Consider the following 111,790-nt stretch of genomic DNA (forward strand, 5'->3'; position numbering starts at 1 on the left):
GTGTGATCGGGCCGCTGGAGTCGGCATATCCGGCCCTGGCGCCGGAAGAGCTGCCGGAGGCGGTGCCCGCGGTGATCGTGCTCGGCGCGGGCTCGGTCTGGGCACCGGAGCTGCCGGTGACGAGCCGGCTCTCCGCGACGGCGGTACGGCGGCTGACGGAGGGGGTAAGGCTCTGGCGCGAGCGCCCGGAGGCCCGCTTCGTCGTCTCCGGCTGGGGCGCGGAGCGGCCGGAGGCCGAGCTCGCCGCGGGGTTGCTGCAGGCGTTGGGCTTGCCGGCGGAGACGATCCATGCGCTTCCTCGCCCCCGCAACACGGAGGCGGAAGCCATGGCCTACGCGGCCCTGGAACTGCCCGGGCGCCCGGTGCTGGTCACCTCCGCCGCCCACATGCCACGGGCGGTGGCGGCTTTCCGGGCCCAGGGGATCGAGCCCATCCCGGCGCCGACGGATCACCGCGCCGTGCGACGGGGCTTCCACTTCCCGCGCGACTTCACGCCCCAGGCCCGGGACCTGGAAACCAGCGAGCGGGCGTGGCACGAGTACCTGGGGCGGTCGTGGGCATGGGTGCGGGGCCTGTGGGGGCAGAGCCCGACGCCCCCGTAACTTCAGGACCGGGAGTCTTTGAGCAGTAGGCCGCGTGTCCGTCCCGCTTCCCGCCATCTGTCGGAGATCGCCGCGGCTCGCGCCTCCCACGGCGGGCGGCGGTGGCTCCGGGGCCCACTGTGGGAGGCGCGAGCAGCGGCGACCTGCCCGCAACCTACTCCCAGAGCGCCCCCACCCGGAACACCGCCGCCTCGAAGGGTGCGGCACAAACCTCGTCCGCTTCCTGATACGCGGCCACGAGCTCCAAGGCGTCATCGCGCCGGTCGTACGCCTCCAGCGTCCGCTCCCGCGGATCAACAATCCACGCATACCGCACCCCGTAGCGCGCATACACGGGCATCTTCACCTCTCGGTCCCGGCTCGCCGTCGCCGGAGAGAGGATCTCGCAGACCCAGTCCGGCACTACCTCGAAGCGCTGATCCTCCGGCAACTCCGGCATGCGCTCCCGGCGCCAGCCGGCGAGGTCGGGGACCAGCACCTCGGCATTGCGCACGAAGTGGACCTCCGGCTCGATCAGGATCCACCAGCCCCCGGGGCCACCACGGCCCTTGCCGTAGGCGGGCAGCAACTCCGCGCCGAGATTGGAGCCGGCCAGGATGTGCCGCCCCGCCGGCCGCGGCTGTGTATGCAGCTGCCCGTCGATGATCTCCCCTGTCACCCCCTCAGGCAGCGCTGCGATGGCGGCGTAGAGATCCCGCATGGCGGTGGCTCCGGACATGGCCTCCTCCCTGATGGCCGGGTCGGTCCTGGTCCCATACTAGCGTAGCCAGGGGCGCCGGCCAGGAGCCCTGGTTCCCGACACCTGCAGAGGATTCGGCGCGAGGGCGCGCCTCCTACAGGCAGTATCGCCCGCGGCGTCAGATCACACCTGTAGGAGCGGCGCCCTCGCCGCGAATTCGTTCTTCGGGTGGAAGCGGTCTACGACCACTAGACGGCGCGAAACGCCGTGACCCCAAAAGGGACGCATACCGCGCTCCGAGCGGTTTCGCGCTCGGAGAGCGCTCCCGCAGGCGCTCAACCGGTACGGCTACCCATCCGTCCCCGTCCGCCGCCCGGCCACCGCGCGCAGGCGCGGCGCCGCGGCCGGGCGCATGGCCCTCGCCGGCATCTGCTCGGCGAGCCAGCGGCGCTGGAACATGGCGGCGGCGTAGACCGCGGTCACCATCACGATCACCGTGCGGCTGGCGGGCTCGTGGATCTGGAGGGAGAGCACCAGCATGGCATGGATCGCCGCCCCGGCCCCCAGGGCCGCCAGCACCCAGGCGATGGGCCAGAGCTGCTCCCGGGCGACGGCCAGCAGCTCGCGCAGCAACAGCACGAACAACACCGCGAACAGCAGCAGCCCCGGCAGCCCGAAAGCGAGCGCCGTGGCGCCGTAGACGGATTGCAGGTTCCCATAGTCCCCGGCGCGCCGGGCCTGCTCGGGCAGACCGCCATGCCCCCACCCCGTCAGCGGCCGCTCCGCGACCCGGGTGACCGTCGCCCGCCAGAGGTCGAGGCGCTGGGCGGTGGGCGCGTGCGTACGCTCGGCGAGCGCGGCCTCGCCCCCCAGGTACAGCGCCACCGCCTGCAGCGGCTGGGCGAAGGCGTCCCGGGACGGCCCGGGATTGCCGATCACCGCCGTCCACATGCCCACGGCCAGCGCCAGCAGGAAGGCGGCCCCACCCACGAAGCCCATCCACTGCCGGCGGCTCACGCCGAACACGATGGCCGCGAGCGCGATCACCACCGCCCCGGCCAGCGCGCCGAGCCAGCCCGTGGTGTACTGCGTGCCCACCAGCACGATGACCACCGGCACCGTCATGGCGCCGAAGCCCACCAGCACCACCAGCGGCCGCCAGCCGCGCCCGAGCCGCCGCAGTCCGGCGATGATCCCGCCGAGGAGCGTGACGATCACCGCCGCGGTCACGAACCCCGTCACCGAGGGCATCCCCCAGTCCCACGGGTTGCCGAAACGCCCCGACTCCAGCGCCCGCCAGTCCGCCTGCAGGGCGAAGGCGACGCTGCCACCGGCGATGAGCGTGAGGAAGCACCAGAGCCAGTGGGAGCGCGCCCCGGCCAGCCACCATCCCACCACCAGCGAGAGCGGGCCGCTCACCCAGAGGAAGTCCCAGGCGGACGGCACGCCCTGCCCCGGCCCCAGCAGGCCGCGGAGGACGATGAGGGCCGCGAGGGCCAGGGCCACCCAGGCGGCGGGGAGCCGGCGCAGATCGCGCCAGAGCGGCGGCAGGGCAGAGAGCGTCGCCAGCAACACCAGCGCGAACCCCATACGCACGCCCGTGAGGCCCAGGGGCAGCGAGAACAGCAGCAGGTAGACCCCGCCGAGGGCTACCCGCCGCCGCCAGCCGACCACGGGGGGCACCAGCCAGCGGCTGACGCTCCCGGGCGCGAACGAGCGCGGCCGCCCCCCTGGCGCCTGGGAGGCCCAGCCGTGGAGGCGGCGCAGCGCGCGCATGGTCCGCCAGGCCCGGCGGATGAAGACGTAATGGGCCACGCCGACGGCCACGAGCCCCAGCGCCAGCAGCACGTCCGGCACGCCCGCCAGGGAGCCCAACACCCCCACCGCCCCGAACGCCGCCGCGACCAGGGTCAACGCGTAGCTCGTCTGCGCGACCGAGTAGCCGGCGCGCTGGAAGACGTGGTGCAGATGCTCGCGATCCGCGGCGAAGGGGCTTCGCCCCTTGACCAAGCGCCGGACCATGAGACTCAGCGTATCCACCACCGGCAGCGCCACGATCCAGGCAATGCCGGCCGGCGAGACGCGGGCGCCGGGCAGCTGCGAGGCCTCCACCGCGAACCAGGCGATGGCGAAGCCAAGCGCCATGCTCCCGGCGTCCCCCAGGAAAACGCCCGCCTTGCGCCGCCAGGGGTTGCGCATGTTGTGGACGAGGAAGGCCGCCACCGCCGCGGCGAGCGTCAGCGCGAGCCCCGGCATCGCCTCCGCGCCGGCGAGCACGCCGGCGATGCCGAGCCACACCAGCATGACGAACGCCACACCGCCGGCGACGCCGTCGGCCCCGTCCAGCATGTTGAGCGCATTGACGAAGCCGACCACCGCCAGGAACGTCAGCGGGATGGCCCAGCCGCCCAGGTCCATCGGCGCGCTGCTGCCGGGCATGATGCCGATCGCGGCCAGCTGCATCCCACCCCAGCCCACCATGAGCACCGCGGCCACGAACTGCGCCAGCAGCTTGCTGCCGCTGCGCAGCTCGCAGGCGTCGTCGACCACGCCGCAGACCGTGAGCAGCAGCAGGCCCACGTAGAGCGCCGCATAGGGCCGAAGGGCCACCGGCAGCAGCAGGCTCGCGACGCCGAAGCCGAGCAGCAGCCCCACGCCGCCGATCACGGGCACCGTGCCATGGTGCTGCTTGCGCCCGCCCGGCCGGTCGACAAGCCCCAGCGCCTTGGCAGGCCGCCGCAGCGCGAGGATCGCGAGCCCGGAGAGCAGGAAGGCGGTAAGCGGCGCGAGCAGAGGAAGATTCACGGACGGTCCGTCATCCCGGCAGAAACATCAACCGCGGCAGCCCCACAGGCCACCACCCCGGCCACGTCCCTGGCCATCCGACGCCGCCTCCCGCAGCGCCTGAAGCGTTCTACTCGTAGGTCGTGCACGGCAAAGCCGTGTGCGACATCCCACCTGTGGAGCGGCCCCGACCAGGACTCCTCCCCGTGGGAGCGGTCTCCGACCGCGGGAAGACTACCACCCAGGCCGTGAGGAAAATGAGCAGCAGATACAGCCCGACCGACCGGCGGCGGATGTACCAGCCCTCGAGCTCCGTCTTGCACGGGAGGATCACCTCCCGTTAGAAGGCTGCGCGATTCGAAAGCGAGCGTTGTCGGGAGTTGCACGTAAACAACGAACCGCCTCACGCCACATGGACGAGGCGGTGATCACTCTGACGCGCCGCGAACTCCAAGGCGGCAGTAATGTCTTCCGGCTCCAGAAACGGGTAGTCAGCCAGGATCTCTTCCCGACCGGCACCCGCCGCCAAAAGCTCCAGCAAGCCCGTGACTCGAATCCTCAATTCACGAACGCAGGCGCGAACACCGCACTGGTCGCGATTGACGGTAATCCTGTGGAACTCACTAATCAGTTCATCTCCACCGCTTCCAGATGGAGCTCAATCGCTTCCTGGATATTCCTCAGGGCTTCCTCCCGCGTGTTTCCCTCGCTGATGCATCCCGGCAAGCAGGGCACGTAGGCCATAAAGCCGCCCTCTTCGCTTTTATCCAGAACCACACGAAGCTTCATATACCCGTCCCTGCATAGCTTGCACGGGCAACACGCGGATCGGGGACCGCGCCCGCGGGCTGCTGCACCCGTGGGAGGCGCGAGCCGCGGCGACCGCCCCGAAATCTACTCCCAGAGGTCCCCCACCCGGAACACCGCCGCCTCAAAGAGCGCGGCACAAACCTCGTCCCCTTCCTGATACGCGGCCATGACGTCCCAGGCGTCATCACGCCGCTCGTACGCCTCCAGCGTCCGCTCCCGCGAATTAACGATCCACGCATACCGCACCCCGTAGCGCGCATACACGGGCATCTTCACCTCGCGGCCCTTGCTCGCCGTCGCCGGGGAGAGGATCTCGCAGATCCAAGTCGGCTGACCTGCCCCCGGAATTAGGACCGCTTGGCAGTTAGCTCAGTCCCTTTCAGTCCACGATCTCCAGCGGCTCAGTGCCGGTGGAGGGTACTTGCCGCCACGCGGCGGCGAACTCTGCTGGAGCTTGGTAGCCCAGCGCCGAGTGGGGTCGTTGCTGGTTGTAGTCCTGGCGCCAGGCCGCCACCGCTGCGCGGGCGTGAGCGAGGCTCGTGAACCAGTGCTCGTTCAGGCACTCATCCCGAAAGCGACCGTTGAAGCTTTCGATGAAGGCATTCTGGGTCGGCTTCCCGGGCTGGATGAGCTTGAGCTGTACACCGCACCCGTACGCCCACTGATCGAGGGCCTTGCCGGTGAACTCCGGGCCCTGATCGGTACGGATCACCTTGGGTAAACCGCGGAAGGTTGCCGCTCGCTCCAGCGCTCGGCTGACGTAGGCTCCGCAGATGCTGCGATCGACCACGATGTCGACGGCCTCCTTGGTGAAGTCATCGACGATGGTGAGCATCTTCAGACGCCGTCCGTCCGAGAGCGCATCCATGACGAAGTCCATGGACCAGACTTCATTCGGTGCGCCAGGTAGCTGCAGTGGCTCGCGCTCAAGCGCCACGCCTTTGCGCCGCCGGCGCCTGCGCACCGCCAGACCCTCGGCCTGATACAGCCGGTAGACGCGCTTGGTGTTGACCGCCGTGCCCTCGCGGCGCAGCAAGGCGTGTATCCGACGATAGCCGAAGCGCCGCCGCTCCTGCGCCAGCTCCGTGATACGCGCCCTGAGCGTTTGCTCCTCAGGGCAAACCGCGCACTCATAACGCAGCACCGAACGCGAGATCCCCACAAGCCGGCAGGCCCGCCGCTCGGAGATGACGGTGCGCTCACGCATCACCGCCACCGCCTCGCGCTTGGCCTGTGGGGTCAGTATTTTCCCGACAACGCGGCCTTCAGCGCCTCATTGTCGAGCATCGACTCCGCGAGCAGCTTCTTCAGCCGCGCGTTCTCCGACTCGAGCGACTTCAGCCGCTTGGCCTCCGAGACCTCCATGCCGCCGTACTTCGAGCGCCAGTTGTAGAAGGTCGCGTCGCTGAAGCCGTACTTGCGGCAGAGCTCCTTGACCGGCACGCCCGCCTGCGCCTCGCGCAGCACCGCGATGATCTGCTCCTCGCTGAATCGCTTGCTCTTCACAGCCGTCTCCTTGCGGTTAGACGGACTGTACTAACTTCCTGGTGGTCCGGATATCGGGGAGCAGGTCACGACCGCGAAACGGCGCGGAGCGCCGAACCGACAAGCTCGGACAACGACACCAGCCCCGAAACCAGCCTCCAGCGAAAACCGCACCTCCCTTCGCACGGTTTCGCGGTCGGAGACCGCTCCTACAGCAGAGGGGGCAGTCCGGCCCCAGAGCTCACAAATCCCCCCGCCCCAACACCTCCACCTGGTGCCGCTCCCGCAGCGCCACGATCCGCTCCGCAGAGAACAGTCCGATGGTGTCGTAGACGAGCCGCCCCTCGCCCGCGAGCAGCAAATCCATCGTCTCCGGCCGCCGGTAGAGGCTATGCCCCGCGCTGATCACCACCACGTCCGCCGGCTCCCCCAGCGCGCTCTGCAGGGGGCAGCCGGAATACAGTCAGTTGCCTTCTTCCGCAACTCCGTGCTGCAAGAGCCAACGATAGGTGTCCGCGAGCCCTTCCTCCAGCGGTATAGAGGCTTGCCAGCCCAGAGCATTCAGCCGAGTAACGTCCAACAGCTTCCGCGGCGCACCATCGGGCTTCGAGGTATCAAAGGAGATCCGTCCCTCGAATCCGACCGTCCTGGCAATTACCGCTGCCAGCTCGCTGATACTGCAATCGGTGCCTGTTCCGACGTTGATGTGCGTGAGCATCGGTTGTGTGTGCTCCTCGTACACTGCCTTCGGAAGTTCCATGACATGCACGCACGCCGCCGCCATATCATCCACGTGAAGGAATTCCCTCCGGGGGCCGCCGGTTCCCCATACCGATACCTCTGCTTCACCTCGTACCTTGGCCTCGTGAAACCGCCGCAGCAGAGCGGGAATGACATGCGAATTCTGCGGATGAAAGTTGTCATTTGGCCCGTACAGGTTCGTGGGCATCAGGCTGCGGTAATCCGTACCGTACTGACGGTTGTACGACTCACAAAGCTTGATGCCGGCGATCTTGGCAATCGCGTAGGGCTCGTTGGTCGGCTCCAACGGGCCCGTGAGAAGCGCCTCCTCACGCATCGGCTGCTCGGCGAGCTTGGGATAGATGCAGGAGGAGCCGAGGAAAAGCAGGCGAGGGACACCGGCGGCGTAAGCCGCGTGGATCACGTTCGCCTCGATCATGAGGTTTTGATGGATGAAGTCCGCGGGAAACGTGTTATTGGCGTGTATGCCTCCGACCTTTGCGGCCGCCAGGTAGACCTCATCGGGCCGTGTTTCGGTCATGAATTCCCGTACCTCGGCCTGGCTGGTCAGATCGAGGTCCGCTCGAGTGCGTAGCAGCAACTGTACACCATCCCGCTCCTCGAGTTGGCGTACGATGGCCGAGCCAACCATTCCTCGGTGGCCGGCAACGAATACTGTCTTCTGATGCATGTGTCGGTTACCGATGCGCCTGTTCTGTCGAGCGACGCGCGCTACTCAACGCTGAATGAAACGTCATACCCATGCCGCTTGAGCAACGCATGGCGTCGCGCCTGGTGAAGGTCATGCTCGACCATCTCCCGGACCAGCTCCGCAAGGCTAGTGGTAGGCTCCCAGCCAAGACGCTCCCGCGCCCGGCTCGGATCCCCGAGCAGAGTCTCCACCTCAGCAGGGCGAAAGTACTTCGGGTCCACCGCTACAATGGTCTGCCCCTCGCGCAGCGCGGGGGCGCGGTCTCCAGCAACCGACACCACAACACCCTTCTCTTCGATCCCCTGCCCCTGCCAGCGCAACTCGACGCCCAACTCCCGCGCCGCCGTCTCTACAAACTCCCGGACGGAATATTGCACGCCGGTCGCGATGACAAAGTCCTCCGCCTCCTCCTGCTGCAGCATCAACCACTGCATCTCGACGTAGTCCCTGGCGTGCCCCCAGTCCCTTCTCGCGTCCATGTTGCCCAGATACAAACAGCCCTCCAGCCCCTGTGCGATGTTAGCGAGCGCGCGGGTGATCTTTCGGGTGACGAAGGTCTCGCCCCGGCGTGGCGATTCGTGGTTGAATAGGATGCCGTTGCACGCGTACATGCCATAGGCTTCCCGAAAGTTGACGGTGATCCAGTAAGCGTAGAGCTTAGCTACTGCATAGGGTGACCGCGGATAGAATGGCGTAGTCTCCCGTTGCGGTATTTCCTGGACCTCGCCGTACAGCTCCGACGTCGAGGCTTGGTAGAACCGGCAGGTCTTTTCCATTCCCAAGAACCGGATGGCCTCGAGCAGACGGAGGGTGCCGATCGCGTCGACGTCCGCCGTGTACTCCGGCGACTCGAAAGACACCGCCACATGGCTCATTGCTCCGAGGTTGTATACCTCCTCCGGCCGCACCTCCGCCAGAATGCGGGTCAGATTGGAGGCGTCGGTCAAGTCGCCGTAGTGCAGCAGGAAACGCGGGTCGGCCTCATGCGGATCCTGATAAATGTGATCGATGCGCTCGGTATTGAACAAAGAGGCGCGGCGCTTAATCCCGTGGACCTCGTAGCCCTTCCGGAGCAGGAACTCGGCGAGATAGGAGCCATCCTGGCCAGTCACACCAGTTATCAACGCCTTTCTTCTAGCCATGCCGCCCTCTGAAGAACTGTGATGCCTTGCTGAGATTTTTGTACATCAGAGTAACGGCCCCCCCGACGCCGTAATGTCGTATCGCGCGGTAATCTTCCGCCATCTTGCGCAGGACACCTGCCACGGAGCCATTGCTGGCGCCACCGAGGCGCATGCGCACCAACACATGCGGCACATAGCGGGTATCTATACCCGCGAGGAAATACCGGAGCATGGATTCGTAGTCGCCCGCTATTCGGTAACTGACATCAAAGCCGCCGAGCTTCTCGTAAAGCCGCCGTTTCATGAAGAAGGTAGGGTGCGCAGGCATCCAGCCCCGACGCAACAGCCGAGGGCTGTAGGGGCGGCCCTTCCAATACCGAATGACCCTAGCCTCCGGACCATGCGCCACATACTCCAAATCACCGTACACCGCGTCGCAGTCGGTCGCCACGAACTCGGCCATCACCCGCTCAAGTACATGCTCGTCCGCGTAGCGGTCGTCCGAGTGCAGGAATCCCACCACATCGCCGGTCGCAAGTGCGAGCCCCTTGTTCAGGGCATCGTAAATTCCTCGATCCGGCTCGCTTACCACGATCTCCGGGACCCTTTTTGCGCTGCCCACGCGTCTGACTGTTCCGTCCGTCGAACCACCATCGATTACTACGTGCTCGACGTTCTGCATCGTCTGCTCTGCCAAGCTGTCCAGAGCACCATCGATGCGCTGGGCGCTGTTGTAGGTCGCCGTTATGACCGAGATCTTCATTCTCTCATAGCCAACTGCTGACAAAGCCCCGGCCACTGCCGCCCTCCTAGTCATCGAGCGCGAACTCCCGCAGCGCCGTCGCGTCCACGGCGCCTCCCCCGACCGTCACACTAGATGTCGCCTCTGCCAATACCACCTTCACCTACTGCCATATCCACGGCTTATCGCCGAGGCTGCGGAACTCGGGGGCGCTGCGGTTCTTGGCGCCGCGTGGAGGCCTCCGAACTCCCACTGCGCCGCCCATGGGCTGGTACAACCACCCGCCAATCATGGAAAGCATCGCCCGCTGCCCCCCTAGAGCTCAAGCAGCTTTACCACCGGCTAGCCGAGCCGGCGGCCGAAGCCAGGTTACTCACACCAAACCGTCTCCGGAATACTCGGTACGGTTCAAATAAAAGTGTGTGATAGCTCATGGCGCGGCGTACACGTCGATCCCCAGAACATGCCTAATTGCATGCTCCGGCTCCATGCCTTGAGATCGCATACACCACTTCACTTCAAGCAATTTCATATCCACAAGATACCTGTACCAAAACCCCTGAAAAAAGTGGAACGCTGCCCCTTTCTGGCCGTCCAAGAACCCAAAGCGAAGCACATATCGATAGGCAAAATAGAGAAACGCCCTGGCGCCCACCGGCAACCTTAGGTACACGCGCTCTTTCATCCATCTCTTTGTCCTAGCCGGATCCCGAAATTGGATCCCGCTGGCCATATCCTCCCGCAGAAACCCGTGCTCCCGCCCCAAAATATCCACAACCTCGCGACTCGCGTAAGCATTATGCTTTTCGATCCACCACGTCAACGATTTCCTGTTGTCGTCCAGCAATTCCCCCCGGAACTCCACAACGTCTCCTTCTACTACGATATGCTCGTCCATCCATCGCTTTTCGCACCACCCATGCCCCCACCGAAATAACCTCGTCACCCGAATCGGGAACACCCCACCATACCTAATCGGCCGGCCTAGAAACGCCATACGACGCCTCACCCTCACCCCGCACACTGCCCTACTCAGCGACCCCAGGTGAATCCCGACCTCCCGCGCCAATTCGGCCGACACCACCTCGTCCGCATCCAGGCGCAGCACCCATGTCCCTGGATCCGCAATTCTCCTTAACGCCCAATTGAATTGCGACGCATAATTGACCCAGCTCTTCTCCCAAACCTCCGCACCGAGCGCTTTGGCTATTGCGACTGTCTCGTCGTTCGACCCAGAGTCAACCACGCACACCCGGTCTGCGATTGCTTTGACGCTCTTAATACACCTGGATATATGCAGTTCCTCATCTTTCGTCAGGATTAAGACTGTCAGCCGGCTACTCCCGCTCCGGCCAATACCAATGTTTTCGCTACTCACGTACACCCCCAGCCTGCGAACGTGAGGACCACTTCTGAAGCCCTCTAGAACCCACCGAAGTCAACAAGAGGAGAAGCCCGAATGACAATGATTTAAATGTCGGCTGCACCAATATACAAGGCGTTAGCGCGACGAGACACGCACCTTCCGCCGAACCTTTGAACTTATCGCGGAAGCGCAAATTCTGCATTGCGATAAGCCACATTACGCCTCGGAGTATGTAAAACTGCCAAACAATTAACACCGCGATGACAAAGCCAATCGTGCCGGCTTTCAGCGCCATATACGCCGGAAAGTTATGCACGAATCGCACGGGCTCTGCGTACGCCGGACTGAGATACACACTCCCCCACCCCCCACCAAAAACCGAATTCCAGGCACTACCGCTCACGACGTTGAAAACCGCCGACAACTCCAGCCCCTTTGTGTTAAGACCGACCGCCTCAAATTTTTCAAGCACCAAGCCGGCTATCGAACCGCCGAACGTCCACATCACCAGCCACAGAGCCAGCGAAATCATTGCCACCAATCGCCAGTTCATCGGCGCCCACATCATTACCGCCAATCGAAACAGTACCACCAACGCGAGTAGCATTAGAGGCGCCCGCACCACCATTGCTGCCAATGGCAGTATACTCACCAGTGCTAAAAACCCGAACCATCCGGCAACAACCCATCGCCTCCGCTCCAACGCCCGAATCGCCTCGAGCGCGCCAAACGCCGCGCTGAAGGTGACGGCTGGCTCCATCGGAAGGTAACGCATATCGCCGAACTGGATTCCCCGCCCTATCTCTAAAACCCTAACGTTCTCCAGCCATAGGAACCGGACCGTGAAAGCGACACCGACGAAGACCAAGCTGTACGCAATCACCGCCTGCCAGTCCACGTCAACGTCTCGCACCAGTGGCCCCAAAAGCACAAAGAGAAACATGTATAGCAGTGGAATAAGGTCCCGTGCCACATCAGTCATGTTATTACCAGCCACAATGGTACCGCCGAATGTGGGCACCAGTAGCAAGTACCACAACGCAATGCTATAGCACGTCAGTGAAACTCGGCCCCCACTGACCAACCCTTCTACCGTCGCGGCGACACCGCGCAATCCCACCAACAGTACCAAACAGACTCCGACTACCGCCTCAAACGGCCCCACTGCCTCAGGTGTTGGCTCGCTAAACAGCCCGTAAACACCGATCATAACGGCGAAAACGAGCAGCCAGTAATAGTCGAGTTTCAGGGCTCTCACGCTAATACCGCGCACTCACCAGAGTCGCCTTTTCAAGAGCCAATACCCCGTCGGCCACATCCGGCGCCACAGCCAAGCTAACGTTTGACCCCCGAACAAGGCGGCCGCGACTAGATAGCTCTCGCCATTTTTCCTTCGCACGGCGAACTGGTCGCGCCGCCCCCTGAGCGGGTAGCGCTGCGAAACGCCGTCTGGCTCAAAACCACAAATAGGCAACGGCAAGTATTGGGTGCGCTCACTCGCCGCCAGTGACCGAAGGACGAAATCATAATCGGCAGCAATGGGAAAGGCGAGGTCGTACTTAATATTGCCGTCCAAAATCAAGCCTCGCCTAAAAATAATTGCTTGGTGATGCGTAATCATTCCGGTGCGCATGGCCCAAAGAGGCTTCGCCCGCTTATAGCGCCAACCGTCTTTCTCGCTGCCCTCCCAGCTATCGCCATAAAGTATATCCGGCGTATTGGCCTTTAGCTGCCCACATACAACTCGAACTGTGTCGCCTGAAGGAATAGTATCGCCAGAGTTGAGAAACCAAAGATACTTACCGCGGGCCTTCATCAGCCCCTTATTCATCGCATCATATAAGCCCCTGTCTTTGCCCTTTAAAAGCGTTCCATTCCAATTCAGCGCGCCAAGGACTGCGTCAATCGCATAGGATGATCCTCCATCAACTACAATATGCTCAACCGCGCCCTCACCGGACCACGCTTGCAAACTACGGACAGTTTTGCAAATCCCGGACTCGTCGTTGAGAGTTACAGTTATTATGGAAACAAGGGGGCTTTCCGTCCCTTCACGCATAGCCCCAGGCCTCCCGGAACCCCCCAAGCTCTTGATCTACTTCTTGCAAGGTGTATTCGCACAACTCCTCTTCGGCCATACCAATTCTGCCCTTACGAAACGTGGACGACTTCCCGAACAATTTCGGCGCAATTTCGCTGGGAGTGAACCGCACGCCGGTCACCCGAGAAAGTTGATCAAACGCCGCTGCTTGGCAATCGTCACTTCCTCCGCCTTTTGGCCCAACTAGATCCTCGAACCGCACCACGGTCGTGTTTGGCATGTCAATCCATGCCTGTACGCGCCTTAACATTGTGCTAAATGGAGGAACATCAAGGCCGCAGATTCGACCTCCCCTTAGCGTTGTACGTATCCGGTTTTCCAAAGACTGCACTTTATACGCGTCGTGCAGGTAATGCCGGGGCTCGCCTGCAACGTAGTGGACGTAAGACAGCAGCACATCCTTCGGGTCTCGGATCATCTGAAGAACCGTGTAGTTGTGTCTGGAAAGCAACGCCAAGAGTCCAGCGCTCGCGTTAGCATGTCCGGTAACGTAGCCTCCGTCACATATGGCCCCGAGCTTTCGGTCAAGCCATGCTCTTCTTACAGGCGCTTGAACTAGGAGGCCGACGACTAATGGGTCGCGCTCGAAGAAGGAACGCCGGAGGAGTTGCCGCGCGTGATAGTAATCCCCTATTAAGAGCGTTTCCGCTACGCCCAACTTCCCGTATTCAAAGTTGGCCAAGTCCAGCGCTCTGGATAAGAGGTTCGTTCCAGCCTTTGGCAGTGAGTTAAGAAATATCCGACCCATGATTCCAACTATTCGCCTTTATATGGTCTGGGTGCTACCGCGGGCAGTGGGAGCGGACAGCACCAGACTCCTAGTCGCTGCCGCGCGGCTATGAATAAGCACCCCTTCGTACCAGTGATTGAGATTATGGAGGCAACCGCTGCGCCGGCGGCGCCGAACTCCGGTATCAGCATTAAGTTGAGGCCAGCGTTCAAGGCAGCCCCAGACGCGGTGACGCCCAATACAATCGTTTCGGCGCCCGCCATCGTTAGAAGGCTCGCGACAGGACCAAAAAACGCATTAGCTAGATAGCCGATGATCAGTATCCCTAGGATCGGGTATGCCGGCGAGAACTCAGCGCCAAAAACGTAAGTGAGCGCCTGTGGTCCAGCGATCACGAGCACCAGCGCGACGGCCCCGGCGAAAAAAAACGCAACTTGCGATGTCCGCCGTATCGCAGCGGTCAGGCTTGCCTGATCTTGACTTGCGTGGTATCCGGCGAGATAGGGTAAGGAAAACATGTTCATTGTTTGCAGCCCAAGCGTCACCGTCGCGCTAACCATGCTCGCCAAGCGGTACAAACCTACCTGTGTCGATGTTGACATGACCCCAAGCATGACAATATCGACCGTGTTAGCAAGCACCAGCAGCCCGGAGATGGAACCTAGGGAAAACGCGGATTTTGACCACACTTTCTTTGAATTTCTGTTTCCGCACCGACTGAGAGTGTTCGGCACCATCATCCAAAGAAGAACAATACTTACTCCTAGAACGAAAAGCATGCTGCCAGCCTGTATTGCGAAAACGCTAAGGACGGATAACCGTTCCGGAGCAAGAACAGTCGCAACCAGTAACGCCAGCGCGAACGCCGTTGGGCGCATTGCATGCTCAGGCACTAGTCCAGTCAGATTATAGCCCCAGCCGCGAAGCATTGCGCCACGTAGATTCCCCAGCGCTAATAGTGGCACTAAAGACGCAGCGAACGCGGCCGCGAAGAAGTTCACCCGCGCAGCGTCGTCAATTAGTTGCAAGGAGCTAATCACTGCGGCTATTGCAAGGCAGGAAGTGACCGTAATGAACCTGTGCGCCCAATCCGTCAGGCCGGCAACGTGCTGCAGCGAGCCGCGAACTCGCGCTTGCGATATTTCTCTTATAACCAAGTCGGGAAGTCCAAATTGGGCCGGTATGCTCGCAATTGTAATAATTGCGAAAATGAAGGCGTACCGCCCGTAGTCGCTGGCGCCAAGCCCCCGTGTAAGCAGCACTGTCAGGCCCAGTGTCATCATGACACCGTAAATTCGAATGGCGAGCGCCACGAGGGCGCCACCGGTTATTGATGAAATTAGATTGGGCACCGCGGAGCCTCGTACGACTTGACCCTGGCAGCGCAATTAATCACTCCGTAGAGATTCCCGGCCGTGTGTTTGGAGTCCCTTTGACTTAGCTGTCGCTATTATCGACACGATCACTTAGTCGGGAGGCGCCATTGCCTTGGACAGGTCAGCGGGGTTTACAGGTAGGCCACCGTTCCCTCAGTTGGCCGATGACGGGAGGCTAGCTGTCAGTGCTCGGCGAAGGCGCCGTTGCGCATCTGCAGGTCGTTCACCGACAACGACAAGGTCTCCACCACCTCGCTCGAGCACAAGCACCGCCAGCCCACCGGCGCCCCCCTTCGCCCGGCTCTGCGCCGAGACGGGCATCGAGCACCGGCTCTCGCCGGTGCTACACCCGCAGACCAACGGGATAGTCAAGCGCTTCATCGGGCGCACTACCGAGGCCCTTGCCAGCCACCGGTTTGACTCCCGCACAGACCTGGAGGCCACGCCCAAGCGCGACTGCCACGTATACATTGAGCAGTCGCCACATCTCGCAGAAGGCGCTCAAGGTCTAGCAGCAAAGTCGTCCTTAGTTGTTCCTGCGCGAGGTGCGTAATCATCCGGGGCCGGACACCTAGCTGCTGCGCGCTACTCGTCAGCGGACACCGCTGAGATTGCGCTGGCGCTCTACTCAATGCCCCCGTCTCCAAATCCCTTCGAGGCAGCCACCTCCGCACGTAACTGTTCAATTTCGTTAACTAGCTCCGAGTACTCCTGTTCCTTGGCTCGAAGAAATCGCGTGGCCAGGCGCGCCTTCTCGGTGAGGCCGGCGGGCGTGAGCTTGTAAAGGTAGGCGCGCTTGTTGTCACTGCGGCGGAAGTTGCCGGCCTTCACCCAGCCCTTGCTCACCAGCGCCTGGACGCAGTAGTTAGTGCGCCCGAGGCTGACGCCGAGCTCGCGGGCGAGCTGGCGTTGGGTGAGATCGGGGTTTTTCTCCAGGGCGCGCAGGGCGGCCAGGGAGAGGGATTCTGGGAGGGGCATGGGTTGCTATTTGGAGTTGGGGTTCGCCGCGGCTTGCGCCTCCCACGGGGTGGGGGCTTGGCCTTCGGGCACGCTACCGCCGGGGTGACGGCCTTTCGGGCTCACCTTGGGCGTTCAGGTTTTGAACGCGGATTTGAGCATGGTGGGGTGTGGGGTTCAAGGCTGACCTGTGCAGGTTGTGCGGATGGCCACGGTTCTCGGGACTCGGCGCGGGGCGTGGCTATTCCCTCTCTCATCAGGGATTGGGCCGGGAGGCTGCGCCCAAGAGCTTGCATTCGGTGTCGGTTTTCGGGGAATTCGGCGCGGGGGCGCACCTGCTACGGGTTTGGCCCGGGCATCGTGGTGGAGTCGGGCGCCGGGGGCTATTGTGGATGGGTGGCTGCCGTGCCGGCGGCGTTTCGGGGGATGTTCGCGATGGCTTCACTGATCCGGCTTTCGACGTTCACGGTTCTCGTGGTGCTCTTCTGCACCGGGGCGGCGCTGGCCGAGGTGCGGACGGAGTCCGTGGAGTACGAGGTGGATGGGGAGCCCTTCGTCGGGTATCTCGCCTATGACGACGCCGTGGAGGGCGAGCGCCCCGGCGTGCTTGTGGTGCACGAGTGGTGGGGGCTGGACGACTACGCCCGCAGGCGTGCCGAGGAGCTGGCGGAGCTCGGGTATACGGCGTTTGCGCTCAACATGTACGGCAAGGGCAAGCTGGCGGAGCACCCGGAGGATGCGCAGGCCTTCATGCAGGCGACGCTCGGTGACCGGCGGGCGATGGAGGCGCGGTTTGCCGCAGGGCTGTCGATCCTCCAGGCGCATGCGACGACGGACCCGGAGCGCATCGCGGCGCAGGGCTACTGCTTCGGCGGCGCGGTGGTGCTGAACATGGCGCGCCTGGGGCTGGACCTGGATGGCGTGGTGAGCTTCCACGGCAGCCTGGGCAGCGATATCGAGGCGGAGCCGGGTTCGGTCGAGGCGAAGGTGCTGGCGTTCACCGGCGGTGCGGATCCGTTTGTGCCGGCGGAGCAGGTGGCGGGGTTCGTCGAGGAGATGCAGACCGCGCAGGCGGAGCTGCGGCTCGTGAGCTACCCCGGAGTGCAGCACTCGTTCACGGTGCCGGATGCCGACGAGACGGGCGCGAAGTTCGATCTGCCGATGGCGTATGACCGGCGGGCGGACCGGCACTCCTGGCGGACGACGGCGGCGTTCTATCGGGAGATCTTTACGGGGGATTGATGACCGAACACGTAGCCGCGCGTGCGTGTTGGCTTCGAATACGCGGAGGATTCGGCGCGGGGGCGCGCCTCCCACGGGCTTGGTTCGAGGGGCTACGGCATCGGGGCGGGTGAATCTGAGCTACGCCTGCGGGGGGTACGCCCGGACTAGGCGGGCGGGCCTCGGAGACACCCTCTAGACCGGCGAAGGGGCCCTCCTCGATGCCAGGGCGCTCCCGTCTTTAAGGTGCAGTCCTTGGCGAAATCCGTAAACGGCCGCGCTACCATTGGAGGCCTACCCGACACGGAAGCCGGAGGAAACGCGCCATGGGACTGCCTGTGAGAGACGATCAGCGCCATACCTATGCCGACTATCTGCGCTGGCCGGAAGACGAGCGCTACGAGCTGATTGATGGCATCGCCTATGCGATGGCGCCGGCACCTGGCCGCCGACACCAGGAGATCGTCGTCGAGATGCTCCGCCAAGTCGCCGACGCCCTTGAGGGCCACCCTTGCCGGGTATACGTAGCCCCCTTCGATGTGCGTCTGCCAAGGGGGCATGAGGCGGACGAGCGGATCGACACCGTGGTGCAGCCTGATCTAAGCGTAATTTGCGACGAAGCCAAGCTTGACGAGCGCGGCTGCCGAGGGGCGCCGGACTGGGTGATCGAGGTGATCTCACCGTCCACCGCCAGCCACGACCAAGTGAAAAAGCGCGACGTCTATGAGCGGGCCGGCGTGACCGAGCTGTGGCTGGTACACCCCGGGGACGGCATCGTTAGCGTCTACACGCTGCAGTCGGGTCAGTACGGAAAGCCTCGGATCCTGGAGCTTGCGGGCAACCTCGCGGCCACGGTATTGCCGGGGGTGGAAATCGACTGGGGTCGGGCTCTACGCTAAGCCGCGCTGCGCCTTCTCGCGGTCGGAGGCCGCTCCCACAGGGGAAAGAAGCCGCCGCTGGCCAGCTCAGGCCCGGGCGACGGCGGTCTCCGGAACCACAAGGCGCTGAGCCCGGCGCATGATCTCCAGCAGGAGGATGACGCGGTCCTCGCCGCTGCGGGCCTGGAAAACGCCCTCGAGGCCGGCGAAGGGGCCTTCCTCGATGCGCAGGCGCTCGCCTTGCCGGTACCCGGCCTCCAGCGGCGCGACGCAGCCGTCCTCGCCGGTGCGCTCGCGCAGCGTCTCCACCACGGGCTCGGGAACCACGGGCACCTGACTGCCCCAGCGCACCAGCCCGGCGACGCCGCGGGTGGAGCGGATGGGGGCCCAGTTCTCATGCACGTTGTCCAGGCGGATGAAGAGATAGCGCGGGAAGAGCGAGTCCACCAGCGCCACCATGCGCCCGCCCCGCCGGCGGCGGATGCGCTGCTTGGGCCGGAAGACCTCGTAGCCCTGGTTCTCCAGGTGCAGCTCGGCGCGGGCGTCCTCGCGCGGCTTGCAGTGGATCGCGTACCAGTGCTGCATATTCGCTCCTGCGGCGGCGGCCGCTGCGTTCAGAGGGTGAACGAAGGTGGCGCCTTTATAGTCAGGCGAAGCGGGCAAGGCAAGGGCATGGTTGGCGGACTTGCGTTGCGGATCAACCGGAAGCGGCGCGACGCTACCGTTCGCGCATGGCCGAGTCCGAGGTCGCGCCCCGATCCGTCGCCTCGGCCGGTGCCTCCCACAGTGGAGAGCATCCTCGAGGGGGTGCGGTGTACAGCGCTGGCCGCCACCGGTACGCTTTCCGCGACCCTTCTCCGGGACCCCAGCGGCAGGACGCTTCCATGAAAGTGCTCGTCACCGGCGCGGCCGGTTTCATCGGCTACCACACGGCGCAGAAGCTGCTCGCCCGCGGCGATGAGGTGGTCGGGCTCGACAACCTCAACGACTACTACGACGTCAACCTCAAGTACGCCCGGCTGGAGCGCCTCGAGGCGCAGGACAGCTTCCGGTTCGTGCGCATGGACGTGGCCGACCAGGACGGCATGGCGGCGGTCTTCCGCGAGGGCTTCGACCGGGTGATCCATCTCGCCGCGCAGGCCGGGGTGCGGTACTCGCTGGAGAACCCCCACGCCTATATCGACGCCAACGTCATGGGCTTCATGAACATCCTGGAGGGCTGCCGGCAGGCGGAGGTTGCCCACCTGGTCTATGCGTCGACGAGCTCGGTGTACGGCGCCAACACGAAGATGCCCTTCAGCGAGCACGAGCCGGCGGACCACCCGCTCGCCATCTACGGCGCCACCAAGCGCGCCAATGAGCTGATGGCGCACAGCTACGCCCATCTGTTCGCCCTGCCCTGCACCGGGCTCCGCTTTTTCACCGTGTACGGCCCCTGGGGCCGGCCGGACATGGCGCTGTTCAAGTTCACCAGGGCGATCCTCGAGGATCAGCCCATCGAGGTGTTCAACCACGGTCATCACCAGCGGGACTTCACCTTCGTCGAGGACATCGCCGAGGGCGTGGTCCGCGCCTGCGACCGCCCCGCCGAGCCGAACCCGGACTGGGACGGCGACGCCCCGGATGCCGCCACCAGCTATGCGCCCTGGCGGCTCTACAACATCGGCAACAACCGCCCGGTGCAGCTCATGCACTACATCGAGGTGCTGGAGCAGTGCCTCGGCAAGGAGGCGCGCAAGGAGATGCTGCCGCTGCAGCCCGGCGACGTGCCGGACACCTGGGCAAATGCCGACGATCTCGTTCAGGGCGTCGGCTACCGGCCGGAGACGCCGGTGGAGGAAGGCGTGCGGCGGTTCGTGGAGTGGTATCGGGAGTATTACGGGGTCTGAGGGCCGTTATCTCGGCCCGTGGTTCCCTGTGGGAGCCCCAAGTGGCGCCCTCGCCGCGAATCCCCCGCTGAGAGGTCCAAGGCTCGCCGGCTCGGCATCAATGCGCCCAGGTGGCGAGCGCGTAATGCTCGTGGATGCTGGCGTCCTTGGTGATCAGCGGCGCATCGGCGAGCCGGGCCTGGGCGACGATCAGCCGGTCGAACGGATCCCGTGTCCAGGACTCCTCCTCCGCCTGGCGCACCACGGCACTGAAGGGCAAGTTGCATAGACTCAGCCCCAAAGCGGCCCCAAGGGCATCGAGAACGGGCAGAGGCCGTTCCGCGACACGGCCGATTTCGAAGAGATACTGCAACTCCATCCGCACCATGGGCGAGATGCGGATGCCCTCGCTCGCCTCCAGGCGGAGGGCGACCGGTTCCGGTACGGCAGATCCACCGCGGGCATAGAGCCAGGCCACGACGTGGGTATCGAGATAGATCAGGGACGCCATTCGCCGGACCAGTCCATGTGCACCAGGGCCTCCGGATCGTCCTTCAGGTAATCCGGGTGCGCCTTCAAGGCGTCCAGCTTGCGACTGGCCTCCGGGACGATCTGCAACCGCCGTCCCCGCCGCTCGATTGTGACCGGCCGCCCGGTGGCAAGCACACGATCCAGCACGCGGTAGAGATTGGCCCGGAGGCGGGACGGGGTAAGGTGCTCAATCATGGACGGGCCTCCAGCATTCGTACGCTTGCTATGCTGAACGTACGTCTGATCGGGATTCTGCGCAAGATCCAGGCATCGTCCGACTATCCGCTGCACCTATCGCGACGCCTCGCGTATCGCTTCGACCGGCTCTCCCGCGGAGAAGGTAAATCCGGCCAGGGCCTGCGGCGGCGCGGCGCCCCAACCCGTTGGGTAGCAGCCGGCCCGGCAGTAGCGGTGAAAGGAGCTGTGCGGCCAGTCCGCGGGGCTGGCAACCAGACCGTGCCAGACCGGGTTGTAGTGCAGGTAGTCGACGTGCTGCCGGATGGCCTCGGCGCCCTCGAGCCACACGGCACCCAGCGGCCGGCCCCAGAAGCCGCGCACGTGGCTGTCCATGGCCGTGCGCCGGCGCACCGCGCGCCAGCGGGTGGCGTGGTCGGCGTCGCCCCGGGGCAGCGTCCAGATGGCGTGGAGGTGGTCCGGCAGGACCACCATGGCGACGATGCGGAACGGCCGCGCCGCCATCACCGCCCGCAGGGCCGTGCGCAGGCGCTGGACGCGGGCAGGGTCGGCGAAGTGCGGCCTGCCACCGCCGGTGACGAGCGTGAAGCAGTAGGTGCCGCCGTCCTGGCGTGCCTGGGGCATGGCGTCCGTGCCATCGGTTCGGGCGTCGCCGGAGTGTAGCCCATCTCCGGTGGGAGGCGCGCGCCTCCCACCGGAGATGGGCTACCTCCCCGATGCTACCGAGTCACGCCAGATGTCGATGCCGCCGTCGTGGCTGTGGCGGTCGATCTCGGCAAGCTCTTCGTCGGTGAACCGGGGGTTGTCCAGGGCGCGGATGCAGTCCTCGATCTGGCCGACCCGGCTCGCGCCGATAATGGTGGAGGTCATGCGCGGGTCGCGCAGGACCCAGGCGATGGCCATCTGGGCGAGGGTCTGGCCGCGGCGCCCGGCAATGGCATTGAGCGCCCGCACCGCGGCCAGGTTCTCCTCGCTGAGAAAGTCCTCCCGGAAGGCCTTGCTGTGGCGGGCGCGGGCATCTTCCGGCACGCCCGCCAGGTACTTGTCGGTCAGCAGGCCCTGGGCGAGCGGCGAGAAGCCGATGCAGCCGATGCCCTCGTCCTCGAGGGCATCCAGCAGGCCATCCGCCTCGATCCAGCGATTGAACAGATTGTAGTTCGGCTGGTGGATGAGGCAGGGCACGCCCATCTCGCGCAGAAAGGCGGCGATCTCCCGGGTCTTCGGCACCGAATACGAGGAGATGCCCACGTACAGCGCCTTGCCCTGCTGCACGGCGCTTGCCAGCGCGCCGGCGGTCTCCTCCAGCGGCGTGTCGGCGTCGAAGCGGTGGCTGTAGAAGATGTCGACGTAGTCGACGCCAAGCCGCCGCAGGGACTGGTCCAGGCTCGCCAGCAGGTACTTGCGGGAGCTGTTCATCCGCCCGTAGGGCCCCGGCCACATCACGTAGCCGGCCTTGGTGGAGAGGATGAGCTCATCCCGATGGCCGGCCAGATCCTCGCGCAGGATGCGGCCGACGTTCGCCTCGGCACTGCCCGGCGGGGGGCCGTAGTTGTTGGCGAGGTCGAAGTGCGTGATGCCGAGGTCGAAGGCGCGCAGCAGACGCTCGCGCTGATCCGCGAAGGCGGTGTTCTCGCCGAAGTTGTGCCACAGGCCGAGGGAGATGGCGGGCAGCACGAGGCCGCTGCGGCCACACCGGCGGTAGGGCATGCGCCCGTCGTAGCGCTCGGGGTCGGGAGTGTAGGGCATGGTTTGCCTGGCTGCCGGCGATGGTTCCCGCGATTCTAACCGAGGCTGATACCGGGGGATTCACGGCGGGGGCGCCGCTCCTACAGGCTTCGTTCGGGCACCGCGGCTGGTCAGGCCTGTGGGAGGCGCGCCCCCGCGCCGAATCGGGGGCTAAAGCCGTCCGTCCACGGCATCCGCGGGGAAGATGTATTTCACGTCGTAGAGCACGCCGTCGGGCTTGAGCAGGGCGCGAACGCCCTCCGGTCCGAGCTCGCGGAACTCGCGGTGGCCGACTGCAATGACGGCGGCGTCGTAGCTGCCGGGCTGTGGATCCGTCTCGAGCGCCAGGCCGTACTCATGGTGGGCCTCTTCGGGGTCCACGTTGGGGTCGTGCACGTCCACCCGGGCGCCGTACTCCTCGAACTCGGCGATGATGTCCACCACGCGGGTGTTGCGCAGGTCGGGGCAGTCTTCCTTGAAGGTCAGCCCCAGCACCAGGATGCGGGAGTCCGGCAGGGTGAGGCCGCGCTTGATCATGCGCTTGACCACCTGCGAGGCGACGTGCGCGCCCATGGCATCGTTCAGGCGCCGGCCGGCGAGGATCATCTCCGGATGGTGGCCCACGGCCTGGGCCTTGTGCGTGAGGTAGTAAGGGTCCACGCCAATGCAGTGGCCGCCCACGAGGCCGGGGCGGAACGGCAGGAAATTCCACTTGGTGCCGGCGGCCTGCAGCACCGCCTCGGTGTCGAGGCCGAGGCGGTCGAAGAGCACCGCCAGCTCGTTGACCAGCGCGATATTGACGTCGCGCTGGGTGTTCTCGATGACCTTGGCGGCCTCGGCCACCCGCAGGCTGGGCGCGCGGTGCGTGCCGGCGGTGATCACCGAGGCGTAGAGGGCGTCCACGTAGTCGCCCGTCTCGGCGGTGGAGCCGCTGGTGACCTTGACGATATCCGTCACCCGGTGGGCCTTGTCGCCGGGGTTGATGCGCTCGGGGCTGTAGCCCGCATGGAAGTCCGCGTTGAAGCGCAGACCCGAGACCTGCTCGATGATCGGGATGCAGACCTCTTCCGTCGCCCCGGGGTACACCGTGGACTCGTAGACCACCACGGAACCCGGCCGGATCGCCCGCCCGACGGTCTCGCTCGCCTTGCGCAGCGGCGTGAGGTCCGGCTGGCGGTGGGCGTCGATCGGCGTGGGGACCGTGACGATGAACACGTTGCAGTCCGCCAGCGCTGCGACGTCGTCGCTGAAGGTCAGCTGCTCCGCCGCGGCCAGCTCGTCCGCGGACACCTCGCGGGTGTGATCGCGCCCCTGCCGCAGCTCCGCTATGCGCCGGGCGTTGATGTCGAAACCGGTGACCGGGTAGCGCCCGGCGAAGGCCACGGCGAGCGGCAGCCCGACATAGCCGAGGCCGATGATGGCGATGCGGGTATTGGAGAGTTCGGGCAGCATCCGGTGCTCCTCAGTGCCTGGCCGTGCCACGCTCGCGCCGATGCTCGTTGGCGCGTGCGACGAATTCCCAAAAGAACGCAGCGAAGATGCCGAGCATACCGCCGAGCACAACGCCGAGGGCGAGGATGAGCCCGGCACTCGGCTCGGACCCGCGCGCCGTCACCGCGGGCTCGGTGACCAGCCTGGCCGGGCTGACGGCGGCCGTCTCCTGCTCCAGCTCGGCCAGCTCTCCCAGCACCTCGCGCCGCTCGCGACGCAGGTCCGAGAGCTCCTGCAGGATCAGGGCCTCGGCGTTCAGGGCGGCGATCCTGGCCGCCGGGCCGATGCCAACGGCCGACTGCGCTTCCCGCATACCGGCCATGCGCTCACGGAGCGCAGCGATGGTCTCCTCCATGGTCGCCGCATCCTCGGCCAACCGTTCGCGACGCTCCCGAGCCGGTGCGAGCAGCGCCTCGCGCTGGCGTTGCTGGTGGGCCAGCAGCGCATCGGCCACGTCGGCCAGCAGGGTCCGATGCGCGTCCAGACCGGCCGCCGGCGCCTCGACTGTCAGTTCGACCAACCGGGCCGGGGCAGAGCTGACTGATGCCGCGGGCGTAGCCAGCCCACCGTCCGCCTCACGCATGCGTTGCGGGATGAGCATACGGTTGAGCTCGTCAACCACGGTGGCCGCATCCGGCAACGGAGTCTGCTCGTCGCGCCCGACCTGGCCCAGCGCCACGACGGCGCGCAACGACACCGTATCCGGACGGCTCAAGGCGTAGAGTCCGCTCGCGAGCACCACGAGGACGAACACCCCGAGGACCACCCACTTGCGATCCATCAGCACGTCCCAGAGATCGAACAGGCTGATCTCGTCGTCAGCCAGCATCTCCTCGCGGCGCGCAGTCGATGGCGTGCCCCGCTGATCGTCTTCCGTCACGTGTTGCCCCCACGGCATCGGTATCTTCGTCATCGCGCCCTCGACCCGCCACACTCCGTTGGATCCGGCGTAGCCGAGACGGCGCTACAGTCCGCGCGCCGACTGTAGCGAAAGCGCGCGACGGCGGCGAGGGTGTATGCGGTTTTCCGGATCGGAATCGGGGATTCGCTCCGGGGGCGCCGCTCCTACCGGTGGGGTTGAGCACCACGGTTGGATGATGCCTGTGGGAGGCGCGCTCCGCGCCGAATCCCCTGCCGGGATGCGCGCGGCGGCAAGCAGCCGCCGACACTCAGCTCAGGGCGTGGGCTCCGTCGTCTCCACGCTGGCCTGCTCGTCGCTGCCCGCGGTGCCGGCGAGGCGGGCGGGCAGCCGGGTGGCGCTGCCGAGGGAAATCAGGTGGGCATAGATCCACCCGAGCTGCCCGGCACCGTGGAGCTCGCCGAGGGTGGCGTCGTCGACCCCCGCGAGTTTCGCCTCGTCGACGATGCGGAAGTCCTGCAGGCGGTAGCGGCGGCCCTCGCCGTCGGTGATCTGCAGGTCCTTTTTCACCAGCAGACCGAGCTCGGCGAGCCGGCGGCCGAACTCGGCGGTGCGCTCCATCTCGGCGCGGAAGCGCTCGCCGGTCTCTCGTCGAGCCTGGCCTTGGCGGCGGGCCTGCCGCGTCAGGCGCTGGCCGCCGCCTTCCAGCGCAGGTCCAGCTCCTTGGCGGCCCGGACGTCGTCGAGGCGGCGGACCGGGAGCGTGTAGGGGGCGCCCTTGACCGTGTCCGGGTGGTTCTTCGCCTCCTCGCGGATGGCGATCATGGCGTCGACGAAGCCGTCCAGGGCCTCCTTGGACTCGGTCTCGGTGGGCTCGATCAGAAAGGCCTCCGGGACCAGCAGCGGGAAGTAGGCCGTCGGCGCGTGGAAGCCGTAGTCCAGCAGGCGCTTGGCGAAGTCCATTGCACCGCAGCCGAGCTCCTTGGCCTCGCGCTTGAGGCTGACGATGAACTCGTGGCTCGCCCGACGCGCCGGATAGGCCACCTGAAAGCCCGCGGCACGCAGCCGGGTCATCAGGTAGTTGGCGTTGAGGGTGGCGAACTCGGCCACCCTCGGCATGCCCTCGCGCCCCAGCAGACGGGCGTAGACGTAGGCGCGCAGGAGCACCCCCATGTTGCCGCCGAAGGCCGAGAGCCGGCCCATGGTCTGGGGCAGGTCGCGCTCGTCGAGCCAGCGGTAGCGATCGCCCTCGCGCCCCACTACCGGGATCGGCCGGAAGGCCGCGAGCCGCGGGCCGACGCCGATGGCCCCCGCACCCGGCCCGCCGCCGCCATGGGGCGTGGAAAAGGTCTTGTGCAGGTTCATGTGGATGACGTCGAAGCCCATGTCCCCCGGGCGGGCCTTGCCGAGGATGGCGTTGAGGTTGGCGCCGTCGTAGTAGAGCAGGCCGCCGGCCTCGTGCACCAGCGTCGCCACCTCCTCGATGCGGCGCTCGAACACGCCAACCGTAGACGGGTTGGTGAGCATGATGCCGGCGGTCTGCGGGCCCAGCGCCCCCTTCAGCGCGGCCATGTCGATATCGCCGTCGGCGCCGGTGGCGATCTCGCGCACCTTGTAGCCGCACATCACGGCCGTTGCCGGATTGGTGCCGTGGGCGGCATCGGGGACGATGATCTCGGTGCGCTCATGGTCGCCGCGGGCCTCGTGATAGGCGCGGATCATCGCGACCCCGGCGAACTCGCCCTGGGCACCGGCCATGGGCGCGAGGGAGACCGCCTTCATGCCCGTGACCTCGGCGAGCATCTCCTGCAGCTCCCACAGACACGCGAGCATGCCCTGACCAAAGCCCTCCGGCGCCAGGGGATGGCGGTCCAGAAAGCCGGGCAGCATCGCCAGCGTGTTACAGGCCCGCGGGTTGTACTTCATCGTGCACGAACCGAGCGGGTAGAAGTGCGTGTCGATGGAGAAGTTCTTCTGCGAGAGCCGGGTGTAGTGGCGCACCGCCTGCAGCTCGGAGACCTCCGGCAGCGCGGCACGCTGGCGCCGCCGGTGGGCGGCGGGGATGTCGTCAAGCGCAGCCGCCTCGGCGGGGGCCTGTGCCACCGCGCGGCGGCCTTCGCGTCCGGCGTCGAAGATCAGCATGGTGTTCGGCCTCCTCTCAGGAGAGCGCGGCCAGCGCCGCGTCGTAATCCGGTTCCTGACGGATCTCGGGGACGAGCTGGGTGTAGGCGATGCGGTCCTGCTCGTCGATGACCACCACCGCCCGGGCGCACAGCCCGGCCATCGGCCCGTCCGTCATGAGCACGCCGTAGTCCTCGGCGAAGCGCTTGTCGCGCATCATCGACAGCGGCTCCAGATTGTCGATGCCCTCGGTCTCGCAGAAGCGCTTCTGGGCGAAGGGCAGATCGGCGGAGACCACCAGCACCACGGTGTTGTCGAGCGCCGCGGCGCGCTCGTTGAACCGCCGCGCCGACATCGCGCAGGTGGGCGTGTCCAGGCTCGGCAGGATGTTCAGCACCTTGCGCCGGCCAGCGAAGTCGGCGAGCCCCACATCGGAGAGGTCCCCGCGGGTCAGCCGAAAGTCCGGCGCCGGGCTGCCCACCTCGGGCAGATCACCGGAGAGATGGACGATATCGCCAAGCCGTGTGACGGCAGTCATTGAGGTCTCCTTGCGTTCCTGTATCCGGTCAAGCGCATCCGCGGCTTCCGCGGCTCTGCTCTATCCGCACTTCGGGATTAAACACAACGACACGACGGGCACAACGATTCACAACGATAGAAATTTCTTTTCGTTGTGTTCCGTTGTGCTCGTGGTGTCGTTGTGTTGATCAACCCGGTTTGCATGTTGGAATCCGTGTCGCACGCCGCCCGCGGCGCACGACCCATGTTTCTCCCCGTCACGCCCGCTGGGCGAGCTTGAGGGCGTCCGTGAGGGCGCGGGTGTAGGCCTGGACGTCCGCCTCGGTGCGCTTTTCGGTGGCGCAGACGAGGATGGCGTTGCCGAGCTCGGGGTAGTCCGCCGAGAGGTCCAGGCCGCCGAGCACACCGTCGGCAGCCAGGCGGTCCAGCACGGGTGCCGCCCTGGTGGGCAGCCGCAGTACCGCCTCGTGCAGGTAGGGGCCGTCGAACAGGGGCTCGACGCCGGGCACCGCACTGGCGGCGGCCACCAATGCCCGAGTGTTCGCGTGGCTCGCCGCGGCCACCCGCTCCAGGCCCTCGGCGCCCAGCAGCGCCAGGTGGATGGTGGCGGCGGTGACCATCAGGCCCTGGTTGGTGCAGATGTTGGAGGTGGCCTTGGAGCGGCGGATGTGCTGCTCCCGGGGCTGAAGCGTGAGCGTATAGCCCTCGCGGCCCTCCATATCCACGGTGCGCCCGACGATGCGCCCCGGCATCTGCCGGACGTGGCTCTGGCGGCAGGTCATGAAGCCGAAGTGCGGCCCCCCAGAGGACATGGGGATACCGAGAGGCTGGCCGTCGCCGCAGGCGACGTCGGCACCGGCCTCGCCCCAATCCCCCGGCGGCTGCAGCACCGCCATCGCGATCGGGTTCACCACCGCGATCAGCAGCGCGCCGCGGGCATGGGCCCAGTCGGTGAGCGCATCCACGTCCTCCAGCTGACCGAGGAAGTTCGGCTGCGGCACCACCAGGGCGGTGACGTCTTCCTCGTCCCAGGCGGCCAGCGCCTTGGGGTCGAGCCGGCCGGCCTTGCGGTCATAGTCGACGTCCACCAGCTCGATGCCCTGGTTGCGCACGATGGTCTCGGTGACCTGCCGGTAGCGCGGGTGCACCGTGCGCGGCAGCAGGACGCGCTTGGTCTTGGAGCGGCGGTTGGCGCGCACGGCCATGAGGATGGCCTCCGCGAGCGCCGAGGCGCCGTCGTAGAGCGAGGCGTTGGAGACGTCCATCGCCATCAGCCCCGCCATCATGCTCTGGTACTCGTAGACCAGCTGCAGGGTGCCCTGGGAAGCCTCGGCCTGATAGGGCGTATAGGCGCTGTAGTACTCGCCGCGGGTGGTCAGCTCCCAGACCGCCGCCGGGATGTGATGGTCGTAGGCGCCGGCGCCGAGGAAGCACACGGGCTGGTCGTCCCGGCGCGCGCGCTCGTGCATCACCCGGGTGATCTCCATCTCGCCCACCTGCGGCGGTACGCGCTCCAGAGCATGCCCCTGCAGCGACGCCGGGATCTCGTCGAACAGCGCCGCGACGTCGCCCACGCCAATGGTGGCGAGCATGTCGCGAACGTCCTGCTCGGTATGGGGGATGAAGGGCATGACATTACCTCCTGGGTGAAATCCGGCGCAGCTGGCGAGAGGAATTTGCGGCGAGGGCGCCGCTCCCACCGGCCGGCCTGAGCCCCTGCGGGCCGTCTTCGCCGCTGTCTATTCCTCGGCCTCGAGTACTTCCTGGTACCCGTCGGCATCCAGCAGCTCGTCGAGGGCGCCTTCGTCGCTCACCCGCAGGCGGAAGATCCAGCCCTCGCCGTAGGGGTCGCTATTGATCAGCTCGGGCTCGTCTGCGAGGCGTTCGTTGGCGCCAACCATCTCGCCGTCCAGCGGGGCGTAGATGTCCGACGCCGCCTTCACCGACTCCACCACCGCGCAGGCCGCCCCGGCCTCCAGCATGCCGCCGCCCTCGGGCAACTCCACGAACACCAGGTCGCCCAGCGAGCTCTGGGCATGGTCCGTGATGCCGACGGTGACAGTGCCGTCACCCTCGTCGCGCACCCACTCATGGGTACGGGTGTATCTCAGCTCTGACGGTACTTCGCTCATCGTCTCCCTCCCGCCGATTGGAGTCGGTGTCGTGTTACGGGTTCCGTCGCTGCCCCGCGCCCGCGTCGCTAACCCGCATGTCTCACCGGTTCGCGGCTCCGGGCGCGGATCGGTGAGACATGCGGGTTACCCGATCCGCGGCCTGCCGTGGCGCACGAAGGGCGGCCGCACGACCCGTGCCGGCAGCGCCCGCCCTCGGATGCTGACCTCGCAGCGCTCGCCAAAGCCCTGCGGCACCCGGGCAAGTCCGATGGACTGCCCCAAAGTGGGCGCGAAGCTGCCGCTGGTGAGCTCGCCCGCGTGTTCGCCGTCGCTCACCGTCTGGTGCGCCCGGAGCACGCCGCGGCCTTCCAGCACCAGGCCGACGAGCTTGCGCGCCACCCCGGCCTCGCGCTGGCGCTCCAGCGCGTCGCGGCCGATGAAATCCCGCTCCGCCGGCTCGAAGGCCACCGTCCAGCCGAGGTTGGATTCGAGCGGCGTTACCGTCTCGTCCATGTCCTGGCCGTAGAGGTTCAGCCCCGCCTCCAGGCGCAGCGTGTCCCGGGCGCCGAGGCCGCAGGGGGCGACGCCCGCCGACATAAGCGCATCCCAGAACGCGACCGCGTCATCCGCGGGCAGGATCACCTCGTAGCCGTCCTCGCCGGTATAGCCCGTGCGCGACACGAACCAGCCCCCGCCTTCCGCGGCGGTGAAGGGCCTGAGCGCCGCCGCCGGCTCCGCCACGGCCATCGGCAGCGCGGGCCCGGCGCGCTCCCGCGCCTCCGGGCCCTGCACCGCGATCATCGCCAGGTCGTCCCGGTAGCGCACGCTCACGCCGAAGGCCTCGGCATGCCGCCGCATCCAGGCGAGGTCCTTCTCCCGGGTGGCGGCATTGACCACGGTCCGGTAGCGCTGCGGATCGCGCCGGTAGACGATGAGGTCATCCAGCACCCCACCCTGCTCGTTCAGCAGGCAGGTATAGAGCGCGCGGCCATCGGCCTCCAGGCGGCCGACGTCGTTGGCGAGCAGGTAGCGCAGGCAGTCGGTGGCGCGCTCGCCCTCGATGTCCACCACGCCCATGTGCGAGACATCGAACGCCCCCGCGGCGCGGCGCACGGCGTGGTGCTCCTCGATCTGCGAGCGGTACTGGATCGGCATCTCCCAGCCGGCGAAGTCCACCAGCCGGGCACCCGCCTCGCGATGGCGCCCATGGAGCGCTGTCCGGTGACCCATAGCGATACTGCCCTGCCTCCAAGTCGCGGCGGCCCGCGGCCAGGGCGCCGTACTATACCGACCCCCCGTGGTCCGACCAACCGCCGCCCTGCCCGCAAGCATAGCGAACCTGGCCCGTTCTGGCTGCCTGGCCAAAGCGGCTGCGGGACTGAAGGCGGGGATTCAACACAACGACACAACGGGCACAACGGGCACAACGGCGAGAGAATCAAGATATAGAGGTCGACGGAAGCGCTGATCAACTCCCGCGGGCATTCCTCGGTATGTCGGGGCCGAACGGAATTCCTTCTTCACGTGGTGTTCCGTTGTGCCCGTTGTGTCGTTGTGTTCAACCCTCCGGTCCTGGCGGGCTCGCGGCGGCGGCAGTCGCAACCCCCTCCTTCGCGCCCTTTGCGCCTTCGCGACCCTCTACTCACTCAAGCAGGCGGGGTCAGCCCAGCGCCCGGCCCATGGCGAGGCGCATGAAGGCGTGCTTGAGCGGGGGGAGGCGGTCGGTGAGGTTGAAGCCGAGGCTGCGCAGGGCCACGAGCGGGGCCTCGCCGCGGGTGAAGGCCTGGTGGAAGGCCTCCATGGCGGCCTGGACGGCGAGGTTGTCGCCGCGGCGGGCGCGCTCGAAGCGGCGCAGCACGGCGGTACCGCCCGGGTCGCGCCCGCGCTCGCGGGCGGCGGCGACCTCGGCGGCCAGCGTCTCGGCGTCGCGGAAGCCGAGGTTGGCGCCCTGCCCGGCCAGCGGGTGGATGACGTGGGCGGCATCGCCCACCAGCGCCACGCGCTCGGCGATGTAGCGCCGGGCGTGCAGGCGATGGAGCGGGAAGGCGCCGCGCGGGCCGCTGCCGGTGACGCCGCCCACCAGGCTGCCGGCCGCCTCGTTCAGCACCTCGACGAACGCCGCGTCCTCGAGCCGGAGGATCGCCTCGGCCTCGGACTCCGGCAGGGACCAGACGATGGAGCAACGCCCGTCCGCCAGCGGCAGGAACGCCACCGGCCCGCCGGCCAGGAAGCGCTGGCGCGCCGTCTCGCCATGGGGCTCGCCGGTCTCCACGGCAGCGACGATGGCACGCTGGCCGTAGCCGCGGTGGTCCACCGCGATCCCGGCCTGCTCGCGAATGGCCGAGCCGGCGCCATCCGCCCCCACCAGCAGGCCGGTCTGCAGCTGCCGCCCCTCGCCGAGATCCAGGATCAGCGCCGACTCCTCCTCGGCCCAGCCCTGCACGGCACCCGGAACGCTGAAGTGCACCCCCGCCTCGCGGCAGGCGCGGGCCAGCATCGCGCGGACCAGATCGTTCTCGACGATGTGGCCGAGATGCGGCTCGCCCACCTCGGCGGCGTCGAAGTGGACGCGGCCGCCGCCGGCGGCGTCCTCGGCCGTGATGGCGCGGAACGGGCTCACCCGCGCTGCGGCCATGGCGGCCCAGACGCCGTCGGCGTCCAGCAGGGCCTCGGTGTGCCGATTGAGCGCGGACACCCGCTGGCGATACTCGCCGCCGCGTCCGCGCCAGACCGGCGGCCGCTCGGCATCGAGCACGCTGACCGACAGCCCCGCGCGGGCCAGGCGCAGGGCGGCGAACAGTCCCACCATGCCGGCGCCCTGGATGGCGACGTCAGTGCGCTGGCGGCTCATGGCGCCTCCCGGGCGAGCGGCAGGCCGCGGGAGAGCCGCGGCAGGCGCCCGGCGCGGCCGGTGGCCTGCTGCAGCAGGAAGCGGCGCGCCGGTGGCACCAGGTCGAGGGCGGTGAGGCCGACGTTGCGCAGCAGCGCGAGCGGCGGCCAGCGATTGGAGAACAGCCGCACGAGCCCGTCGGTGAAGACGAAGGTGCGCCGGTAGTCGCCCCGGCGCTCGCGCTCGAAGCGGGCCAGCCGCTCCGCATCGCCCGGATCCCCGGGCTCGGCGATGAGCTCGGCCAGCGCCGCGACATCGCGCAGCGCGAGGTTCAGCCCCTGTCCGGCCACCGGGTGCAGGGCGTGGGCGGCGTTGCCGATGATGGCGGCGCGCTCGGCGCTGAAGCGCTCGGCAATCACCGCCGTGAGCGGATAGCAGTGGCGCTCGCCTACTGCCTGCAGCCTGCCCAGCCGCCAGCCGAAGGCCTGCTGCAGGCGTGCCAGGAACTCCGGTTCGGGCAGCGCGGCAACCGCATCGGCCTGCTCTCCCGGCAGCGTCCAGACCAGCGAGGCAGCGTCGTCGGCGAGGGGCAGCACCGCCAGCGGCCCGTCCGGGGTGAAGCGCTCGAAGGCGCGTCCGCGCAGCGGATATTCGGTGCGCAGATTGGCGATGATGGCAGTCTGGCCATAGGGGCGCTCGCGCAGGCCGACGCCGATGGCCTCCCGGGTTGCTGAGCGCATGCCGTCGGCTACCACCAGCAGCGGCGCGCTCATCGTTGCCGGCGCCCCCTCCCCGCTCAGGCTGACCTCCACCCGGTCACGCAGTCGCCGGACGCCGGCGACCTCCGCCGGGCAGTAGAGGCTGACATGCTCCGCCTCGGCCAGGGCGGGGCCAAGCACCGCGCCGAGGGCCCGGTTCGGCACCACATGCCCCAGCGCCGGCAGCCCCTCGGCGGCCGCCGTCAGCCGCGTAAAGCCGAAGCCGCCGCGGTCGGAGACGTGGATCTCGGTGATGGGGCCGGCCTCGTCCTGGAGCGCCTCCCACAGGCCCAGGGCCTCGAGGAAGCGGCGCGAGGTGGGCGCAAGCGCGGTCTGGCGGTCATCGAAGCTTGGCTGGGCCTCGGCGCTCGGCGCCAGCGGCTCGACCACCGCCACCCGACGCCCGGTCCCGCCCAGGGCGAGCGCGAGGCTCGCGCCGACCAGCCCGCCGCCGGCGATGATGACGTCGGCGTCGCTCATCGTGCCATCGCCGCCTCAATGGCCTCGATGGACTTCGGCACGGCATCGGTGAGGTTCTCGTGGCCGTCCCGGGTGACGATGACGTTGTCCTCGATGCGCACGCCGATGCCCTGGAAGCGCTCGTCCACACCCTCGCTGCCGGGGGGCACATAGAGGCCCGGCTCCACCGTCAGCGCCATGCCGGGCTCGAGCTCGCGCCAGTGGCCGTCGACCTTGTAGTCGCCAACGTCGTGCACATCCATGCCCAGCCAGTGGCCGGTGCGGTGCATGAAGAACCGCCGGTAGTCGCCGGTCTCGATCAGCCCGTCCACCTCGCCGGCGAGCAGCCCGAGATCCACCATGCCCTGAACCAGCACCTGGGTTGCCGCCTCGTGGGGCGCGTTCCAGTGCTCCCCGGGGCGCACCCGGGCGAGCGCCTCGTGCTGGGCGGCCAGCACCACTTCGTAGACGGCGCGCTGCGCGGCGCTGAAGCGCCCACCCACCGGCAGCGTGCGGGTGATGTCGGCCGCGTAGGCGCCGAGCTCGGCGCCGGCGTCGATCAGCACCAGATCGCCGTCGCGCAGGGTGCCCCGGTTGTCGATGTAGTGGAGCACGCAGGCGTTGGCGCCGCCGCCGACGATGGTGGGATAGGCCGGCCAGCCGTCGTGCCGGCGGAAGTCGTAGAGCAGCTCCGCCTCCACCTCGTACTCGCGCAGACCCGGGCGCAGGACCTCGAGCAGGCGCTGGTGCGCAGCCACCGACACCCGCGCCGCCTCGCGCATCGCCTCGATCTCGGCACGGGACTTGATCAGCCGCATCTCGTGCAGCAGGTGCTCGAGGGAGACGTATTCCATCGGCGCGCGCACGCCGGCCCGGCTCTGCGCCCGCAGCTGGTTCACCCAGCCGATGAGGCGGTGGTCGAAGTCCGCATCCGCGCCCATGGTGCAGTACACCTTGGCGCGCCCCTCCATGAGGCCGGGGAGGATCTCGTCCATGTCATCGATGGGAAAGGCGTCGTCGGCGCCGTACTCGGCGACGGCCGCGTCCTGACCGATGATGCGTCCGTCCCACGTCTCCCGGGCCGGGTCGCGCTCGCGGCAGAACAGCAGGTACTCGCCCTGGGGCCGCCCGGGCGCCAGCACCGCCACCGCATCCGGCTCGCCGAAACCGGTGAGGTAGAGGAAGTCGCTGTCCTGGCGGTAGGGATGGAAGACATCACGGTTGCGGCGGCGCTCCGGCGCCGAGGGCAGCACGACGATGCCGTCCTCCCCCACCAGCTGCCTTAGCTCCTGCCGCCGCCGCGCGTGCTCGCCTGGCTCCATGCTGCCTCCGTGGTATGACCTCGCCTGGCTACTCATCGCTTTGCGGCTGCGGGCACGGACTGGCTGCCGTCCGGGCCCTGCTTCGCTGTCTTTTCGCACACTCCCCGCAACGGTAGGAGTACGGCAGCGCGGTGGGAATTCCCCTGCGCCTGACTCGCCCCCCATTGCCCGCGGGGTAACCCGCACCTCCGCGCCGGGGCCCCACGCCGGCACTCAGTGCAGCCGGTCCCTGGGGCCGCTCTCTCCGTTCGCGGCCGGGGTTGCGGTGTTCTCGCGCACCAGCAGCGTCGCCACGCGCAGATATTCGACCAGCTCCGTGTAGGCCTGTTCACTGTCCTCGTCGGCGCCGGCGTCCGGGTCGATGCGGGCGATCTGGCCGAGGTCATTGACCACCTCGGCGGCCTCCTTCGGCAGGTGCTCGCGCTCGCTGCCGGCGACGCCGAGCCCGAACAGGAACCCCTCGCACCACTCGCCGAGGGCACGGGCGCGCGTCTCCAGCGGCTCGTCGTCCGCCGGCAACAGCGGCTGGAACTCCAGCGCCTCGTTCTCCAGTGCGGCGCGGGTCTGCTCGTAGACCTCGGTGAGCGCCGCCAGGCAGCCACGGGCCGCGTCCCCATGGGCGCTGGCGCCGGCGAGCACATGGGCGATCCAGCGTGCGGCTTCGGGTTCCTGCGGGCCGCAGAACATGCCGCAGAGCAGACCGTGGGCCTCGGCCGCGCCGGTTTCACCGCCCACCGCCGTCAGGGCATCGTCGAGTTCATGGAAGCGCTGGCCGTCGCTCATCGGCTGTGCTCGCGAAGGTCGCTGCTTAGCCTCGCAGGGTAACACCGGCGGGCACCCCGGCGCCGCCGTGAAGCGGCCCCCGCCGCGGTTTTCGTTGACCGCGACACCCCGCCGCCCTATAGTCGAAGCTCTGGCCAGAGGGTGGTCCAAGTGGCTGATTCCGTTAATGAACAGATTGTCCAGCTGGAGCAGCGCGTGGAGCGGCTGATACGGCTCTGCGAACAGCTCCGGGACGAGAACCGCGTCCTGCGGGAGTCGCAGGAGGCGATCAATGCCGAGCGGGCCGCCCTGCTGGAGAAGAACGAGACCGCACGCTCGCGGATCGAGGCCATGATCAGCCGGCTGAAGGCCATGGAGCACCACTGATGTCCGAGCCGGTGAAGGTCAACATCCTCGATCGCGAGTTCCTGGTCGCCTGCCCGCCCGAGGAGCGCGCGGCGCTGCTGGAGTCGGCGCAGATCCTCTCCGAGCGCATGCGCGAGATCCGCGACAGCGGCAAGATCGTCGGCATGGACCGCATCGCCGTGATGGCAGCGCTCAACCTCACCCACGAGATGCTCCAGGCCCGGCGCGAGGCCGAGGGCAGCGAGCGCGTGCGCGAACGCCTCGCCGGCCTGGATCAGCGGGTATCGGAGTACCTGGACGCCGTGGAGATCCCCGCCGAGCTGCGCCGTCGCTGAACAAACCAGTCGTCTCTGAAGTATCGTCAGGTCGCAGAGCCCCGACAATACTTCCGAGACGATCAGCATGCTCGCCGCCAGCGTCATCGCCCATCGTGGCGCGTCAGCCGTCGCCCCCGAGAACACCCTTCCCGCACTGGCCGCCGCGGCCGATGCCGGCGCCCGCTGGGTCGAGATCGACGCACAGGTCGTCGCCGACGGCACGGCCGTAGTCTTCCACGACGAGCGCCTCGAGCGCTGCAGCAACGGCCGCGGACAGCTGATCACCGCGGAGTGGCCGGCGCTGCGGCATCTCGACGCCGGAAGCTGGTTCGCGCCGGCGTTCGCCCGCACCCCCATCCCACGCCTGGAGGACGCCCTCGACCTGTGCCGGGAGCGCGACCTTGGCCTGAACCTGGAGCTCAAGGTCAGCCCGGGGGCGCAGCTCGACCGGCTGGCCGAAGGCACCCTGGCGGCTGTTTCCCGGCGGCCGCTGGCGCCGGGGCAGCTGCTGCTGTCCTCGTTCGAGCCGCAACTGCTGGCCCGGTGCCGACAGGCCAAGCCGGCACTGCCCCGGGGGCTCATCTGTCGCCGTGTGCCGCAGGAGCTCGCCACTCTGGCCGCCCGCCTCGAGCTCAGCACTCTGCACCCCGACCACCGTCGCCTGACGGCGAGGGCCATCGCCGCGGCGGAGGCCGTCGGACTCGAGCTCTACGCGTGGACCGTCAACGACGCCACCCGGGCCCGGCGCTGGCTGCAGGCGGGTGTGGCCGGGGTCATCACCGACCAGCCGGCGGCGCTGATCGCGGCCGGGCTCGAGCGCTAGGGAAGCGCCGCCGGGCCGATGTGACTGGACGGGTCGCCGAACGGCATGCATCCTAGGATTCCCTGCGGTGTTCGAGAGCGGGCATTTAGCATTCTTGAGCCGACACTTGCGCGCCTTGGGGATCCGTTGGTAGTGGCACTGGTGTGCATGTCCGCCCTGGAGCGGAAAGCCTAAAGGGTCACTCGGGATCCCCACCTGAACCAGAGGGTTCAAGGGCGTTGTCCGCACGGCACCGCGGGGGCTTTTTTCTTCTGATTGCCGGCGCCGTTGCGCGGGCGCGCCTGAATCAGGCGCATCATCCCTGACTCATCATCGCCTTTCCCGGCGCAGCCGCATCGGGCTGCGAACTTGCCTTGGCGCCTCCGTGCCGTCACCTTTGCGGGTGTGAACGATGCACACCATCAAGGTGCGGCCAACGACAAGCGTTCGCTGCGACGGACACTCCGGGCGCGGCGGCGGGCGCTGGATGGGCGGGCACAGCGGCAGGCGGCGCTGGGCGCCGCCGAGCGGCTGACCCGTCTACCCGCCTGGAGACGGGCACGGCGGGTTGCGCTGTATCTGCCGGCGGACGGCGAGCTGGATCCGAGCGTGATACTGCGGCGCGCCTGGCACGAGGGGCGGCGGATCTGTCTGCCCGTGCTCCGCCCCGACGGCGCGCTCGCCTTTCGGCGGCTGACGGCGGACACGCCGCTGCGGGCCAATCGTCTGGGCCTGCTGGAGCCCGCCGGCCCCCGGGCCGTTGCCGTGCCCCTCGCCCATCTCGACCTCGTGCTGATGCCGCTGGTGGGTTTCGATGCCGCCGGGCGGCGCCTTGGCATGGGCGGCGGTTTCTATGACCGCACCCTGGCCGGGCGCGGGCGCTTTCGCCGGCCGGCACTGGTGGGGCTCGCCCACGAGTGCCAGCGCGTGGGCGAGCTCCCGAGCGAAAGCTGGGACGTACCGCTGGATGCCGTCATCACGGGGCAGCGGCTGTACCGGTTCCCCAGGGGTGGCGCCGGGACCCGCTGACTCCGCTGCGCGGCGTTTCGCGGTCGGAGACCGCTCCTACGGCAGTACCGGGCACGGCCTGGTTTTTGCTGAGGCCTCGCGGGTCATTGCTCGAGGGCGAGCAAGTCGCGATACGTGGTTAGAATGCGGTCGCGAACCGTTCACCCACTCACGACCGGATGGGACCCATGCGCTACTGGCTGATGAAGTCCGAGCCCGATGTCTACGGCATCGAGCACCTCGCCGCGGAGCCGGACCAGACCGACCACTGGGACGGCGTGCGCAACTACCAGGTGCGCAACATGATGCGCGACGAGATGCGCCCGGGCGATCTGGCCTTCTTCTACCACTCCAACACCAAGGTGCCGGGCATCGCCGGCATCATCGAGATCGTCTCCGAGGGCTACCCCGACCATACCGCCTTCGACCCGGAGTCGAAGTACTACGACCCGAAGAGCGATCCGGAGAATCCGCGCTGGTACATGGTGGACGTGCGTCTCGTGCGCCGTCTGCAGCGGCTGATCCCTCTGCCGGAGCTGAAAGCCAACCCCGCGCTCGCGGACATGCCGCTGGTGCGCAAGGGCAACCGGCTGTCGGTCATGCCCGTGACCCCGGAACAGTGGGCGGCGATCCTGGCCATGGAGACGTCGGGTGAGCAGTGACGCGCGCCCCCGCGCGGCGGCAACACCCGCGCGGGTCGTGGTCGATGCGCTGCCGCTGGCGGTGCTCGTGCTGGTGGGCCTCGTCTGGTGGCTCGGCGGCTTCGGCAGCGCCCGCAGCGATGGCCCGCCGCTGGAGCCGCTGCGGGTAGATTCCGCCGCCGAGCTGGAATCCGTTTTCGCCCGCTACGGCTACGAGTGGCCACCCGACCGGGTGCCGGGGCTTGCGCTGCAGCGCTTCCCGCCGGACCTTGACCAGGTACCGGTGGAACAGCGCAAGTCGCTGTTCCTGCGCAGCCTCCTGCCGCTGGTGCTGGCGGAGAACGCGCGCATCGCCGCCGAACGGGACGGCCTGATAGCCGCCCGGGACGGTGAGCTCGATGACGAGGACGCCCGGCGCCTGGTGGCACGGCTTGCCGGGCGCTATGGCGTGGACGGCGCCCCGGATGACCCGGCCACGCTGGAGGCGCTGCTGCGCCGGGTGGACGTCGTGCCACCGGCCCTCGCGCTGGCGCAGGCCGCGAACGAGAGCGGCTGGGGGACGTCGCGCTTTGCGCTGGAAGGGAACAACCTGTTCGGCGAGTGGACCTGGAGCGAGGCGCTGGGGCTGGAGCCGGAGAACCGCGAGGAAGACGCCGGCCACTACGTCCGCCGCTTTCCGAATCTGCGTGCCTCGGTAGCCAGCTATCTGAACAACCTGAACAGCCACGAGGCCTACGCCGACTTCCGCGCGCAGCGCGCCGCCATGCGCGCGGCGGGCCGCCCACGCCGGGCGACCGCGCTGGCCGAGGGGCTGGCCGCCTACTCCGAGCGCGGCGAGGAATACATCGCCGAGCTCCGCACCATGCTCCGCCAGAACGGCCTCGCCGACGCCATCACCGGCGTGGAGATCCTCACCACCGAACAGCTCGCGCAGCGCTAGCCCGGAGATCAACACAACGACACCACGGGCACAACGATTCACAACGTCGATCAGTTCGTTGTGGACCGTTGTGCCCGTGGTGTCGTTGTGTTTAAGAGCCGGTGGCGACCACGTCGGGGCGCGGCGTTCAAACCGCCTTCCAGTAGACCTTCGAGCCGCGCTTGAGGTTGTAGAGCTCGCGGCGGGAGACGGGGAGGTCGTCCAGGCTGGCGGGCTCGAAGCCGTGCTCCAGGAACCAGTGGGCGGTGCGGGTGGTGAGCACGAACACGCGCTCGCAGCCGGCCTCGCGGGCCTGCCGCTCGAGGCGCTCGAGCAGGCGCGCGCCGCGGTGGCCGCCACGGTACTCCGGGTGCACGGCGACGCAGGCGAGCTCGGCCATGGGGGCGTCCGGCATCGGATAGAGCGCGGCACAGGCCACCACCGTGCCCTCCCGCTCCATGACGGTGAAGCGCTCGATCTCGGTTTCCAGCAGCTCGCGGGAGCGCCGCACCAGGGTGCCGTCCCGCTCCAGCGGCTCGATCAGCGCCAGGATGCCGCCGACGTCGTCCACGCTGGCCCGCCGCAGGCGCTCAAACGAGCGCGCCGTTACCAGGGTGCCCACGCCATCACGGGTGAAGAGCTCCATCAGCAGCGCGCCGTCGGTGGCCCGCTCCACCAGGTGCACCCGGGGCACGCCGGACTGGCAGGCCTCCACCGCCCGCGCCAGCTGCCGGCCGATGCCGTCCGCCGGCAGCTGGCCCTGCTCCAGACGGCGACGGGCCTCGTCCACGGTGAGCTCGCCCACAGGCTCGCCCGCGGCGTCCTTCAGGCCCTCGCCCTCGTGCAGGTAGAGCAGCTTGTCCGCCCCGGTGACCCGGGCCACGGCGAGGGCGACGTCCTCGGCATAGAGGTTGAAGACCTCGCCGGTGGGGGAGACGCCGAGCGGCGTGACCACCACCACAGCGCCGTCGTCCAGGCGCTGGCCGATGGCCTCGGCGTCGACCCGGCGCACCTCGCCGGTGTGCAGGTAGTCCACGCCGTCGCGGACGCCGAGCGGGCGGGCGGTGACGAAGTTGCCCGAGGCAGCGCGGATGCGCACTCCGGCCATGGGCGAGTTGGCGAGGCCCATGGAGAGCAGCGCCTCGAGCTGCAGGCGGACGCTGCCGACGGCGTCCTGCACGCACTCCAGGGCGGCGGCGTCGGTGACGCGCAGGCCGTTGACGTAGCGGATCTCCGCGCCGCGGTCCCGCAGCCGGCGCTCGATCTGCGGCCGGGCCCCCGGCACCAGGACCAGGCGCACGCCGAGGCCGTTGAGCAGCGCGAGGTCGTGCACCAGCCCCGCCGCGGCCTGGCCCTCCAGCGCCTCGCCCCCGAAGGCGACCACGAAGGTGCGGCCGCGGTGGGCGTGGATATAGGGCGAGCTATGGCGGAACCAGCGCACGAGCCACTCGTGGTCCATCACGCCGCTCCGGCCGGTTCCAGACAGAAGCGGCGGATAAAGCCGCGCAGCAGGTCCACCGTCGGCTGCAGGCGATCCAGGGCCAGGAACTCGTCCGGCTGATGCGCCTGGGCGATGTCCCCCGGCCCGAGCACCACCACATCCATACCGAGCTGCTGCAGCCAGGGCCCCTCGGTGCCAAAGGCCACCGACCCCGGCTCGGCGCCGGTGAGCGCCCCGGCGGCACGCACGATCTCGGCGCCGGCGTCGGTCTCCAGGGCCGGCTGGCCCGGGAACAGCGAGCGCAGCTCGAGACGGCCGGGGAAATCCTCCAGCAGATGCCGCAGGCGATCGCCGAGCTCGGCGCGCAGCTCCTCGTTGCTCATCCCCGGCAGCGGCCGCAGATCGAGATGCAGCTCGCTGGAGGGGCAGATGCGGTTGGGGTTGTCGCCGCCGTGGATGCAGCCGAGGTTGAGCGTTGGATACGGCACCTCGAAGCGGGCATCGCGATAGCGCTCGGCGAGCTCGCCGCGCCAGCGGATGAGCTCCGGCAGCACCTTGGCCATTGCATCCAGGGCGCTGACGCCAAGGGCCGGGTTGCTGGAGTGGCCGGAGCGCCCGACCAGGCGCACGGACTCCATCATAACGCCCTTGTGCAGGCGAATCGGCGCGAGGTTGGTCGGCTCCCCGATCACGGCATGGCGCCCGAGGCGGTGCCCCGCCTCCACCAGCGCCTTGACGCCGTCCATGCCCGACTCCTCGTCCGCCGTGGCGAGCAGGATCAGCGGCTGCCTCAGGTCTCCGGCGCGCAGGTCGCGGGCCGCCTCGATGGCAAGCGCGAGGAACGCCTTCATGTCGCAGGTGCCGAGGCCGTACAGGCGCCCGTCCCGCTCGGCGAGGCGGAACGGGTCGGAGCTCCAGAGGCCGTCGTCGTAGGGCACGGTGTCGGTATGGCCGGAGAGCACCAGGCCGCCGTCGCCCTTGCCCAGGGTGGCGATGAGGTTGGCCTTCTCCGGGCGGCCGGGCAGCGGCCGCAGGTCGCAGGCAAAGCCCAGCGCCTCCAGCCACTCCGCCAGCCGCTCCACCACGGCCCGGTTGCCCTGGTCGAAGGACGGCTCGACGCTGCTGACCGACGGCAGCGCCACGAGCTCGGCGATCATCCCGGTGACGTCCGGCACCCGTGCGCCCGGCATCAGAGGTCTCCCCAGCTGCTCCGCCGGCGCCAGCGGATTCGGGTGACGATGATGCCCACCAGCATGCCGAAGGCCATGACCCCGGCACCGACCACGAACCAGTCCTGTCGGCTGCGATCGGAAAGCCGCCGCGTCTCGTTGGTGAGGTCCTGGACTTCGCGCTCGAGGTCGATCACCTGCTTCTTCAGCGCCTGGTTCTCGTCGGCGAGCTCCAGCCCCTCGCTGGCCTGCTCCAGCCGGCGCGACATCGCCTCGTTCTCGTCGCGCAGGGACTGGACTTCCGCCACCGTGGACTCGAGCTCCACGCGGGTCGCCTCCAGCGCCTCCTGCAGCCCGGCGTTCTGCTCCCGGAGCCGGGCGAGCTCTTCCGTGGCCTCTTCCAGGCGCACGGCAGCGGCCGGCTGGGACTGCAGATAGCTGGTGCGCATCCAGCCCTCGTTGCCACCGGACCGAACCCGGGTCCACTCGTTGCCGCGCTCCAGGACCTGAACCGGCGTGCCCGAGGGCAGCAGCTGCAGGATGCGGTACTCGTTGCCCGGCCCGCTGCGCAGGTTCAGCCGCAGCTCGTCGGTGACGTAGGCGGTGGACTGGGCACCGGCCGCGCCGACCACGCCGAACAGAACGGCGAACAGCAGCGCCTTGAAGAAACCCTGCACTCCAAATCTCTCCCGTGGGGTCGGCAAGCGTGGGCGGGCAGGCCGCAGCGACCCGCCCATACAGGCGAGGGAGTGTAGCTGATGGCTGCCCCGCTAACGACAGGCACTCCGCTTTCATGGACAATACCGGCCTTCCCGAAGCCCGACGCCGCAAGCCGATGACGCTCCAGCTCCCCGACCTGACGCTCCGCCGTGGCGAGGATCGCCGCCTCCGCGCCGGCCACCCCTGGGTGTTCAGCAACGAGGTGGACAACGACCGCACGCCGCTCAAGGCGTTCGCGCCGGGCGAGCCGGTGTGCCTGCGCGCGGCCGACGGCCGCCCCGTCGGCACCGCCTACGTCAACCCGCATTCGCTGATCTGCGCCCGGCTGATGAGCCGGGATCCGGACCGCGCGCCGGACGGCTCGCTCCTGGTACACCGCCTGAACCTGGCGCTGTCGCTGCGTGAACGGCTGTTCGACGCGCCCTACTACCGGCTGGTGCACGGCGAGGGGGACGGCCTGCCCGGCCTGGTGGTGGACCGCTTCGGCGACACCCTGGTGGCGCAGATCAACACCGCCGGCATGGAGCGCCTGCGTGAGGCACTGGTGGAGGCGCTGCACCGGGTGCTCCGGCCGCGCCACATCCTGCTGCGCTGCGACAGCGCCATGCGCGAGCTGGAGGGGCTGGAGCGCTACATCGAGTGGGCGGGGGACGCCGGCCCGGACACCCTGGACGTGGCGGAGAACGGGGCACGCTTCACGGTGCCGGCGAGCGCCGGCCAGAAGACCGGCTGGTACTACGACCACACGGCCAACCGGGCGCGCATGATGCCGCTGGTGGCGGGCCGGCGGGTGCTCGATCTCTACGGCTACGTCGGGGCCTGGGGCATCGAGGCCGCCCTCGCCGGCGCCGCCGGGGTGCTCACGGTGGACGCCTCGCGGGATGCCGCGGAATGGGCGGGGCGCAACGCCGGCTGGAACGGTGTCGACGACCGCGTGAGCGTCGCCTGCGGCGACGTGCTGGAGGTGCTGGCGGCCCTGCGGGAGGACCGTGAGCGCTTCGACGTGGTCATCGCCGATCCGCCGGCCTTCATCAAGCGCCGCAAGGACCACCGCCAGGGACTGCGCGCCTACCGGCGGCTGAACCAGGCGGCAATGCAGGTGCTCGCCCACGACGGCGTGCTTATCTCCGCCTCCTGCTCGGCGCATCTCGAACGCGACGAGCTGCGCAGCACCCTGCTCGCCGCCGGCCGCCATCTCGACCGTAGCCTGCAGATCGTCGACTTCGGCCGCCAGGGGCCGGACCACCCCGTGCACCCGGCGCTGCCGGAGACGGACTACATCAAGGTGATCACCGCCCGCGTGCTGCCCGCGGACAGCCAGATCTGAACATGGCCCTGCGCTACCCGGACATCGATCCCGTCGCCATCTCCCTCGGCCCCGTGGACATCCACTGGTACGGCCTGATGTACGCCGTCGGCTTCGCCCTTGCCTGGTGGCTCGGGCGGCTGCGGGCGCGCCGGCCGGACACCGCCGTCGCCCCCGGGCAGCTGGACGACCTCGTGGTCTACGCCGCCATCGGCGTCATCGTCGGTGGCCGCATCGGCTACGCGCTCTTCTACGGCACGGAGCGGCTGCTGGCCGACCCGCTGTCGCTGCTGCGCATCTGGGAGGGCGGCATGGCCTTCCACGGCGGGCTGCTCGGCGTCATCCTGATGCTCTGGGTGTTCGCCCGGCGCAGCGGCCAGCCGTTCCTCGCCGTCGGGGACTTCGTGGCGCCGCTGGTGCCCCTCGGCCTCGGCGCCGGGCGGCTCGGCAACTTTATCAACGGCGAGCTCTGGGGAGCGCCCACGTCGGTGCCCTGGGGCATGATCTACCCGCCCCTCGGCCCCGAGCCACGGCACCCTTCACAGCTCTACGAGATGGCGCTGGAAGGTGTGGTGCTGTTCGCCGTCGTGTGGCTGTTCAGCCGCCGGCCGCGGCCGATGGGCAGCGTCGGCGGGCTGTTCATCGCCGGCTACGGCTGCGCCCGCTTCCTGGTGGAGTTCGTGCGCCTGCCCGACGCACACATCGGCTATCTGGCGTGGGGCTGGCTCACCATGGGGCAGGTGCTGTCGTTGCCGATGGTTGTGGGAGGCGCGGCGTTGATGCTCTGGGCCTACCGGCAGCCGCGCGCGAAGGTGGGCGCACAGCGCTAAAGGGCACGCGATGCAGCAGTATCTGGACCTCCTCCGTCACGTCAGGGATCACGGCGTTCGCAAGGATGACCGCACCGGCACCGGCACGCTCTCGGTGTTCGGCTGGCAGATGCGCTTCGATCTGCGGCAGGGCTTTCCGGTGGTCACCACCAAGAAGCTGCACCTGCGCTCGATCATCCACGAGCTGCTGTGGTTCCTCTCCGGCTCGGGGAACATCGCCTACCTCAAGGAGAACAAGGTCCGGATCTGGGACGAGTGGGCGGACGCGAACGGCGACCTCGGGCCGATCTACGGCGTGCAATGGCGCTCCTGGCCGGCGCCGGACGGGCGGCGCATCGACCAGATCAGCCAGGTGGTGGAGCAGATCCGCCGCAACCCGGACTCGCGCCGGCACATCGTCACGGCCTGGAATCCGGGCCAGATCGAGGACATGGGCCTGCCGCCCTGCCACGTGCTTTTCCAGTTCTACGTCGCCGAGGGCCGGCTGTCCTGCCAGCTCTACCAGCGCAGCGCCGATCTCTTCCTCGGCGTGCCGTTCAACATCGCCTCCTACGCCCTGCTCACCCACATGGTGGCGCAGGTGACGAACCTGGAGCCCGGCGAGTTCATCCACACCCTGGGCGACGCCCACCTCTACCTGAACCACCTGGAACAGGCCGACACGCAGCTACAGCGCGAGCCCCTACCCCTGCCGACGCTGCGCCTCAACCCGGACGTCCGCGACCTCTTCGCCTTCCGCTACGAGGACATCCACCTGGAGGGCTACCAGGCCCACCCGCACATCAAGGCGCCTGTGGCGGTGTAATCCAAGGCCTATGGTCATGGAGGACCTGGGTGATGAAACACAACGACACCACGGACACCACGAAGCACGACGCCGGAAGAGAGAATGATGTGGCGAGGGGTGTCCTCGATGCGGCATTTGAGGTTCACCGGGCGCTCGGATCAGGATTGCTGGAATCAAGCTACGAGATCGCGCTATGTCACGAGCTGCGCCTGCGAGGGCTGGCTTTCCGTCGTCAGGTTCCCGTGACCGTAGCCTACAAAGGCGTTCGGCTGGATGCCGCGTATCGAATGGACCTGGTCGCCGAGTGCTGCGTCATCGTCGAGGTAAAGGCCGTTGAACGGCTCGAGCGCATCCACGAGGTCCAGCTACTGACCTACCTGCGCCACACTCAGCTCTGGCTCGGACTACTGATCAACTTTCATGCGCCACTGCTGAGGGACGGCGTACGCCGAGTTGTGCACGGCTCTCCCTCGTTGTGATCCGTTGTGCTCGTTGTGTCGTTGTGTTGAAGACCACCCGTTGATGGAGAGGCAGACTTGAATATCACCCTCGTGGCAGCGATGGCCGAGAATCGAGTCATTGGGCGGGATAACGATCTGCCGTGGCGGTTGCCGGCGGATATGCGGCATTTCGTGGCGCTGACCCGGGGCAGGCCGATCGTGATGGGGCGGCGGAACTTCGAGTCCATCGGCCGGCCCCTGCCGAAGCGGCACAACATCATCCTGACGCGCGACCCCGGTTACTCAGCGCCCGGCTGCACCGTAGTCCATGACGTCGACGCGGCACTGGCAGCCGCCGGTGACGCTCCCGAGGTCATGGTCATCGGCGGCGAGGCGGTCTACCAGGCCTTTCTGCCCATCGCCCATCGCATCGAGCTCACGCTGGTGCGCGCCGAGATCGACGGGGACGTGCACTTCCCGCCCTTCGAGGGGCCCGACTGGGTCCTGGCGGCCGAATCCCACCACCCGGCGGACGCCGACAACCCCTACCCGATGGATTTCCTCCGCTACGAGCGCGCCGCCTGAACTCCGATTCAGCTCGACCATACGCTCGCGTATTGTCAACGGCGTCGCGCACGGCTAGTGTTTCCACCAAGGTCGTTCACGCCATTGGGGACGGCCCGATAATGACACCGGCCGGAAGCGCCGCACATCCAGGAGGAGAGCAATATGCACGGCTTCCCACGCCATACCACCGTCTGCGCCCTCACCGCCCTCGCCCTCGCCGCTGTGGCCGGCAACGCCCAGGCCTCGGGGTTCCAGATCCGCGAGCAGAGCGCGACGGCGCTCGGCAACGCCCTGGCGGGCGCCAGCGCCGGCGGCGCCAGCGGGGACGTCACCCTGGCGGCGTACAATCCCGCGGTCATCGGCTTCGGCCAGGGCAGCGAGATCGGGCTGTTCGGCAGTTATATCTCTCCTACCTTTGATATCACCGACGCCGAAGCCAGCACGAACAGCACCTTCGGCAACGTGCCCTACAGCGGTGACCCTTCGCAGGACGGCTCCACAACGGCGTTCGTGCCCTCATTCGCCGCTCGCTGGGCGCTGGATGACCAGTGGTCGGTAGGCCTCGTCGTCAGTGCGCCCTGGGGTCTGAAGACGGAATACGACCGTGATTTCGTTGGACGCTTCTACGCCATCGAGAGCGACCTGGTGACGAACAACATCAACCCGGTGGTTTCTTTCAACGCGACAGACCGGCTCACCCTTGCGGGCGGCATCCAGGCTCAATACGCGGATGCGACGCTCAGCAACGCCGTGGATTTCGGCACAGTCGGCACGGCGGTAGCTGCGGATCCGAACACACCAGCGATGCTCGCGGCGGCCTTGGGGGCCGCTACGCCCGGCGATCCGAATCAGGAAGGCTTCGCGGAGGTTACGGGAGACGACTGGGCCTTCGGCTTTAACCTCGGGCTGCTATTTCAGGTGTCAGACACCACCCGAATCGGAGCCTCGTACCACTCCGAGATCGATCACGAAATAGAGGGCGATGTCGACTATGAGTCCGACAGCGACGGCATTCGCGATGTGCTGACCGGGGCCAATCTCTTCACCGAATCGGGGGGCTCTGCCAACATCAGCACGCCGGCTACCTTCAGCACCGGTATCGTGCACTCGCTGAACGACCGCTGGACGCTGCTGGGCGAGGTCTCCTGGACCGACTGGAGCAGCTTCGACGAGCTGCGTGTCGAATTCGGGGATGACACGCCCGACAGCGTCAAGGAAGAGGACTGGGAGGATACCTACATGATCTCGGCCGGCGCCGAATACGCCCTGGATGGGCGCTGGACGCTGCGCGGCGGTGTCGGCTTCGACGAATCACCGGTGCAGGACGACACGCGCAGCCCACGCATCCCCGACAGTGACCGCACCTGGATCTCCATTGGCGCCACCTTTGCCCCGAACGAGCGATTCGGCATTACCGGCGCCTTCACGCATGTCATGCTCGATGATGCCTCCATCGACCTGGACGGCGAGAAGGAGAGCAACCAGTTCCGCGGCGACCTGACCGCCGATACCGAGGGCAGTGTCGACATCGTCGCCATTCAGGCCAACTGGCGGTTCTGAGGCCTGGCGCCAGGTCGGCGCCACGGGCGCCCCGCGGGGCGCCCGTATTCATTCCAGCGCCGCGCCACGAATGCCCCGGCAGTGATAGACGCCGCCGGGCGGCAGATTGCGCCACACCGGCACGAAGCGAACGCTGCGGAAGAGTCGCCGGTAGAGGGGACGATACACCCAGGGCATCACCGTGATCTGGCTGAACACCGGATCCCCGGCGCATGCGGCGATCGCATCGAGCACGCGCTGCCGTACCGATGTGGGGAGGCTCGGCATGGGCAGGCCGCTCAGCACCACGTCGAGTCCGGTTACGTTCCGCTCCGCCAGCATGCCCGCCAGCTCGCTCGCGTCGCCCACCACCGCTTCCGCCGCCGGCACGGTCTCCGCCAGCATCGCGGCGAGATCCGGATCGCGCTCGACCGCGATCAGCCGCGACTGCGGGTGCAGCTGCTTCGCTGCGGCGCGGGTAATCGGGCCCGTGCCGGCGCCGAGCTCCAGCACGACCTGCGGACGCGTCGGGTCCAGATAGGCGCACGTCGCCACGGCCAGCGCAGTGCTCGAGGGCGTGAACGCGGCGATCTCGCGGCCATGACGCCACCATTTGCGCACCAGCAGCCGGCGCTCGGCTCGGGAATCGAATCGGGCCTCGGGCACGGTCCTGCGATCGGCGTCTGGCACTCGTTCAGCATGCCTTGCTGGCGTGACCGGGAGATGAATGCGTCGGTCGCGTCCGGAAGCGAAGGCGATCACGTGCACGCCGGCCGGGCGATCAGGCAAGGGGATTCGCCGCGAGGGCGCGGCTCCTACAGGCTTCGATCGGGCCGTGAGGTCACTGGAGGAGCGTTCAAAGGGGTACTCAACACCGCGGCGGAGGGCACGGCGTGTGCTTGGGCGGGGATCGGGGCCGTCTCCCGGGACCCTAGGCGGCAGGGATGCCGCCTTGGAGCGTACAGGGAGGTATTCACAGCGTGTCCCGGGAGACGGCCCCGATCCCCGGCTTGGCACCGTGCATCAAGTCGCGCGAGGGCCGCGGGCGAATGCGACTTTGCTCACCGTTAAGCCATTCGCGGTGCAATGGAATCGTCCCGGGGGACGCGTCGCGCACGGCTTCGCCGTGCACGACCTACCGCTTCATGGACTGGAAGAACTCGGCGTTGGTCTTCGTGTCCTTGAGCTTGTCGAGCAGGAATTCGATGGCGGCGAGCTCGTCCATCGGGTGCAGGAGCTTGCGCAGGATCCAGACCTTCTGCAGCTCGTCCGGGCTCATCAGCAGCTCCTCGCGGCGGGTGCCGGAGCGGTTGATGTTGATGGCCGGATAGATGCGCTTCTCGGAGACCCGGCGATCCAGGTGGATCTCCATGTTGCCGGTGCCCTTGAACTCCTCGTAGATCACGTCGTCCATGCGCGAGCCCGTCTCCACCAGCGAGGTGGCGATGATGCTCAGGCTGCCGCCCTCCTCGATGTTGCGGGCGGCGCCGAAGAAGCGCTTGGGCCGGTGCAGGGCGTTGGCGTCGACGCCGCCGGTGAGCACCTTGCCGGAGCTCGGCACTACCGTGTTGTAGGCGCGGGCCAGACGGGTGATGGAGTCGAGCAGGATGACCACGTCATGCTTGTGCTCCACCAGGCGCTTGGCCTTCTCGATCACCATCTCGGCGACCTGCACGTGGCGGCTCGCCGGCTCGTCGAAGGTGGAGGAGACCACCTCGCCGCGCACCGTGCGCTGCATCTCCGTGACCTCCTCCGGGCGCTCGTCGATCAGCAGCACGATGACGTAGCACTCGGGGAAGTTGCCGGTGATGGACTGCGCGATGTTCTGGAGCAGCATCGTCTTGCCGGCCTTCGGCGGCGAAACGATCAGCGCGCGCTGGCCCTTGCCGATGGGCGCGGTGAGGTCGATGACCCGGGCGGTGAGGTCCTCGGTGGAGCCGTTGCCCCGCTCCAGCGTCATCCGCTCCTTCGGGAACAGCGGCGTCAGGTTCTCGAACAGAACCTTGTGCTTGGCCGCCTCGGGCTTCTCGAAGTTGATCTCGCTGACCTTGAGCAGCGCGAAGTAGCGCTCCCCCTCCTTCGGCGGGCGGATCTTGCCGGACACCGTGTCGCCGGTGCGCAGGTTGAAGCGCCGGATCTGGCTCGGCGAGACGTAGATGTCGTCCGGGCCGGCCATGTAGGAGCTGTTGGCCGAGCGCAGGAAGCCGAAGCCGTCCTGCAGGATTTCCAGGACGCCGTCGCCCCAGATGTCCTCCCCCTTCTTGGCGTGCGCCTTGAGCAGGGAGAAGATGACGTCCTGCTTGCGCGAGCGGGCCATGCCCTCGACGCCCAGCTCCTGGGCGAGCTCGACCAGCTCGGTGGCGGGTTTCTGCTTGAGTTCGGTGAGATTCATCATCGGATTTTCAGAGGGGATTGAGCCAGCGGCGGCCGGGGAAACCGGACCTGCCCGATCAAGCCGGTCGCCTGCCGGAGCCGGGTGATATCCCGGGGGTCAGGTGCCGGAGCCTTTTTGGGCCACCGTGGGATGGCGACCATCATTGGAATCGTTCTCGCGCCGGGCGGCGGGGCCGACGGCGCAGTCGCCGCCGGCCGGGCGTCTGGCGTGGCGCCCGATCAGATATTGCTGTCAATGAAGGCAGCGAGCTGGGACTTGGACAGCGCGCCCACCTTCGTGGCCTCCACATTGCCGTTCTTGAACAGCATCAGCGTGGGAATGCCGCGAATGCCGAACTTCGGCGGCGTCTCCGGGTTGTCGTCGATGTTGAGCTTGGCGATCTTGAGCTTGCCGTTGTAGGTATCGGCAACCTCTTCCAGGATCGGCGCGATCATCTTGCAGGGGCCGCACCACTCGGCCCAGTAATCAACGAGCACGGGCTGATCCGATTTCAGCACCTCCTGCTCGAAGGTGTCATCGGAGACGTGGACGATACTGTCGCTCACGACGGGAGACCTCCAGGAAACGCTAGCTTCGGTCGAAAAGTGAGGGGTACCAGCGGCAGGATCCGCTCTCAACGTTAAGGACGCGCCGGGGCAGACGGCGAACCGGATATCGTAAGGGGAGTTTGCGCCGAATGCGCGAATTAGCGGTAGCCTAGCCCCCCGTCCCGGGAGTGTCAACGCCGCCCGTGGCTGGCCGCTAGCCCGCCTATCTCACCGATTCGCGCAGCGAGGGCGTGGAGATGGCGGGCAGGAGATGGGCAGCGCAGAACCCTTCCCGCGGGCCTCTGCGCTGCCCAACGCGCGGGAGAGTCCGGGCGCGCAGGCGTACTCGACAGTACGTCGAGCACCCGGACCGAGCGCAACGCAGGACTGCCCGCCAGATCCGCGACCGCAGCCGTGAATCGGTGAGATGGGCGGGCTAGAGGCTGGCATCCGCCGTCGCGCTTCCCGCACCATGTCGTTCTGCCAAGGTCAACCGGACCCTGCCCATGTCGCGCCCCAAGCCGGAAACCCTCGCCGTGCGCACTGTCGCCCGCTCGCGGCTGTTTCATGTGCAGGCCGTGAGCCTGCGCTTCGCCAACGGTGTCGAGGTGGACTTCGAGCGCCTCGCACCGGGCGGCGGCAGTGGAGCCGTGCTGGTGGTTCCGGTACGCGCGGACGGGTTCATCCTGCTCATCCGGGAATACGCTGCGGGCACGGATCGCTACGAGCTCGGCCTGCCCAAGGGCCGCATGGAGGACGGTGAGGACCCGCTGGTCACCGCGGTGCGCGAGCTGCGCGAGGAAACGGGATTCGGCGCACGACGGGTGGAGCCACTGCGGGTGATGAGCCTCGCCCCCGGCTACAGCGCCCACCAGACCCACATCGTGCTCGCGCGCGATCTGTATCCCGATCCGCTGCCGGGGGACGAGCCCGAGGAGATCGAGGTGGTGCCCTGGCCGCTGGACGATCTGCACGGGCTGCTGGCGCGGGAGGATTTCACCGAGGCCCGCAGCGTCGCCGCAATGTACCTGGCCCGCGACGCCCTCGCCGACGACGGAGACCGACTGCATGAGTGACCTCGACCCGGGCATGCTCGCCGACTACGTGATCGGCATCGCCGAACGCGCCGGCGGCGAGATTCTCAACGTCTACCAGGGCGACTTCCACGTCGAGACCAAGGATGACGACTCGCCGCTCACCGCCGCCGACCGCGCGGCGCACGCCTGCATCAGCCTCGGCCTGCGCGAGCTCACCCCGCAGGTCCCGGTGCTCTCGGAAGAGGACGGCTTCCCGGATTTCGAGGAACGGCGCCACTGGCCGCGCTACTGGCTGGTGGACCCGCTCGACGGCACCAAGGAGTTCATCAAGCGCAACGGCGAGTTCACGGTGAACATCGCGCTGGTGGAGGATGGCGTACCCGTTCTCGGCGTGGTCCACGCGCCGGTGCTCGCGCGCAGCTACCTGGGCGTGCTCGGGGAAGGCGCCGAGCGGCGCGACGAGGGCGGCCGCACCCGCATCGCGACCCGAGCCCTGGGCGATGCGCCGCTGACGCTGGTGGTCAGCCGCTCGCACCGGGACGCTGCCGTGGACCGGCTGCTGGAGCGCCTGCCGGCCTGCGAGACCACCTCCGTGGGCAGCTCGCTCAAGTTCTGCCTGGTGGCCGAGGGCCTCGCCGATCTCTATCCCCGCTTCGGCCCCACCTCGGAGTGGGACACGGCCGCCGCCCAGTGCCTGGTGGAGGCCGCCGGCGGCGCCGTCACCCGGGTCGACGGCACGCCGCTTCGCTACAACCGCAAGGCCTCGGTGCTCAACCCGGACTTCCTCGCCTATGGCGATCCGGCGCACGACTGGACCCGGTATCTCGAAGGCTTCGCCCTGAACGAGCGGTAGAAGACTGACGGGAACCCTCGGCCCGCGCGAGACTCTCAGCCAGCGGTGGCGGGCCCCGTGTTGCCTTTTCGGTCGGAAGTAGAACCATGCCCGATGCCGGAATTGACCGCGACCGCCGCCGTCTGCTGCAGGCCATCGCGGCACTGGCGGCGAGCCCCTGGGCGGCGCTGCTGCCGGCCGTCGGCGCCGCGGCGACACCGAGCGCCCTGGGCCCGGCGCAGCCGTTTACCTTCGAGGCGCTGAGGCGCCGCGCCAGGGACCTCGCTGCCCGCCCGTACCAGGCTGCCCCTGCCCCGCACTCGGACCTGCTGGACGCCATCGACTACGACGCCAGCCAGCGCATCCGCTACCGGCCCGAGGCCACGCTCTGGCGGGACAAGCCGTCCGCACCGCCGCTGCAGCTGTTCCATCCCGGACGCCACGCCCAGCGCCCGGTGGGGATCCACCTGGTCAGCGACGGTCAGGCGCGGCGGGTCCGCTTCGATCCGGCACTGTTCGACTACGGCGCCACGGGCATCGGCGAGCGGCTGCCGGAAGGCGTCGGCTTCGCCGGCTTCCGCGCCCTGCACCGGGACCGCCCCGGCGACTGGCTGGCGTTCCAGGGAGCGAGCTATTTCCGCGCCGCCGGACCGCTGGATCAGTACGGGCTCTCGGCCCGGGGCATCGCGGTGGACACCGCGACCCCGGGACGCAACGAGGAATTCCCCCGCTTCACCGACCTCTGGCTCGAGCCCGGGCAGAACGAGGGGCACGCGTTGACCGTCCACGCCCTGCTGGACGGGCCGAGCCTTGCGGGCGCCTACCGGTTCCACTGCAGCGGACCCGGCGCGACGCGCATGGATGTACGCGCCGAGCTCTTTCCCCGCCGCGAGATCACGGGCCTCGGCATCGCCCCATTGACCAGCATGTTCTGGTACGGCGAGACCCACGGCGGCCCCGACTGGCGCCCGGAGATCCACGACAGCGACGGCCTGGCGCTCTGGACCGGCAGCGGCGAGCGCCTCTGGCGGCCGCTCAACAATCCGCCCCGGCTGCAGACCAGCGCCTTCCGGGACCGCAACCCGCGGGGCTTCGGCCTGATGCAGCGCGACCGCGTCTTCAGCCACTACCAGGACGACGGCGTCTTCTACGATCGCCGCCCGAGCGCCTGGGTCGCCCCCCGGGGCGACTGGGGCGAAGGCGTCGTCGAGCTCGTCGAGATCCCTACGGACGACGAGATCTACGACAACATCGTCTGCTACTGGCGCCCCGCCGAGCCCATTCCCGCCGGCGGGCATCGCCGCTATGACTACCACCTGCACTGGGTCGCCGAGCATCCGGACCCACCCGAGGCGGTGGGGCGCGCCCGCGCAACCCGCAGCGGCCGCGCCGGCCGCCCAGGCCAGCCCGAGACCTACCACCCCAACGGGGTCAAATATGTGGTGGACTTCGAAGGCGGCCCGCTCGCCGGGCTCGAGCAGCGCTTCGACGTGGAGATGGTGGTCACCGCCAGCCGCGGCGAGGTGCGACGCCCCTACGCCCTGAAGGTGGTGGACACGCCGTACTGGCGCGGCGCGTTCGATCTCATCGCGGAGGGCGCGGAGCCGGTGGAGCTGCGGGCTTTCCTGAGGCTGGACGGGCGCGCGCTCACAGAGACCTGGGCGTACCAGCACTGGCCGGCGCGCTGATCGCGCGCCGGCCAGTGCTGGTAGTGGCAAGTTCAAGGTTCAACGTTCAAAGATCCGTAGGTCGTGCGCGGCGCAGCCGCGTGCGACATCTCCCTTTGAACTTTGAACTTTGAACTTTGAACTCAACGCTCAAGGAGCGTTCGCACCGCCCCCAGCAAGACCTCCGCCCCCTGCTCGATATCCGCATCCTCCGTGCGTTCCTCCGGGACGTGGCTCGCGCCGTCGACGCTTGGGACGAACAGCATCGCGGCCTCGGTGATGCGGGTGAGGATGGCGGCGTCGTGGAGGGCGCCGCTGGCGAGGCGCCGATGGGAGATGCCGAGATGCCGGGCGGTCTCCTCGAGCAGTTCCACCAGCACCGGGGCGCAGGCGACGGGCTCGCTGCGGGCGGTGCGCTCGCGCTGGTGGCGGAGGCCGCGACGCTCCGCGATGGCCTCGATGGCGGCGGCGAGGGTCGCCACCGCGTCGTCCAGGCGCTCGGCATGTACGTCGCGCACGTCGAGGCTGAGCTCCACCGCCCCCGGGACGACGTTCGCGGCGTTGGGGCGGCAGAGCAGGCGGCCCACGGTGGCGACGGTGTCCGGGCGGGCGGGCTCGCCGGCCAGGCGCTCGGCGGCGAGCACCACCTCGGCGGCGGCGGCGAGGGCGTCGCGGCGCAGCGGCATGGGGGTGGTGCCGGCGTGGTCGGCGCGGCCCTCCAGACGCAGGCGGTGGTTCTCGCTGCCGGCGATGCACTCGACGATGCCCACGGGGACCCCGGCGCTCTCGAGCACCCGCCCCTGCTCGATATGCACCTCGAGCATCGCGCGCACCGACTCCGGCCGCAGACGATCATCCGCCAGACGGGCCGGATCGCAGGCGAAGGCCCGCGCGGCCTCCGCCAGGCTGCGCCCGGACTCGTCGCGCAGCTCGCCGGTGGCCTCCGCCGGCAGCGCCCCGGTGAGGAGCTGGCTGCCGGCGAGGGGGCAGCGGAAGGTGGCGCCCTCCTCCTCGACGAAGGCGATCACCTCCAGCGGGCGGGCGGGCCGCACGCCCTCGCGTACCAGCACCTCCATCACCTCGAGCCCGAGCACCACGCCGAGCACGCCGTCCAGATCCCCACCGTGGGGGACGCTGTCCAGGTGCGAGCCCACCAGCACCGCCGGGGCTGCGGCGTCGCTGCTGGGCAGGCGCAGGCGCACGCTGCCGATGGCATCGAGCCGGGCCTCGGCTCCGAGGCCCGCCGCGTGCGCCATCACGTACTCGCAGGCCGCACGGTACTCGGGGGAGTAGCTCATGCGCGTCGCACCCTCGCCGGGGCTCGCAGTGAACCCGGCGATGCGCTCGATGTGGCCCCGGACGCGATCGACGTTCACCCTCATCCGTCTCCGTCCTCCGCTACGATGTAGTCCACGTGCATCTCCTCCTGGCCGCTGAGGCTCACGATCCGTCCGTCCTCCACCATCACGTTGGGCTCGAAGGCGAGCCGCCCGAGCAGCTGCCCCTCCTGCACCACCGCCGCGTCCAGGTACAGCGCCGCACAGTTGTGCCGCCCGGCGAGCAGGCGCTCATCCGGGGTCTCCACGGCAACCGCCCGGCCTCCGGCATCCACCAGCACCCGCGGCTCCTTCCCCGGACGCAGCGGCGTGCCCGCGCGCACGCAGACCCTACCCGCCGGCGCTGGCGGCGGGCAGAGCACGCCGAGGGCGATCTCCGCCGCCAGCGCCGCGAGGCTGCCCACCGGGCGGATCGCGTTGTGCAGCACGGCGACCTGTGCGCCGCCAGCCGCGCGCAGCGCGTGACCCAGGTCCCGCCGGCGCCCGACGCGGGCACTGTTCGCGGCGTGCAGTCCGCCGCGGAGGTCCAGCGCGATGAGCCCCGCGTCGGCCTCGGGCTCGGCGGCCAGTACCGCCTCCACCGCCTCCCGCGCCCCCGCGCCCTCCTCCAGCGCCTCCAGCACCAGCCGATTAAGGGGCCGGCCGGCACGGCCAGCCGCGTTGGGCAGCCGATGCCCGGTGACGAGCCCCGCGCCACGGGCCGCCGGCACGAACTGCGCGAGGGGCTCCGGGCGATCCGGCCCGCTCGACATGAGCGCCGCGAAGGGCGCTTCGGCAACGGCCGGCGGCGGCTCGGCGCCCGTGCGCTCGCCGGCGGTGAACAGCGTCCGGCTGCCACCGCGCTGGGTGGCCGCCCGGTGCAGGACGCCGTGCGCATCCAGGGCCGCGAAGGCGGCGAAGCCGCCGATGGCCCCCTCCGCCACCCGCTCCACGGCGGCGAGGGCCCGGTAGACGGCGAGCCCGGCCCGTGGCCCGGAGGCGGCGATGCCAATGGTCATGCGGATGCTCCACCTGCGTTGGCAAAGGCAGCGCGGAATGTGGCGCCTCTTACCGGGCACGGCCTACGGTTCACTGCCGCGGTCGCGGTCCACGGCTGCGTCTGGTACAGGCCCGAGATGCTCATCGCCCTACCTCAGATGACAGGCCGCCCAGTGCCCGGGGCGCTTCTCCTCGAGCACGGGCCGCTCGCTGCGGCAGCGCGCCTCGGCGATGGGGCAGCGGGTGTGGAAGGGGCAGCCCGGCGGCGGATCGATGGGGCTCGGCAGCTCACCGGTGAGCAGGATGCGCTTGCGCCGCCGGGTGGCGGGGTCCGGCACCGGCACCGCGGACATCAACGCCTCGGTGTAGGGATGCAGCGGCTCGGCGAAGACGTCCGGGCGTTCGCCCACCTCCACCACCCGCCCGAAGTACATCACCGCTACCCGGTGGCTCACGTGCTCCACGACGCTCATGTCGTGGGAGATGAACAGATACGCCACGCTCATCTCCTGCTGCAGGCGCACCAGCAGGTTGATGACCGAGGCCTGGATGGAGACGTCCAGCGCCGAGACCGACTCGTCGGCCACCACCAGCTCCGGCTCCACGATCAGCGCCCGGGCGATGGCGAGGCGCTGGCGCTGGCCGCCGGAGAACTCGTGGGGGAAGCGCTGCATCTGGTCCGGGCGCAGGCCGACGCGCTCGAAGAGCTCCGCCACCCGCCGCTCGCGCTCCCGCCGCCCGGCCAGCCCGTGGATGGCGAGGGCCTCGCCGACGATGGCGCCGGCCTTGAGGCGCGGGTTCAGCGAGGAGAACGGGTCCTGAAAGATGATCTGCAGCCGCCGCCGCAGCGGGCGCAGGCGCCGCGGCGGCAGGCGGGCGATGTCGATGCCGTCAAGGCGGATCTCGCCAGCGGTGGGCTCGGTGAGCCGCAGCACGCTGCGCCCCACGGTGGACTTGCCGCAGCCGCTCTCGCCCACGAGCCCCAGCGTCTCGCCGCGGCGGATGTGCAGCGACACGTCCTCCACCGCGTGCACATGGCCGGTCACCCGCTGCAGGACACCGCCCCGTAGCGGGAAGCGGGTGGTGAGATTGCGGACGTCGAGCAGTGGTGCGGTGGCGCTCATGTGGGCATCTCCCCGGGCAGGCGCTCGGACTCCCAGCAGGCGGCGAGCCGCCCGCGCGCCTTCTCCTCCAGCGGCGGGTAGGCGGCGTGGCAGCGCTCGGTAGCGAAGCGGCAGCGCGGCGCGAAGTGGCAGCCGGCGGGGAGGTCGGTGAGCGCCGGAACGATGCCGGGGATCTCGGCGAGCTGCCGGCTGCCCACCGGCCCCGCGCGGCCGAGCTTCGGCAGCGCGCCCAGGAGCCCCAGCGTGTAGGGGTGAAGAGGCCGCCGGAAGACCGCCTCCACCGGCCCTTCCTCGACCTTGCGCCCGGCGTAGAGGATGACTACGCGGTCGGCCATCTCGGCCACCACGCCCATGTCGTGGGTGATGAGCAGGATCGCGGTGCCAAGCTCCCGCTGCAGCTCCTGCATGATGGCCAGCACCTGAGCCTGCACGGTGACGTCCAGTGCCGTGGTGGGCTCGTCCGCGATCAGCACCCGCGGCCGGCAGGCGATGGCCATGGCGATCATCACCCGCTGCAGCATGCCGCCGGAGAGCTGGTGCGGGTATTCCTTGAGCCGCCGCTCGGGGGCGGGAATGTGTACCTTGCGCAGCATCTCGATGGCGTGGGCCTCGGCGGCGCGCTCGTCGAGCCCCAGATGCTCGCGAATGCCCTCGAGCATCTGCCTGCGGATGGAGAGCACGGGGTTCAGCGCGCTCATGGGCTCCTGGAAGATCATGGCGATGCGCCGCCCGCGCAGCCGCCGACGGGACTCGCGGTCGAGCGAGATCAGGTCCGTCCCCTCGAGCCAGGCGTGCCCGCCCACCACCCGCCCCGGCGGGTCGGGCACGAGCCCCATCACGGAGAGCGCGCTCACGCTCTTCCCGGACCCGGACTCCCCCACCAGCGCCAGCGTCTCCCCGGCGTGCACCTCGTAGGACAGCCCGTCCACGGCCAGGGCCTGCCCGGCGGAGGTCCGGAACTCGGTGGTCAGCCCCTCGACCCGGAGGACGGGGTCGGCCGCAGTCCGGGGGTCGATGTCTGCGGGGTTGGTCGCCATCAGCACACCCCCCTATCGGTGAGCGCTTCCCGGCCTGCGAGCACCGGGGTGGATTCGGGGTTGGGATTCGCCCGGCGCAGCCGGGCTACCGCATCGGCGGTCGTCGCCGAATTCGAGAGCCCGGAGACGCTGTCTGTGTAGGCCTGCAGCCGAGCTCGAGAGCCCAATGAGGCAAGCTGCCAAAGGGGTGTGATGATGCAAGCACCGTTCTGCCTCCGCAGCACCAGCGCAGCTTCGCTGCGCGAATCCCCGCCGCGAAGCTGCCCCGAAGCGCTCAGGCCGGGAGCGGTATTCGTCTCCGGGACCCTCTGCGGCAGGGATGCCGCAGTGGAGCCTACAGGGATGTATTCACGGCGTGTCCCGGAGAGGAATACCGCTCCCGGCCCCGCCCCGGCGCGTCCGGAGGACCGATACGATCGCACCAGCACCGAAGGGGATTTGCGCAGCGAAGCTGCGCTCCCATACCGCCGCCAGGAACACCGAAGACCCGACTTCATACCAGCCACCTCACCGTTTCCGCTGCCGCGGATCGAGGGCCTCGCGGATGCCGTCGCCCAGCAGATTGAAGGCGAGGACCACGACCATGATGGCGAGGCCGGGATAGAGGGTGAGCCAGGGGGCGCGGCTGAGGTACTCGCGGCCGGAGGCGAGCATGGCGCCCCACTCCGGCGACGGCGGCTGGGCGCCGAGGCCGAGGAAGCTGAGGCCCGCGGCGGCCAGCACCGCCGTGGACACGCCGAGCGTGGCGACCACGATCATCGGCGGGATCACGTTCGGCAGCAGATGGCGGAAGATCAGCCGCAGATGCCCCGCCCCCGCCGCCCAGGCCGCCTCGAAGTACGGGCGGTTGCGCTCCACCAGGGTCACGCTGTAGGCCACGCGGGCATAGATCGGGATGGCGGCGATGCCGACGGCGATCATGGCGTTGGTCAGGCTCGGGCCGAGCACCGCCACGGCGGCCAGGGCGATGAGCGTCTCGGTGAAGGAGAACACCACGTCCATGGCCCGCATGAGGATGCGCTCCATCCAGCCGCCGGCGTAGCCGCTGACCAGCCCGATGACCATGCCCACCGTGAGCGAGATCCCCACCGCGATCATGCCCACCTGGATGGTCAGCCGGGCGCCGTAGACCACGCGGCTGAACATGTCGCGGCCGAACTCGTCGGTGCCGAACCAGTGCTGCGCGCCGGGCGCGGTCAGGCGCTGCCCGGCGCCCATCTGCTCCGGCGAATAGGGCGCGATCCAGGGCGCGAAAAGTGCCGTGGCGATCAGCAGCAGCACCAGCGCGAAGCCCACCGCCGCGCCGCGGTTGGCGAGGACCGCCTGCAGAAAGCGCACCCCCGCCGAGCGCGGCCGGCGCGCCGGGGTCTCGGCGGGGAGGGCGTCCATCTGCGTGCTCGTCTGCGCCATGACGGATCCCTCAGCGGTAGCGGATGCGCGGGTCGAGGAAGGCGTAGAGAACGTCCAGCAGCACCGAGATGCTCACCACCACGATGGCGAACATCAGGATGAACCCCTGGATCAGCGGGTAGTCGCGCTGCAGGATCGCCTGGATGGCGAGCCGGCCGACGCCGTTCCAGCCGAAGACGTTCTCCACCACGATGGCGCCGCCCATCATGTAGGCGAACTGCATGCCGATCATGGTGACGATGGGCACGAGCCCCGCCCGCAGGGCGTGGCTGCGCAGCACCATGGCGTGGGGCAGGCCCTTGGCGTGGGCGGTGCGGATGAAGTCCTGATCGAAGACGTCGATCATCGAGGAGCGGGTCAGCCTCGCGATGATGGCGGCGTTGGAGAGGCCCAGTGTCACCGCCGGCAGCACCAGGCTCGCCGGCCCGCCGCCGGCCACCGGCAGCCACTGCAGCTCCACCGCGAACAGGAACAGCAGCAGCAGCCCGAGCCAGAAGTGCGGCATGGACACCCCGAGGATGGCGGTGACCATGAGCGTGGTGTCGAGCCAGCTGCCGCGGCGGTAGGCGGCGATGAAGCCGAGGGTCATGCCGATGGCGATGGCGATCACCAGCGCCGTGCCGGCGAGGGCCAGGGTGTTCGGGAGGCGCAGCAGCAGCAGCTCCAGCACCGGCTGCTCGCCGCGGATGGTCTCGCCGAGATCGCCCGAGAGCACCCGCCCGAGATACATCACGTACTGCTCCCAGACCGGGCGATCGAGACCGAGGTCGGCGCGAATCGCCTCCAGCTGCTCCTGGGTGGTGCCCTGAGACTGGGCGTACATGATCTGCACCGGATCCCCGGGCACCAGGTGGATCAGCATGGAGACGGCGACGGTGGTCACCCAGATGGTGAGCAGCGCCGCGAGCAGCCGTCTGGCCAGGTATCCCGTCATGCCGGGGCTCCCGGCGGGGGCCCTGCGGCCCCCGCCTCGCGGTCAGCGGCCGACGTCGTTGAACAGCGGCCGGTTGAAGGGACCGATGGTGAAGCCGGCGGCATCCTCGGAGCCGGCGTACATCCACAGCCAGCCCGGGGTGTAGACGGGCACGTGCACCGCGTTCTCCAGCAGGTGCACGAACACGTCCTGCACCACGGCCTCGCGCTCCTCCCGATCGAGCGTGGTCCGGGTGGCCTCCAGCAGCTCGTCGAGCTCGGGGTCGGTATAGCCCTCGTAGGCCCCCGGCGAGTGCCAGAGCAGGTAGAGGACGTCCGGGTCGAACCAGGTCCAGCCCATCAGGTCGATGAAGCCGGGGCCCTCCGTGCGGTTGTTCTCCTGCTTCACCCGGGCGTTCAGGGTGCCGATGTCCATCACCTCGATCTCCGCCTCGATGCCGAGCTGGCGGAGCTGGTTCTGGAAGACCTGCAGCACGTCATCACGGTTGTCCCCGTACCAGGTGGCGAGGATCACCTCCATGGGGTTGTCCGGCCCGTAGCCGAGCTCGTTCAGCAGCTCGCGGGCCTTCTGCGGGTCATACTCCGGCGCGTGCCGGGCGCAGAAGTCCTGGTCGTTGCCGAGCACGCCACGGGAGACCGGGCAGCGCTCGCGCTGCACCAGATCGCCGAAGACGATCCCCAGCGCCATCTCGAAGTCCAGCGCGTGGGCGATGGCCCGGCGGGCGCGGACGTCGTCGAAGGGCGGTCGGGAGACGGCGAACTCCAGGAACATGTTCTGGCCCGTGCCCTCGGCCACGTGCAGCTCGAAGTTCGGGTCCCCCCGCAGCGATTCCACCTCCTCGATGGGCGGCACGATCAGGTCCACCTCGCCGGTACGGAGCGCCGCCACCCGCGTCTGCCCCTCGGGCATGGTGCGCACGATGAGCTGCTCGGCGTGGGGCGGCCCCGGGTTCTCCACCGGGCGGCCGCGGTTGACGTAGTCCTCGTTGCGCTCGAGGACGATCTCGTCGCCCTTGGTCCAGTCCACGAACCGCCAGGGCCCGGTGCCGACGGCGGCATCGACGCCGAAGCGCTCCAGCTCGGCATTGCTGTCGCAGAGCATCGAGGTGAACTGGTCGGCCATGAACGGCACGAAGGCGGCGAACGGCGTCTCCAGATGGAAGCGCACGGTGAGCTCGTCCACCACCTCCACCTCGGTGATCGGCCCCCAGCTCGCCTTGGTGATACTGGGGTTGTCCTCGGAGAGCGCCCGGTCGGCGGTCCACTTGACGTCCTCGGCGGTAAACGGCGTGCCGTCATGGCAGAGGATGTCGTCGTGGAGCTGGAAGGTCACTTCCCGCCCGCCATCGGCCACCGTCCAGTCGCGGGCGAGGTTGCCGGTGGGCCGGCCGTTCTCGTCGAACTCCAGCAGCGAGTCGTAGATCTGGTACCAGAGCTGGCGGGAGAGGGTGGAGGTGGCCCGGTGCGGGTCGAGGGAGTCGATGTCCCCGTCCCGCGCCCAGACGATCTCCTGGGCCTGCGCCCCGCCGCCTAGCCCCGTCGTGGTCACCGCCAGCGCGAGCGCCGCGGCCGTGATCCCCTTGCGCGTCATGGGCGGACCTCCTGGGTGTGTCAATCGCCATGCCCGCCGGAGCGGCGACCCTGCGGCTGCCCCGGCACCGGATTGGGGTGCCTGCGGCGTGTCGCCGCTGGCCCTGAAGGTATGAGACAGGAATTTCGGTTTGTCAAATACTCGAAATTCCTGTTTCAGTCTGCTAAACAGAAAAGGCGCGACCGGAGGCCCGAGCCGAAATGACCCAGTTGCCCGAGTCGTCGTCCGGGGCACGCACCCTGGAGCGGCGCATCCACAGCCACTACGAGAATCTGCCGGCCAGCGAGCGGGCGCTGGCCGACCTGCTGCTGGAGTATCCGGGGGACATCCTGTTCCTCTCCGCCACGGCCCTCTCGGAGCGGGCGGGCGTGTCGAAGGCGGCGGTGACACGGTTCGTGCAGCGCATCGGCTATGGCGACTACCGCGAGGTGCAGCGCGAGGTGCGCACCGCCCAGGAGGCGGGCGAGCCGATCTACCTCAACACCTCGACGGTGACCCCCGCGCGCGAGGGCGACAGCCTCATGCGCCATCTCGAGCGCGATCTGGCCAACCTGCGCCAGACTTTCGAGGGCATCCGCCCGCGGGATCTGGACGCGGTGGTGGAGCGTATCCTCGCCGCGCGGCGGGTCTGGACGCTCGGCTTCCGCAACAGCTATTTCTTCGCCTCCTACGTGCGCCGGCAGCTCATCCAGGTGCGCCCGGACGTCACCCTGCTACCGGTACCGGGCCAGGTGCCGTCCGAGGACCTGGTTGACATGGGCGGGGAGGATCTGGTCATCGCCATCGGCATGCGCCGGCGCTCGGCGGAGCTGCGTCGACTGATGGCCGCGATCCATCAGACCGGCACGCCCATCGCCTACGTCACCGACCGCCTCGCGGTCGCCACCCGCCGCTATGCCACCTGGACCTTCGCCTGCCAGGTGCGTGGCATCTCGCTGTTCGATTCCTACGTCGGCGTCATCAGCCTGCTCAACTACCTCTGCACCGAGGTGGTGGCGCAGGCGGGCGAGGCCGGCCGGGCCCGGCTCGGGCGCATCGAGGACCTGATGAGCGACCTCGGCGAGCTCGACCGCGACACCTGAGCGCCCGCCACGGAGACCGTCCCATGCACATCGAGGAAATAGAGCTCTACCGCATACGGATGCCCATGAAGGCCCCCTGGCGCACCGCCTTCGGCGAGGAGCACGCGGTGGACGGCGTGCTGGTGCGCCTGCGCGCCGATGGCGTCGACGGCTGGGGGGAGAGCGCCCCCTACCGCCTGCCCCAGTTCTCCCCCGAGTGGGCCCCCGGCGCCTTCGCCCTGCTCCGCGATGCCTTCGGCCCGCGCCTGCTCGGCCGCGAGATCGCCGACGGCGCCGCGCTGCAGGCCGCCCTCGCCGACTTCAAGGGCAATCACTTCGCCAAGGCCGCGCTCGACAACGCCTGGTGGGACGCGCATGCGCGGGCCCGCGGCGAACCACTCTGGCGGGCCGCCGGCGGGCACGGCCCGGAGGTCCGCGTCGGCGCCGACATCGCGGTGATGGACTCGCTGGATGAGCTGGTGGAGGCCGTGGGGCGGGCCCTTGCCGAAGGCTTCGGGCGGGTGAAGCTGAAGCTGCGCCGCGGCTGGGACGTGGCCATGGTCGCCCGGGTGCGCGAGGCGCACCCGGACGCGGTGCTGCATGTGGACTGCAACGCGAGCTTCCGGCTGGAGGACGCGCCCATGTTCCGGGAGCTCGACGCCTACGGGCTTGCCATGATCGAGCAGCCGCTGGCCCATGATGACCTCATCGACCACGCCCGCCTGCAGGCACAGCTCGACACCCCGCTCTGCCTGGACGAGAGCATCGTCTCCGACGACCGGGCGCGCAAGGCCATCGAGATCGGCGCCTGCCGCTGGATGAACCTCAAGCCCGGGCGCGTCGGCGGCCTGACCCCGGCGCTCGCGATCCTCGAGCGCTGCGCGCAGGCGGACATCCCCTGCTGGGTAGGTGGTATGCTCGAGTCCGCCATCGGCCAGGGGCCGGCGCTGGCGCTGGCCACCTGTGGCAACATCCGCTATCCGAGCGACATCTTCCCGAGCGCCCGCCTCTACGAGCGCGACCTGGCCGAGCCGCAGGTGCAGCTCAGTGCGCCGGGCACGATCACCGCGCCGGACGCCCCGGGCCATGGCCATCTGCCGGACCCGGAGCGCCTGCGCAGCTGCACCCTGGAGCACCATCGGCTGCACTGAGCATTCGCCATAGGGAGGGAACGCCATGGACGCTGAACGCCTCATCGGCACCCGTTCCCGTGTCGCCGTGCTCGGCGCCGGCGGCACCATTGCCATGGCGCCCGGACAGGGGGCCGGCGTGCTGCCCCGGCTGGACGCCGATGCCCTGCTCCAGGCCGTTCCCGGGCTGGAAGCGGTGGCGGAGGTTACCGCAGAGGATCTGAGCGTCGTCCCGGGCCCGCACATGGACCTCACCGCAGTGATCCATATCCGCGATGCCGCCGATCGCGCCCTCGCCGCCGGCGCGCACGGGGTGGTCATTACCCAGGGCACGGACACCATCGAGGAGACCGCCTTCGCCCTGGAGCTGCTGCACGCGGACGAGGCGCCCGTGGTGGTCACCGGGGCGCTGCGCCATCCGGCCCTGCCCGGCGCCGACGGCCCCGCCAACCTGCTGGATGCGGTGCGTGTCGCCGCCGACCGGGAGGCCGGCGGGCGCGGCGTGCTGGTGGTGCTGAACGCGACGGCGCACGCCGCCGCGCGCGTGACCAAGGCGCACACGAGCCGCCCGGACGCCTTCGCCTCCTGGCCCGGCCCTCTGGCCGAGGTGAGCGAATCCCGGGTGCTCTGGGCGGCACCCCCGGCCGTCCACCGGGCCACCGCCGCCGAGGCCTGCCGCGAGCCCGCTGCGGTGGCACTGATCGCCGCCGGCCTCGGCGACGACGGCCGCCTGCTCCCCGGGCTCGCCGCCGCCGGCTACCAGGGGCTGGTGATCGACGCCCTCGGCGGCGGCCACCTCCCGCCACGCATGGCCGAGCGCCTGGATGCCGTCTGCGCGGACATGCCCGTGGTGGTGGCCAGCCGGTGCCGCGCCGGGGCCACCCTCCATGAAACCTATGCCTACCCCGGCGGCGAGCTCGATCTCGCCCGCCGCGGCGCCCTCACCGCGGGCTGGCTGACGGCACCGAAGGCCCGGGTGGCCCTGTCCTTGCTGGTTGGCGCGGGCGCCAGCCGGGGGGAGATACGGGAATTCTTCGAGGCGTATGGGGGTGGGTAACGGCGGGCTTCGCCCGCGGTTCAAGGTTCAAAGTTCAAGGTTCAAAAAGGCCGCCTCTGTATCGCCTTGCTTGATCCCCGACTCGGGAGCCGCCTCGAGACGCCCGGAGTTCAGACCAAGTAGGTCGGCAGGCGCTCCGCGCTCGCCGACAGCCGCGCTTGGCGCGGCTCCGGGAATTCGCCTACCGGCGCGTCGGGTAGCGCCCGCGGCGCTTCCCGACCTACGTCATTCAACTTTGAACCGTGAACCTTGAACTCGTGGTGGGCGCCGTCAGGCGCCCACCACGTGGTACCCACAGTCCACGTAGGTCACGTTTCCGGTCAGGCTCTTCGCCCGGTCGCTCACTAGGAAGGCGGCGGTGGCGCCGACGTCTTCGACATCGGCGAGCTGGTGCCTGGGTGCGCGCTCGGCGGTGCGCTCCAGGAGCTCGTCGAAGCGGTCGATGCCGGAGGCGGCGCGGGTCTTGAGCGGGCCCGGAGAGAGCGCGTGCACGCGGATGCCGCCCTCGCCGAGCTCGGCGGCGAGATAGCGCACGCTGGACTCCAGCGCCGCCTTGACCGGGCCCATCAGGTTGTAGTGCTCCACCACCTTCTCGGCGCCGTAGAAGCTCACCGTCAGCAGCGCCCCGCCCCGGTTCATGAGCGGCTCGGCGAGATGCGCCATGCGGATGAACGAGTGGCAGGAGACGTCCATGGCGGTGAGGAACCCTTCACGGGAGCTGTCGGTAACCCGGCCATGGAGATCGTCCCGCGGCGCGAATGCGATGGAGTGCAGCAGGAAGTCGAGCCCGCCCCACTCCTCCCGAATGCGTTCGAACACCGCCTCCAGCTGCCCCGGCTCACGCACGTCGCAGGGCACAATGATCGGCGCCTCGAGCCGCTCGGCGAGCGGGCGCACGTGGGGTTCGGCCTTCTCGTTCAGATAGGTCACCGCCAGCTCCGCCCCCAGCGCCCGAAACGCCCGCGCACAGGCCCAGGCGATGGAATGCTCGTTGGCGATACCGACGACGAGCCCGCGTTTGCCGGTGAGGTCGAAGTAGGGTGCCACTTGGAGATCCTCTGGTCGTTGTTCGCGCTCGAGGCCTGCCTCGATTGGCGGCCTTGGCGAAGAGTTCAAAGTTCAACGTTCAAAGTTCAAAGACTCCTCCGGCCGGCCAACAATTGCGCTAACGCCACGCAATGACGGCACATCGTGCGGCGGCGGTCTTTGAACCTGGGACTTTGAACTGACTACTTCATAAGGACGTACTCCCCCGGCGCATCCGTGATTGGCGCGTAGCCGGCGTCCAGGTTCCCCATGGCCGGCGGGGGGCCGCGGCGGCCGGAGTGCTGGCGCAGCCACTGGTGCCATTCCGGCCACCAGGAGCCCTGCTGGCGCGGGGTCTCTCGCTCGAAGCGCTCGGGCGGCACGATGGGGCCGAGGGGCTCGTGCACCGCGACCTGGAAGGTGCGCCGGGGATGCCCCGGCGGGGTGACGATACCCGCATTGTGCCCGCCGCTGGTGAGCAGGAACGTCACCTCCGTGCGCGCCAGGCGCACGATCTTGTACACCGAGCGCCAGGGGGCGACGTGGTCCGTCACCGTCCCCACCGCGAACACGGGCTCGGCGATGTCGCCCACGGCTACCGGGCGGCCGTCCACGTCGTAGCGGCCTTCCACCAGATCGTTGTGCAGGAACAGATCCCGCAGGTATTCGCTGTGCATGCGGTAGGGCAGCCGCGTGGAGTCGGCATTCCAGGCCATGAGATCGAAGGGCTTCTCGCGCTCGCCGAGCAGGTAGTTGCGCACCAGACGGGACCAGATCAGGTCCTGCGAGCGCAGCAGCTGAAACGCCCCGGCCATCTGGCCGCGGCCGAGATAGCCGCGGGCCCACATGACGTCCTCGAGGAAGCTGACCTGGCTCTCGTCGATGAACAGATCCAGCTCGCCCGGCTCGGTGAAGTCGGTCTGGGCGGCGAGCAGGGTGAGCGTGGCGAGGCGCTGGTCACCATCCCGCCCCATGGCCGCGGCGGCGAGGCTGAGCAAGGTGCCCCCAAGGCAGTAGCCGACGGCGTGCACCTTGCGCTCGGGGACGATGGCATTGACCGCGTCCAGCGCGGCCATCACCCCGAGTCGCCGGTAGTCGTCCATGCCGAGGTCGCGGTCCTCCGCCCCCGGGTTCTTCCAGGAGATGGCAAACACCGTGTGCCCCTGGCCCACCAGGTACTCGATCAGCGACCTGCCGGGCGCCAGGTCGAGGATGTAGTACTTCATGATCCAGGCCGGGACAATGAGCAGCGGCTCGGGATGCACGGTCTTCGTGCTCGGCTTGTACTGGATGAGCTCCATCAGGCGGTTGCGGTAAACCACCTTACCCGGCGTCGCGGCGAGGTCGCGCCCCACCTGGAACGCCTCCAGGCCCGGATCCGGGCGCCCGGCCAGCTGGCGCTGCACGTCCTCGAGCCAGTTGGCCCAGCCGCGCACCAGATTCCAGCCACCCTGGGCCGCCGTGCGGCGCAGCAGTTCCGGGTTGGTGGCGAGGAAGTTGGAGGGCGAGAAGACGTCCAGGCACTGCCGGGCGACGAAGTTGACCACCTCCTCGTGATGCGGGTCGACGCCGCGCACGCCGGTGGTCGCCACATGCCACCACTGCTGCTGCAGCAGAAAGGCCTGATGGATCAGCGAGAACGGCCAGCGGCTCCAGCCTTCGTCATCGAACCGATGATCGTGGGGCAGCGGCTCGATGCAGCGCGCCTCGCCATCCCCGGCCACACAGTGACCGGCATAGGCCATCAGCCGCAGGGCCTTGCGCAGCGCCTTCTCGGCGAGCTCCCCCTGGCGCCCGGGGCTCAGGCCCAGGTGCACGGCCCAGTCCGTCCCCGCGAGCGTCAGCGCCGCGGGCGAGATGCCGCCGGAAAGGCGGCCGAGCCCCGCGTGCAGTAGCCGGTCAACCGGCTGGGGCTCTACGGCGTCTTCCTCGAAAGCGTGCTGAAGTCGGGTCATGGTGTATCACCTCGCGGCCTCCAGGCCGCTATGGGAAAATCACTGTCCCGACGATAACACTGCAGCGCAGCATCGGGGATTGACTGGCGTCAGTCCTGCAGCTCCTGCCGCCTCGGTACGCGGACCAGCGCCTCGCCGCTGATCACTGCGCGCTCCCTCACGCGCGCCGTCGTGTCCAGCGTGACGAACCCATGCTCCGCATCGAGCTCGCGCACGGTGACCTCGGCGGTGACCGTGTCGCCGATGAACACCGGCGCGTGGAAGCACAGCTGCTGGTTGAGATACACGGCGCCCGGCCCCGGTAGCCGGGTACCCAGCACCGCCGAGATCAGGCCGGCCGTGAGCAGGCCGTGGGCGATCCGGCCGTGAAAGTTGGTGCCCTTGGCGTACTCGGCGTTGATGTGCACCGGGTTGAAATCCCCGGTGATCCCGGCGAAGGCACCGACGTCGGCCTCGGTGACCGTCTTGGCGAAGCCGGCGCGCAGCCCGATCTCCAGGTCCTCGAATACGTAGCCGTCCATAGGCGCCTCCTGTGTAGGCGGGTTCAAGGTTCGAAGTTCAAGGTTCGAAGTGATTACGCACTTGCCTCAGCCAGCGTTACGGCATCACCGCCCGCGGAAGACGATACAGGCGCAGCAGAGGTGGCGTGGGGCGGGAGCGACCGGGACCGCGGACTCGCGCGCGAAGCGCGCGCGCTAGCCTTCACGCAGAAGGCGCATCGGCGACACCCGATAATACCGCCGTGCCCCCCAGCCGCCCGCGACCCAGACGGTGACCAGGCCGACCACGCCGCCGGCGGCGATGGCGCCGGGGCGGAAGGGATAATCCAGGTCGAACAGGCCCTCGGCGACGTAGACGCCGGCGACACTCGCCACCAGTCCCGCCATCAGCCCCGCGATCAGGCCGACCAGCCAGAATTCCATCCGCGCCATGCGCCGGATGCGCTTACCGCGGGCGCCGAGGGCCCGCAGCAGGGCGCTCTCGAAGCGGCGCTCCTCGCCGGTGATCTGGAGCGCGGCCAGCAGCACGAGCACCCCGGCGGCGAGGGTCAGCAGCGCCATCAGCTCCACCACGCTGCTGCCCTGGTCGATGATCGCGCGCACGGTGCGCAGGATGGCGCTGACGTCGATGGGCGTGACACTCGGATACTGCCGGATCAGCTCGCCGATGAGCGCCGTGTCCTCCGAGGGCAGATAGAAGCTGGTGAGCCAGGTGCCGGGCAGGTCGTCGAAGGTGCCCGGCGAGGCCAGCACGAAGAAGTTGACGTTGAAGCTCTCCCAGCGCACGTCACGCAGGCTGGTCACCTCCGCCGTGACCCGCTCGCCGGCCGACTCGAAGGTCAGCCGGTCGCCGAGGTCGACGCCGATCTCCCCGGCGAAGCCCTCCTCCACCGAGAGCTGTGGGGGCGGGTCCTCGCCGGACCACCACTCGCCGGCGACGATGCTGTTGTCGCCCTGCAGGCGCTCGGCCCAGGAGAGGTTGAACTCGCGCCGGGTCAGGCGGCGGGCCTGGTCGCTGGCGTAGTCCTCGGCCCGGATCGGCTCGCCGTTCAGCGCCACCAGTCGGGCCCGCACCATGGGGTAGAAGCGGGTCTCCACGCCGGCATCGGCCAGCAGTGACCGCACGCCGTCCACCTGATCCGGCTGGATGTTGATCAGGAACTGGTTCGGGGCATCCGGCGGGATCTCGGCCTGCCAGGCCTGGAGCAGGTCGTTGCGCACCACGGCTAGCAGGAACAGCGCCATCAGCCCCACGCCCACGGCGACGATCTGCACCACCGCCGTCCAGGGCCGCCGGGTGAGGCCGGTGAGCCAGAGCAGCCGGCCGCTGCCGCCACGGCGGTAGAGCAGGCGCACCAGCGCGACCGTGCCGCCGGCCACCACGGCCAGCAGCGCCAGCGTCGCCACCAGGGCGCCGAAGACGTAGGCCGTGACCCGCAGGTCCCCCGCCTGCCAGGCCATCAGCCCCAGGATCACCCCGGCGGCGACCAGCAGCGGCAGCGCGCCGCGGAACAGGCCCTGCCCGAGGTCGCTGCGCAGCACCCGCATGGGCGGCACGTCCCGCAGCCGCGCCAGGGTGGGCAGCGCGAAGCCAAGCAGCGCGGCAAAGGCCGTGAGCCAGCCGGTGGCCAGCGGCCGCAGCCCGGGCCACGGCAGCTCCGTGCCCAGCAGCTCGGCCACCAGCGCGAGCATGGCCAGATGCAGCAGAAAGCCCATGGCCGCGCCCGCCGCCCCGGCGAAGAAGCCGAGCCAGAGCAGCTTGCCGACGAACAGGCCCAGGATGCGCCGACGGGTACCGCCAACGGCGCGCATCACCGCGACCCCGGTGACCTGGCGCTCGGCATAGTGCCGCACCGTCAGCAGGACCGCCACGCCGGCGACGATCACCGTGAGCAGCGCGGCCAGACCCAGGAAGCGCCGCGCCTGGGCCACCACCTCGCCGGCGCCCTGCCGGTCGTCGGTCGGGGTCTCGATCTCCACCGCGTTGCCCTGCTCGGCCACGAGGGCGTCGGTGAACCCCACCGCCGCCTCCTCGGCGCCCGCCAGCAGCAGCTTGTAGCGAACCCGGCTGCCCTCGCCGATGAGGCCGGTGGCGGCAAGATCGGCATGGTTGAACATCACCCGCGGCGCGAGGCTGCCGAAAAATCCGTTGCGATCCGGCTCCAGGGTGAGCACACGGGTGATGCGCAGCGTGCGCTCGCCCAGGGTGAGGGTGTCGCCGACCTCGGCGTCGAGAACCGTAAGCAGCCGCGGCTCCACCCAGGCGGTGCCCGGCTCCGGTACCCCCTCGGCGAGACGCTCGGGCGCCTCCGGGGTCGCGCGCACCCGCAGCGACCCGCGGAGCGGATAGCCCTCGCTCACCGCCTTGGCCGAGACCAGACGGTTGGCATCGTCGGTAACCACCACCGTCGGAAACTCGGCGATGAGTGCGGTCTCGAGCCCCGCCTGCCGCGCCCGCTCGCCCCAGGCCTCCGGGATCATGCGCGGATACTCCACCGCCCGGTCCGCGGCGAGAAGATCGGCGGCACGGGCCTCGGTGGCCCCGGCCACCCGCTCCGCCAGCCAGGAGACACCGGTCACCGCCGCCACGGCGATGACCACCGCCAGCGCCAGCAGCCGCAGCTCGCCGCCGCGCCAGTCCCGCCAGAGCAGGCGCAGTGCAAGTGTCCCGCCCGCCAGCGCCCGCATCAGGCCGCCGTCTCGTGCAGGGTGCCGTCGCGCAGGTAGAGCGTGCGCCGGCAACGCGCGGCGACGGCGTCGTCGTGGGTGACCAGCACCAGCGTGGTGCCGTAGTCACGGTTGAGGGCGAACAGCAGATCGATGATGCGCTCCCCGGTCTGGTGGTCCAGATTGCCCGTGGGCTCATCGGCGAACAGCACCCGGGGGCCGGCGACGAAGGCCCGCGCCAGCGCCACCCGCTGCTGCTCGCCGCCGGAGAGCTGTGCCGGATAATGCGCGAGGCGCTCACCGAGGCCGACCCGCTCCAGCGCCGCCCGGGCACGCCGGCGGACGTCGCTCTCGCCCGCCAGCTCACCGGGCAGCATCACGTTCTCCAGCGCCGTCAGCCCGGGCAGCAGGTGGAAGGCCTGGAAGACAAAGCCGACCCGCCCGGCCCGCAGGGTGGCGCGGCCGTCCTCGTCCAGCGCGGTGAGCTCGCTGCCGTCGAGGGTGACCCGCCCGGCGGTGGGCAGGTCGAGGCCCGCAAGCAGCCCGAGCAGGGTCGACTTGCCGGAGCCCGAGGTGCCGAGAATGGCGACGGAGTCACCGGCCAGGATGCTAAGATCCAGGTCCTCGAACAGGCTGATGGTCCCCTCCGGCGCGGTGAAGCGCATGGTGAGCCCCTCGGCCGCCAATACCCGGAATCCGGAATCCTCATCCATGCATCGACTCCTGCTGAGTGTTCTGCTGTGCCTGCTCACCCTGCCCGCGGTCGCCACCGAGCGCACGGTACTGGTGCTAGGTGACAGCCTGAGTGCCGCCTACGGCATCGACCGCGAGGAGGGCTGGGTGGCCCTGCTGCGCGAGCGCCTGGACGACAATGGCTACCCCGCCCGCGTGGTCAACGCCAGCGTCAGCGGCCATACCACCGCCAACGGCGTCGACCTGCTCCCGCAGGCCCTCGCCGAGCACCAGCCGGATGCCGTCATCATCGCATTGGGCGGCAATGATGGGCTGCGCGGCGTCGCGCTGGCGGAGATGCGGCGCAATCTCACCCGCATGGTTCGCCTGAGCCGCGAGGCCGGGGCGCAGGTCCTGCTGGTCGGCGTGCGCCTGCCCTCCAACTATGGCCGCGCATTCATCGATCGGTTCCAGGCCGTTTTCCGGGAAGTCGCCGAGAGCGAGGGCGTGCCTCTCGTCCCACGCTTCCTGGAGGGCGTCGGCGGCAACGCCGAGCTCATGCAGTCCGACGGCATCCATCCGAATGCGGCCGCGCAGCCGGTGCTGCTGGACAACGTCTGGGGTGAGCTCAAGCCGCTGCTGGGGGGTGGCGCCTGAGGCGCTGCCCCCCAGCAGCGGCTTAGTTCAAGGTTCAAAGCCCGAAGTTCAAAGACCGACTCCGCGCGGCAGCGGCGGCAGCGCGCTTGCGGTGTAGCCGTCGGCCGGCGGGCGCGGAACGCGGCAGTGTCGTAGGTCGGCAAGCGCGAAGCGCTCGCCGACAGCCGCGCGCAGCGCGGCAGCAGGGATGCGCCTGCCGGCGCGTCGGGTAGCGCCTGCGGCTCTTCCCGACCTACTACGTTGAACTTTGAACTTTGAACTTTGAACTTTGAACTTTGAACTTTGAACTTTGAACTGCCTGGTTCGGCGGCCCCGCGAGCTAGCTCGCGGGGCCGCCGAACCAGGCCAGCATGCGCGGCAGAAACCGCGCCAGCTCCAGGCCCATGATGGCGAAGTCGGCGTCGAAGCGCTCCTCCGCGCTTTCCGGCTCGCGGTCGTCGGCGTCGTCCTGGACCACGTCGAGGAACTTCAGCCGCTTCACCGAGAGATCGGCGTCGAGCACGCAGGCGAGGCGGTCGTCCCAGGTGAGGCTCATGCGGCGCACCCGCTTGCCGGCGGTGATGTGCGCGCGGATCTCGTTGGAGCGCAGGTCCTGGCGCTTGCAGCGGACCTCGGCACCCTCGCTGCGCGGATCCTCGAACACCGCCTCCTCGCCTGGCTCCGTGTCGCCGGGGAAGCGGTCGTGGGCGAGCCACTCGGTGAGTACCTGCTGCGGGCTGGTCTCGCTCTGCAGCGGGCGCACGGGCAGGCTGCCGAGGGCGGCGCGGAGGTCTTCGGTCAGGGTCTCCGCCTCGCGCCAGTTGGCGGTGTCCACCACGATCCAGCCGGCCTGCGGATCGATGTAGGCATGGCAGCGCTTGCTGCGGGTAAACGCCCTCGGCAGCAGATCGAGGGTGACCTCCTCCTTCATCCGCGCCTTTTCCTTGCGCCCGAGGTGCCGGCCTTCGCGGCCCTCGCGCTCGGCGACCCGCTCGTCCAGCGTCTCCCGGATCACCGCCGGCGGCAGCAGGCGCTGCTCGGTCTGCAGGCAGACCATCATGCGCCCGCCGCTGGCATGCACCAGCTGCCGCCCGCTGCGCCCGATGGGCGCCACCCAGCCCCGACTCTCCGGCTCACTGCCCGCCACCGGCTGAAACGCGAACGGCGCCAGCCGCCCCTCCAGCGCCTCCGGCTCGAGGGCGAACCCCTCGGCCAGCTGATAGACGCAGAGATTCTTGAACCACATTCGGGATACTCCTGTTCCGTCGAAGCGCTAGCGGTTATCTCGGGCCCGTGTGTCAAACACAACGACACAACGGGCACGACGTTTCACGACGTCGCCGCGCCCAGAGCAACGATCCTGGGAGAATCATCACCGCTCTTGCGCTGTGACCCGTTGTGTCCGTTGTGTCGTTGTGTTGAATCCCCGTCCGGCTCAGCCCGCCGCCGTGGATGTCAGTAACGCACGCGCGCGGAGGGCGCGGCGGGCGGCGTCGTCGCGGTCGCCGCCGAAGGCGGTGAGGTGGCCCATCTTGCGGCCGGGGCGGGGGTCGGCCTTGCCGTAGAGGTGGAGCTTGACCCGGTCGTCCGCGAGCGCCGCCGCCCAGTCCGGCTCCCCGGGCTGCCAGAGATCGCCCAGCAGATTGACCATGGCCGCCGGGGCCAGGCGGTCGGTGGCGCCCAGGGTCAGACCGCAGACGGCGCGCACCTGCTGCTCGAACTGGCTGGTGAGGCAGGCGTCGAACGTCAGGTGACCGGAGTTGTGCGGACGCGGCGCGAGCTCGTTGACCAGCAGCCGGCCGTCGCGGGTGAGGAAGAACTCCACGCAGAGCACGCCCACCACGTCCAGCGCCTCCATTACCCCCCGCGCGATCTCCCGGGCCTCCGTCGCCAGGCCACCGGGCAGCGGCATGTCGGCGATGGAGACATCCAGAATGTGATGGCGGTGGCGATTCTCGATGACGCCGAAATCCGCCATGGCGCCATCCACGCCCCGGGCGGCCACCACCGAGAGCTCGGCCTCGAAATCGATGAAGGCCTCGAGCACGGCCTCCACGCCGCCGATGGCCTGCCACGCCTCGGCGGGGTCATCGCCGGGCTCGATGCGGGTCTGGCCCTTGCCGTCGTAGCCGAAACCGGCGGTCTTCAGCACCGCCGGCATGCCAATGCGCTCCAGCGCCCCCGGCAGCGCCTCCATTGATGCGACATGCTCGAACGGTGCCGTGGGAAAGCCGGCATCGGCGAGCGCGCGCTTCTCCCGCCGGCGGTTCTGGGTGATGTGCAGCACCTCGCCGCGGGGGCGCACCGGCGCGTGCCGCGCTGCGCACTCGGTGGCCGCGGCGGGCACGTTCTCGAACTCGAAGGTCACCACGTCCACCTGTCGGGCGAAATCCGCGACGGCCTCCACGTCCTCGTAGGCGGCGTCCACCTCACGGTCCGCCACCTGCCCCGTGGGACTGCCGGCGCCGGGGGCGAGGGTGTGCACCCGATAGCCCATGCGCCGCGCAGCCAGCGCGAACATGCGCCCGAGCTGGCCACTGCCGAGAACGCCCAGGGTGGCACCGGGAAGGATCGGCCCGCTCATGGCAGCTCGTCCTCCCGCACCTTCTGCGCCTGCGCCGCGCGGAAGTCGGCGAGCCTTTGCGCCAGCTCCGGATCATCCCCCGCCAGCATGGCGACGGCGAACAGCGCCGCGTTGCGCGCCCCGGCCTCGCCGATGGCGAAGGTCGCCACCGGCACGCCGCCCGGCATCTGCACGATGGAGAGCAGGGAGTCCAGACCTTTGAGGGCGCGGCTCTGCACCGGCACGCCCAGCACCGGCAAGGTGGTCTGCGCCGCCACCATCCCCGGCAGATGAGCGGCACCGCCGGCCCCGGCGATGATCACCCGCAGGCCGCGCTCGCGGGCAGTGGCGGCATACTCCTGCATCAGGTCCGGCGTGCGATGGGCGGAGACGATGCGGCACTCGTGACCGACGCCGAATTCCTTCAGGACGCTATCGGCGTGGGCCATGGTCTCCCAGTCGGAGCGACTGCCCATGATGACGCCGACGCGCGGTGTCTGCTCGACCATGCCTGCTGTCCTCCTGCCGGGGGCGGCTCAAGCGAGGCGCGGATTCTACCAGCAACGGCGACAACGGCCAGAGCGGCCGTTCTGGACAGCGTGCGATCATCGCGTGATACTGATCACGGTTTTCTCGGGAGCCGTCCCATGGACGTGAACAGCGCCTTCAATGCCGGGCTCGCCGGCCTGCAGCAGGCCGATGCCGGACTGCGTCGCAGCGCCGAGGTGGTCGCGCGCCGCAGCGGCGACCTCCCCGCCCGCACCACCACCGAGACGGCCCTGGTGGAATCCGCCACCGCCGCCCGTCAGGCCGAAGCCGCCACCCGCGTGGTCCGGGCAGCCGACGAGACGCTCGGGAGCCTGATCGACCTGCGCGCCTAGGGCGCGCAGAGTTCAACGTTCAAAGTAGGTCGGCAGGCGAATCTGGAGGGCCGCGGTCCGCGCGGCTGTCGGCGAGCGTTGCGCGCTTGCCGACCTACCAACTTTGAACCTTGAACTCCGCCTCGCTATGCGAGGCGCTCCAGCCCCCGCTGCCGGCCCTGGCCGTCGTAGAGCAGCCTGAACCGGCCGCGGACACCCTCGCGGGTCGCATGGCGGTGCAGCAGGCGCGCGGGGAAACGGATACGGCGGCCATCGTCGGCAGTGACGAGGACGCTTGCCGCAGGGTGGCGGTAGTAGTCGAGCCAGTCCTCCGGGCCGATGGCCACGGAGAACTCGACGCGGTGCAGCGGTTCACTCACGCTCCCGATGTCCCTGCCCCGGCGGCCCGTGCTCAGGCGGGCCGCCGGTGCGGGCCGTTCAGGCGCGCTGCTCCTTGACGTAGGAGCCGGGGGCATCCTCGATGGGCTTGAGCTTGCCATCGCCGGGCGTGCGCGCCGGCACCTTGCCGCCGGCCTTCGGCTCCAGCCACTTGACCCAGTCCAGCCACCACGAGCCCTCGTGGGGCGTGGCGTTCTTCAGCCAGGCCTCCGGGTCCGCCGGCTTGCGGGAGTTGGTCCAGTAGCCGTACTTGTTCTTCTCCGGCGGATTCACCACGCCCGCGATATGCCCCGAGCCGCCCAGGGTGAAGCGGGTCGGGCCGCCGAGGAGCCGGGCCCCGCTGTAGGTGGCCTTCCACGGCGCGATGTGGTCCTCCTTCGCGGAGATGAAGTAGGCGGGGATCTCCACCTTGGAGAGGTCGATGGGCTCACCGGCGAGGGTGATGCCGCCCGGCTCCTTGAGGCGGTTCTCCAGGTACATGTTGCGCAGATAGAACGCATGCATCCGCGCCGGCATGTTGGTGGAGTCCTGGTTCCAGTAGAGCAGGTCGAAGGGGAACGGGTCCTCGCCCTTGAGGTAATTGTTGACGAAGAACGACCAGATGAGGTCGTTCGCCCGCAGGCTGGACATGGTCGCCGCCATCTGGCCGCCGGCCAGATAGCCCCGCTCGTTCATCTGCTTCTCGAGGGATTCCAGCTGCTCCTCGTCGATGAACACCTCGAGCTCGCCGGGGCTGTCGAAGTCGATCAGCGTGGTCAGGAAGGTGGCGCTGTGGGCGCGGTCGTCGCCCTTCGCCGCCATGTAGGCCAGCGTCGAGGCGAGCAGGGTACCGCCGAGGCAGTAGCCGACGACGTTGACCTCGCGCTCGCCCGTGGCCTGCTCCACGGCGGCAAGGGCCTCCAGCGGCCCTTCCTGCATGTAGTCCTGGAAATCCTTCTCCGCGAGCGCGGCATCCGGATTGCGCCAGGAGATCACGAACACCGTGTGGCCCTGATCCACCAGCCACTTCACCAGCGAGTTCTTGGGCCTGAGATCGAGGATGTAGTACTTGTTGATCCAGGGCGGCACGAACAGCAGCGGGCGGCGGGCCACCTGCTCGGTGCTGGGCGCGTACTGGATGAGCTGCATGAGCTCGTTCTGGTGCACCACCTTGCCGGGGGTGATGGCGAGGTCGCGTCCCACCTCGAAGGCGTCGGGGTCGGTCTGGCGGATCTTGAGCCTGCCGTTGCCCCGCTCCAGGTCCTCCAGCAGGTTGTTGAGCCCGTCCAGCAGGTTCTGTCCCCGCGTCTCCACCGTGCGTTGCAGCACCTCCGGGTTCGTGGCAAGGAAGTTGGTGGGCGAGACCGCGCTGATGAACTGGCGGGTGTAGAAGTCGATCTTGCGCTGGGTCTTGTCGTCGAGGCCGTCGACGTTGTCCACGGTATGGTGGATATAGTCGGCGGTGAGCAGATAGGACTGCTTGACGAAGTCGAAGAACGGGTTCTCCTCCCAGGACTCGTGCTTGAAGCGCTTGTCCTTGTCGTCCGGGCGGCGGACCGGCTCGGTGTCCACGCCCATCATGCGCAGGGTGGCGTTCTGCACCAGGGTCATGTAGTCCTGCCAGAACGCCATCTGCGCCTGGGCGAGCTGAACGGGATCCGCCATCAGCCGGGCGTAGAGGTCCTGGAAGAGCTTGCTCATGTGCAGCGCATCGTCCATGGAGATCTGGTGCCCCGACTCCTGCCGGGCGAGAAAGTCCTTGACCAGCTGCTGGCTGCGCCCCGCGATCTCCGAGAGGGAGCGGGTCAGCTCCACCGGATCGATCGTGGTGACGTCATTGTCCTGTTCGTTCGCCATCGTGTTGCCAACCTCCGGAACCGACTGGGATCGGGGCGTGCCTGGCGCCCCGGCGTGGGAGGGGATCATACGGCACCGCTGTAAATGGCCACAAACCGCTTCGGCACCGTCGCGACCGATGGTCCGGCGGCACGCGTGGGGAACCGTCGATGGCGGCTGATCCGCCCCCGGTGGTGACCGAACCCGGCGCGGATGCCGGGGCCGCCCAGGCCCTCGCGGCGCGCCTCGGCGTCGAGGCGGCGAATGAACCCCCCGCCAGTGGGCTCTACCTCGCCTGCGGCCCCGATGGCCTCGCCCTGTGTCGTGCCGGGCGGCCTCCGACCAGGCTGCGCCCGGATTTCGTGCACGGACCCCAGGGGTTCCGGCGCGTCCGCCTGTCGGCCCGCCGCGAAGCCCTGGCCCGGGCCTGCAGGCTGCACCGCCGTCCCGGGCTGAACATCGTCGACGCCACAGCGGGCCTGGGGCGGGACGGCTTCGTCCTCGCCGCCCTGGGCGCCCGGGTGACCCTGCTCGAGCACTCGCCCGTGGTGGCCGCCCTGCTCGAGGATGCGCTCCTGCGCGCCCGCGCCGACCCCTCCACCCGCGCCACGGCGGAACGGATGGTGCTCATCACGACGGACGCCGTGCCCTGGCTCCGCCAGCTTCCGGAGCACCGGCATCCGGAGGTGGTCACCCTGGACCCGATGTACGCCGGCAGCCGCCGCGGCGCCGCAGGCAAGACCCTGGCCCTGCTCCAGGCGCTCCTCGGCCCCCCGGACGACCCCGCACCACTGTTGCAGGCCGCCCTAAGCGCCGCCCGAGAGCGCGTCGTCGTCAAGCGCCACCGCCACGCCCCACCCCTGGCCGACCGGAAGCCGGATCACGCCATCCAGGGGCGCAGCACGCGGTTTGATGTCTACGGCGCAAAGCGGCTCCTCTCGGAGCCGCTTTGAGTTCCGAGTTCAAGGTTCAAAGTTCAAAGCCCGCAGCGTCGCGGCCGCTGCATTCATTGAACCCGTGATAACCAGGGCGTGCACGGTAAGCGGCGGCCCATGGCCAAAGCACGGCCGGCTCAGCCTTTGAACTTTGAACCTTGAACTTTGAACTGCGGCCGCTAGGCCGACGGCTGATGCCTCGGGATCGGCACCGACGCGTGGACGGCCAGCATGGCGGACCACGGGTCCGCCGCGGTGGCGGGGTGCTCGACGGATTCGGGGCTCAGGAGGCGCAGGCGCAGGTCGCTGAAGCCGGCGCGGGCCATGCGGGTGACGCCGGCCGGGAGGTCACGCTCCGCCGTGGCGCCGGCGACCACCGCCAGCACCGTGCCGCTGGGGCCCGGTGCGCCGTCGAACTCGGCCAGGCGCAGAGCCCGCAGCCGCTCGCCGAACTGCTCGCGGAGCACCGGCCACAGGCGCTGCAGCCGCTGCCGATGGGCGCCGTTGATCACCGGCGGCGCCGGCAGCACGGCCTGCAGCGCCGCCTCCAGCAGGCGCGGATCGTCCGGGGCGCGCTCGTAGACGCGGCCCGGGGTGCGCCCGTCAAGCTCCGGGCGCGGCGTGGCCCACCAGGTCGCGGCCGCGCCGTCGCCGCCCGGGTGATGCTGCAGCAGGCGGCGGACGTAGTGCCGATCGCACTCCACCGCAAACCAGCCGCGCACGTGGCGCCTGACCCCCGGCTCGCCACAGACCTCGCAGGTCTCCGCCGCGGCGTCGCGGGCGCGCACCACGGCCGGCATGATCAGATCCCCGCCCCCCTCCCGGCGCAGCTCCAGCGCCCCCTGCACCGCGCGCAGCCGGCGCCAGCGGAAGCCCTCCCGCTCCCGCGGCCCCAGCGCGGACTCGACCTCGGCGAACAGCCGCCGCAACAGGTCATGCCAGCCGGGGCCGACGTTGACCTCGGTGGGATCATGACGCACGCCGGCGATCCGGAACTGCCAGGGGTAGCGCAGCTGCGCCTCGGCGAGGAACGCCCGGTGGCGGGACTCGAAGCGGGAAACGGCCATGGCCCATTCTGGCGCGCCCACGGCGTTTGGTCACCTGTTCTGGGTGCGTGCTGATCTTTGGTGCTGGCATTCAACACAACGACACAACGGGCACAACGGTTCACAACGCCGAGAGACGCAGAGGGCGGGAAGACGTCGTGGATAGCGGAGAGGATTTATCGGTCTCTCGCTCGACGGTCCGTGTTCTCCGCGCCTTCCCGGTTCCTGCATTCTCTGGCGCTTTCGTTGTGAACCGTTGTGCCCGTTGTGTCGTTGTGTTTACAGCGGCATTAGCCCGCCAAGCGGCGGCCGACACAACGCAAAAGCCCGCGGCCGGGGCCGGCCGCGGGCTTTTGGGGGCAACGCATTCCGCGTCGCGATCAGAAGCGGCGCGGGCCTCTGCCGCCACCGCCGCCACCGGCGGGCTTGCGGTCCTGGGCCTCGTTGATGCGCAGCGTACGCCCGCCCATCTCGGTGCCGTTGAGGGCCTCGATGGCGGAATCCGCGTCCGAGGGCGACATGCGCACGAACGCGAAGCCGCGGGGACGACCGGTCTCCCGGTCGGTGATCATTCGGACCTCGTTCACCTCGCCGTACTCGGCGAACAGGTCACGAACCTCATCCTCGGAGGCGGTAAAGGGCAGGTTGCCCACATAGATCGATTTCATCGCAAAGGTCTCATCGTGCTCTGCCGGCCCGGCGGGGCGCGGTCAGGTCGAACATCGGGTTGCCGGCCACCGCCTGATCGGAGGCGGTGCCAGGCCCCGCTGCCCTGCCCGCCGCCAGTGCCGCGGCACCGGGCGGACGGCGCATCAGACAGCCGCGAGCCAGGATTGACAGTAAGCCAGACAGCCCGCCCGTGCAATCACGATTTCATGACTGGGATCAGTCAATTGAATGCATTTTCCGGGCCGTCGGCAGGCTCTTTCAGGCGTCGACCGACGCCGCCGCGGGTGCCCGCAGCAAGCGGGCCAGCGCCTCATCGGCGGCCGCCGGGGCCGCCACGCGGAGTGAACGGCTCATCACCCAGTCCGCAAGGCGTTCCACCGCGGCGGCAGTCGGCCGATCGCCCGCGGCCGTCACGCAGCCCGGAAGCAGCGCGGCCAGCACCGCGCCCGGATCCGCAGCGGTGGCCTCGGCCGCCGCCTCGTCCACCAGCATGAGCTCGCGCACGCTGCCAGTGACCAGTGCGCCGGCGTCCGCGGCCAGAAGCTGCCCGCCCTCGGCTCGGCCCCACTCGTGCCAGTAGGCGCCCGCCGGCAACACGCCGCCGTCATCCAGCGGCCGCCGCAGAGGCAGGCCGAGCCCGGACACGATTCCCTGCTCCGGCGCCCAGCGCACGCCCCGCCCGGCCGGCGCGGACCGCACCGAGGCGAGCCCGTCGGCGAGACCGTGGCGCGCCCCCAGCACCATCACCGCCGCCGGGTCGTCGTCCCGCCGCATCGGCAATGCCATCAGCACGGCGTCCAGCAGCAGCTCGTCGGGCGCCGCAGCGGCGCGGGCCAGGAGCAGCCGGCACAGCTGCGGCACCACGGTCGCCAGGGTCAGCCCCTCGGCGACCGCGGCACCGTTCTCGGATACGGTGTAGCCGGTGCGCGTTTCGGCAAGGCGCAGGTGGACATCCGCCCCAGGCGCGGCGCCGACGATGCGCCCGCCCAGCGCCTGCCGCAGGCGCGGCAGTACCGGCGCCGGGACCTCCTGCAGCAGGATGCGCCGCTCACCAACCTGCACGCCGGCATCCGCCGGCGGCGCTGCGGGGTACGCAGTGTCTGGCGCGGTCTCCACAGGCGCTGTGTCGCCGGTTCTCTGCCACAGCAGCCCCGAGGCGGCCCAGTCGGCGAGCGCGGTCCATACCTGTTCACGCGCTGCCCAGGGCGCACGCTCGCCGGCGTGGGTACCCGTGGCCTGCGCCAGCTCCCGGGCCACCGTGTCCGGGTCCTTCCCGGCGGTGGCCTGCAGCCAGATCCAGGCGGCGGTGGCGTTGGGGCGGTAGAGGGTGCCCGTGCCCTCGCCGTAGAGCGACAGCGAGCGCTCCGTGACCACCTCCGCGACCCCGCGCGGGGTCACCTGCGGTCGCGCCACGGGGCCCCCGGCTCGGGCATCCGCCAGCGCCACGTCGGCGAGACGCGGCAGCGGGAAGCAGGGCAGATAGCGTGCCGCATTCCCGGCCGGATAGAGGCGCTGGAAATCCCCGGCCCGGGCGAGCTCGGTCTCGTCCCGACGGCGCAGCTCCGCCTCCGGATCGGTGGCCTCCGCCAGTGGCGGCAACGGCGGCCCGGGGTCGTTCAGCCCGAGCATGGCCACGAGATCCGCCACCATCTGGCGCTTGGTGCGGGTCTCGTAGATGCCGCCGTCCTCCGGGGCGGCGCAGATGTCCAGGGACGGGCTGAGGTTGCACTCCATCAGCCAGGGGTTCAGGTCCTGGTCGATCAGGCAGTCGAGCCCCAGCAGCTCGTAGCAGCCGCGGGTATCGGCACGCACGCGCCGGCAGCGCCGGCGCATGGCCTCGCGCGCGGCGATGGCCGTGAGCGTGACCAGATCGTGCAGGCGCTCGAACAGGGCGGCGTCGTCATGACCCTCCGCCCTCAGGCGGGCGCGGTAGTCGGCCAGCGGGAGGAAGCGCACCGGCGACGGCGAGGCGACATTACGGGCGTTGACGTCGGGATTGGTCAGATGGGCGAAGACGTTGCCGATGTTCTCCGGCTCGTAGGGCTCGGAGGCGAGCTTGGCGGAGCCTTCGCGATAGAGGTACAGGCGCAGCGGCTCCACCGAGGTGATGAGGGCGTACAGGCGCAGCGCGTACTTGCAGCCCTCCAGGGTGTGCGGGTTGCCCACATACTCCTGCACCATCCAGCGCTCGCCGGTGGGCACCCGGGCGACGTCGTCGAGCACGCGGATGTCCCTGCCCCGGGCGGCGTTCTTCGGCTTCAGGATCCAGCGCTGGTCCGGCCGCCGGGCGGCCTCATGCTGCAGGGCATGGTAGTCGCCGGGCATGGCAAAGGTCCGCGGGAAAAACGCGAGCCGGCCGGCCCGCTCGCCGGCGATACCACCCTGCCCCTCCCAGCGCTCGCGGGCCTCCCGCAGCGTGCGGTAGAGCAGGCTCTTGACGGTGAGCGCGTTGTTGCCGGGAATGTGGTTGACGGTCTTGCCCGGGGCGAGCTGCTCGAATACCTCCGGGGCAGGCATGCCGGTGTACCAGCAGGCGTCCCACGCCTGCGCATCGCCGGCCTCCCAGAGCGCCGGGTCCAGAGCCTCGACAAAGAACCGGTCCTGCGACTCCTCGCGCTTGCCGGCAAGCCAGTACCGCCGCTTGCCCGTCTCGCTGGCGCCCATGGCATCTCCTCCCGCCGGCGTCGTCGATCACGGCACGGGGCATCCCCGCACCGAGGCGATGTCGCCAGTCTCCCCAACATGGCGGCGGCGGGGAAGTACGTTGATCTACGAATGGGTAGCAGCGCAGCGAACCGCCAGACTCCCCATGGTGCCGTCGTACGGAAGGCACCGTGCCAGCCAGGCAACGCAATAGGAGGCACCATGCGCGATACCACAGAGACCCGGGAGCAGCTGCTGCGCCGGCTGTCCCGCGGCCTGCTACTTTCCACGCCGCTGCTGCTGGCGGCAGCCAGCCTGCCCGCAGGCGCCGGCGTGACCACCGCACCGGCCGCACAGCCGGAGCAGGCCGACAGCATCCTGCTGGTAGCCCAGGCCGAGGGAGAGGCCGAAGGCGAGGCCGAGGGAGAGGCCGAAGGTGAGGGCGAAGGAGAGGCCGAGGGCGAAGCCGAGGCTGAAGCCGAAGGCTGAGCCCGCATCCGCCTCCGGCGTCTGCCAGGCGCCGGGGCGGTCTTAATGCTGTGAAGGGAGATCGCCGCATGGACCGATCCATCGATGCGCTTGCCGCACAGAATGTCCATCTGCTGGGGCAGCTGGAGCAGCTGCTGGGCACCCTGCCGGTCGCCGTCTACCGCTCGCGTCCGGCCCGGCACGGCAGCACCATCGGCGCCCAGACCCGGCACGTGCTGGACCACTACGACCGGCTGCTGGCGCGCGACAGCGATGCCGTGGACTATGCCAGCCGCGAGCGCGATGGCCGCACGGAGACCGATCCGGAGCGCGCGGCCACGCGCGTGGCCCGCATCCGGCAGGGGCTGCGCGACCTCCGCAACGAAAATCAGGCGCTGCGAATCCGTGACAGCGCCGCGACCCCGGAGGAGGGTCTGGCATCCTCCCTGGCACGGGAGCTCGCCTTCCTTGCCAGCCATACGGTGCATCATCTGGCGCTGATCGCGCTGCTCGCGGAATGGCAGGGGGAGCCACCGCCCGAGCATTTCGGTGTGGCGCCGAGCACCCTGGAACACCGGCAGGGCCAGAGCATCGGCGCCTGAGCCCGGCCACTGGAAACCGCAGGCAGGAGGCAGAACATGGGCGTACCGCTGACCACCGGCGACCCGACCCTGGATCGCTATGGCCGGCACAGCCACTGGTTGCTGCGCGTGGCCATCACCGCAACCTTCCTCTACCAGGGCATCGACAAGTTTCTCGGCACCGGAATCACCGGCTTCGCGTCGGTCATGGGGCTGCCGGTGCTGATCGCGACCCTGGTGGCGCTGGCGGAGATCGGCGCCGGGCTGCTGGTGATCCTCGGCGCCTTCCTCGGCGGCTGGATCACCCGCCTCGGGGCCGCCATGGCGGTTCCCGTGCTGCTCGGCGCAATCTTCATGGAACACTGGGGCCAGTGGCATTTCATGGCCACGGCCACGCATCCCCTCGGCGGCATGCAGTTTCAGGTGACCCTGCTGCTGCTGGCACTCTATCTGATGATCCGCGGCAACGAGGTCTGAGGCCATTGGTGCCGTAGCGGAGGCAACCCGCGATGAGCGAACAGGACAAACAGCGACAGAAGCTTCTGAGCACCCTGTCCCGCAGCCTGGTCTACACCACCCCCCTTCTGGTGGCGGTCACCGGCGCCGCCGGCCTGCACGCAATCATCTCCGACGCCACCACCCAGGAGGGCTACTACATGCTCGCCACGGCCGAGGCGAGCGGCGAGGCTGAGGCCGGCGGGGAGGCCGAGGCCGCCGGGGAAGCCGAGGGCGAGGCTGCCGGGGAAGCCGCTGGAGAAGCGGAGTCTGCCGGAGAGGCGGAAGCCACCGGCGAGGCCGAGGCTGCCGGTGAAGCGGAGGCAGCCGGGGAAGCCGAAGCCGCCGGCGAAGCTGAGGCAGCGGGTGAAGCAGAGGCCGCCGGTGAGGCGGAGGCCCAGTAAGAGCGCTTCTGGTGCCGTGCCCGGGCCGAGGGAACGTGTCTGCCTGGCGGGACACGCTGTGAATACATCCCTGTGCGCTCCAAGGCGGCATCCATGCCGCCTAGGGTCCCGCCAGGCAGACACGTTCCCTCGGCCAGCACCGCGTTACGCGCGTCTCCCGCATGCCCCAATTCGGGCTTCTGCGGCGTCCTCTTTGAACGGTGGACAACCAGGACCGTGGCGGTCAGCGCCTGTACAACCCCGAGCGGTGACCCCAGGCGCGGATGTCGGCGAGCGCTTTGCGCTTGCCGACCTACCTCGGCTTCCCGCCCCTCTGGCCAAAAGCAGCCACCCAAGCGGGGAGGCGCGGGAGGCGGATCCCTCTTCGCCAGGGGATCCCTCGTCGCCGGAGATCCCCTCGTCTCTACCTGAGCCGTGCGGAGGCTCCCTTTTGACCCAACCCGACGACATCACACACGCAGCAGAAGATATTCCCGCTCCCAGGAGCTGATCACCCGGAAATAGGCGTCGTGCTCCGCGCGCTTGACCGCGAGATAGACGCGGGTGAAGCGCTCGCCGAGGACGTCCGCCAGGGCGTCGCAGGCCTCCAGGGCATCCAGGGCGCGGCCGAGCTCCGAGGGGAGATTGTGGCCGTGCTTGTAGGCGGAGCCCTGCAGCGGCGGGCGTGGCTCCAGCTGCTGGAGCATGCCCAGATAGCCGCAGGCCAGCGTCGCCGCCATGGCCAGATACGGGTTGGCATCCGCGCCGGCGAGGCGGTTCTCCACCCGGGTCGCCTCCGGATCGCCGTGGGGCACCCGCAGGCCCACCGTGCGGTTGTCGAAGCCCCACTCCGTATTGATCGGGGCTGCCAGGTTGCCGCTGCCCGGCGCGAGCCGGCGGTAGGAATTGATGTTCGGGGCAAGAAACGCCAGCGCCGCCGGGAGATAGCGCTGCAGGCCGCCCAGATAGTGCATGAACAGCCGACCCGGCCGCCCGCCCTCCTGGAACAGGTTCTCGCCGGTCTCCAGGCTCTCGAGGCTCTGGTGCAGATGCAGCGAGCTGCCCGGCTCGTTCTCCATCGGCTTGGCCATGAAGGTGGCGTACATGTCCGCGCGGAAGGCCACCTCGCGCAGCGTGCGCTTGAAGTAGAACACCGTATCCGCCAGGGCCAGCGGGTCACCGTGGCGGAAGTTGATCTCCATCTGCCCCGAGCCTTCCTCGTGGGTCAGTGTGTCGATCTCCAGCTGCTGGGCCTGGCACCACTCGTACATGCGCTCGAACAGCGGATCGAACTCGTTCACCGCATCGATGCTGTAGGACTGGTGCGCCACCTCCTGGCGCCCCGAGCGGCCCACCGGCGGCTCCAGCGGGTAGTCCGGATCCCGGTTCTTCTTGACCAGATAGAACTCCACCTCCGGCGCCACCACCGGCCGCCAGCCGCGCTCGGCGTAGAGCGCCAGCACCCGGCGCAGCACCTGGCGCGGGGCCAGGTCCACCGGCTCGCCGTCGAGGTAGTGGCAGTGATGGATCACCTGCGCGGTGGGCTCGACGGCCCAGGGCACCACCCGCAGGGTGTCCATGTCCGGGGCCAGGGCCATGTCGCGCTCGATGGGGTTCCAGATGCGCTCGTCGTCCTCGGGGTAGTCCCCGGTGGCGGTCTGGATGAAGATCGAGTCCGGCAGCCGCGGCTGGCCGCGCCCCAGATACTTGCGCGCGGGCATGATCTTGCCCTTGGCCGCGCCGGTCATGTCCGGGACCAGGCATTCCACCTCGACGATGCCGCGCTCCTCGAACCAGCGCCTTAGCTCGGATTCTCTGTCGTCGTCGCTCATGATCGATGATCACCTCGCCGGCCCCGCCGCAGCGGGGCCGGCCTAACCGACTGCCTCAGCGCTCCGCGGCTGCGGCCGCGGACCGGGCGCGACTCAGCGCGAGAGCACCTCGGACCAGATCTGCTGGAAGACCCGCAGATCCTCCCCCTGCAGGATCGGGATGAACTCGAGCCGGGCCATCTCCTCCTCGGTGGGCGTGGACGGCGGCTCCTGCAGCAGCGGCTCCAGCATGGGCAGCGCCGCCCGGTTGGGCGAGCTGTAGTAGGTCCAGTTCGACAGCTGGGCACCGATCTCGGCATCCAGGATGTAGTTGATGAAGGTGTGCGCGAGCTCCGGGTTGGGCGCCTCCGAGGGGATCACCATATTGTCCACCCAGATCTCCGCGCCCTCCTCGGGGATGATGTAGGACGTGTTGGCGTAGGCCTCCGGATCCTCGCTGCGGTAGTAGACGTAGTCGCCGTTGTAGGTCATGCCGGCGTGGATGACGCCGCGGGCGATCTGCTGCAGCTGCGGGGTGCCGTCCTCGAAGCCGGAGAAGTTGTCCCGCCGCTTGGTCTCCAGCAGCAGCCGCGCGGCCTCGGTCCACTGCTCACGGTCGGTGCAGCGGTAGCCGTGGCCGAGGTAGGCGCAGGCGGAGGCCACGGTCGGATTGCCCTCGCCGCCCATCAGCGCGAACGGCTGGTTCGGGTTGAGCTCGGGATCGAACAGGATCGACCAGCTCTCCGGGGCGTCCGGGATGGTGTCCGTGCGGTAGACGATGCCGGTGGTGCCCCACTGGTAGGCCGCCGAGTACTCGTTGCCCGGGTCGTAGCTCGGGTCCCGGAACTTCGGCGACAGATTGTCCATGTTGGGGATCTGCGAATGGTCCAGCGGCTGGATCAGGCCGCTGTCGACGAGCCGGGGGATGAAGTAGTTCGACGGCATCACCACGTCGTACTGGCTGGCGCCGCCGGCCTGCATCTTGGAGAACATCTCGGCGTTGGAGTTGAAGAAGTTCTCCACCACGTCGACGTCATACTCGGCCTCGAACTGCTCGATGATCTCCGGATCCATGTACTGGGACCAGTTGAAGATATAGAGCTTGCGTTCCTCGTCCTGGGCCACGGCGGTTCCGGCGGCGAGCAGGGCCGAGATGGCGGCGGCGACGGTTACGCTTGGGTATCGCATCGGGCAGGTCTCCTCATGGGGCGTTGCGGGAGTCATCGGGAAGAACCGGGTTTCACGCGCTGGGCGGCGAGCACCATGAGCGCAGCGGCGAATACCGCCAGGATCATGAGCGTGGAGACGGCGTTGATCTCCGGGGTCACGCCCTTCTTGATGGCGCTCCAGATGAAGATCGGCAGCGTCGCGCTCTCCGGGCCGGCGGTGAAGAAGCTGATCACGAAGTCGTCGATGGACAGGGTGAAGGCGAGGAAGAACCCCGCCACCAGCGCCGGACGCACGGTGGGCAGGATGAAATACCAGGCCCGTTGCGCGGGCGAGGCGTAGAGGTCCTGCACCGCCTCGAACAGGCTGGCATCGAGCCCCACCAGGCGCGAGTAGACCAGCAGCGCCACGAACGGGATCTGGAAGGTGACGTGGGCGATGATCATCGTGCCGAGGCCGGGGCCGAACAGGCCGATGAAGTCGTTCACCGTCACGAAGAACGTCATCTCGGAGATGCCGAAGACGATGTCCGGCATCACGATCGGCAGATACACCAGCCAGATCAGCCAGCCGAGCTTCAGATGGCGGTGGCGGTACATGCCGTAACCCAGCACCGCGCCCAGCGCCGTGGCGATGAGCGAGGAGGTCACCGCCAGCACAAGGCTGTTCCAGGCCGCGCTGGTGATCTGCTCGTTGCCGAACAGCCGCCCGTACCAGCGCAGCGAGAAGCCGGCGAAGGAGGCCGAGCTGTTCGCCGAGTTGAAGGAGAAGAACACCACCACGGCGAGCGGGGCGTACAGGAAGACCAGCACCGCGTACCAGAACCCCCGCAGGCCCCGCTGCAGCCGCCCGCGCCTCACAGCACCACCTCCTCGCCGCCGCCGAGCCGCCGGCCGAGACGGCGGAGCACCTGCAGGCCGATGAGCGTGGCCGCGATCATCAGCAGCGCTCCCGCCGCCCCCAGCGGCCAGTTGGAGCCGCCGGAGAACTGCCTCGCCACCAGGTTGCCCAGCATGTAGGAGTTGCCGCCGCCGAGGAGCTCGGGAATGACGTACATGCCGAAGGCCGGGATCGACACCAGCACCACCCCGGCCATGAGCCCGGGCAGGGTCTGGGGCAGCACCGCATGGCGGAAGACGTCCACCGGCCGCGCGTAGAGGTCGCTGGCGGCCTCCACCTGGGCATGGTCCAGCTTCTCGAAGGCGGCGTAGAGCGGCAGCACCATGAACGGCAGGAAGTTGTACACAAGCCCCAGCACCACCGCGAAGCGCGAGGGGAACAGCCCGAGCTCCGGGGCAACGAAGCCGAGGAATGCCGCCGCATCCGCCAGCGGGGTATCCGGCGCCAGCAGATTCATCCAGCCGAAGGTGCGGATCACCTGGTTGGTCCAGGACGGCACCACCACCAGCAGCAGCAGGATGGGGCGGCGCTCCGGCGGGAAGGTGGTGATGAAGTAGGCGATCGGATAGGCGATCACCGTCACCAGCGCCGTCGCCAGCACCGTCTGCCAGAGCGAGCGCAGCAGGGTGTAGAGATTCCCCGGGCTCCAGCCGAGGAAGCCGAAGCCGGCGAGCTCCCGGAACGCCTCGAGGCTCGGCGGCGGTGTCGGCAGGCCGTAGGGCCCGGCCGACAGGAAGGCGATGGTCACGAGATAGATGCTCGGCAGCACCAGAAAGAAGCCGATCCACGCCGCCGCCGGGGCCACGGTGAGCAGCAGCGCGCGCGGTGGCAGTCGGGAGCCCGCGGCCATGGGCTAGCCCTCGCCCCCGTCCTGGCCGAGCAGCCGGACGTCGCTGCTGGCCACACCCAGCGTCACCCGCTCACCGACGCCGTAGAGCCCCTGGCCCCGGTTGTGGCGGATCAGGGTCACCCGCTCGCCGTCGCAGTCCACCTGGTACTCGGCCACGCTGCCGCGGTAGAGGCGCTCCACCACCTCGCCGGCGAAGCGGTTCTCCGCGCCCTCCGCGGCGGGGCCGATATCCAGCGTCTCAGGGCGCAGCAGCGCGTGCCGGCCCTCGCCGGCCACCGGCGCGGCCAGGGTGACGAAGGGCAGCGCCACGCCGCCATCGCTGCGCCGCTCCGCGGGAAACAGGTTGCTGTGGCCCATGAAGCGGGCGACGAAGAGATTCGCCGGCTGCTCGTAGACGGCCTGGGGCGAGCCTACCTGCTGCACGCGCCCGGCCTGCAGCACGGCCAGGCGGTCGCTCATGACCATCGCCTCCTGCTGATCGTGGGTCACGAAGACGAAGGTCATGCCCACACGGCGCTGCAGGCGCAGCAGCTCCACCTGCAACTCGCCGCGCAGCCCGGCGTCCAGCGCCGAGAGGGGCTCGTCCAGCAGCAGCACGTCGGGCTCGTTGATCAGCGCCCGGGCCAGGGCCACGCGCTGGCTCTGGCCGCCGGAGAGCTGGCCGACGCGCCGGCCGAGCAGCTCGCGGATGCGGATCAGCTCGGCGATCTCCGTCACCCGGCGCTCCCGCTCCGCCCGCGGCTGCCCCCGCATGCGCAGGCCGAAGCCGATGTTCTCGGCGACATCGAGATGCGGGAACAGGGCGTAGGACTGGAACACGGTGTTGACGCTGCGCCGGTGAGGCGGAATGTCGGTCACCGGTGCGCCGCCAACACTGACGGTACCGGCGTCGGCATGCTCGAGGCCGGCGAGGATGCGCAGGAGCGTGGTCTTGCCGCAACCTGAGGGGCCGAGCAGGGTGAAGAACTCGCCGGCCTCGATGGCGAGGTCGACCCCGTCCAGCGCCACGGCGTCCGCCCCGAACTGCTTGCGCAGCCCCTCGAGGCGAATGCTGGAGGCCGCGCGCCGGGCCGTACGTGCCGGTTCCGCGGTGGCCTCGTCGACGGTCCGCGCCGCGACCTCTTGCGTCTCCGCTCTCATGCGCCGTCATCCTCCCTCATGCCGGGGTATCGTCGCAGCGCGCCGCCCCTCACGCGAGACCTCATAGCCGGTCCCGCAGCCGGTAGAAGTTCGTGGCCAGCACCAGCAGCGGCGTGCGCAGCCGCTCGCCCCCCGGAAAGCGCCGGTGCCGGACGCGGGCGAAGCGATCGAAGCGCTCTGCCTGCCCGCCGATGGCCTCGGCCAGCAGCTTCCCCGCAAGCCCCGCCAGCGCCATGCCCTGGCCGGAGTAGCCCTGGGCATAGTAGACGCTGTCGCCGATACGGCCGAAGTCCGGCGCCCGGTTCAGCGTGATGCCAACCCGCCCGCCCCAGCAGTACTCCGCAGGCACGCCGGCGATGGCCGGAAACAGGCCGGCGAGCTTCGCGACGAGGCGGTCCTGCAGCCGCTCCGGGTCGCGGCCGTTGTAGCTCACCTCGCCGCCGAACAGCAGCCGCCGGTCGGTTGAGAGGCGGTAGTAGTCGAGCACGAAGTTGGCGTCCGACACCGCGTCGCCACCGGGCAGGGTCTGCGCGACCTGCGCCTCGTCCAGCGGGGCGGTGGCGAGCACATAGTTGCCCACCGGCATGAGCCGCCCACGCAGCTCGGGGGCGAGCTCCGCGCCCAGGTAGGCGTTGCCCGCCAGCACCACGAAGTCGGCCTCCACCCGGCCCCGCTCGGTCTCCACCACCGCCGGGCGCCCCGGCCGCAGACGCCGCGCGGCGGTGCCTTCGTGCAGCCTGGCCCCCGCGGCCACCGCCGCCCGGGCAAGCCCCAGCGTGTAGTTCAGCGGATGCAGATGGACCGCCCCCGGCTCCCGGAGGCCGCCGATGTAGCGCTCGGTGCGCACCCGCTCGCGCAGGGCTTCCCGGTCCAGCCACTCGGGCTCGTCGTAGCCGTACTCCCGCGCCAGCGTGGCCTGCAGGTCGGCAAGCTCGCGCAGATGGCGCGGCTTGATGGCGGCATGCACCGCGCCGAAGCGAAGGTCGCAGGGGATCTCGTGCCGGCGCACACGCTCGATGGTGAGCGCCACGGCCTCGCGGGTCATCGCGAACACCTCGCGGGCCCCTTCCCGGCCGATGGCCTGAGCGACCACGCCCAGGTCCGTACCGAGCCCCGGCAGCACCTGGCCGCCGCTGCGCCCGGAGGCGCCCCAACCGATGCGCTCGGCCTCCAGGAGCACCACGCGGTAGCCCCGCTCGGCGAGATGCAGCGCCGCCGAGCAGCCGGTGATGCCGCCGCCGACTACGCAGACATCCGTCCGCACGCTGCCGGACAGCGGCCCCTCGGCCTGCGGATCGACGCGACGCGTGGCCTCGTAGTACGAGCGCTCTTCGAAGCTCATGCCGCGGCGCTCCCTGGGGCACTCCGGGGATTCTGCCTACGTACCGGCCTCGGGCAGCGCCACGCGGCGGCTCGCATCAGCGCTGGCAGTGCGGGGCGGGGTGGGAGCGCCCGGGACCCTCTGCGGCAGGGATGCCGCAGTGGAGCCTCCAGGGATGGATTCACGGCGTGTCCCGGGCGCTCCCACCCCGTCCCGCACCGGGCACGGCCAATACTTCGATCGCGGGCTCGCGGCGAAATGGCTGCATCCGCAACTCGATTGCCCGGGATCACGCCCGGGTGCAACATAAAGCGATCACAGGCGGGGCCCGGACGCTCCGCACCGGACAATGGATCAGGGGGCGCAAGACCATGACCGAGCAGGCACACAACCTCACCGAACCCCAGGCGGCGGCGGAGCTGCCCGCGTACTGGATGCCCTTCACCGCGAATCGCGCCTTCGCCCGCGACCCGCTCATGGTCGAGCGGGCCGAGGGCAACTACCTGATCACCCCCGAGGGGCAGCGCGTGTTCGACGCCAGTGCCGGGCTCTGGTGCACTGGCGCCGGCCACAACCGCCCGGAGATCCGCGACGCCGTGGCCGCGCAGCTCGGCACGCTGGACTACGCGCCGGCGTTCCAGTTCGGTCATCCGCTCGCCTTCCGCCTCGCCGAGCGACTGCGCTCGCTCGCCCCGGACCCGCTGGACTATGCCTTCTTCTGCAACTCCGGCTCGGAGGCGGCGGATACCGCCATCAAGATGGCCCGGGCCTACTGGCGCATGCACGGCCGGGCCTCGAAGACCAAGGTCATCGGCCGTGCCCGCGGCTACCACGGCATGAATGTGGGCGGCACCAGCGTCGGCGGCATCAACGCCAACCGCAAGCACTACGGCGCGCTGATGGACACCGACCACCTGCCGCACACGCTGCTGCCGGAGGCCGCCTTCAGCCGCGGCCAGCCGGAGACGGGCGCGCATCTCGCCGACGAGCTGCTGCGGCTCATCGACCTGCACGACGCCTCCAATATCGCCGCCGTCATGGTCGAGCCGTTCGCCGGCTCCACCGGCGTGCTGGTGCCGCCGGTGGGCTACCTCGAGCGGCTGCGCGAGATCTGTTCGGCCCACGATATCCTGCTTATCTTCGACGAGGTGATCACCGGCTTCGGCCGCGTCGGCGAGATGTTCGCCGCCGAGCGCTTCGGCGTCGTCCCCGACCTGATGACGCTGGCCAAGCAGATCACCAACGGCGCGCTGCCGCTGGGGGCGGTCATGGCGAGCCGGGAGATCCACACCGCCTTCATGGCGCAGGACCTGCCGGAGCATGCCATCGAATTCCCCCATGGCTACACCTACTCGGGGCATCCGGTGGCCTGCGCGGCGGCCATGGCGAGCCTGGACATCATCGAGAACGACGGCCTGGTGGCGCGGGGCCGGGAGCTCGCCCCGGTGCTGGAGGCCCAGCTGCACGCCCGGCGCGGCGCGCCGCACGTTACCGACATCCGCAACCTCGGGCTCGCCGGCGCCATCCAGCTCGCGCCGCGGGACGGCGACGCGACCATCCGGCCGCGGGAGGCGGCCCTCGATCTCTGGCACCGGGGCTTCTACGTGCGCTTCGGTGGCGACACGCTGCAGTTCACGCCGCCCTACACCAGCACCCGCGAGGAGCTGGAGGCGCTGGGCGAGGCCGTGGGCCAGGCCCTGGCGCGACTGCGCTAGGCGAGCGCCGGCTGACTCGCGGAAATCCCTCACCCCATCGCCATCCAGGTGGTCTTGAGCTCGGTGTACTTGTCGATGGCGTGCAGGGACTTGTCGCGGCCGATGCCGGACTGCTTGTAGCCACCGAAGGGCACGGTGATGTCGTCCGCGTCGTAGCAGTTGACCCACACCATGCCCGCCCGCAGGCCCCGGCTGACCCGGTGCGCGGTGCGGATATCCCGGGTCCAGACGCCGGCGGCCAGGCCGTAGTGGGTGTCGTTGGCGACGGCCACAGCCTCCTCGGCATCGTCCACGGTGATCACGGCGAGCACCGGCCCGAAGATCTCCTCGCGAGCGATGCGCATGCGGTTGCCGACGCCGTCGAACACCGTCGGCTCGATGAAGAAGCCCCCGCTGTCCTCGCGCACCCGGCGCCCGCCCACGGCGATGCGGGCCCCCTCGGCGGTGCCCTCGCGGATGTAGTCGAGCACCCGCTGCATCTGGCCCTCGTCCACCATGGCGCCGAGCCGCGTGGCGGGATCCAGCGGATCTCCCGGGGTGAAGCGTTCCGCCTCCGCCACCAGGCGCTCGAGCAGCGCATCGCGCACGCCGCGCTCGACGATCAGACGCGAGCCGGCAGTGCACACCTCGCCCTGGTTGAAGAAGATCCCGTTGGCTGCGGCCCGGGCGGCGGCGTCCAGGTCCGGGGCGTCAGCGAGCACGATGTGCGGCGACTTGCCCCCGCACTCGAGCCAGACGCGCTTCATGTTCGAGCGCCCGGAATACTCCAGGAAGCGCTTGCCCACCGCGGTGGAGCCGGTGAAGGCGAGACAGTCGACGTCGTTATGCAGCCCCAGGGCCTGACCGGTGGTGGGCCCGTCCCCGGGCAGGACGTTCAGCACCCCCGCCGGCAGCCCCGCCGTCACCGCCAGCTCAGCGAGGCGCAGGGCCGACAGCGGGCTCTGCTCGGCGGGCTTGAGCACCACCGAGTTGCCCGCGGCAAGCGCCGGTGCCAGCTTCCAGGTGGCCATCAGCAGCGGGAAGTTCCAGGGCACGACCGCCGCCACCACGCCCACGGGCTCGCGGGTCACCGTCGCCAGCACGTCGTCGGCGGTTGGCGCCACCTCGCCCTGGAGCTTGTCGACGGCCTCGGCGTAGTACTGGAAGCAGGCGGCCACGTTGGGCACATCCACGCCGCCGGAGAGTGCTACCGGCTTGCCCATGTCCAGCGTCTCCAGCGCCGCGAGCTCGGCGGCATGCTCGCGGATGAGCCCGGCGAAGCGCAGCAGCACCGCCTTGCGCGCCGACGGCGGCTGCCCGGCCCAGCGCCGATCCTCGAAGGCGCGGCGCGCCGCCGCGACGGCAGCGTCGACGTCGTCCTCGCTGGCCAGGGCCACCTCGGCCAGTACCGCACCGGTGGCCGGGTTGACGGTGGCGAAGCGCTCGTCGCTCGCCGGTTTCCGGGGCTCGCCGTCGATGAACGGCCACGTGCGCGGGGTGAGGGCGTCGGCGGTTCGCTGCCACTCGGCGCGGGTGGTCGGCAGGTCCATGGCACTCTCCTTGGGCCCGTTCCCGGCCGCCCCGGATGGGCGTGCGGGACCTTTGCGGGCGTCGCGAGTTTGTGATCACAATAGAAGCGCCGCAGGGGCGGCGCAAGCTCAGGGCGGGAGGACGGCGATGGGTACGTGGCCGCGGGTGGGCATTCCGGTGGACGTCAAGCGCATCGGCGACGCCGCGTTTCACGCCGTCGGCGAGAAGTATCTGGCCGCGGTGGCGCACGTCACCGGGGCTCTGCCGCTGCTGCTGCCCGCGCTGGGGCGCGGCGAGGAGGGGGCCGACCTCGGCGGGCAGTTCAAGCCGGATGATCTGCTGGACGGGCTGGACGGGCTGTTCCTCACCGGCAGCCACTCCAACATCGAACCGCGGCACTGGGGCGAGAGCGGTGACGAGCCCGCCGCCGACCCACAGCGCGACGCCACCACGCTGCCCCTGGTGCGCAGCGCCATCGGCCGCGACCTGCCGGTGCTCGCCGTCTGCCGGGGCCTGCAGGAGCTCAATGTCGCCCTCGGCGGCAGCCTCCACCGGGCGGTGCACACGCGGGAGGGCTACGACGACCACCGCGAGGATGGCGCGCGTCCCCGGGCCGAGCGCTATGGCCCGGCCCACCCGGTCACCCTCACGGTGGACGGCCTGCTGCAGCGGATCACCGGCGCGGCCGAGCTCACGGTCAACTCCCTGCATGGCCAGGGCGTGCAGCGCCTCGGCCGCGGCCTGGTGGTGGAGGCCCGCGCGCCGGACGGCCTGGTGGAGGCCGTGCACCTGCCCGGCGCCCGTTTCGTCGTCGGCGTGCAGTGGCACCCGGAGTGGGACGCCCCCACCAACCCCGCCTCCCGCGCCCTGTTCGAGGCCTTCGGCGACGCCGTGCGCGCCTACGCCGCCGACCGGAAGCAGCTGCCGCAGCGCATGCCCGAGGCGTAGCGTCAGTGCGACGCGGGGACTACTAATCGTATCGGAAGTATTATCAGGTCTCAGGGCCCCGGAGCGGGCCTGACAATACTTCCGATACGATCAGTAAACACAACGACACAACGGACACCACGGAACACAACGTGGAGAGGCGGAAGCGTCCTCTCTCGTCTTTCATTCAAGTCCCTCTTATCGTTGTGGCCGTTGTGTCGTTGTGTTTGCGAATCGGGTCGCATTGGCCGCTTCGCCCGATGCGCACCCGCGCACACCCTTACCCCTCACGGTCCAGAGTCTTCCAGTCGGCCTCGGTGATGGAGCCCAGGCCCTCGCGGATGTCGGCCTCCAGGGCGAAGCGCAGGGCGGCGACGTCGCCGCGTTCGATGGCGCGGAGGGCCTCCACGTGGCGGTCGATGACATAGTCGACGCCGATGTGGGCGAGCACCAGGCGCAGGAACGGGCTGAACTGCAGCCACAGGCTCTCCAGTAGCGGCCGCACCACCGCTCCGGGCTGCTCCACGCCGCAGAGCATGTAGTGGAATTCCCGGTGATGGCCCAGATACGCGGTGACGTCGCCGGCAGCGATGGCCTCGTCCACCGCCGCGTTCAGCGCCCACAGCCGCTGCAGCCGGGCCCCGTCCTGCAGCGGCAGGCTGCGCTCGGCGGCCATCACCTCCAGCGAGGCGCGCACCGCGCAGAGCTCGTCCAGCTTCGCCGGCGTCATGCGCGGCACGCTGACCCGACGGTTGCCGTGGGCCACCAGCGCGCGCTCCGCCACCAGCCGGCGGATCGCCTCGCGCACCGGAGTCAGGCTCGTGCCCAGCATCCCGGCGATGCCGCGCAGGGTGACGCTGCGCCCGGGCACGAAGTGGCCGCCGAGAATGGCCGCCCGCAGCTGGCGGTAGACCCATTCCTGCCGGGTCAGGCCGCTAGCCTGCGCGTCCGTGTCGGGCAGCGTCACCGGCAGCCGGAACACGGGTATCTCCGTCGCCGCGCCCACCGGCGCGGAATGCATGCCGGGACTCTGCACCGTGTCTTCCTCGCTCGGCCTGCCCTGCCGGCGCGGACGACCCGCGCCACCGCCGCTTGCAGGCGCCCTGCCATCAGGCTAGCGTGTGATCACAAATACGACCAGCACGCCGGCGCGGCGGGGGTGCAGCATGAACGAGCAGGGCACGCGCCGCGTGCAGCAGGACGAGGCGGCCGCCTTCCTCGAGCGGCATCCGGATACCGCCTTCATCGAGACCATGCTGGTGGACCTCAACGGCATTCCGCGGGGCAAACGCGTGCCGGTGAGCGCGCTGCGCCGGGTCTACGACAGCGGCATCAACCTGCCCGCCTCCACGGTGGTGCTGGACGTCTGGGGGCGCGACGTCGAGGCCTCAGGGCTGATCTTCGAGACCGGGGACGCCGACCACCCCTGCTGGCCGGTACCGGGCAGCCTCCGCCCGCTGCCATGGGGGCGCCGCCACGGCGCCTCGCTGCTGCTGCGCATGGACACGCCGGCGGGCGAGCCCTTCGCGGGGGACCCGCGGAACGTGCTCGCCGCGGTGCTCGCGCGCTTCCGTGCCGAGGGGCTGACGCCGGTGGTGGCCACCGAGCTCGAGTTCCGGCTGTTTCAGGAGGGCACCGGCGAGGACGGCCTGCCGCGGCCGCCGGAGCAGCTCCACCGCCACGGCAACCTGTCCCAGCTCTACGGGCTCGACGAGCTGGACGGTCTCGAGGCGCTGCTGGTGGACATCGAGCAGGCCTGCGCCGCCCAGGGCCTGCCCACGGACACGATCATCGCCGAGTCCGAGGACGGGCAGTACGAGATCAACCTGCGCCACGTACCCGACGCCCTGCTCGCCGCCGATCAGGCGGTGCTGCTGAAGCGCACCATCAAGGCGGTGGCGCGCCGGCACGGGCTGATCGCGAGCTTCATGGCCAAGCCGTTCGGCGAGCAGGCAGGCAACGGCCTGCACGTCCACGTGAGCCTGCTGGACGAATCCGGGCGCAACGTCTTCGCCGGCGAGGCGGGCGACCGGCGGCTGCTGCAGGCGGTGGCCGGGCTCACCGCCACCATGCACGAGGCCACCGCGGTGTTCGCCCCCCACGCCAACTCGTTCCGCCGCTTCCAGCCGGCCGCCCACGTGCCGCTGGCGCCCACCTGGGGGCGGGACAACCGCACCACGGCGCTGCGCATCCCCCTCGGCCGCCCCGAGGCGCGCCGGGTCGAGCATCGGGTGGCCGGGGCCGACGCCAATCCGTATCTGGTGCTCGCCGCAGTCCTCGGCGGCGTCCATCACGGCCTGAGCCGTGAGCTCACCCCGCCGCCGGAGACCGAGGGCAACGCCTATGCCCAGCATGCCCCGACCCTGCCGGATGACTGGGGCGCGGCCCTGGCCGCCTTCGAGGGCTCGGCCTTCATCGCCGACTACCTTGGGCCGCTCTGCCAGCGCCTGTTCAGCGCCTGCAAGCGCCAGGAGCGCGAGCATTTCCAGCGCTGCGTGCCCCGCGTCGAATACGAGGCCTACCTCGGCACCATCTGACCCAGGAGACCGGATGAGCAGTACGCCGCACTCGCAACATGCGCCGTCCTATTACGCCGCCACCTGTAACGACTCGCGCTACCGCCCGCCGCTGGAGGGCAGCACCGAGTCCGATGTCTGCGTGGTCGGCGCCGGCTTCTCCGGGCTCGCCACGGCCCTGCACCTGGCCGAGCGGGGTTACCGGGTGGTCGTGCTGGAGGCGCAGCGCATCGCCTGGGGCGCGAGCGGACGCAATGGCGGCCAGCTGGTCAACGGCTACAGCCGGGATCTGGACGTCATCGAGCGCCGCTACGGACGCGACGCCGCGGACGCCCTCGGCGGCATGGCCTTCGAGGGCGGCGGTATCATCCGCGAGTGGATCGACCGCTACGGCATCGACTGCGACTACCGGGAGGGCGGCGTCGCCGCGGCGCTGAACCGCCGCCAGCTCGCCGAGCTGGAGGCCATGGTCCCCGGCTGGGAGCGCCACGGCCATTCCGGCCTGGAGCTGCTGGACGAGCGAACCATCCGCGACCACGTCAACACGGACCTCTACGTCGGCGGCCTGCTGGACCGCTGGGGCGGCCACGTCCATCCGCTGAACCTCGCACTGGGCGAGGCCGCCGCGATCGAGGGCCTCGGCGGGCGTCTTTTCGAGGACTCGCCGGTGGTGCGCGTCACCGGCGGCGAGCGCCCCGAGGTGCTTACCGGCCAGGGCGCCGTGCGCGCCGATCACATCGTGCTCTGCGGCAACGCCTACCTCGGCGCCACGGTGCCCGCGTTGCGGGACAAGGTCATGCCCGTCTCCACCCAGGTCATCGCCACCGAGCCCCTGGGCGAGGCCACCGTTCGGCGGCTGATGCCGAGTGGCGCCTGTGTCGAGGACTGCAACTACATGCTCGACTACTACCGCATGACCGCGGACCACCGCCTGCTGTTCGGCGGCGGGACGGTATACGGCGGCCGGGAGCCCGGTGACATCGCCGCGAGGCTCCGACCGCACGTCCGCCGAACCTTCCCGGAGCTCGGCGACGTGCGCTTCGACTACGCCTGGAGCGGCAATTTCGCCCTGACGCTGACCCGCATCCCGCACCTCGGCCGGCTGCCGGACGGGGTCTGGTTCACCCACGGCTACAGCGGCCACGGCGTCACCACCACGCACCTGGCAGGGCGGCTGCTGGCCGAGGCGATAGACGGCGAGACCGAGCGCTTCGAGGCCTTCGCCCGCCTGCGCAACATACCCTTCCCCGGCGGCCGCCTCCTGCGGGTGCCGCTCACGGCCATGGGGGCGTGGTACTACCAGCTGCGGGACCGCCTCGGACTGTGAGCGCCCGGGCGGAGTGGCAAGTGGCAAATGGTAAGTTGCAAGCAGAGCAGTAAGCGGCCAGCGCTCACCGACTGGCGCGCTCCGGCCCTCTAGGGATTCGTCTGCTGGCGCATCGGGTGCCGCCGATGACGGTCTCTGGCCTCCGTCTCGCTTGCAACTTGCCACTTGCAACTTGCCACTTGGATGACTACGGAAACGCTGACCGGCATCGGATAATCGTGACGCAAGAATCGGACCCCAAGATGCCCCACCCCAAAGGCGACCAGGCCTTCCGCAACCCCGACCTGCACGGCCGCTGGCCGGAGATGACCTATGGCGGGGCGCTGAGCTTTCTGCGGCGGCGCTATACCCGGGATCTGCGCGGCGTGGACGTGGCGGTGACGGGGATTCCACTCGACATCACTACCAGTTACCGGCCCGGGGCACGGCTGGGGCCGGCGGCGGTGCGGGCCGCGTCCGCCCAGCTGGCCGAGCTGCCCGCCTTCCCGTGGGGCTTCGACCCCTTCGAGCGCCTCGCCGTCGTGGACTACGGGGACTGCTACCTCGACTTCGGCCATCCGGAGCGAATCCCGGAGGCGATTACCGCCCACGCAAGGGAGATCCTCGCGGGCGGCGCCAGGCTGCTCAGCCTCGGCGGTGACCACTTCAGCACCTATCCGCTGCTGCGCGCCCACGCCGAGCGGCACGGCCCGCTGGCCCTGCTGCAGTTCGACGCCCACCCGGACACCTGGCCCGACGACGGCCACCGCCTGGACCACGGCACCATGTTCCGCCGGGCGGCCGAGGAGGGGATCATCGACGTCGACCATTCCGTACAGGTGGGCATCCGCACCCACGCCGAGCCCATGGGCTTCACCGTGCTGGACGCCCCCTGGGTGCACGACGCCGGCCCGCGCGAGACCATCCGCCGCATTCGCGACGCCGTCGCAGGGAAACCGGTCTACCTTACCTTCGACATCGACTGCCTGGACCCCGGCTGCGCCCCCGGCACGGGCACGCCGGTTCCCGGCGGGCTCTCCAGCGCCCAGGCGCTGGCCATCATGCGCGGCCTTGCGGGCGTGGACTTCATCGGCATGGACGTGGTCGAGGTCGCCCCACCCTACGACACCGCCGGCATCACCGCCCTCGCCGCCGCCCACCTCGCCCACGACTGGCTCTGCCTGCTCGCTTCCCGGCGCTGAACGAACAGCCGCTGGGGGCGTGAGCGAACCGGGGATTGAACACAACGACACAACGGACACAACGGTTCACAACGGAAGAAGGGATCTGATTAGTCAGGAAATCTGATTCTCGTTGTGAACCGTTGTGCCCGTTGTGTCGTTGTGTTTAGTCCCAGCTTGTTCGCGCTGGTCAGCGCCGTGACGCCTGGTTATCCGCACCGGCAGGAACGAACGAGATGGCGCTGCCCTCGCCGCGGGGGTCGCTGGCGGCGCGGGTGGTGCCGTCGGGGTGGATGAGGATCGCCTGCATGTTGCCGTAGCGCCGGCCGACCGGCTCCAGCGTATGGCCGCGCTCGCGCAGGCGGGCCGCCAGCACCGCCGAGAACGCGCCGGGCTCGTGCTGGATCGCGTCCGGCAGGTACTGGTGGTGGTAGCGCGGCGCGGCCACCCACGCCGCCGGCGGCTCGTCGGCCTCGAAGGCGAGCAGGCCCAGCAGCACCATGGTGATGATGCGGCTGCCCCCCGGCGTGCCGAGCACCGCCACCCGGCCGTCCGCCGCCTCGGCGAAGGTCGGCGTCATGCTCGACAGCGGCCGTTTGCCCGGCTCTATGCGGTTGGCCTCGCCGCCCACCAGCCCGTAAGCGTTTGCGGTGCCGGGGCGCTTGGCGAAGTCGTCCATTTCGTCGTTCAGCAGCACGCCGGTGCTGCCGGCAACGAAGCCGCTGCCGAAGGGGTAGTTGATGGACAGGGTAGCCGCGACGCGGTTGCCCTCGGCATCCACGATGGACAGATGCGTGGTGTCCCGCCCCCGGCCGGCCAGCGGCGAGGAGCCCAGCTCGCCGCTCGGCGTCGCCCGGTCCGGGTCGATGCCCGCCCGCAGGCTGCGCGCATAGGCCGGCGCCGTGAGCTCGGCCACCGGCACGTCGGCAAAGTCCGGGTCACCCAGGAAGGCGGCGCGGTCCCGATAGGCCCGGCGCATGGCCTCGACCGCGAGATGGATACGGGCGGCCGCTTCCATGCCGGCCAGGTCGTAGCCCTCGAGGATCCCGAGCATGGTGGCAAGCCCCACGCCCCCGGCGGACGGGAGCGCTGCCGCCTGCACGGCGAGGTCGCGGTAATCGAAGGCCACCGCCTGCCGCTCCACGACCTCGTAGCCGCGCAGGTCCTCCAACGTCCACATGCCACCGGCCTCCCGCACCGAGCGCACCAGCTCCCGTGCCACGGGCCCGGTGTAGAAGCCCTCGTGCCCCGCCTGCGCCAGCGCCCTCAGGGTGCGCGCCAGAGCCGGCTGGCGCAGGACCCAGCCGGCCTCGGGCACAGCGCCATCATCGAGATAGGTGGCCGCAGCCCGGGCGTGCTCCCGGAGCACGTCGAGCCGGAAGCCCGCCCGGGCCACGTAGGCCTCGCCCACCGGGAAGCCGCCCCAGGCATGACGGATGGCCGGGGCCAGGCTGCGCGCAAGCGGCAGGCGGCCGTACCGCTCAGCGATGTGCACCAGCGCCGCCGGCTCGCCGGGGATGCCCGCCGCCAGCGGCCCGTTCAGCGATGCGCCCGGAATGGGCTCGCCATCGCTGTCCAGATACATGTCGGCCGTCGCCGCCCCGGGCGCCGCCTCGCGCCCGTCCACCATCACCGTGCGGCCGCTGCCGGCCTGGTGCAGCAGCCAGAAGCCACCGCCCCCCAGCCCGGAGCCGAAGGGCTCCACCACCGCCAGCGCCGCACTCGCCGCCACTGCAGCATCAAAAGCGTTGCCTCCGGCATCCAGGATCTCCCGCGCGGCCTCGGTGGCCAGCGGATGGGCAGTGGCCACTGCCGCCTCGCGGGACAGCGCACTGGCGGGACCCAACAGCAGCAGCAGGGAGACAAGCAGCAGGATTCGGCGCATGACGGCCTCCTGGTGGGCTGGGGAATTGACCCTATGTAACCTCTACCTGACTTCCGATCGCGTGGCGAGGGTGGCTCCGCGTGGCCGCTGGCAGATTGGCGGCCGTGCCCAGTGCGCGACGGGGCAGGTGTGGGCGGGACACGCCGTGAATACGTCCGTGTAGGCTCGTAGGCGAGGTCCATCTCGCCTACGGTCCCGCCCACACCTGCCCCGCCACGCACCGCCGCCGCCAGTTTCCGATTCCGCGAAGGCTCGGCCAACATCACCCGCGGAACGGCCACCATTGCGTGGCGTGCGCGGGTGGGGTGACAGCGAACGGGACCGTAGGCGAGAGGGACCTCGCCTACGAGCTTCCAGGGATGGATTCACAGCGTGTCCCGTTCGCTGTCACCCCACCCGTGCACCAGGCACCGGCCGGTGCGATACCGCGGCGTCGCGGGCTAGCCTTCAGGGCGCAGCCGCTTCTGCAACGCTTCCTGCACCACGGGGTGGACGAAGCGGCTGACATCGCCGCCGAGGGCGGCCACCTCGCGCACCAGACTCGAGGAGATATAGGCGTACTGCTCCGCGGGAGTGAGAAAGACCGTCTCCACCCGCGGCACCAGCTGGCGGTTCATGCTGGCGAGCTGGAACTCGTACTCGAAATCCGACACCGCCCGCAGCCCGCGCAGGATCACCTGGGCACCCTGACGGTCGACGAAATCCGCCAGCAGGCTGTCGAAGCTCATCACCTCAACGTTGGGAATGGTGCCCACCACTCGCCGTGCCTGCTCCACGCGCTCGTCCAGCTCGAATGCCGGGCGCTTGCTCGGGCTCGGGTAGCCTGCCACCGCCACGATCAGGCGGTCGAAGAGCTTGGAGGCCCGTTCCACCAGATCGCTGTGGCCATTGGTGATCGGGTCGAACGTACCCGGATAGACGGCGACAATCGCCATGCGCTCCCCTCCCCCAGTGCGCCACTAGCCCGTGAACCCTGTCGCAACAGGGGCCCGCCATCGCGGTCGCCCCGCGCGCGACTGCACGATGCATTGCAGCATGGTAGGGATGCCCGCCGCCGCGTGCCAGTACCCGCCGCCGCGAATCGGTGATAGCGGCTCAGCTCAGGCGCGAGAGCAGGGCATAGCGCACGGTCCCGGACCGGCGCTCCCGCTGCACGGTCCAACCCGGCGGCGGCAGCGGCCAGGGCGCGTGCCGATCGGCCTCGACGTAGACCCGGGGATCGTCGGCGAGCCAGTCACCGGCCAGTACGGTGGGGAGGGTTTCCGCCAGCAGATCCGAGCGGAAGGGCGGATCCAGGAACACCAGATCGAACGCCGCCGGCGGCCCGGTCAGGAAGCGCCGCGCATCCGCCGTCACGACCCGGGCACGCTGCCCCGCCTCCAGCGCCACCAGGGTCGCCCGCAGGCCTTCGGCGACCCGCCGCGAGCGCTCCACGAACACTGCCTCCGCCGCCCCTCGGGACAGGGCCTCAAGGCCGAGGGCCCCGGTCCCGGCGAAGAGATCCAGCACACGGGCGCCCTCGATGCGCCCCTGGAGCCAGTTGAACAGCGTCTCGCGGTTGCGGTCCGCGGTGGGACGCAGGCCGCCGGCGCTCGGGACGGTCAGCCGCCGGCCGCCCCACTCCCCCCCGATGATCCGCAACCGCCCGCCCATCTCACTCGTCGGCGGCGACGCCGATCACGTCCTCCGGCCCCACCAGCACGGTGATCATCCGGTCGGGATGGATGTGCTCGCGCAGCGCGGCCCGCACGGTGTCCGCCTCCAGCGAGCCGATGCGCTCGACGAAACGGCGGAGGTAGTCCTCCGGCAGGTCGTGGAAGCCGATGCTCGCCACGTAGCCCAGCAGGTCGCGGTTGCTGTCCAGCTGCAGCGGAAAGCTGCCGGTGATGTTCCGCCGCGAGGCCTCGAGCCGCTCGGGGTCCGGACCTTCGTCGCGGAGCTCCTGCAGGGTGCCGCGCATGACCTCCAGCGCCTCGCCGAGGGCGTCGTTGCGGACCTGCGTGCTCATCACGAAGCGCCCGCGCTCCTGGCCCACCGTGAGGGCCGAGCCACTGCTGTAGGACAGCCCCCGCTCCTCGCGCAGCCGCTCGGCGAGCATCGAGACCAGGCCCCCGCCCCCGAGAACGTGGTTGGCCAGGTACAGCGGATAATAGGCTTCGTCCCCGTGCCGAACGGACGGATGCCCCATGAGGACGTGGGTCTGGCCGGAATCGAAGGGCACCCGCACTGTGCGTGCCGATTCCGGCAGCTCGACGGGGGGCAGGGCCGGCGCTGCCTCACCGGCGGGCAGGGACCCGGCGAGCCGGTCCGCCAGGCGCTCGGCGGCAGCGCGATCCAGGTCGCCTACGATGGCGATGGTGGCGTTGGCAGCGGTGTAGAAGCGGCGATGGAAATCGCGCACCTGCTCGCGGGCAATGGCGCTCACCGCCTCCCGGGTGCCGTCCGGCGGGCTCGCGTACGGGTGGTCGCCGAAGATGGCCCGCTCAAAGGCACGCTCGGCGATCGACGAAGGCGAGGACTCCGCCTGCTGCAGCCCGAGCAGCATCTGCTGGCGCACGCGGCTCAGGGCGTCTTCCGGAAAGGCCGGCTCGGCGAGCACGCCGGCGAGATGCTCGATCACCGGGTCCAGGCGCTCCGCCCCGCTCAGCGCCCGCAGCGAGACGTTGGCCGTATCGCGACCGCTATCGGTGGACACCCGGGCGCCGTAGCGCTCGAAGCGCCTGGCGATCTCACCGCTCGAGAGCTCCGCCGAGCCCTCCAGCAGCAGGTTGCTGACCAGCCTGGCGAGGCCCGGATGCTCGCCGTCACGGGCGCTGCCCGCATCGAACACGACGCGCACGTCGGCGATGGGCAGCTCAGGGCGCTCCACGAACAGCACCTCGGCACCACCGGCGGCCTGCCAGCGCTGGATGTCGAGCTCCTGGGCCGGGGCGGCCACGGCCCAGAGGGCCAGGCCGGTGAGGATCAGCCGGCGGATCATGTGTCGTCTCCTTGTGCCTGCGGGCGCAGCACGCCGACGGTCAGGCGCTCCGGGGTGAGGTACTCGCGGGCCACGCGCTGGATGTCCTCGGCGGTCACCGCGCGCACGCGTTCCTCGAACTCGTTCAGCGACTCCCAGCCGATGCCGACGGTCTCCAGGCGGCCGATCTGCATGGCCTGATAGAACACCGAGTCCAGCTCGAAGAGATGATCGGCCAGCAGCTGGTTGCGGGCGCGCTCCAGCTCCTCGGCATCCACGGGCGACTCGCGCAACGCCGCCACCTCCGCGCGCAGCGCCGATTCCAGAGCGGCCACGTCGCCATCCCGGGGCGTGCCATAGAGGCTGAACTGGGTATCGAGCCGGCTCACGGGGCTGTAGCCCGCCCCCGCACTCGCCGCCACGCCCTGGCCGCGCACCAGGCGCTCGCCAAGGCGGGCGCCGTCACCCCCGTCAAGCACCATGGCAAGCATCAGCAGGGCATATGGGTCGTCCGGCGAGTCCGCCGTGGCGGCCGACGGCACCCCGTAGCCGAGCTGGATCTGGGCCACGCGCGCCTGCGGGTCGCGGTAGTCCAGCCGCCGCTCGCCTGGCGTCTCCAGCCCCTGCGGCGCCGTGGTCTGTGGCTCGGCGCCGGCGGGAACCTCCCCGAAGTGCTCCTCGGCGAGCGCGAACACCGCCTCCGGATCGACGTCCCCGGCCACCACCAGCGTGGCGTTGGCCGGCACGTACCAGCGGGCATAGAAGGCGCGCAGGTCCGCGACGCTGATGTTCCGGATGTCGTCGCTCCAGCCGATGATCGGGTGCGCGTACGGGCTCGCCGGATACGCCACCGGCGAGTAGCGCACGCTGAACCGTCCGTCCGGCCGGTCCTCGATACGCAGCCGGCGCTCCTCCAGCACCACCTGGCGCTCGCGCTCCAGGTCCTCGGGATTGATCTGCAGGTTCGCCATGCGGTCGGCCTCGAGCTCGAGGGCGACCTCGAGCCGGTCCGCCGCGAGGATCTCGAAGTAGGCAGTGAAGTCGGGGCCGGTGAAGGCGTTCTGGCGACCGCCCTCGCGGTTGATGATCTCCGAGAACTCGCCCTGGGGATAGCGCTCGGTGCCCTTGAACATCATGTGCTCGAAGAGATGCGAGATGCCGGTCTCGCCGCGGCGCTCGTAACTCGAGCCGACGCGGTACCAGATCTGCGAGACCACCACCGGCGCCCGGTGGTCCTCGCGCACCAGCACGGTGAGGCCGTTGTCGAGGGTGCGCTCGCTGACCGCCCAGTCCGTCTGCGCCGACGCGGCGCCGGCGAGCAGCAGGGCTAGCCCGCATATCTGACCGATTCGCGACGCGAGGGCGTGGAGATGGCGCAGCGCGGGAGAGTTCGGGCGCGCAGGCGTACTCGACAGTACGTCGAGCACCCGCACCGAGCGCAACGCCGGCCTGTCTGCCAGATCCGCGGCCGCAGCCGCGAATCGGTGAGATATGCGGGCTAGGGCAGCCAGCACGGTCTGCCATTGCTTCATGGACGGGTCACTCCGGAGTCGGGGATGAGCCGGGCTGCCACCGGTGGCCGTGGCCGCTTGCCTGGCGGCCCCGTTTCGGCGGGCCCGCTCGGTGGTAGCATACTGCCGCTTTGTGCCTTGCCGATGCACGGGAGTTCCATGCTGCCTTTCCGCCGCAAGCGCTCCGGCGACGACGGAGCCGACACTCCGACCCGCGAGGGCCGGCGTCCGGGGCTCGTGGCCCGCCTGCGGGCGGGGCTCCGTCGCACCGGCAGCGGCCTGTCCGGCCTGTTCCTCGGTCGCAAGCAGATCGACGAGGACCTGCTCGAGGAGCTGGAGACGCTGCTGCTGACGGCGGACGTGGGCGTCGAGGCCACCCGCCGCATCATCGACGACCTCACCGCCCGCCTGCGCCGCAACGAGCTCGCCGACACCGGCGCGCTGCACCAGGCGCTGCGGGAAGACATGCTTGCGATCCTGGCGCCGGTGGCACAGCCGCTGGAGATCCCACCGGATAAGCGCCCCTTCGTGCTGCTCACCGTCGGCGTCAACGGCGCCGGCAAGACCACGACCATCGGCAAGCTCGCCGCGCGCCTGCGCGACCAGGGCCATGGCGTGATCCTCGCCGCCGGCGACACCTTCCGCGCGGCGGCGGTGGAGCAGCTGCGGGCCTGGGGCGAGCGCACCGGCACGCCGGTGATCAGCCAGCCCACCGGCGCCGATGCCGCCTCCGTGGTGTACGACGCGCACCAGGCCGCCCGCGCCCGCGGGCTGGACGTGCTGATTGCGGACACCGCCGGGCGCCTGCATACCCAGGGCAACCTGATGGAGGAGCTGCGCAAGATCCACCGCGTGCTCGGCAAGCAGGATCCGGACTCGCCGCACGAGGTGCTGCTGGTGGTGGACGCCGGCACGGGCCAGAACGCGCTGGCCCAGGCGCGGCAGTTCCACGAGTCCATCGGCCTCACCGGCCTGGCCATCACCAAGCTCGACGGCACCGCCAAGGGCGGCGTGATCTTCGCCATCGCCCAGCAGCTCGGCATCCCCATCCGTTTCATCGGCGTCGGCGAGCAGGTGGAGGACCTGCGCCCCTTCGACGCCGAGGCTTTCGTCGACGCGCTGCTGGCCGGCGCCACCGGAGCCGACGACGGCGAATGATCCGCCTCGACGGCGTCAGCAAGCGCTACCCGGGGGGCAACGAGGCCCTGGCCGGGGTTACCCTGCACATCCGCCGCGGCGAGATGGCGTTCATCACCGGCCACAGCGGCGCCGGCAAGAGCACGTTCCTGCGGCTGATCCCGCTGCTGGAGCGGCCGAGCCACGGCGCCGTGATCATCGGCGGGGTGAATCTCGCGCGCCTGTCGCGCCGGCGTATCCCGCACCTGCGCCGGGGCATCGGCATGATCTTCCAGGATCACCGCCTGCTGAACGACCGCACGGTGTTCGACAACGTCGCGCTGCCGCTGGTGATCGCCGGGCTGCCCCATCGCGAGCTCGGCCGGCGCGTGCGCGCCGCGCTGGACAAGGTGGGGCTGCTGCGCAAGGAGCGCGCCTACCCGGTCACACTCTCCGGCGGTGAGCAGCAGCGCGTCGGCATCGCCCGCGCCGTGGTGAGCCGGCCGCCGGTCCTGCTCGCCGACGAGCCCACCGGCAATCTCGACCCGGCGCTCTCGGAGGAGATCATGCGGCTGTTCGAGCAGTTCAACGCGGTGGGCGTCACCATCGTCATCGCCAGCCATGATCACGCGCTGATCGAGCGCATGGGGCACCGGCGCATCACACTCGAGGGCGGTCGCCTGCTGGACGACGGGGACCGGCGCTGACATGGCCGCCCGCCTCGGCCGCCGTCGGCGCCAGCTCGACGCCTGGCTGGAGCAGCACGCCCGGGCGCTGATCGGCGCCCTCGGCCGGCTGCGCGAGCAGCGCGCGGCCAACCTCATGACCGCGGCG

The 111,790-nt window shown here is 69.5% G+C and carries 109 protein-coding genes and 1 other RNA gene (2 of these 110 running past the window's edge); 38 read left to right on the forward strand and 72 right to left on the reverse strand.

The window, feature by feature from the left end; all coding sequences use genetic code 11:
* Positions 1-602, forward strand: the 3' portion of a protein-coding gene (locus tag LMH63_RS16160) for an ElyC/SanA/YdcF family protein (RefSeq protein ID WP_158280370.1). 181 nt of this gene lie to the left of the window's left edge; only the last 602 of its 783 coding nucleotides appear in the window; its start codon lies off the left edge, out of view; its stop codon occupies positions 600-602.
* A 154-nt stretch (positions 603-756) separates the two neighbouring features.
* Here the strand turns inward: LMH63_RS16160 and LMH63_RS16165 are convergent, their stop codons facing one another.
* The 16 genes from LMH63_RS16165 to LMH63_RS16240 form a co-directional block, all read right to left on the reverse strand.
* Entirely contained in the window at positions 757-1,320 is a 564-nt protein-coding gene (locus tag LMH63_RS16165) for a Uma2 family endonuclease (protein WP_109678689.1), read from the reverse strand.
* Positions 1,321-1,629: 309 nt separating this feature from the next.
* A complete protein-coding gene (locus LMH63_RS16170) occupies positions 1,630-4,086 on the reverse strand; it encodes an O-antigen ligase family protein (protein WP_109678690.1) in 2,457 nt (818 codons plus the stop codon).
* A gap of 382 nt (positions 4,087-4,468) precedes the next feature.
* On the reverse strand, positions 4,469-4,627 hold the full coding sequence (locus tag LMH63_RS16175) for a DUF433 domain-containing protein (protein WP_229332628.1): 159 nt from the start codon (positions 4,625-4,627) through the stop codon (positions 4,469-4,471).
* 65 nt (positions 4,628-4,692) lie between these two features.
* Entirely contained in the window at positions 4,693-4,854 is a 162-nt protein-coding gene (locus LMH63_RS16180; RefSeq protein WP_109678693.1) for a type II toxin-antitoxin system HicB family antitoxin, read from the reverse strand.
* Between the two features lie 105 nt (positions 4,855-4,959).
* Positions 4,960-5,151, reverse strand: coding sequence for a Uma2 family endonuclease (locus LMH63_RS16185; protein WP_229332629.1), 192 nt, complete (start codon positions 5,149-5,151; stop codon positions 4,960-4,962).
* 103 nt (positions 5,152-5,254) lie between these two features.
* Positions 5,255-6,381 (reverse strand): IS3 family transposase gene (locus LMH63_RS16190; RefSeq protein WP_229332630.1). Its coding sequence is split into 2 segments (ribosomal slippage): positions 5,255-6,126 and positions 6,126-6,381, totalling 1,128 coding nucleotides; the frame shifts between segments, so codons are not numbered across the junction.
* Between the two features lie 220 nt (positions 6,382-6,601).
* A complete protein-coding gene (locus LMH63_RS16195) occupies positions 6,602-6,775 on the reverse strand; it encodes a hypothetical protein (RefSeq protein ID WP_158280371.1) in 174 nt (57 codons plus the stop codon).
* Between the two features lie 48 nt (positions 6,776-6,823).
* Positions 6,824-7,792, reverse strand: coding sequence for a GDP-L-fucose synthase (gene fcl / locus LMH63_RS16200; protein ID WP_109678695.1), 969 nt, complete (start codon positions 7,790-7,792; stop codon positions 6,824-6,826).
* 41 nt (positions 7,793-7,833) lie between these two features.
* The gene (gene gmd / locus LMH63_RS16205) at positions 7,834-8,955 is read right to left on the reverse strand and encodes a GDP-mannose 4,6-dehydratase (protein ID WP_109678696.1); all 1,122 of its coding nucleotides are present in this window, start codon (positions 8,953-8,955) and stop codon (positions 7,834-7,836) included.
* Entirely contained in the window at positions 8,948-9,700 is a 753-nt protein-coding gene (locus tag LMH63_RS16210) for a glycosyltransferase family 2 protein (protein ID WP_109678697.1), read from the reverse strand. The genes gmd and LMH63_RS16210 overlap by 8 nt, the downstream gene beginning before the upstream one ends.
* Positions 9,701-10,109: 409 nt before the next feature.
* Positions 10,110-11,057 (reverse strand): glycosyltransferase family 2 protein, encoded by a 948-nt coding sequence (locus LMH63_RS16215; protein ID WP_199225659.1) that lies wholly within the window; start codon positions 11,055-11,057, stop codon positions 10,110-10,112.
* On the reverse strand, positions 11,050-12,303 hold the full coding sequence (locus LMH63_RS16220) for a hypothetical protein (protein ID WP_146205212.1): 1,254 nt from the start codon (positions 12,301-12,303) through the stop codon (positions 11,050-11,052). The genes LMH63_RS16215 and LMH63_RS16220 overlap by 8 nt, the downstream gene beginning before the upstream one ends.
* A gap of 15 nt (positions 12,304-12,318) precedes the next feature.
* On the reverse strand, positions 12,319-13,104 hold the full coding sequence (locus LMH63_RS16225) for a glycosyltransferase family 2 protein (RefSeq protein ID WP_109678699.1): 786 nt from the start codon (positions 13,102-13,104) through the stop codon (positions 12,319-12,321).
* On the reverse strand, positions 13,097-13,564 hold the full coding sequence (locus LMH63_RS16230) for a hypothetical protein (protein WP_146205213.1): 468 nt from the start codon (positions 13,562-13,564) through the stop codon (positions 13,097-13,099). The genes LMH63_RS16225 and LMH63_RS16230 overlap by 8 nt, the downstream gene beginning before the upstream one ends.
* A gap of 338 nt (positions 13,565-13,902) precedes the next feature.
* Positions 13,903-15,189: an oligosaccharide flippase family protein gene (locus tag LMH63_RS16235; RefSeq protein WP_109678700.1), complete on the reverse strand. Its 1,287-nt coding sequence runs from the start codon at positions 15,187-15,189 to the stop codon at positions 13,903-13,905.
* A 687-nt stretch (positions 15,190-15,876) separates the two neighbouring features.
* Complete coding sequence (locus tag LMH63_RS16240) at positions 15,877-16,230, reverse strand: MarR family EPS-associated transcriptional regulator (RefSeq protein ID WP_109678701.1); 354 nt, start codon at positions 16,228-16,230, stop codon at positions 15,877-15,879.
* A 414-nt stretch (positions 16,231-16,644) separates the two neighbouring features.
* Between LMH63_RS16240 and LMH63_RS16245 the strand changes: the two genes are divergently transcribed.
* Both LMH63_RS16245 and LMH63_RS16250 read left to right on the forward strand, forming a co-directional pair.
* On the forward strand, positions 16,645-17,451 hold the full coding sequence (locus LMH63_RS16245) for a dienelactone hydrolase family protein (RefSeq protein ID WP_109678756.1): 807 nt from the start codon (positions 16,645-16,647) through the stop codon (positions 17,449-17,451).
* 305 nt (positions 17,452-17,756) lie between these two features.
* On the forward strand, positions 17,757-18,329 hold the full coding sequence (locus tag LMH63_RS16250; RefSeq protein WP_109678702.1) for a Uma2 family endonuclease: 573 nt from the start codon (positions 17,757-17,759) through the stop codon (positions 18,327-18,329).
* A gap of 66 nt (positions 18,330-18,395) precedes the next feature.
* Here the strand turns inward: LMH63_RS16250 and rfaH are convergent, their stop codons facing one another.
* Positions 18,396-18,893, reverse strand: coding sequence for a transcription/translation regulatory transformer protein RfaH (gene rfaH, locus LMH63_RS16255; protein ID WP_109678703.1), 498 nt, complete (start codon positions 18,891-18,893; stop codon positions 18,396-18,398).
* A gap of 299 nt (positions 18,894-19,192) precedes the next feature.
* Here rfaH and LMH63_RS16260 point away from each other — a divergent pair, with 299 nt between their 5' ends.
* Positions 19,193-20,197 carry an NAD-dependent epimerase gene (locus LMH63_RS16260; RefSeq protein ID WP_109678704.1) on the forward strand — a complete coding sequence of 335 codons (1,005 nt, stop codon included), beginning with the start codon at positions 19,193-19,195 and terminating at the stop codon, positions 20,195-20,197.
* A 97-nt stretch (positions 20,198-20,294) separates the two neighbouring features.
* On the opposite strand, the gene LMH63_RS16265 is transcribed toward LMH63_RS16260, so the two are convergent.
* The 16 genes from LMH63_RS16265 to LMH63_RS16340 form a co-directional block, all read right to left on the reverse strand.
* Complete coding sequence (locus LMH63_RS16265; RefSeq protein WP_109678705.1) at positions 20,295-20,687, reverse strand: type II toxin-antitoxin system VapC family toxin; 393 nt, start codon at positions 20,685-20,687, stop codon at positions 20,295-20,297.
* Entirely contained in the window at positions 20,675-20,902 is a 228-nt protein-coding gene (locus LMH63_RS16270) for a type II toxin-antitoxin system Phd/YefM family antitoxin (RefSeq protein ID WP_109678706.1), read from the reverse strand. The genes LMH63_RS16265 and LMH63_RS16270 overlap by 13 nt, the downstream gene beginning before the upstream one ends.
* Positions 20,903-20,998: 96 nt before the next feature.
* Positions 20,999-21,526 carry an REP-associated tyrosine transposase gene (locus LMH63_RS16275; protein WP_199225660.1) on the reverse strand — a complete coding sequence of 176 codons (528 nt, stop codon included), beginning with the start codon at positions 21,524-21,526 and terminating at the stop codon, positions 20,999-21,001.
* Positions 21,527-21,607: 81 nt separating this feature from the next.
* A complete protein-coding gene (mgrA, locus tag LMH63_RS16280) occupies positions 21,608-22,648 on the reverse strand; it encodes an L-glyceraldehyde 3-phosphate reductase (RefSeq protein WP_109678707.1) in 1,041 nt (346 codons plus the stop codon).
* Between the two features lie 150 nt (positions 22,649-22,798).
* Entirely contained in the window at positions 22,799-24,079 is a 1,281-nt protein-coding gene (locus tag LMH63_RS16285) for a nucleotide sugar dehydrogenase (RefSeq protein WP_109678708.1), read from the reverse strand.
* Positions 24,080-24,089: 10 nt separating this feature from the next.
* Complete coding sequence (locus tag LMH63_RS16290; RefSeq protein ID WP_146205214.1) at positions 24,090-25,052, reverse strand: Wzz/FepE/Etk N-terminal domain-containing protein; 963 nt, start codon at positions 25,050-25,052, stop codon at positions 24,090-24,092.
* A gap of 240 nt (positions 25,053-25,292) precedes the next feature.
* On the reverse strand, positions 25,293-25,598 hold the full coding sequence (locus LMH63_RS16295; RefSeq protein WP_109678710.1) for a SapC family protein: 306 nt from the start codon (positions 25,596-25,598) through the stop codon (positions 25,293-25,295).
* 62 nt (positions 25,599-25,660) lie between these two features.
* Positions 25,661-27,118 (reverse strand): aminomethyl-transferring glycine dehydrogenase subunit GcvPB, encoded by a 1,458-nt coding sequence (gcvPB, locus tag LMH63_RS16300; protein WP_109678711.1) that lies wholly within the window; start codon positions 27,116-27,118, stop codon positions 25,661-25,663.
* A gap of 16 nt (positions 27,119-27,134) precedes the next feature.
* Positions 27,135-27,635: a thiol peroxidase gene (gene tpx / locus LMH63_RS16305; RefSeq protein WP_109678712.1), complete on the reverse strand. Its 501-nt coding sequence runs from the start codon at positions 27,633-27,635 to the stop codon at positions 27,135-27,137.
* 238 nt (positions 27,636-27,873) lie between these two features.
* The gene (gene gcvPA / locus LMH63_RS16310; RefSeq protein WP_109678713.1) at positions 27,874-29,247 is read right to left on the reverse strand and encodes an aminomethyl-transferring glycine dehydrogenase subunit GcvPA; all 1,374 of its coding nucleotides are present in this window, start codon (positions 29,245-29,247) and stop codon (positions 27,874-27,876) included.
* Positions 29,248-29,355: 108 nt separating this feature from the next.
* Positions 29,356-29,748 (reverse strand): glycine cleavage system protein GcvH, encoded by a 393-nt coding sequence (gene gcvH, locus LMH63_RS16315; protein ID WP_109678714.1) that lies wholly within the window; start codon positions 29,746-29,748, stop codon positions 29,356-29,358.
* 126 nt (positions 29,749-29,874) lie between these two features.
* On the reverse strand, positions 29,875-30,960 hold the full coding sequence (gene gcvT, locus LMH63_RS16320) for a glycine cleavage system aminomethyltransferase GcvT (RefSeq protein ID WP_109678715.1): 1,086 nt from the start codon (positions 30,958-30,960) through the stop codon (positions 29,875-29,877).
* A gap of 430 nt (positions 30,961-31,390) precedes the next feature.
* Positions 31,391-32,581 carry a UbiH/UbiF/VisC/COQ6 family ubiquinone biosynthesis hydroxylase gene (locus LMH63_RS16325; protein ID WP_109678716.1) on the reverse strand — a complete coding sequence of 397 codons (1,191 nt, stop codon included), beginning with the start codon at positions 32,579-32,581 and terminating at the stop codon, positions 31,391-31,393.
* Entirely contained in the window at positions 32,578-33,798 is a 1,221-nt protein-coding gene (gene ubiH / locus LMH63_RS16330; RefSeq protein WP_109678717.1) for a 2-octaprenyl-6-methoxyphenyl hydroxylase, read from the reverse strand. Before ubiH ends, LMH63_RS16325 begins: the two co-directional genes overlap by 4 nt.
* Entirely contained in the window at positions 33,795-35,099 is a 1,305-nt protein-coding gene (locus LMH63_RS16335) for an aminopeptidase P N-terminal domain-containing protein (RefSeq protein ID WP_109678718.1), read from the reverse strand. The genes ubiH and LMH63_RS16335 overlap by 4 nt, the downstream gene beginning before the upstream one ends.
* A 213-nt stretch (positions 35,100-35,312) precedes the next feature.
* Complete coding sequence (locus tag LMH63_RS16340) at positions 35,313-35,882, reverse strand: UPF0149 family protein (RefSeq protein ID WP_109678719.1); 570 nt, start codon at positions 35,880-35,882, stop codon at positions 35,313-35,315.
* Between the two features lie 150 nt (positions 35,883-36,032).
* On the opposite strand from LMH63_RS16340, the gene LMH63_RS16345 reads away from it, so the two are divergent.
* The 7 genes from LMH63_RS16345 (at position 36,033) to LMH63_RS16375 (ending at position 39,935) form a co-directional block, all read left to right on the forward strand.
* Positions 36,033-36,248, forward strand: coding sequence for a TIGR02449 family protein (locus tag LMH63_RS16345; protein WP_109678720.1), 216 nt, complete (start codon positions 36,033-36,035; stop codon positions 36,246-36,248).
* Complete coding sequence (locus tag LMH63_RS16350) at positions 36,248-36,562, forward strand: cell division protein ZapA (RefSeq protein WP_109678721.1); 315 nt, start codon at positions 36,248-36,250, stop codon at positions 36,560-36,562. Before LMH63_RS16345 ends, LMH63_RS16350 begins: the two co-directional genes overlap by 1 nt.
* Positions 36,563-36,629: 67 nt before the next feature.
* Entirely contained in the window at positions 36,630-37,367 is a 738-nt protein-coding gene (locus LMH63_RS16355) for a glycerophosphodiester phosphodiesterase family protein (RefSeq protein WP_109678722.1), read from the forward strand.
* A 56-nt stretch (positions 37,368-37,423) separates the two neighbouring features.
* A non-coding RNA gene (ssrS, locus tag LMH63_RS16360) (6S RNA) lies at positions 37,424-37,612 on the forward strand.
* 103 nt (positions 37,613-37,715) lie between these two features.
* Complete coding sequence (locus LMH63_RS16365) at positions 37,716-38,375, forward strand: 5-formyltetrahydrofolate cyclo-ligase (RefSeq protein ID WP_229332631.1); 660 nt, start codon at positions 37,716-37,718, stop codon at positions 38,373-38,375.
* Positions 38,376-38,542: 167 nt separating this feature from the next.
* Positions 38,543-39,016 (forward strand): EVE domain-containing protein, encoded by a 474-nt coding sequence (locus LMH63_RS16370; RefSeq protein ID WP_109678723.1) that lies wholly within the window; start codon positions 38,543-38,545, stop codon positions 39,014-39,016.
* Positions 39,006-39,935 (forward strand): glucosaminidase domain-containing protein, encoded by a 930-nt coding sequence (locus LMH63_RS16375; RefSeq protein ID WP_109678724.1) that lies wholly within the window; start codon positions 39,006-39,008, stop codon positions 39,933-39,935. Before LMH63_RS16370 ends, LMH63_RS16375 begins: the two co-directional genes overlap by 11 nt.
* Positions 39,936-40,062: 127 nt before the next feature.
* Here the strand turns inward: LMH63_RS16375 and argA are convergent, their stop codons facing one another.
* From argA to LMH63_RS16390, 3 genes are read right to left on the reverse strand one after another with little or no spacing between them, the layout of a single operon-like run.
* Positions 40,063-41,373, reverse strand: a complete 1,311-nt coding sequence (gene argA / locus LMH63_RS16380; protein ID WP_109678725.1) for an amino-acid N-acetyltransferase — start codon at positions 41,371-41,373, stop codon at positions 40,063-40,065.
* A complete protein-coding gene (gene argE, locus LMH63_RS16385; protein WP_109678726.1) occupies positions 41,373-42,545 on the reverse strand; it encodes an acetylornithine deacetylase in 1,173 nt (390 codons plus the stop codon). Before argE ends, argA begins: the two co-directional genes overlap by 1 nt.
* The gene (locus tag LMH63_RS16390; protein WP_158280372.1) at positions 42,545-43,201 is read right to left on the reverse strand and encodes a TIGR04211 family SH3 domain-containing protein; all 657 of its coding nucleotides are present in this window, start codon (positions 43,199-43,201) and stop codon (positions 42,545-42,547) included. Before LMH63_RS16390 ends, argE begins: the two co-directional genes overlap by 1 nt.
* Positions 43,202-43,359: 158 nt before the next feature.
* On the opposite strand from LMH63_RS16390, the gene LMH63_RS16395 reads away from it, so the two are divergent.
* From LMH63_RS16395 to LMH63_RS16420, 6 genes are all read left to right on the forward strand, one after another.
* Positions 43,360-44,571: a class I SAM-dependent rRNA methyltransferase gene (locus LMH63_RS16395; protein WP_109678758.1), complete on the forward strand. Its 1,212-nt coding sequence runs from the start codon at positions 43,360-43,362 to the stop codon at positions 44,569-44,571.
* 2 nt (positions 44,572-44,573) lie between these two features.
* Positions 44,574-45,380 carry a prolipoprotein diacylglyceryl transferase gene (gene lgt / locus LMH63_RS16400; RefSeq protein ID WP_109678728.1) on the forward strand — a complete coding sequence of 269 codons (807 nt, stop codon included), beginning with the start codon at positions 44,574-44,576 and terminating at the stop codon, positions 45,378-45,380.
* Between the two features lie 10 nt (positions 45,381-45,390).
* A complete protein-coding gene (locus LMH63_RS16405) occupies positions 45,391-46,185 on the forward strand; it encodes a thymidylate synthase (RefSeq protein ID WP_109678729.1) in 795 nt (264 codons plus the stop codon).
* A gap of 32 nt (positions 46,186-46,217) precedes the next feature.
* Positions 46,218-46,646: a GxxExxY protein gene (locus LMH63_RS16410; RefSeq protein ID WP_109678730.1), complete on the forward strand. Its 429-nt coding sequence runs from the start codon at positions 46,218-46,220 to the stop codon at positions 46,644-46,646.
* A 57-nt stretch (positions 46,647-46,703) separates the two neighbouring features.
* The gene (locus LMH63_RS16415; protein ID WP_109678731.1) at positions 46,704-47,192 is read left to right on the forward strand and encodes a dihydrofolate reductase; all 489 of its coding nucleotides are present in this window, start codon (positions 46,704-46,706) and stop codon (positions 47,190-47,192) included.
* A 204-nt stretch (positions 47,193-47,396) separates the two neighbouring features.
* On the forward strand, positions 47,397-48,734 hold the full coding sequence (locus tag LMH63_RS16420; protein ID WP_158280373.1) for an OmpP1/FadL family transporter: 1,338 nt from the start codon (positions 47,397-47,399) through the stop codon (positions 48,732-48,734).
* A gap of 48 nt (positions 48,735-48,782) precedes the next feature.
* Here LMH63_RS16420 and LMH63_RS16425 read toward each other — a convergent pair whose 3' ends face one another.
* The 3 genes from LMH63_RS16425 to trxA all read right to left on the reverse strand — a co-directional run bounded on the left by LMH63_RS16425 (position 48,783) and on the right by trxA (position 51,653).
* The gene (locus LMH63_RS16425; protein WP_109678733.1) at positions 48,783-49,379 is read right to left on the reverse strand and encodes a methyltransferase domain-containing protein; all 597 of its coding nucleotides are present in this window, start codon (positions 49,377-49,379) and stop codon (positions 48,783-48,785) included.
* A gap of 469 nt (positions 49,380-49,848) precedes the next feature.
* The gene (gene rho / locus LMH63_RS16430) at positions 49,849-51,105 is read right to left on the reverse strand and encodes a transcription termination factor Rho (RefSeq protein ID WP_109678759.1); all 1,257 of its coding nucleotides are present in this window, start codon (positions 51,103-51,105) and stop codon (positions 49,849-49,851) included.
* A gap of 221 nt (positions 51,106-51,326) precedes the next feature.
* Positions 51,327-51,653 carry a thioredoxin TrxA gene (trxA, locus tag LMH63_RS16435; RefSeq protein WP_109678734.1) on the reverse strand — a complete coding sequence of 109 codons (327 nt, stop codon included), beginning with the start codon at positions 51,651-51,653 and terminating at the stop codon, positions 51,327-51,329.
* 488 nt (positions 51,654-52,141) lie between these two features.
* Here trxA and nudE point away from each other — a divergent pair, with 488 nt between their 5' ends.
* The 3 genes from nudE to LMH63_RS16450 all read left to right on the forward strand — a co-directional run bounded on the left by nudE (position 52,142) and on the right by LMH63_RS16450 (position 55,192).
* Positions 52,142-52,711, forward strand: coding sequence for an ADP compounds hydrolase NudE (gene nudE, locus LMH63_RS16440; RefSeq protein ID WP_109678735.1), 570 nt, complete (start codon positions 52,142-52,144; stop codon positions 52,709-52,711).
* Positions 52,704-53,525, forward strand: a complete 822-nt coding sequence (gene cysQ, locus LMH63_RS16445; protein WP_109678736.1) for a 3'(2'),5'-bisphosphate nucleotidase CysQ — start codon at positions 52,704-52,706, stop codon at positions 53,523-53,525. The genes nudE and cysQ overlap by 8 nt, the downstream gene beginning before the upstream one ends.
* Before the next feature lie 86 nt (positions 53,526-53,611).
* A complete protein-coding gene (locus LMH63_RS16450; protein WP_109678737.1) occupies positions 53,612-55,192 on the forward strand; it encodes an OpgD/OpgG family glucan biosynthesis protein in 1,581 nt (526 codons plus the stop codon).
* Positions 55,193-55,314: 122 nt separating this feature from the next.
* Here the strand turns inward: LMH63_RS16450 and LMH63_RS16455 are convergent, their stop codons facing one another.
* The 7 genes from LMH63_RS16455 to LMH63_RS16485 all read right to left on the reverse strand — a co-directional run bounded on the left by LMH63_RS16455 (position 55,315) and on the right by LMH63_RS16485 (position 63,581).
* Entirely contained in the window at positions 55,315-56,547 is a 1,233-nt protein-coding gene (locus tag LMH63_RS16455; protein ID WP_158280374.1) for a Zn-dependent hydrolase, read from the reverse strand.
* 2 nt (positions 56,548-56,549) lie between these two features.
* Entirely contained in the window at positions 56,550-57,506 is a 957-nt protein-coding gene (locus tag LMH63_RS16460) for a DUF6963 family protein (RefSeq protein WP_158280375.1), read from the reverse strand.
* Positions 57,507-57,635: 129 nt separating this feature from the next.
* Entirely contained in the window at positions 57,636-58,610 is a 975-nt protein-coding gene (locus LMH63_RS16465; RefSeq protein WP_109678739.1) for an ABC transporter ATP-binding protein, read from the reverse strand.
* Positions 58,607-59,647 carry an ABC transporter ATP-binding protein gene (locus LMH63_RS16470; protein ID WP_109678740.1) on the reverse strand — a complete coding sequence of 347 codons (1,041 nt, stop codon included), beginning with the start codon at positions 59,645-59,647 and terminating at the stop codon, positions 58,607-58,609. The genes LMH63_RS16465 and LMH63_RS16470 overlap by 4 nt, the downstream gene beginning before the upstream one ends.
* 507 nt (positions 59,648-60,154) lie before the next feature.
* Positions 60,155-61,057 carry a nickel transporter permease gene (gene nikC, locus LMH63_RS16475; protein WP_199225661.1) on the reverse strand — a complete coding sequence of 301 codons (903 nt, stop codon included), beginning with the start codon at positions 61,055-61,057 and terminating at the stop codon, positions 60,155-60,157.
* A gap of 10 nt (positions 61,058-61,067) precedes the next feature.
* The gene (locus tag LMH63_RS16480; protein ID WP_109678741.1) at positions 61,068-61,991 is read right to left on the reverse strand and encodes an ABC transporter permease; all 924 of its coding nucleotides are present in this window, start codon (positions 61,989-61,991) and stop codon (positions 61,068-61,070) included.
* Positions 61,992-62,033: 42 nt separating this feature from the next.
* Positions 62,034-63,581, reverse strand: a complete 1,548-nt coding sequence (locus LMH63_RS16485; RefSeq protein ID WP_109678742.1) for an ABC transporter substrate-binding protein — start codon at positions 63,579-63,581, stop codon at positions 62,034-62,036.
* A 200-nt stretch (positions 63,582-63,781) separates the two neighbouring features.
* On the opposite strand from LMH63_RS16485, the gene LMH63_RS16490 reads away from it, so the two are divergent.
* From LMH63_RS16490 to LMH63_RS16500, 3 genes are read left to right on the forward strand one after another with little or no spacing between them, the layout of a single operon-like run.
* Positions 63,782-64,663, forward strand: coding sequence for a MurR/RpiR family transcriptional regulator (locus tag LMH63_RS16490; RefSeq protein WP_109678743.1), 882 nt, complete (start codon positions 63,782-63,784; stop codon positions 64,661-64,663).
* Between the two features lie 23 nt (positions 64,664-64,686).
* Positions 64,687-65,793, forward strand: a complete 1,107-nt coding sequence (gene menC / locus LMH63_RS16495; protein ID WP_109678744.1) for an o-succinylbenzoate synthase — start codon at positions 64,687-64,689, stop codon at positions 65,791-65,793.
* Positions 65,794-65,818: 25 nt separating this feature from the next.
* Positions 65,819-66,829, forward strand: a complete 1,011-nt coding sequence (locus LMH63_RS16500) for an asparaginase (RefSeq protein ID WP_109678745.1) — start codon at positions 65,819-65,821, stop codon at positions 66,827-66,829.
* 270 nt (positions 66,830-67,099) lie between these two features.
* Here the strand turns inward: LMH63_RS16500 and fabI are convergent, their stop codons facing one another.
* From fabI to LMH63_RS16525, 5 genes are all read right to left on the reverse strand, one after another.
* Positions 67,100-67,876 (reverse strand): enoyl-ACP reductase FabI, encoded by a 777-nt coding sequence (fabI, locus tag LMH63_RS16505; protein ID WP_229332632.1) that lies wholly within the window; start codon positions 67,874-67,876, stop codon positions 67,100-67,102.
* Between the two features lie 182 nt (positions 67,877-68,058).
* Entirely contained in the window at positions 68,059-69,810 is a 1,752-nt protein-coding gene (locus tag LMH63_RS16510) for a PHA/PHB synthase family protein (protein ID WP_109678747.1), read from the reverse strand.
* An 89-nt stretch (positions 69,811-69,899) separates the two neighbouring features.
* A complete protein-coding gene (locus LMH63_RS16515; protein ID WP_109678748.1) occupies positions 69,900-70,331 on the reverse strand; it encodes a MaoC family dehydratase in 432 nt (143 codons plus the stop codon).
* Positions 70,332-70,505: 174 nt separating this feature from the next.
* Complete coding sequence (locus LMH63_RS16520; protein ID WP_109678749.1) at positions 70,506-72,998, reverse strand: ABC transporter permease; 2,493 nt, start codon at positions 72,996-72,998, stop codon at positions 70,506-70,508.
* Positions 72,998-73,690 (reverse strand): ABC transporter ATP-binding protein, encoded by a 693-nt coding sequence (locus tag LMH63_RS16525; RefSeq protein ID WP_109678750.1) that lies wholly within the window; start codon positions 73,688-73,690, stop codon positions 72,998-73,000. Before LMH63_RS16525 ends, LMH63_RS16520 begins: the two co-directional genes overlap by 1 nt.
* On the opposite strand from LMH63_RS16525, the gene LMH63_RS16530 reads away from it, so the two are divergent.
* Positions 73,689-74,306, forward strand: coding sequence for an arylesterase (locus LMH63_RS16530; protein WP_109678751.1), 618 nt, complete (start codon positions 73,689-73,691; stop codon positions 74,304-74,306). The genes LMH63_RS16525 and LMH63_RS16530 overlap by 2 nt on opposite strands.
* Before the next feature lie 319 nt (positions 74,307-74,625).
* Here LMH63_RS16530 and LMH63_RS16535 read toward each other — a convergent pair whose 3' ends face one another.
* The 3 genes from LMH63_RS16535 to purE form a co-directional block, all read right to left on the reverse strand.
* Entirely contained in the window at positions 74,626-75,531 is a 906-nt protein-coding gene (locus LMH63_RS16535) for a recombination-associated protein RdgC (protein WP_109678573.1), read from the reverse strand.
* Between the two features lie 189 nt (positions 75,532-75,720).
* Positions 75,721-76,869 (reverse strand): 5-(carboxyamino)imidazole ribonucleotide synthase, encoded by a 1,149-nt coding sequence (locus LMH63_RS16540; protein ID WP_109678574.1) that lies wholly within the window; start codon positions 76,867-76,869, stop codon positions 75,721-75,723.
* Entirely contained in the window at positions 76,866-77,357 is a 492-nt protein-coding gene (purE, locus tag LMH63_RS16545) for a 5-(carboxyamino)imidazole ribonucleotide mutase (protein ID WP_109678575.1), read from the reverse strand. Before purE ends, LMH63_RS16540 begins: the two co-directional genes overlap by 4 nt.
* Positions 77,358-77,495: 138 nt before the next feature.
* Here purE and LMH63_RS16550 point away from each other — a divergent pair, with 138 nt between their 5' ends.
* Positions 77,496-77,729, forward strand: coding sequence for a hypothetical protein (locus tag LMH63_RS16550; RefSeq protein ID WP_109678576.1), 234 nt, complete (start codon positions 77,496-77,498; stop codon positions 77,727-77,729).
* 125 nt (positions 77,730-77,854) lie between these two features.
* Here LMH63_RS16550 and LMH63_RS16555 read toward each other — a convergent pair whose 3' ends face one another.
* The gene (locus LMH63_RS16555) at positions 77,855-78,088 is read right to left on the reverse strand and encodes a DUF2835 family protein (protein WP_229332633.1); all 234 of its coding nucleotides are present in this window, start codon (positions 78,086-78,088) and stop codon (positions 77,855-77,857) included.
* Positions 78,089-78,146: 58 nt separating this feature from the next.
* Positions 78,147-79,943 (reverse strand): class I poly(R)-hydroxyalkanoic acid synthase, encoded by a 1,797-nt coding sequence (gene phaC / locus LMH63_RS16560; RefSeq protein WP_109678577.1) that lies wholly within the window; start codon positions 79,941-79,943, stop codon positions 78,147-78,149.
* A 149-nt stretch (positions 79,944-80,092) separates the two neighbouring features.
* Between phaC and LMH63_RS16565 the strand changes: the two genes are divergently transcribed.
* The gene (locus tag LMH63_RS16565) at positions 80,093-80,875 is read left to right on the forward strand and encodes a class I SAM-dependent methyltransferase (RefSeq protein ID WP_109678578.1); all 783 of its coding nucleotides are present in this window, start codon (positions 80,093-80,095) and stop codon (positions 80,873-80,875) included.
* Between the two features lie 161 nt (positions 80,876-81,036).
* Here LMH63_RS16565 and LMH63_RS16570 read toward each other — a convergent pair whose 3' ends face one another.
* From LMH63_RS16570 to LMH63_RS16580, 3 genes are all read right to left on the reverse strand, one after another.
* Complete coding sequence (locus LMH63_RS16570) at positions 81,037-81,924, reverse strand: hypothetical protein (RefSeq protein ID WP_109678579.1); 888 nt, start codon at positions 81,922-81,924, stop codon at positions 81,037-81,039.
* A 359-nt stretch (positions 81,925-82,283) separates the two neighbouring features.
* On the reverse strand, positions 82,284-82,571 hold the full coding sequence (locus LMH63_RS16575) for an RNA recognition motif domain-containing protein (RefSeq protein ID WP_109678580.1): 288 nt from the start codon (positions 82,569-82,571) through the stop codon (positions 82,284-82,286).
* A gap of 259 nt (positions 82,572-82,830) precedes the next feature.
* Complete coding sequence (locus LMH63_RS16580) at positions 82,831-85,236, reverse strand: ATP-grasp domain-containing protein (protein WP_109678581.1); 2,406 nt, start codon at positions 85,234-85,236, stop codon at positions 82,831-82,833.
* Between the two features lie 201 nt (positions 85,237-85,437).
* On the opposite strand from LMH63_RS16580, the gene LMH63_RS16585 reads away from it, so the two are divergent.
* From LMH63_RS16585 to LMH63_RS16600, 4 genes are all read left to right on the forward strand, one after another.
* Entirely contained in the window at positions 85,438-85,704 is a 267-nt protein-coding gene (locus LMH63_RS16585; protein WP_109678582.1) for a hypothetical protein, read from the forward strand.
* 68 nt (positions 85,705-85,772) lie between these two features.
* On the forward strand, positions 85,773-86,285 hold the full coding sequence (locus LMH63_RS16590) for a DinB family protein (protein ID WP_109678583.1): 513 nt from the start codon (positions 85,773-85,775) through the stop codon (positions 86,283-86,285).
* 36 nt (positions 86,286-86,321) lie between these two features.
* The gene (locus LMH63_RS16595) at positions 86,322-86,741 is read left to right on the forward strand and encodes a DoxX family protein (protein ID WP_109678584.1); all 420 of its coding nucleotides are present in this window, start codon (positions 86,322-86,324) and stop codon (positions 86,739-86,741) included.
* A 32-nt stretch (positions 86,742-86,773) separates the two neighbouring features.
* The gene (locus tag LMH63_RS16600) at positions 86,774-87,163 is read left to right on the forward strand and encodes a hypothetical protein (protein WP_199225653.1); all 390 of its coding nucleotides are present in this window, start codon (positions 86,774-86,776) and stop codon (positions 87,161-87,163) included.
* Positions 87,164-87,612: 449 nt separating this feature from the next.
* On the opposite strand, the gene LMH63_RS16605 is transcribed toward LMH63_RS16600, so the two are convergent.
* The 6 genes from LMH63_RS16605 to LMH63_RS16630 all read right to left on the reverse strand — a co-directional run bounded on the left by LMH63_RS16605 (position 87,613) and on the right by LMH63_RS16630 (position 94,352).
* Positions 87,613-88,974 carry a glutamine synthetase family protein gene (locus LMH63_RS16605; RefSeq protein ID WP_109678585.1) on the reverse strand — a complete coding sequence of 454 codons (1,362 nt, stop codon included), beginning with the start codon at positions 88,972-88,974 and terminating at the stop codon, positions 87,613-87,615.
* Positions 88,975-89,067: 93 nt separating this feature from the next.
* Positions 89,068-90,141 carry an ABC transporter substrate-binding protein gene (locus tag LMH63_RS16610; RefSeq protein ID WP_109678586.1) on the reverse strand — a complete coding sequence of 358 codons (1,074 nt, stop codon included), beginning with the start codon at positions 90,139-90,141 and terminating at the stop codon, positions 89,068-89,070.
* Between the two features lie 32 nt (positions 90,142-90,173).
* On the reverse strand, positions 90,174-90,980 hold the full coding sequence (locus LMH63_RS16615) for an ABC transporter permease (protein ID WP_109678587.1): 807 nt from the start codon (positions 90,978-90,980) through the stop codon (positions 90,174-90,176).
* Positions 90,977-91,870 (reverse strand): ABC transporter permease, encoded by an 894-nt coding sequence (locus LMH63_RS16620; RefSeq protein ID WP_109678588.1) that lies wholly within the window; start codon positions 91,868-91,870, stop codon positions 90,977-90,979. Before LMH63_RS16620 ends, LMH63_RS16615 begins: the two co-directional genes overlap by 4 nt.
* A gap of 3 nt (positions 91,871-91,873) precedes the next feature.
* A complete protein-coding gene (locus LMH63_RS16625; RefSeq protein ID WP_109678589.1) occupies positions 91,874-93,010 on the reverse strand; it encodes an ABC transporter ATP-binding protein in 1,137 nt (378 codons plus the stop codon).
* A 61-nt stretch (positions 93,011-93,071) separates the two neighbouring features.
* A complete protein-coding gene (locus LMH63_RS16630) occupies positions 93,072-94,352 on the reverse strand; it encodes an NAD(P)/FAD-dependent oxidoreductase (RefSeq protein WP_109678590.1) in 1,281 nt (426 codons plus the stop codon).
* A 350-nt stretch (positions 94,353-94,702) separates the two neighbouring features.
* On the opposite strand from LMH63_RS16630, the gene aptA reads away from it, so the two are divergent.
* Positions 94,703-96,046, forward strand: coding sequence for an omega-aminotransferase AptA (gene aptA / locus LMH63_RS16635; RefSeq protein WP_199225654.1), 1,344 nt, complete (start codon positions 94,703-94,705; stop codon positions 96,044-96,046).
* Positions 96,047-96,075: 29 nt separating this feature from the next.
* On the opposite strand, the gene LMH63_RS16640 is transcribed toward aptA, so the two are convergent.
* Entirely contained in the window at positions 96,076-97,575 is a 1,500-nt protein-coding gene (locus LMH63_RS16640) for an aldehyde dehydrogenase (protein ID WP_109678591.1), read from the reverse strand.
* Positions 97,576-97,702: 127 nt separating this feature from the next.
* Between LMH63_RS16640 and LMH63_RS16645 the strand changes: the two genes are divergently transcribed.
* Positions 97,703-98,503 (forward strand): gamma-glutamyl-gamma-aminobutyrate hydrolase family protein, encoded by an 801-nt coding sequence (locus LMH63_RS16645; RefSeq protein WP_109678592.1) that lies wholly within the window; start codon positions 97,703-97,705, stop codon positions 98,501-98,503.
* Between the two features lie 259 nt (positions 98,504-98,762).
* Here LMH63_RS16645 and LMH63_RS16650 read toward each other — a convergent pair whose 3' ends face one another.
* Positions 98,763-99,518: a GntR family transcriptional regulator gene (locus tag LMH63_RS16650; protein WP_199225655.1), complete on the reverse strand. Its 756-nt coding sequence runs from the start codon at positions 99,516-99,518 to the stop codon at positions 98,763-98,765.
* A gap of 130 nt (positions 99,519-99,648) precedes the next feature.
* On the opposite strand from LMH63_RS16650, the gene LMH63_RS16655 reads away from it, so the two are divergent.
* The 3 genes from LMH63_RS16655 (at position 99,649) to speB (ending at position 103,506) form a co-directional block, all read left to right on the forward strand.
* The gene (locus LMH63_RS16655) at positions 99,649-101,019 is read left to right on the forward strand and encodes a glutamine synthetase family protein (protein WP_109678594.1); all 1,371 of its coding nucleotides are present in this window, start codon (positions 99,649-99,651) and stop codon (positions 101,017-101,019) included.
* Positions 101,020-101,032: 13 nt separating this feature from the next.
* Positions 101,033-102,325 (forward strand): NAD(P)/FAD-dependent oxidoreductase, encoded by a 1,293-nt coding sequence (locus LMH63_RS16660; protein ID WP_109678595.1) that lies wholly within the window; start codon positions 101,033-101,035, stop codon positions 102,323-102,325.
* 242 nt (positions 102,326-102,567) lie between these two features.
* Complete coding sequence (gene speB / locus LMH63_RS16665) at positions 102,568-103,506, forward strand: agmatinase (RefSeq protein WP_109678596.1); 939 nt, start codon at positions 102,568-102,570, stop codon at positions 103,504-103,506.
* A 169-nt stretch (positions 103,507-103,675) separates the two neighbouring features.
* On the opposite strand, the gene ggt is transcribed toward speB, so the two are convergent.
* The 5 genes from ggt to LMH63_RS16690 form a co-directional block, all read right to left on the reverse strand.
* Positions 103,676-105,370, reverse strand: coding sequence for a gamma-glutamyltransferase (ggt, locus tag LMH63_RS16670; RefSeq protein ID WP_109678597.1), 1,695 nt, complete (start codon positions 105,368-105,370; stop codon positions 103,676-103,678).
* Between the two features lie 440 nt (positions 105,371-105,810).
* Positions 105,811-106,305 (reverse strand): pantetheine-phosphate adenylyltransferase, encoded by a 495-nt coding sequence (gene coaD / locus LMH63_RS16675; RefSeq protein WP_109678598.1) that lies wholly within the window; start codon positions 106,303-106,305, stop codon positions 105,811-105,813.
* A 160-nt stretch (positions 106,306-106,465) separates the two neighbouring features.
* Positions 106,466-107,023 (reverse strand): 16S rRNA (guanine(966)-N(2))-methyltransferase RsmD, encoded by a 558-nt coding sequence (rsmD, locus tag LMH63_RS16680; RefSeq protein WP_109678599.1) that lies wholly within the window; start codon positions 107,021-107,023, stop codon positions 106,466-106,468.
* 1 nt (position 107,024) lies between these two features.
* Positions 107,025-108,350: a M16 family metallopeptidase gene (locus tag LMH63_RS16685; protein WP_109678600.1), complete on the reverse strand. Its 1,326-nt coding sequence runs from the start codon at positions 108,348-108,350 to the stop codon at positions 107,025-107,027.
* The gene (locus LMH63_RS16690; RefSeq protein ID WP_109678601.1) at positions 108,347-109,861 is read right to left on the reverse strand and encodes a M16 family metallopeptidase; all 1,515 of its coding nucleotides are present in this window, start codon (positions 109,859-109,861) and stop codon (positions 108,347-108,349) included. The genes LMH63_RS16685 and LMH63_RS16690 overlap by 4 nt, the downstream gene beginning before the upstream one ends.
* A gap of 138 nt (positions 109,862-109,999) precedes the next feature.
* On the opposite strand from LMH63_RS16690, the gene ftsY reads away from it, so the two are divergent.
* The 3 genes in view from ftsY to ftsX are tightly spaced (at most 1 nt apart) and all read left to right on the forward strand, a layout consistent with a single transcriptional unit that may run on beyond the window.
* Positions 110,000-110,998, forward strand: a complete 999-nt coding sequence (ftsY, locus tag LMH63_RS16695) for a signal recognition particle-docking protein FtsY (RefSeq protein WP_109678602.1) — start codon at positions 110,000-110,002, stop codon at positions 110,996-110,998.
* On the forward strand, positions 110,995-111,663 hold the full coding sequence (gene ftsE, locus LMH63_RS16700) for a cell division ATP-binding protein FtsE (protein ID WP_109678603.1): 669 nt from the start codon (positions 110,995-110,997) through the stop codon (positions 111,661-111,663). The genes ftsY and ftsE overlap by 4 nt, the downstream gene beginning before the upstream one ends.
* A 1-nt stretch (position 111,664) precedes the next feature.
* Positions 111,665-111,790: the beginning of a permease-like cell division protein FtsX gene (ftsX, locus tag LMH63_RS16705; RefSeq protein ID WP_109678604.1), read on the forward strand. Its footprint extends 819 nt past the window's final position; the window shows 126 of its 945 coding nt (coding positions 1-126); it begins with the start codon at positions 111,665-111,667; its stop codon lies beyond the right edge, outside the window.

Origin of the sequence: Spiribacter halobius, assembly GCF_020883455.1 — a bacterium.
Classification (GTDB): domain Bacteria; phylum Pseudomonadota; class Gammaproteobacteria; order Nitrococcales; family Nitrococcaceae; genus Sediminicurvatus; species Sediminicurvatus halobius.

Coding starts and splice junctions, on each gene's coding strand:
- LMH63_RS16165 (WP_109678689.1), bottom strand. CDS start 1,320: ATGTCCGGAGCCACCGCCATGCGGGATCTCTACGCCGCCATCGCAGCG.
- LMH63_RS16180 (WP_109678693.1), bottom strand. CDS start 4,854: ATGAAGCTTCGTGTGGTTCTGGATAAAAGCGAAGAGGGCGGCTTTATG.
- fcl (WP_109678695.1), bottom strand. CDS start 7,792: ATGCATCAGAAGACAGTATTCGTTGCCGGCCACCGAGGAATGGTTGGC.
- gmd (WP_109678696.1), bottom strand. CDS start 8,955: ATGGCTAGAAGAAAGGCGTTGATAACTGGTGTGACTGGCCAGGATGGC.
- LMH63_RS16210 (WP_109678697.1), bottom strand. CDS start 9,700: ATGAAGATCTCGGTCATAACGGCGACCTACAACAGCGCCCAGCGCATC.
- LMH63_RS16225 (WP_109678699.1), bottom strand. CDS start 13,104: ATGCGTGAAGGGACGGAAAGCCCCCTTGTTTCCATAATAACTGTAACT.
- LMH63_RS16230 (WP_146205213.1), bottom strand. CDS start 13,564: ATGATCCGAGACCCGAAGGATGTGCTGCTGTCTTACGTCCACTACGTT.
- LMH63_RS16240 (WP_109678701.1), bottom strand. CDS start 16,230: ATGCCCCTCCCAGAATCCCTCTCCCTGGCCGCCCTGCGCGCCCTGGAG.
- LMH63_RS16245 (WP_109678756.1), top strand. CDS start 16,645: ATGGCTTCACTGATCCGGCTTTCGACGTTCACGGTTCTCGTGGTGCTC.
- LMH63_RS16250 (WP_109678702.1), top strand. CDS start 17,757: ATGGGACTGCCTGTGAGAGACGATCAGCGCCATACCTATGCCGACTAT.
- rfaH (WP_109678703.1), bottom strand. CDS start 18,893: ATGCAGCACTGGTACGCGATCCACTGCAAGCCGCGCGAGGACGCCCGC.
- LMH63_RS16260 (WP_109678704.1), top strand. CDS start 19,193: ATGAAAGTGCTCGTCACCGGCGCGGCCGGTTTCATCGGCTACCACACG.
- LMH63_RS16265 (WP_109678705.1), bottom strand. CDS start 20,687: ATGGCGTCCCTGATCTATCTCGATACCCACGTCGTGGCCTGGCTCTAT.
- LMH63_RS16270 (WP_109678706.1), bottom strand. CDS start 20,902: ATGATTGAGCACCTTACCCCGTCCCGCCTCCGGGCCAATCTCTACCGC.
- LMH63_RS16275 (WP_199225660.1), bottom strand. CDS start 21,526: ATGCCCCAGGCACGCCAGGACGGCGGCACCTACTGCTTCACGCTCGTC.
- mgrA (WP_109678707.1), bottom strand. CDS start 22,648: ATGCCCTACACTCCCGACCCCGAGCGCTACGACGGGCGCATGCCCTAC.
- LMH63_RS16285 (WP_109678708.1), bottom strand. CDS start 24,079: ATGCTGCCCGAACTCTCCAATACCCGCATCGCCATCATCGGCCTCGGC.
- LMH63_RS16295 (WP_109678710.1), bottom strand. CDS start 25,598: ATGGAGCGCACCGCCGAGTTCGGCCGCCGGCTCGCCGAGCTCGGTCTG.
- gcvPB (WP_109678711.1), bottom strand. CDS start 27,118: ATGCTGATCTTCGACGCCGGACGCGAAGGCCGCCGCGCGGTGGCACAG.
- tpx (WP_109678712.1), bottom strand. CDS start 27,635: ATGACTGCCGTCACACGGCTTGGCGATATCGTCCATCTCTCCGGTGAT.
- gcvPA (WP_109678713.1), bottom strand. CDS start 29,247: ATGCCCTTCATCCCCCATACCGAGCAGGACGTTCGCGACATGCTCGCC.
- gcvH (WP_109678714.1), bottom strand. CDS start 29,748: ATGAGCGAAGTACCGTCAGAGCTGAGATACACCCGTACCCATGAGTGG.
- gcvT (WP_109678715.1), bottom strand. CDS start 30,960: ATGGGTCACCGGACAGCGCTCCATGGGCGCCATCGCGAGGCGGGTGCC.
- LMH63_RS16325 (WP_109678716.1), bottom strand. CDS start 32,581: ATGAGCCGCCAGCGCACTGACGTCGCCATCCAGGGCGCCGGCATGGTG.
- ubiH (WP_109678717.1), bottom strand. CDS start 33,798: ATGAGCGACGCCGACGTCATCATCGCCGGCGGCGGGCTGGTCGGCGCG.
- LMH63_RS16335 (WP_109678718.1), bottom strand. CDS start 35,099: ATGGAGCCAGGCGAGCACGCGCGGCGGCGGCAGGAGCTAAGGCAGCTG.
- LMH63_RS16340 (WP_109678719.1), bottom strand. CDS start 35,882: ATGAGCGACGGCCAGCGCTTCCATGAACTCGACGATGCCCTGACGGCG.
- LMH63_RS16350 (WP_109678721.1), top strand. CDS start 36,248: ATGTCCGAGCCGGTGAAGGTCAACATCCTCGATCGCGAGTTCCTGGTC.
- LMH63_RS16355 (WP_109678722.1), top strand. CDS start 36,630: ATGCTCGCCGCCAGCGTCATCGCCCATCGTGGCGCGTCAGCCGTCGCC.
- LMH63_RS16370 (WP_109678723.1), top strand. CDS start 38,543: ATGCGCTACTGGCTGATGAAGTCCGAGCCCGATGTCTACGGCATCGAG.
- argA (WP_109678725.1), bottom strand. CDS start 41,373: ATGGACCACGAGTGGCTCGTGCGCTGGTTCCGCCATAGCTCGCCCTAT.
- argE (WP_109678726.1), bottom strand. CDS start 42,545: ATGCCGGGCGCACGGGTGCCGGACGTCACCGGGATGATCGCCGAGCTC.
- LMH63_RS16395 (WP_109678758.1), top strand. CDS start 43,360: ATGACGCTCCAGCTCCCCGACCTGACGCTCCGCCGTGGCGAGGATCGC.
- lgt (WP_109678728.1), top strand. CDS start 44,574: ATGGCCCTGCGCTACCCGGACATCGATCCCGTCGCCATCTCCCTCGGC.
- LMH63_RS16405 (WP_109678729.1), top strand. CDS start 45,391: ATGCAGCAGTATCTGGACCTCCTCCGTCACGTCAGGGATCACGGCGTT.
- LMH63_RS16410 (WP_109678730.1), top strand. CDS start 46,218: ATGAAACACAACGACACCACGGACACCACGAAGCACGACGCCGGAAGA.
- rho (WP_109678759.1), bottom strand. CDS start 51,105: ATGAATCTCACCGAACTCAAGCAGAAACCCGCCACCGAGCTGGTCGAG.
- nudE (WP_109678735.1), top strand. CDS start 52,142: ATGTCGCGCCCCAAGCCGGAAACCCTCGCCGTGCGCACTGTCGCCCGC.
- cysQ (WP_109678736.1), top strand. CDS start 52,704: ATGAGTGACCTCGACCCGGGCATGCTCGCCGACTACGTGATCGGCATC.
- LMH63_RS16450 (WP_109678737.1), top strand. CDS start 53,612: ATGCCCGATGCCGGAATTGACCGCGACCGCCGCCGTCTGCTGCAGGCC.
- LMH63_RS16460 (WP_158280375.1), bottom strand. CDS start 57,506: ATGACCATTGGCATCGCCGCCTCCGGGCCACGGGCCGGGCTCGCCGTC.
- LMH63_RS16465 (WP_109678739.1), bottom strand. CDS start 58,610: ATGAGCGCCACCGCACCACTGCTCGACGTCCGCAATCTCACCACCCGC.
- LMH63_RS16470 (WP_109678740.1), bottom strand. CDS start 59,647: ATGGCGACCAACCCCGCAGACATCGACCCCCGGACTGCGGCCGACCCC.
- nikC (WP_199225661.1), bottom strand. CDS start 61,057: ATGGCGCAGACGAGCACGCAGATGGACGCCCTCCCCGCCGAGACCCCG.
- LMH63_RS16480 (WP_109678741.1), bottom strand. CDS start 61,991: ATGACGGGATACCTGGCCAGACGGCTGCTCGCGGCGCTGCTCACCATC.
- LMH63_RS16485 (WP_109678742.1), bottom strand. CDS start 63,581: ATGACGCGCAAGGGGATCACGGCCGCGGCGCTCGCGCTGGCGGTGACC.
- LMH63_RS16490 (WP_109678743.1), top strand. CDS start 63,782: ATGACCCAGTTGCCCGAGTCGTCGTCCGGGGCACGCACCCTGGAGCGG.
- menC (WP_109678744.1), top strand. CDS start 64,687: ATGCACATCGAGGAAATAGAGCTCTACCGCATACGGATGCCCATGAAG.
- LMH63_RS16500 (WP_109678745.1), top strand. CDS start 65,819: ATGGACGCTGAACGCCTCATCGGCACCCGTTCCCGTGTCGCCGTGCTC.
- LMH63_RS16510 (WP_109678747.1), bottom strand. CDS start 69,810: ATGACCCGACTTCAGCACGCTTTCGAGGAAGACGCCGTAGAGCCCCAG.
- LMH63_RS16515 (WP_109678748.1), bottom strand. CDS start 70,331: ATGGACGGCTACGTATTCGAGGACCTGGAGATCGGGCTGCGCGCCGGC.
- LMH63_RS16520 (WP_109678749.1), bottom strand. CDS start 72,998: ATGCGGGCGCTGGCGGGCGGGACACTTGCACTGCGCCTGCTCTGGCGG.
- LMH63_RS16530 (WP_109678751.1), top strand. CDS start 73,689: ATGCATCGACTCCTGCTGAGTGTTCTGCTGTGCCTGCTCACCCTGCCC.
- LMH63_RS16525 (WP_109678750.1), bottom strand. CDS start 73,690: ATGGATGAGGATTCCGGATTCCGGGTATTGGCGGCCGAGGGGCTCACC.
- LMH63_RS16535 (WP_109678573.1), bottom strand. CDS start 75,531: ATGTGGTTCAAGAATCTCTGCGTCTATCAGCTGGCCGAGGGGTTCGCC.
- LMH63_RS16540 (WP_109678574.1), bottom strand. CDS start 76,869: ATGAGCGGGCCGATCCTTCCCGGTGCCACCCTGGGCGTTCTCGGCAGT.
- purE (WP_109678575.1), bottom strand. CDS start 77,357: ATGGTCGAGCAGACACCGCGCGTCGGCGTCATCATGGGCAGTCGCTCC.
- LMH63_RS16550 (WP_109678576.1), top strand. CDS start 77,496: ATGGACGTGAACAGCGCCTTCAATGCCGGGCTCGCCGGCCTGCAGCAG.
- phaC (WP_109678577.1), bottom strand. CDS start 79,943: ATGGCGAACGAACAGGACAATGACGTCACCACGATCGATCCGGTGGAG.
- LMH63_RS16565 (WP_109678578.1), top strand. CDS start 80,093: ATGGCGGCTGATCCGCCCCCGGTGGTGACCGAACCCGGCGCGGATGCC.
- LMH63_RS16570 (WP_109678579.1), bottom strand. CDS start 81,924: ATGGCCGTTTCCCGCTTCGAGTCCCGCCACCGGGCGTTCCTCGCCGAG.
- LMH63_RS16575 (WP_109678580.1), bottom strand. CDS start 82,571: ATGAAATCGATCTATGTGGGCAACCTGCCCTTTACCGCCTCCGAGGAT.
- LMH63_RS16580 (WP_109678581.1), bottom strand. CDS start 85,236: ATGGGCGCCAGCGAGACGGGCAAGCGGCGGTACTGGCTTGCCGGCAAG.
- LMH63_RS16585 (WP_109678582.1), top strand. CDS start 85,438: ATGCGCGATACCACAGAGACCCGGGAGCAGCTGCTGCGCCGGCTGTCC.
- LMH63_RS16590 (WP_109678583.1), top strand. CDS start 85,773: ATGGACCGATCCATCGATGCGCTTGCCGCACAGAATGTCCATCTGCTG.
- LMH63_RS16595 (WP_109678584.1), top strand. CDS start 86,322: ATGGGCGTACCGCTGACCACCGGCGACCCGACCCTGGATCGCTATGGC.
- LMH63_RS16600 (WP_199225653.1), top strand. CDS start 86,774: ATGAGCGAACAGGACAAACAGCGACAGAAGCTTCTGAGCACCCTGTCC.
- LMH63_RS16605 (WP_109678585.1), bottom strand. CDS start 88,974: ATGAGCGACGACGACAGAGAATCCGAGCTAAGGCGCTGGTTCGAGGAG.
- LMH63_RS16610 (WP_109678586.1), bottom strand. CDS start 90,141: ATGCGATACCCAAGCGTAACCGTCGCCGCCGCCATCTCGGCCCTGCTC.
- LMH63_RS16620 (WP_109678588.1), bottom strand. CDS start 91,870: ATGGCCGCGGGCTCCCGACTGCCACCGCGCGCGCTGCTGCTCACCGTG.
- LMH63_RS16625 (WP_109678589.1), bottom strand. CDS start 93,010: ATGAGAGCGGAGACGCAAGAGGTCGCGGCGCGGACCGTCGACGAGGCC.
- LMH63_RS16630 (WP_109678590.1), bottom strand. CDS start 94,352: ATGAGCTTCGAAGAGCGCTCGTACTACGAGGCCACGCGTCGCGTCGAT.
- aptA (WP_199225654.1), top strand. CDS start 94,703: ATGACCGAGCAGGCACACAACCTCACCGAACCCCAGGCGGCGGCGGAG.
- LMH63_RS16640 (WP_109678591.1), bottom strand. CDS start 97,575: ATGGACCTGCCGACCACCCGCGCCGAGTGGCAGCGAACCGCCGACGCC.
- LMH63_RS16645 (WP_109678592.1), top strand. CDS start 97,703: ATGGGTACGTGGCCGCGGGTGGGCATTCCGGTGGACGTCAAGCGCATC.
- LMH63_RS16655 (WP_109678594.1), top strand. CDS start 99,649: ATGAACGAGCAGGGCACGCGCCGCGTGCAGCAGGACGAGGCGGCCGCC.
- LMH63_RS16660 (WP_109678595.1), top strand. CDS start 101,033: ATGAGCAGTACGCCGCACTCGCAACATGCGCCGTCCTATTACGCCGCC.
- speB (WP_109678596.1), top strand. CDS start 102,568: ATGCCCCACCCCAAAGGCGACCAGGCCTTCCGCAACCCCGACCTGCAC.
- ggt (WP_109678597.1), bottom strand. CDS start 105,370: ATGCGCCGAATCCTGCTGCTTGTCTCCCTGCTGCTGCTGTTGGGTCCC.
- coaD (WP_109678598.1), bottom strand. CDS start 106,305: ATGGCGATTGTCGCCGTCTATCCGGGTACGTTCGACCCGATCACCAAT.
- rsmD (WP_109678599.1), bottom strand. CDS start 107,023: ATGGGCGGGCGGTTGCGGATCATCGGGGGGGAGTGGGGCGGCCGGCGG.
- LMH63_RS16685 (WP_109678600.1), bottom strand. CDS start 108,350: ATGATCCGCCGGCTGATCCTCACCGGCCTGGCCCTCTGGGCCGTGGCC.
- LMH63_RS16690 (WP_109678601.1), bottom strand. CDS start 109,861: ATGAAGCAATGGCAGACCGTGCTGGCTGCCCTAGCCCGCATATCTCAC.
- ftsY (WP_109678602.1), top strand. CDS start 110,000: ATGCTGCCTTTCCGCCGCAAGCGCTCCGGCGACGACGGAGCCGACACT.
- ftsE (WP_109678603.1), top strand. CDS start 110,995: ATGATCCGCCTCGACGGCGTCAGCAAGCGCTACCCGGGGGGCAACGAG.